The organism is Pseudomonas vanderleydeniana (assembly GCF_014268755.2).
Taxonomy (GTDB): domain Bacteria; phylum Pseudomonadota; class Gammaproteobacteria; order Pseudomonadales; family Pseudomonadaceae; genus Aquipseudomonas; species Aquipseudomonas vanderleydeniana.
The window spans coordinates 4,582,357-4,692,340 of record NZ_CP077093.1 but is presented as its reverse complement, the minus strand read 5'-3'; the positions used below and the strand labels follow the sequence as shown (position 1 = coordinate 4,692,340).

The following is a 109,984-nucleotide window of genomic DNA, read 5'->3' as shown; positions in this document are numbered from 1 at the left end:
CACCGCTGCAAGGTCGAGCTGACCCACATTCACCTGGAGGTGGATTTGCTGCTGAGTGAAGTTCCGAGTGCCATATCCGCAGGGGAGAACTTCAGTATTCGGCCGGTCAGTCTGCCGATGTTCATCGGTTCACCGTTTGGCTTTTTGGCGTTGTATCTGCTGATTACCTATGACGGCATTGTTCGGCGTCTACAGCATGCTCGACATGTCGCGCTGATTGGCCGCAAGGGCATGGAGAGTCGGATCGATGAAGCGAGTTATGTGCTGCGAAGTCTGTTTGGACTGGCGCAGCAGTACAAGTTTGCGAAAGTGACGCGTGCTGATTTTGCCGCCGATAACGAGCGGGCTCGTGAGGCGAGAGAGGCCTTTGGAGAGTTGCCGTTGGCGGTGTTGGAGGGCCGGCGAAGGGCTGAGTTTGCGCCCAGGATTATTCGTGGTCGCAGGGATGATGCGCGTGGCTTCTTGGAGGAGGAAGGAGGGCCTGTGTGGTACGGCGCGGGTCCTGGGCAAACCTCGTTGCAGGCCATACCTCAGGCTCTGGAGGGGTGATGCGATGGTCACTTCACAAGGGCAGGACAACGGTTTGGGTTCGACGGCTTGGGGGTGTGGCGCAGAACACACTGCCTTCCAGCCTTTGGAACAGAGTGCCTTCCAGGCGCTGGAACACATTGCCTTCCCTAAAGGGCTTTTAAAGCCTTTTAAGGGTAAGGGGGAGCTTGTTGAATTCGGAGAGCAGTGCAGTGCGTTGGCTCAGGGTTTGATTGCTCTGGCGATCGAAAAAGTGCTGGCGCAGGCCGAGCGGTACCCGTTCACGTTGCTGCCCATACGGTTGGTCAAACAGTCGACTGGGGCAGGGACCGTTTTTCTGCGTTGGTGCCGAGCAGACCGTTCTCGGATGGGGACCGATCTATGGCGGGAGTTGATTCTTGATGAGCAGACGCCGATCAACTTGATCTCTGACCTGTACGCTCTGGAGTTGCAGCGGATCGTCATCAACATGCAGATCAGTCTGGTCCACAGCATGGGGCGCCAGGCGTTCTTGTGTGCCAATAAGGTAGAGGCTGCTGACAAAGCCTACCTGGCGCGACTGGCTCATCATACCCAACTTCATGCCGGAGGGAACTGAGCATGGCCACCTACTTTTGGGGTGAGGGAAACATCGGTACCAAGCCTGAGTACCGAGAAATCGCCAACGGCAATAACGATCCGCGGCGGCTTTTGAGGCTCAATGTGTACTTCGATAATTCGATTCCCAACAGAGCTGGAGAATACGAGGACCGAGGTGGGTTTTGGGCCGGTGTAGACCTTTGGCACAAGGATGCCGAGCATTACTCAACGCTTTACACCAAAGGCATGCGAGTGTTGGTGGTTGGGCGGATGATTATGGAAAAGTGGGAAGACGACAAAGGCAACGAGTGCCGAACCATGAAGGTGAGGGCTGATCGGGTGGGTATTTTGCCTCACCGCGTTGATCGGGTCTTCATGGTCGTCCAAGAGCGCTCTGCACCTGAAGTTGATGAGCAGATGCACATTCCGCTCTCTGCCAATGATGGCGCGCATTAGTGCCCCAATCACCAGCCCCGGGAGAGGCAGATTTTTAATCTCTCATCAGCAGACGCCTAAGTTCGGTTGTGTGTTTCACCGCGTGCCGGCTTTGCGTGCAAATCTCAGTTTCGGGCTGATTTGGGAAGGCTGTGAGCGAGATGGCCTGGGCGAGGTGTATCGGTCAGGTGACATGGTTTTTTGTGTCTCTGCCGCTGACTGGTGAAAGGCAAACGATCAATGACTGAAGACGTGGCGCCGGTAGAAACGGGACTGCCGGCAGGCCAACTCCAGAGATGTTTGTGGTGGTCGGATTTACTTGATTTCAAGGTGCTTGCATGAGCTTGTAACGCCTGCATTAGCGCTGATCCGTGATGTGAGTCAGTAGAGGCTCCAACTGCTCGCCGCTACTCTCAGTGAAGCGTCCTTGTGCAAGATCCATCAGTCCCGTTGAGATGCTACAGCGCAACGTCTTGAGCTTGGTGCGGTCTTCCTCTTCGAGCTGTTTTATTGAGTTGGGTTCTTCGTGTACGGCATCACCGGTGTGCTGATCACGGGCAGAGAGAAAAAGGTCATTGGTGACCTGATCGGGGTTAGCGGTCAGGACCACTCTTTTTGCGGACATGGTGTGCTCCTACGGTGTTTTTGTGATCTCGACATTCGGGCGCATGTGATCCTCCAGTTTCCTCTTGGCAGAGCTTTTAGCTCACGGTCTGAGGCATATCGTGAAAGACCATTTTTATTAGGGGCGCACTCTCGTGTTGTGCCTGCGTTCTGTCTTGGAATCGCCTTGCCTTGCTCTAGCCATGAGCGATCTCTTGAACCTCATCCAGGGCGGCGGCAATGACCCGGTCAGGGGCAGACGTCAGCAGCTCCTGAGGTCGTTTTCCGCCAAGCATGCTGTTGTCAGAATGGAGCCAGGAGGCCATGCCCCAGCAGTCCTTGTGGCCCGCAAACACCTCGATGATCTTCGCCAGGGCTTGGGCTGGCAGGAAGTCTGCGTCAGGATCGAGCCCGTATCCTGGGAAGTAGTCCACGCCTCTGTGGCTGATCGCAAAGATCAGGCCCTGTTGCTTCCACTTGTTTGGCTGTGCACTGGGATAGCGAGTGTTCAGACCTACCAGCAGTGCCACCTCTGCAGCGGTCAGCCAGTCACCACTTTTCAGAACGGCCCTGCGAGCCTGCACCAGCATGGTCGCTTCCTTGAGCAAGCGTTTTGAGGGGGGCGTGCGGGGGACCAGTGTCTCGGCTAAATGATGAAGCGGTGTGCCGGCAAGCACTTGGTCTACCGACTCGTGTTTGAAGGATTCGGGAAAACGTCGACTAGCCCGGGGCATTAACTCTCCTGGTGGTGGGCGCTTACACCTTCAATCAGTGTCCATTCAGCAGTAGCCGGCGGATGGGAGGGGGACGTTGAACAGGCTGCTACCCTCTCGCCGTGACCCTCCCGATAGGTTGACGAAGCAAAGCGTGGCGAACACTTCCTAACGAGGGGGAAGATTCCCCCCTGGGATAAACCCCAAAAAGCCTACGGGAGGTAGTTCAGCACAGCGTGTATCAGGACTAAACATGCGGCGGTGATGATGCACACGTACAGGGTGAATCCGTCTATCACGCCTTTCAGCGGGTTTTCTCCGATTGTTTGAGGCTTCGTGATTTGTGTCTTGCGCTCGACGCGCATTACTGTTGGGTCAAAACGAACCTGAATGATATCTTCCTTCAGTTCAGAGCGTAGTCCTATGAGATCAGTCTTTAGCTCAGATTTCAGTACCACGCGATCAGTCTTCATTTCAGAACGAAGTACCCTCAACTCATTCTTAAGTTCAGTACGAAGAACTTGAAGATCAATTTTTCTGGCAAAGGCTGAAGTCATCGCCTCATCCAACGACGCAATGATAGACATAGCATTTTGCTTTGTGACGTTGGACTTGGCCTGCGTCTTGTATAGAGTCGTTTCCGGATTCATCAGACCTCCAGATTTCACTAGGGGAGCCTGCCGCGACGAGCAAGGCCCGTATGGGTTAGCCTCACGTTCTACTTCGCTTCCATTGACTGCACTGGCAGTCGAGCGGACGCATCACTTGGAGCTTCGCAACCTGAGAGTTGGTCTTGTGGCGTTGCGCACCCTCGTTCTCAGATCAACGCCTCTTGGTATGTTGCTGACAAAGCCCTGTCTTCAACTGCCTTTTTCGGGGCGGTCATGATCAATATGACGCTTGGAGAATCATCGCAATCTTTCTTCGCGAACCATGTAGGAGGTACTCGGAAGGGGTTGTAGGAACCTGCTTGGCTTTGCGTACGTACGTGTGAGAAGCCCTGCGTTCGGGGCAGCGGCCAGCTTTCAATGCCGTTGAATTCAAAGGTCAACAGGGCATATGGGAATGCCTTGGAAGTTGTGCGCCGTGACACCTCTTCTTCAGGCAATTAGGCGCTTGAGTACTGCGGTTGAAATCCCGTTACGGGTGGGGAGGGCTCAGGTGTTCAGCATGTACTTGATACCTGCGATCAGGCAGACCGTCCACGCGGCAATGATGATGAAGCAGTGCCATGTCAGCGTTTCGCACAGCCTCTCTAGCTTGGCTTCAAGACTGGCGACGGCTGCCAACAATTGTGCGATATCTTCATTGGGCGTGATTTGACCCCTAGTGATGTCGGTTTTACTGGCAAGATTTGCCATTTCTTTCTTCTCCTTGTCGCTGTAACCATCACTTCAGGGGATGCATAGCAGTGCCGCTTGGCCCTCAGTTCCGCTTTTCTTCGGCATTGTGTTGGCAGGGGCAGCGCTATGCTTCTGAACGATGAGTGTCAGTGCGGTGGGTTGTCAAAGTCTCCACTGCAGTAAACCTTTCCGAGTAGGTACTCCCATGAAATGCCGATAGCCGCAGTCATGCAGCTACCGGTTTACGTCACCCTTAGGCGGCCTGTGACGCCTGTTCAAGCAGGGCTTCTACGACGGTTCGTGAGAGAGCAACCGAATGGATCATCCCCATAAGCAGATCTCGCTCGAAGCCCTCCAGTCGTGGGCAGATTTCATCGGCGTTCAACTCGGCGTACCGGAGTAACTCCGATACCTGGTTAAGCGCGACCTTGGCGGTGATGCCTGGTTGAACAGAGAACAATGACGGTGCGAAGGACGTATCAGGCTCGACAGTCTTGAAGGCTGTCGTGGTGAGCATATCGAGCAGAATCGGCTCCTGGCTATCAGATGGCGCCGATTGAATCTGCGCCAGTGATTCATGCATGACCTTGCGCAGGTAGGCGGCTTTTTCCGCCAGGCTGGACGTTATGCAGGGCGGAGGGTCGGGGGTGATTTTCTTGGCCATGGAGGCACTCCTACTTAGAGAAAGGGGCTCATCCACTCCTGCTGCGACACAAGGGTGGCGAGCTGAACGCAGGTTCGCAGACCGGTAAGTAGGAACCGGCAGGCATAAGCCTCCTGCGCACAGCCCGCCATGACGCGGACACAAAAAAGCCGCTTTCGCGGCGCTGTGCGCCTACTTAACGACCGGGCTGCGAAACCCGCATCGCTGAATGTGCAGCGACCCTCGGACTCTAGTCACCACCGTAGACGCACACAATATTCTCCCATGCCCATATCACGTAGGAAACCGGCGTATTTTCGGAAGGCTATTTCGTGTCTTACCAAGTGTGTCAGGAGACCCATAGATGTTGTAGTGCAATACCGAAAAGCGCCTTGTAACGCCTTGGCAGTTCGAGCCTCACACTGGTAGCGCTACAGTCGATCAGCAGGGCCTGTTGCACTGCTGATCAAGGCAAGGAGTGCCTGCGAATACAGTATGGCTACCTTGAGATTCACTGCCGTATAGGTGGCCTAGAAAGGAAGGAGTACAAATGTACTCCTTCCTGTTGATTCACTACCGTAGGGGCAGTATCAGCTCCGCCCCCTGATTTTTGACGTTCCCCACTGCGGTACCGACGGGGTACCACTCGAAGTCGTCGACGGGCAGGCAGAGGTTCTTGGCGATGCCTTCGGCACGTGCGGGGGAGAGGTCGGGATCGATCCATTCACGGGCGTGTTCGGGGGCCAGGACCAGTGGGCGCCGATCGTGAATGTCCACCATGCCCTGGTCGCTGGCGGCGGTGATGATCACGAAGCCGTCTCCTTCATGCGGTTCAAGCCCGGCGTGCACCTGGGCCAGTGCGGCGAAGAACATCGGCGCCTGGCTCTTGAGCCGAATGAAGTACGGCTGTTTCTTCTTCGGGTTGTCCGGATCCTTCACCCACTCGTACCAACCGTCTGCCACCACCAGCGCTCGCCCGTTCGGCCAGAGCTGCTTGAAGAATTTGCCGGTGGTGACCGTCTCGACTCGGGCGTTGATGGGATCAGGACGTTTGCCCTTGGCCCAGAAGGGTGCCCAACCCCAGTGCACCGGATCAATGCGCAGGCCTTCCTCCACGCTGTGCAGAATCAGCACGCGGGTGGTGGGGGCGATGTTGTAGCGGGCGATCGGCTCGTTGTCGTAGCCGCTGATGACGTCCTGCTCGGCCACAAGCTCACGCAGGTAGTCGGCCATGCCCTGGTACTGCGCAAATCGTCCGCACATGCCGAACCCCTCCGCCTGTCGCAATCCCTTCATTTGAATTGACCGCAAGACGCCTACAACGTTAACTGTATATTCGTACAGTTATTTCGGAAGTCGTGCGTCATGAGCTTTACCATTTTAGGTCCTCTGGCAGAGGGTGGCGCTGCGCTGCCGCTCTGCGCCTTCAAGGTGCCGGCGGGATTCCCGTCACCGGCCGCTGATCACATCGAGCGGCAGATCTCATTGGACGAGCTTTTGAACATACGCGCACCCCATGTGTATCTGGTCTCGATTCAGGGTGACAGCATGCAGGGGGCTGGGATATTCGACGGTGACCTGGCCGTGGTGGATCGCTCCCTGGAGCCGCTGCACGGGCACATCGTCGTCGCCCTGCTGAACAATGAGCCGGTCTGCAAACGCCTGCGCAAACAAGGCCCCGAGGTGATCCTGATGTCGGAGAACCCGCGGTACCCGTCCCGCTACGTCATGGAAGGCGATGAGCTGTCGATCTGGGGGGTAGTGACCTTCAGTGTGCGCAGCCATGGCCATTAAGTCTCCAACGCCAGCCTTCGCGCTGATCGACTGCAACAGCTTCTACGCCAGTTGCGAGCGTGTGTTCCGGCCGGACCTATCCCATACCCCCATTGTGGTGCTGAGCAACAACGACGGCTGCGTGATTGCCCGCTCGGCGGACGCCAAGCCGCACATCAAGATGGGCGAGCCGTACTACCAGATCCGGGACAAGCTGCGTCAGCACGGCATCGTGCCGTTCTCCTCGAATTACGCGCTGTACGGCGACATGAGCCAGCGGGTCATGAGCGTAATCGAGTCTATGGTGCCGGCACTCGAGGTCTACAGCATCGATGAGGCCTTCGCAGAACTCACCGGCATGACTGAGCCGCTGGAACCATTGGGGCGCCGTATACGGGCCCAGGTGCTCAGGAGTACCGGCATTCCAGTCGGGGTGGGGATCGCCGGTACCAAGACCTTGGCCAAGCTCGCTAACCACGGCGCGAAGAAGTGGCAGGCTCAGTTGGGCGGCGTCCTGGATGTGCGGGCACCGCACCGCCGAGAGAAGCTGCTCAAGGCCTGTGATGTATCCGAGGTATGGGGCATTGGCCGCAAGATGACCGCGCACTTGGCGGGTATGGACATCAGGACCGCCTGGCAGCTGTCCCAGGCCGACCCCTGGATGCTGCGCAAACACTTCAGCGTGGTGATCGAGAAGACCGCCCGGGAGCTCGCCGGTACGCCGTGCCTGGAGCTGGATGAACCGGATGTGCCGAAGCAGGAGATCTGCTGCAGCCGGATGTTCGGCCAGCGCCTGCTGACCTTGCCGCCGATCAAGGAGGCAGTCGCCACCTACATGATGCGCGCCTCGGAAAAGCTCAGGGCCCAACAGTCCCTGTGCAAGAAGATTCAGGTCAGCATCCGCACGGGAATGTTCAACCCGGAGGAGGCCAAGTACGCCAATGGGGTGGTGATCGATCTGCCGTACCCCACGGACGATGTGCGCCTGCTGACCAAAATGGCCGTCGACGCTCTGGATCAGCTTTTCAGGCCTGGCTTTCGGTACAGCAAGGCCGAGGTCCTGCTGCTCAACCTCTGTCAGCGCGGTGAGTACACCGGCGACCTGTTCGCCGAATCACAGCCGGCCGAGGCCACCAAGGTCATGACCGTCCTGGACCAGATCAACCAGCGTTGGGGCAGGGGCACCCTGCGCGCCGCCAGCGTCCCGACGAACCCTGAATGGGGCATGCGTCGGGAGATGATGAGTCGCAGTTACACGACGCGGCTGGATCAACTGTGGACGGTAGGCCGGATATAGGAAATTATGTAAGAAAAGGCTCTTTGCCGGCGTGAGAGGGTACGCCTCAAGCTTGCAAAGAGCCTGTTCCATGCCGCAACCTATTTTGCCGTTGCGCCTGTACAATGATGAAAGGTCGCTAATGGTGCCGATACGTTCTAACGGTTACTTCGATCAAGAATTCACTCGGCCGCAGCCCGGATAGATTTAATCAGCACTGACGTAGCCTCATCTTTCGGTTCGACCGATGTCGCAATTTCAGCCGCGGATTGTTTCTGTTTTTCATCGGCAAGGGGGACCGTCTGACTAAGGACCACTAACAGGTTACGTTGGCCGTCTTCGCTTGATTCTGGAAACTGTTGAATGACCAAAGGAATAGCACGCGGATCCTTTAAGTTGACTAGGACATTGGTTGCGTAGGATCGTACGGTGCCGTCGTCACTTGCGGACGCTTTGGTTAGAGCCTTCAAATCGTCTTCTTCAACAACTGCTTTCAGTGCTCCGCTTTGACCAGCATTTGATTGAGCAATTTCATTGAGGGAGACAAGCGCCCCAAGCTTTGTTCGATAGGAACTGTCAGTGCTCTGTACTTTGGTTAACAGGGGTTTTGCAGCGGACATTCCCTTTTTTCCGAGCTCAGAGCGGGCGTCGCGCCTCACATAGGTACTGTCAGAATTCAAATTATTGATTAGTTCATTAACCGTTGGAGTTCCCTCGTCCGCATAAGCCGTTTGCATTAGCGACCAAGACGAACCATCAATAGCGGGCATTACTTCAACAACAACGCCTGTACTGGTTCCGCTGGGACATGGGCCAACCTTGGCAATTAATTTATTGGTCTCGTCGTTTAGGCTTGCATCCTGAGAATTATAACGCCATTGAAGGGTATCTCCTGATCCTAGATGTGGTCTTAATAAGGCGGCATCAATGCAGCTAAATATTTGTTCTCTATCACCAATGTTGACGATGAGAGCCAGTTTTTTGCGAACAATGTCCTTGTCAAAAACTACAAAGTCATAACTGGTTTTTAATCGGGATCCAAAAAAATCATTGTCGCCCTCGAAAACCATCGTAGCCTCTCTAGTGTCCCCCTCTATTTTTATACGTAGGTAACGTCCGTCCATTCGGTCCAGAATTATAAAGAATATGACGACTGCGAGAGCTGCACACCCGATGATCGTCATTGATTGGCCCGGTAGGGTGACGCTGGCCTTAGAGCCAAAGGCCCCAAGAATTATTCCTAGCCCCGTACAGAACATGAAAATTTTTAATGTGAAATTCCCAAAGTGCATTACTTCGAAAAAGGTGCCTATTCCAATCATAATCAACCCCATAACTAGGGCTGAGTAAAAAATTGGGCCTGTCTCAACTGACCGTTTGTCGGGCTCTGACTTGTCGTTCATGGCTGCTCCGGATTGCTGATTATAAGTGAGTCACCACTAGACTCAACAGCCCAATGAGTGCATGTGATTAAAGTGGTGGTTGGATCAACGCTAGTCGGCACCTAGGCACTTGTCCAGCAATGGCGGAAGTGAGGGGCTGCACAGAAGCTTTTCATTGGCATAATAGTTGCCTAACTAATTGGTCGTGCTAGAAAAGATGTGTTGTTAATGCTTTCTTCTTGAAAAAGGGGGCAGGTTTTCAATTGTAATTTTTGCTGCCGTCGAGAGGCTGTCCCTTACACAGATGGGGGCGCACTGTAGTGGTCAGCAATTCCCGGACACAGAGTTGAGTTTTTCTTCCGCTACAGCCTGCGGTACGAAACCGTTGTGCTGATGCAGTCTTGGCCAGTTGTACCGCTGCATGAGATATCGACCGATGTCCTGCTCGACCAACGCTGTCGTCATGTAACCCACCGTCGGCACCCACTTCGTTTCATGGCAACCAGACTGCGGCTACCGGCTGAGCTACGGCTTTGGCTGAACAGCTCGTTGACACGGCTGCGCAGACTCACCCGGCGCACTTGGGTCCAATCAGTAAATAGGCGCCCCAAGTGGGCCCTGTTGTCTGGAGCTGGCACGTACTCTGTTCTGCACCCTGTGTTGATGTGACAGGTGCTTAACACATCGCCCTGGCGCGGAAGTCGGGATCTGTTTGTCTATGGAGACTTATCTACCGTCCTTGATGTCGTAATCGTGAGGGGTGAAGAAGCGCCCCTTGGGCGTGGGAAGACGGTTCGTTGTGTAGTGCTCATACCAGTAGAGAGCTGTCGCCCAAATCGCTTCCGGGCTGGAGGCACGTGACTCCAGTCCAGGGGTAATATCAAGGCCGGCAGAAGCAAACAGGGTTTCCAGCATGCAGGCCGATGGAAGCCCGATCCCATCATGAATAGGGTTTGGTGTACGGGCGACTCCCCAGGCAAATGCCAGCCAGCGCAATACGTGCTCTAAGGCGTCGATGTAGCTGCGTCCTTTTTCAAACAACAGTAGCTGACTGAGCACCTCTACTTGCGGCACAGGGAAGGTAATCAGTGCAATGTTCTTCCACGTGCGCGCGTTACCAAACTCGGACAAGGGGGTTTCGACAACACCGTTGCGTTCGGTCGCGAAGATGCCATTTGCAGGCTGGAACAAAGGCACATGGATAACAGTGGATTCCTTCAGCGAGCTTTGATGAAGTTTTAAGAGCACTGCTGACGACCAGTACGATGGTAACAAATCGAAGCGCAGGTGTGATTGGCCTGTGCGCAGTCTCCAAGACAGGGTGTCGTTTGCCCCCAGCAGCAGAATGTAGGATTGATTGAGCGGTGTTTCTCCTCCCAGTGTGGTGATGGCTCGTGCCAGCCAGTCGATATTGTTTTCTCTGGCTGAACGTTGCTGCTCGACGAAGTCGGGGTTGGAATGGGATACCGTGGTGAACTTCATAGGCATGGGACACCTTCCTGGTGGGGGCTATTCAGGTATTGAGCAATGTGAAGGGGCGGGTCGTGATCGGGAGGGATGCTGGGAATGTGATGGGGTGATAAGTGACCTTCATCTGAACACCACTACCCCAGCGAGAAAACTCGACAATAGCGACCTGGTTTCCGCTCCAGCGATTTTGCTTATCGTCTTCGCTGTCTCTAGGTCTGAACTGCTTTTGTGTGCCAATGGACGCGGGTGGCGCCTCTGGTAAGGAATGGCGAAACCACGTTTTGTGGGTGCCGAAGATACCTCTTACCTCATCTTTGAAGCTGGCCCACTGGTCAAGTATTGGCGTTACGCACAAGCTGCTCGGAGAACAGATAACTTCGGTTAGTGTGGTTCTACCGGTTCGGGCATGCACAGCTTGGGCAACCCGGCTCCAATGCACATCGCCCGTCAGGAATACCACCTGAATACCGAGCCCAGCCAAGTTGTCGAGCACCTTGATCAGGACGGCGAATTGTTTCTGATAGTTCGGCAGTTCGGCGTCCATCAATTTGCCAAACTGTGCCGGCTCGCAGAACAAGGTTTGCCCTGTGGCGAGGACTCCCACGTGGGGTGTGCCGGCATTCTTGTGATCGATTAGTTGCTGCTCCCAGTCCCTGAGCGCTTGTTCAGTAGGCGCGGTCATCAGGCCTACTGGGCTGTCGAAGTCGAGCTGACGATGGCTTCGGGTATCGATAAACAGCATGCATAACGGCTCTATATCGAGCCTTGTCCAAGGTTGGTGACCGGTGGGAGAGCCGCCTTGTTGGTAATCCTGAAAAAGCTCTCGTGCAGCATCATCCCAGGGGTTAAGTCCAGTAGGAGTCGGAACATGCTGAGTGCCTTTCTTCCAGAACTGCTCCCAAGGATAGTTATTCCAATATTCATGGTCGTCCGGCAGACAGACAGCCGGGGCCTTGCTCAGTGCCTGCTGTAAACCACTTTGCCCACTCAGCTCAGACAGCCAGTTGCGTCTGTACTTGGCTGAAATGTTACTGCGCAGATCGGCTGCTGTAGATGGCATAGTGTCGAGTGGTGGTTGGTCAAGGTAGACCTGATCGCCGGCGAACAAGGACATGTCAGGCCGGTGCGGAAGTTGTTGAATGAAGCGACCAACATCCACCTGGTCAGTGCCGACGCAGTAGCATGACGTCAGCATGATCTTGAACGAGCCATGGGGTACTGAGGGGACCTTGTCTGGCAATGAGCGCACACGGAGGAAATAGGGGGCCGCTACGTTGCCAGCCTCTACTCGAATGCGGTGCTCGATGCCTGGGCCCAGTGCAGCGAAGCTGAAGATGCCCTGATGATTGGCTTGGGTGCCATCGCGGATAGGGTGCGGCCCTTCAAATCCTGTCGGTTGCCAAGGCTTTCCGTCTAGCTGGAAGCTGATCTGAGGTGGATTGTCGGTGTCGAACAAACCCACCCACAGTTTGATTTCATTAGGAGGGGCAAGCAGGGGGCGTGCCATTAGCATGGACATTCTTTCCTCCTACGGCCGAAAGGCCCGTATGTTATTAATGGGCGCGTGCTCGGACAGCCTTCGTAAATTCAGGTTGCCTTGTGACAGGGCATGTTGAATTCCGGCTGGGTTCGTATGGAGTTGGGGACATGCTTACCCTCCCTGGCAAGTTGGTGCAGTAACGGACGGAGCGAAAACCCTCGATCGATACTGGCCGATCTAGCGTTGAATCTAGTTCATGTCTTTTCGAGGAGGCCTAGCCGTCTGTCGGCATACCTCTCTGTGTAGTTCACACCGGCCACGGAGGCGAGATTCGCCTGGTGGCCGCGATCGGTTTTCAGCGTCTCATGCGCCAGCTTGTAGTCAGCATCGTCCAGCGTCTCGCCGGCAGGAATGTCCGGATCGGTTTTCCAGTTGCGCGGGCGATTGGGGGAGGGCGTGTCCTTGGTGACGCGATACGCCATCCACTTGGCAAACGTGGTCTGCGCATCGTTGTTCAGGGTGTAGGCGGTCCTGGCCAGCGCTACATTACTGCCGCTGGTGGGACACCGACGCGTTATCTACTGGACTTGCCCCTATCAAACCGGACACCAACTCCCCTTTAAATTGATGCCACCAAGCGCCTGAACTCCCTCGGTGAACGGTAGTTCAAGGCGCTGTGCGGATGCTGTTCGTTGTAATGCTCGAAGGCAATTGCCAGGTTACGCAACGCCGTTTCTCGATCCGGCTTGGGCATGTGCGTCACGTAATCTCGCTTGATCGTTTTCACGAAGCTCTCGGCCATGCCGTTGCTCTGCGGGCTGCGAACGGGTGTCGTCACCGGTTGAAAACCGATCTGCTGGGCAAACAGGCGCGTCTGTTCGGCGGTGTATGCCGAGCCGTTGTCGCTTAGCCATTGCACTGGTGTAGTCGGCAGTTGGTCGCCAAAGCGCTTCTCCACGCTTTCCAGCATCAAGTCACGGATATCATCGCCACTGTACCCGGTCGGGCTGGCGATCCAGCCGATGGCCTCGCGATCACAGCAGTCCAAGGCGAAGGTCACGCTCAGTTTGGCGCCGTCCTCGCAGCGGAACTCAAAGCCGTCCGAGCACCAACGCGTATCGCTGGTTTTCACGGCAATACGGCCTTCGTGCCGACGCGGCACACCGGGCTGTTTGGTTCGGCGCTTAAGCAGCAGGTTGTAATCACGCATGACCCGGTAAACGCGCTTCACATTGATCGAGGGCTGCAACTGGGTTTCACGGGCTCGGCGCAACAACCCCCAGACACGACGGTAACCATAGCTGGGCAGCTCGCTGACCTGTTGCTGGATTTCGGCCACCAACTCAGCATCGTCCACAGGCCTGCTTCGCCGTACCTTGGGCGATACCGATTGCTTGATTCGAACCGTTAATTGCGAGCGCGCCACACCGAGACTTTCGCTGACCAGCTTCACTGGTCGTCCCCCGGCAACAAGGGTGAGTGCGCAATCCATTTTCGCGAGCGGGCGATCTCCACGGCCTCTTTGAGGATTTCCGCTTCCATCGTCTTCTTGCCCAGCATCCGTTGCAGTTCACGGATCTGCTTGAGCGCATCGCTCAGCTCGGAGGCCGGCACCACGGCTTCGCCCGCGCTGACCGCCGACAGGCTGCCGTCCTGATACAACTTGCGCCACAGGAATAGCTGGTTGGCATTGATGCCGTTGCGCCGAGCGACGACCGACACACTTTGCCCTGGCTCAAGGCTCTCGCGAACCATGGCCAGTTTTTGCTCTGGGCTCCAGCGGCGCCGCCGCTCCTGGCCCAAAAGCTCCCCACTCTTATCGTTGCTGTTAGTCATAAACATAACCGTTTGCCTATCCCTTATCGTAAGGGGGAAACGGTGTCCTGTCTTTCATGGGGCTCGTTCATCTACTGGCTAAGCACATCGCAACGGTCGAGACGGTACAACAGGAAAGCCTGACGATTCTCGAAACCTAGACGCCTGTACAGGGCTAGGGCTGGCGCGTTGTCATCGAGAACATGCAGGAACGGAATGTCGCCGCGCAGCAAAATCTCCCGTCGAAGCACGTTCACCAGTCGCCCTGCCAGGCCTCTGCCGCGATAACCGTCATCGACACACACTGCACTGATTTCGACGAAACCTTCCAGTCGCATGCGCTCGCCCGCCATTGCGATCAGCTTGCCCTGATCGCGGATGCCAATGTACCGGCCCATCTCCTGTGTCCTTCTGGCAAAGGGGCCTGGACGCGTTTGTTGGGCCAGGCGAAGCATATCTTCCGTGTCCGAACGTCCAAGGTGGACCAGGCCATCTACGGGATCATCGGGGGGAGCCTCTAGAGCGATCATCTGTTGGACGGCCCCCAACTGAACGGCGAGCAGACCGGCCCCCACTGCAAGCGGCGACAGTGACTGTACGATCACGTGATCGTCTTGGCCCAGCAGCGCCTGCAGCGCCAGAAAAGCCTCGGGTTTCGGTGTGGCCGTCGCCGCGAAGGGAGCCACCTCGGCGAGATAGCGGCAGGCGCCATGGTTGGCCGATCCCAAGGTGCGTTGCGTCTTGCTCAGTGCATGCCAGACAGGATTGTCGAGGCGGGCGAAGTGATCTCTCATGATGTGCTGCCTGCTGTGTTAGAGGGACCAATCAACCCAGTTGACCGATCAGGGTGAACGCGAAGATCAGCATGCTTGCCACTCCCGCGAAGAAAGCGAGTGTTCGAAGCACCGGGATGCCGGCGGTGTAAACAAGGTAATGAGCAAGGCGCGCCACAATGTAGAGCTTCGCTGCGAAGACGGTCGCCGGGGTGCTGATTCCTGTCAGTGCTGCCGTCAGAACGAGCGCAGCGAAGACAGCAAGATTCTCGATGGCGTTGGCGTGAGCCAGACGAGCGCGTTGCGCCCAGGCAGGCTCCTGAGGGAGGCCCATGGTTGGGTTGCCCAGTGTGGCGAGCAACCCTCTGGTACGGATTCTGGCGCAGATGTAGGGAAGCCACATCAGGGCGGTGGCAAGAGAGATCAGCGTGAGTGAAAACAGTTCTGGAGTAGGTCTCATGACAAAGCTCAATCGGTAGGCCTGGCCAAGGCGTAAGAACGGCCGCAACGGCACAATTCTGTTCGGGGCATACCGACTGGGCTATAGTCGTAAATGACATTTTTAGAATCGTTTACGACATGAAAATTGACATCCTCGCACTCGATGGAGTCTTTGACACTGGGCTCGCCGCGCTGATGGACACGCTCTCCACGGCCAATGAGTTGGCGCAAGCTCACACGCCAGATGGGCGGGTTTTCGATGTCAGGCTGATAGGGGTACGCAAACGGGTTCGTACGGCCCAGGGGTTCACGGCAACGGTTGAGGCACCCGAGCCAGGGCGTACACCCGATTGGGTGGTCGTGCCCGCCGTGAATGCCAAGCCGCCTGAACGACTGGTTCAGGCCCTGGGGCGGCGCGATGTCAGGGACGCCAGGGAGCGTCTGCGCAACTGGCATGAGTCCGGCGTCGGTATCGCAGCCGCATGCCTGGGGACGTTCATTCTGGCGGAAGCGGGGTTGTTGGATGGCCGTGAGGCCACCACCACCTGGTCAATGGCGCCCCTGTTTCGACAGTGGTATCCGCGAGTCCGCCTTGACGACTCGCGGATGGTTGTCGCGTCCCGCGGTATTGTCACCGCAGGGGCTGCGATGGGGCATCTTGATTTGGCGCTGTGGCTCGTGCGCCAGGCCAGTCCCGAGTTGGCGTCGCAAGTGGCGCGCTTTCTACTCATCGATACACGCTCATCACAGGCGCAGTACATCATTCCCGATCATCTGGCTCATTCGGACCCCTTGATCGAGCGATTCGAACGTTGGGCCCGAACACACCTTGCCGCTGGGTTTTCTCTCCAAGGCGCGGCAGAGGCCTTGCACGTGCATCCGCGCACGCTCCAGCGTCGCACGGAAGCGATACTGGGCAAGTCGCCTCTGGCATTTTTTCAGGATTTGCGAGTGGAGCAGGCAAAGCACCTGGTCGCCACGGGGCACGACCTGGAGGTGATCGCTGAAAAGGTCGGCTATTCCGACGCCGCCACGCTGCGCAATCTGCTGCGCAGAAAGCTGGGACGTGGTGTGCGCGAGCTCCGCTCGGAGTTGGGGTAGTTCGGCGACCCAGACCGCTTTCGGGGCTCAGTCGTTTTCTACGCCAAGGGGCGTTCTTGTTGGAGAGCGTGGCAGTCCGGCTCAGTACAGTGGGACAAGGTGTTGGAAGGGCGTTGATCCGGTTTGTGAGGGTACCGACCGCCAGTGAAATGGATACCGTTCATTTCCACAGAGCATGGAAATGGTGAACCGGTCCGTAGCCACCTCCTACCTGCAATTGATCGGCTGCACCCAGCGCGGCCGTCAAATACTCCTTGGCGCCAGAGACTGCCAGCGTCATCGTCGACCCGGGTAGCAGGGCCGTGATCGCTGCCGAAAGCGTGCATCCCGTACCGTGCGAGTTGCGTGTGGCGATTCTTGGGGCATCCAGCTCCAGTGTGTGTCCCTTGCTCGCCAGCAGATCGACGCTACGTAGCCCTTCCAGGTGCCCACCTTTGAGCAGCACCCAATCCGCGCCCAACTGCCCCATTTCCGTTACTGCGACCCGCATGGCTTGCAATGATCGAGGTTCTTCGCCCTGCATGAGCACGCCGGCTTCAGGCAGGTTTGGAGTGATCAGAGTGGACAGCGGGATCAGGCGTTCCCGAATGGCCGCAACCGCCTCAGGATCCACCAGCCGATCACCGCTCTTGGCAACCATGACGGGGTCCAGCACGACGGGACAGTCGGCACGCGCTTGTAGACACCGCGCAATGACTTCAACAATGCCAGCGTTGGCAACCATACCAATCTTCACGGCATCGACCCGCACATCGTCGAAGACGGCCTCGATCTGCTCGGCAACGAAGGAGGGGGCCAGGGGCACGAAGCGACGCACACCGTGCGTATTCTGCGCGACGACCGCGGTGATGACGCTCATGCCATAGGCGCCCAGGGCGGAAAAGGTCTTCAAATCGGCCTGAATGCCTGCGCCACCGGTAGGGTCGGTGCCTGCGATCGTGAGTACATTGGCTATCACGTTGTAACAATCTCCTGGGCGTAAGCGACCCGCGTGCTGCGTCAGCGGCGCATGATCAAGACTCAGCGCGCGCCTGGATTCATTCAGATCGATCAGGGCGAGCCATCGGCCTGGGCGGTCCGCTGCGCGATGGCATGGATCACCGCCACCATGTCCAGTCCACCCTGTCCCAGCGCCTCGGTTTCGCCATACAGCGCGTGGCATACGTCCAGCAGCGGCGAGGCGATGCCGAGGTCACGTGCGGCTTGTGCCACCAGGCGACTGTTCTTGAGAACGTCGGTGATGGCGGCCTGAACCGAAAAGTCCTGCGCCACCAGCTTGCCAAGCTTGCCCCGCGAAACGTCGCTGGCCATGGGCCCCACGTTCAGGGCTTGGGCGAACTGCGCCAGGTCGACACCCTGGCGCTGGGCAAAGTGCGTGGCTTCGGCCAGCCCCGTGACCATGGTAATGAGGAACAGGTTGACCGCGAGCTTCATTGTCAGCGCGCCGGGGACGTCGCCACACACGAGGCTGTCGCGGCATAACGGCTGGATCAGGCTTCGTACCGCCTCGACCGGTTCGGGCATGCCAGCCAGCATGACGACGAGCTGACCGGCCTCGGCAGGTTTGCGCGAACCGGAAACCGGTGCCTCCACGTACTGACCGCGGCCTTTGCCGATCTCATCGGCCAGCAAGCGCGAGTAGCCGGAGGAGGTGGTACTCATGTTCACGATCAACCGTCCCGCCATCCGTTGCTCGAACAAGGGCGTGTGTCGACCCAGTACCTCATCGATCGCCGCTTCATGCGCCAGCATCAGAATGAGGGTCTCGCACTGGGAGAACAGGGCGTCCAGACTCTCAGCCACCTCGGCACCCGCCGCGCGCAGCGTGTCGTAGTGGTTGTTGGAGCGACTCCAGACAACGAGTGGCACGCCGCTGCGAGCCAGGTTGAGGGCCATCGGTGTCCCCATCACGCCCAGGCCGATAAATCCGGTCGGTTTGTTCATCGGATGAAGCCTCTGTAGTCGTTTGAAGGGTTCATTTCGACCTCGTGTTTGTGGCATCGGCCCGGACTACGGGTGTCGGCGTCAGCACTCCAGCGTCAGAACCGAAAAGCGCTCACGAATGGAGCGGATGATGCCTGCACCGTCCAGGCCACACTCGGCGAGCAGGGCGCTGCGCTCACCATGGTCAATGAAGTTGTCCGCAAGTCCGAGCTGCAGCACAGGACGAACCGTACCACCCGTCAGCATGGCTTCCACGCACGCCGAACCCGCCCCACCCATGACACAGCCTTCCTCGACGGTCACCAGGGCATCGTGCGTACTCGCCATTTCCTGGACCAGTTGCGTATCGATCGGTTTTACAAAGCGCATGTTGACCAGCGTCGCGTCCAGTTCTTCGGCGGCCTCCCTGGCGGGTGCGACCATCGACCCGAAGGCAAGGATAGCGATACGTGCACCTGCAGGCCGCGTGGTGGTGCGGCGGATCTCTCCCTTACCGATCGGGATGAGCTGCATCTGCGCAACGGTCGGTACACCCACACCTGCGCCGCGGGGGTAGCGCACAGCCGTCGGATTCGGTTGTTGCAGCGCCGTGTGCAGCATTTGCCGACATTCGTTCTCGTCCGACGCAGCCATCACCGTCATGTTGGGAATGCAGCGCAGGAAGGCCAGGTCGTAGGCGCCGAGGTGCGTGGCACCGTCAGCACCGACAATGCCCGCGCGGTCGATCGCAAAGACGACAGGCAGGTTTTGCAGCGCAACGTCGTGAATCAGCTGATCGTAGGCCCGCTGCAGAAAGGTCGAGTAAATGCCGACTACTGGCCTCAAACCTTCCGCAGCGAGGCCTGCCGCGAAGGTCACGGCATGCTGCTCTGCAATGCCGACGTCGTGGTAGCGATGAGCAAACCGCTTCGAGAACTCCACCATCCCCGAGCCTTCTCCCATCGCCGGCGTGATACCCACGACGCGTGGGTCCTGTTCTGCGGCGTCGCACAGCCATTGGCCGAACACCTGTGAGTAGGTCTTGGGCGGCGGCGAGGCGGCTGCTTTGACCCCGTGAGAGGGATCGAATCGTCCGGGGCTGTGATACCGCACGGGATCGGCCTCGGCAGGCGCGTAGCCCATGCCTTTGCGGGTCACGACGTGCAGGAGTTGAGGGCCGCGCAGGCTCTTCATGTTGCGCAGCGTGGACACCAGTACGTCGAGGTCATGACCGTCCACAGGACCGATATAGTTGAACCCCAACGTCTCGAAAAGCGTCGAGGGCAATAGCAGTCCCTTAAGCTGCGTTTCCAGACGATGAGCCATGTCGCGCAGCGGCGGCGCGGCGAGCAGGGCATGCCCGACCCCTGTGCGCACCGCTGTGTAGAAGGGCCCCGACATCAGTCGCGCGAGATGACCACTGAGTGCACCTACCGGCGCCGAAATGGACATCGCGTTGTCATTCAGGACCACAATGAACGGCAGGTCGCGCTCGACGCCGGCATTGTTCAGGGCTTCGAACGCCATGCCTGCGCTCATCGCCCCGTCACCGATCACCGCCACCGCATGACGTTCCTGGCCCTGCAGCCTGGAGGCGAGCGCCATTCCCAGGGCGGCCGAGACGGACGTGCTCGAATGGGCGGTGCCGAAAGTGTCGAACGGCGACTCGGCGCGTACCGGGAAGCCCGAGATGCCACCAGCCTGACGCACGGTGTGCATGCGGTCGCGACGGCCCGTCAGTATCTTGTGCGCATAGGTCTGATGGCCTACGTCCCAGACGATGCGGTCGTGGGGGGTGTTGAAGACAGAGTGCAGCGCAATCGTCAGTTCAACGACACCCAGGTTCGGCGACAGATGGCCACCTGTGCTCGCCACACTGTTGAGTAGGAAGGTGCGCAACTCGTTCGCGAGTTGCGGCAATTGGCTGGGATTGAGGCGACGCAGGTCGGACGGCCCATCAATGCTGTGAAGCAGGTCGATCATGGAGGGTCCTTGGCTGAAGAGGCGGTGGCTGGCATTCGCTGCAGAGCAATGTGATTGCAATTGCAACTATGTTAAGTCCAACGCGCTGGCGTAGGCAAGGATGACCGCGCCGCACGCCGCTTGAGACAGCCCGTCAGTTGAAAGCGTTGAGGGTTGCCAGCGTGATGGCGGCCGCAGACATCGTGGAGGCACGGCGGTTGTCAGATCGGCGATCGGGTGGGTAGCGCTTTCTTCAGGCCCGCGCTTGAAGCCGTGCTACAGATGTGTGCCTCCCCATGATCCCCAGCACAAGCAGATTCCGGTCAGCCTCAAGAGCGGAATGTGTAACGCGCAGGAAGCCCATCACCTGAACAGGGTGGTGATCGATCTGTCTTCCCAGGCATGCGATGAGCACTGGCTGACCCAAATAGCCCGCGACGTTCAGGTATAGCAATGCGGATAGCTCGTTTCGCGTAAGCGAAAATAGCCGAGTAGGTGGCTCATGGATTGGGGCAAAGGGGAGGCAAGTCCCAAGCAGTCAGCAACCGATGTCCCTCACCCACTAACCGGCTTTAGCACTGTCGTCGTCACTCCACGTTAGGCAATTTCAGTCCGATCGAGTTTGAGCGGCACTCTGCGATTGTAGTGGTTTAATTTCCCCGGACACCCCGATAGGTGGAAAATGCATCTATCGAGGAGTTTTTCATGACCGACAAACGCAGGACATTCGACGCCAGCTTCAAGCTGCAAGTCGTGAAAATGATCACCGACCAGGGCTTGGCCGTTTCACAGGTTTGCCGGGATCTGAATCTGGTCGAATCGGCGGTTCGACGCTGGGTGCAGCAGTACGAGTCTGAGCAATTGGGGCAGGCCGGCATCGGTAAGCCGCTGACACCTGAACAGCAGCGTATTCGACAATTGGAGCAAGAGAACCGGCAGCTCAAGATGGACAACGATGTCCTAAAAAAAGCTACAGCCTTCTTTGCCCGCGAGCTGAAGTAACCTACCGGCTGGTTCGACAACTGCAACAGAAGGCTTACTCGGTGGCCCATGCCTGTCGGCTGTTGGGCATCAGCCGCTCCGGCTTTTACGAGGCCAACAAACGGGCTCAAGCGCCGACAGCCATTTGCCAGGTCACGGTGCAGCTCAAGGCCTCGTTCAGCGAAAGCGGCGGTTGCTATGGCAGCCGGCCGCTGCGTAAAGCCCTGCACGCAAAGGGAATAGAAATAGGTCTTTATAAGGTCCGGCGCCTAATGCGAGCCAACGGCCTACACTCGGCCTGGAAGCGTAAATTTGTGCACACGACGGACAGCCATCACGATCTGCCGATCGCCGAGAATGTGCTCAATCGCCAGTTCGAGCCCGATGCGATGAACAAGGCGTGGGTGGCGGATATGACCTACATCCGCACTCGCAGTGGCTGGCTGTACCTGGCTGTGGTGCTGGACTTGTTCTCGCGCAAGATCGTGGGTTGGTCGATGGCACCGAACATGCCTGCCGAGCTGGTGTGCAACGCCATGCAACTGGCTATTGCTCAGCGCCAGCCAGCCTCGGGCCTGATCGCCCATTCGGATAGAGGTAGCCAATACGCAAGCGCGAGCTATAGAGCACTGCTGGAACGAAATGACATGCAACAGAGCATGAGCCGCAAAGGTAACTGCTGGGACAACTCAGTGATGGAACGCTTCTTCCTGAGCTTGAAAATGGAACGGGTGTGGCGGCGTGATTATGCCAACCATGGCGAGGCCATCCGTGACATCACCGAGTACATCGTTGGGTTTTACAACAACGAACGGCTGCACTCGAAACTGGGATATCTGCCACCGACTGCTTACGAGCGGGCGATGGTGCCGAAATTACCTATCGAGGTGTCCGGGAATTGTTGACCACTACAGATCAGTCGTGCCTAACGGTCCGTCCACGAGATCCGGGACAGACCGGGCGTTTCATTGTTGACTATAGGTACAGGGTAACGGCTCAGTCCGCGTTAGGTCTGCGATCGGGTTTGAGCAGCATTCTCGCCAATGCCGGGGTCAGGATGAGCGCTCCTAGCATGTTCCAGATGAACATGAAGGCGAGCAGCACTCCCATATCCGCCTGGAATTTGATGGGAGACAACACCCAGGTCGCCACCGCCACACCCAGCGTGACGCCGGTCAGCACCACCACCTTGCCGGTCGACAGCAAGGCACTGTAGTAGGCGTGGGAGAGGCTGGCGCCGTGGCGCAGGTTCGCCAGTGTGATGCTGAGGATGTACAGCGAGTAGTCCACCCCGATCCCGACGCCCAAGGCGATGACTGGCAAGGTCGCGACCTTGAGTCCGATGTCCAGTCCCACCATGAGCGCTTCGCACAACACAGACGTGAGCATCAGCGGCAGTACGGTGCACACCACCGCCCTCCATGAGCGGAACGTAATGAAGCACAGCACGATCACTGCGGCGTACACCATCAGCAACATCTGAAGGTTGGCACGCTTGACCACGATGTTGGTCGCTGCCTCGATGCCGGCATTGCCGGCTGCCGACATGAACTGTAGGTCGGGCGTGTTGTACTGCGCTGCGAACTGGTCGACGGCCTTTGCGACCTGTGTGAGGGTGTCGGCTTTGTGGTCACTGAGAAAGACGTTGACGGTGAGCAGATCACAGTTCTGATTGAACAGTTCGCGTGGTGCCCGGGTGATGATGGCGTTGAGCAGCCCCTGGTTCTTCGGGATCTCATACCAGCGTAGGCTGCCTTCATTCATACCGGCGGCGGCCTGTTTGCTCAAGGCTGCCAGGGACGTGGTGGACACCACGCCGGGCAGTTGCTGCAGCCGGGCCTCCAAGGCATCCACGCTGACCAGCGTGTTGTAGTTGGCGCAGTAGAACGGCGGCGTTTTCACCATGACCACATACTTGTCACTGCTGGCGGCATAGTTGCCGACCATGAAGGCGTTGTCACGGTTGTAGCGTGAGTCTGCGCGCAGTTCCGGGGCCCCTGGGTTGAGGTCGCCAACCTTGACGTGCAGGCTGACGGCGAAGCCTACGGCCCCCAGTGTGGCGGCTACGACGATGGCCCCCAGCGCCCACTTGAGTTCGGTGAAACGGTCCAGAAACGACCACAACGGGTGTCGGCGGTGTTGCATGTCACCCAGGGACAAACGCTCGGCTTCTGTCTCACGACGGGCGGCTGTCAGGCTCACACCCGTGTAGGAGAGCAGGATCGGCAGCAGCACCAGGTTGGTCAGGATCAATACCATGACGCCCAGCGTGGCAGTTACCGCCAGGTCCTGTATCACCGGTATGTTGATGATCATCAGTACGGCGAATCCGACAGCGTCGGCCATCAATGCCATCAGCCCGGTGAGGAACAGTCGACGGAAGGTGAAGCGGGCGGCGATCAACTTGTCGGCACCCCGGCCGATGTCCTGCATGATGCCATTCATCTTCTGGGCACCATGACTCAAACCGATGGCGAAAACCAGGAAGGGCACCAGAATCGAATACGGATCCAGTGCATAACCCAGCGTTGGCAGCAGTCCGAGCAGCCAGACCACCGCGATCAGTGAGCAGGCCAGCACCAGCAAGGTGCTGCGCAGACAGCGGGTGTACCAGAACAGCACGAGAGCACAGATCAGCAGGGTAGCGGCAAAGAACACCTGCATCTGCAGCAGACCGTCCATCAGATCACCGACCACCTTGGCAAATCCGGTGATTGCGATCTGGTACTTGTCACCTTCGTACTGCTGACGCAATTGTTCCAAGCGTTGAGACAGTGCATGGTAGTCCAGCGGCACCGTACCTGTGGCGCTGGTATCCTGAAGCGGTAGGAGGATCACACTGGAGCGCATGTTGGTCGCCACCAGGCGGCCGATTTCACCAGAGCGTTCGACGTTTTGTCTGACCTGATCGATGCTAGCGTCTGAGCCGTTGTAATCGTCGGGGATGACCGGACCCCCATCGAACCCCTCTTCGGTTACGCCGATCCAGCGTGTCGCCGGAGTCCAGAGTGACTTCATGTAGGGGCGGTCAACGCCGTCGAGCAGGAAGAGGTCGTCGTTGAGCTGTTTCAGTGTATTGAGGTAGTCGGCATCGTAGATCGTGCCGTTGCGGCTGCTCAGGGCGATGCGCAAGGTATTGCCGCCTTCGCCCAGTTGTGCGCGGTACTTGAAGTAGTTTTCGATGTACGGATGACCGACCGGAATCATTTTTTCAAAAGCCGCGCTCAACTTTAGCCCGGTAGCTTGCCAGCCCAGCAGGGCGCTGAGCAGCAGGCACAGGGCGACCACCAGGCCGCGATGGTTGAACAGCAGGCGTTCGACCAGGCTGCCGGAATGTTTGTCGAAGGTTTTCAGGTCAAGCAGGGCGCTGTTGTCAGGCGCGGTCACTTTACTGTTCACGGGCACTGCTCCGTTGTCCGTCTGGCAGGGAGAAAGCGGTCAGCCCGCGTAGGCCGCTGAGCATGAAGCGACCCTCTGCGGCTTCGCTCAGGCTGGTTAGGGCGCCGGCCTGGCTGGCGGTTGCCTTGAAGTGGCGACCCTGATCGCGGCTGATTAGGAGGCGGCCGGTTTCATCGACCAGCAGCAGTGTGCCGTCACTGGCACGCGCACCGGCAGTGAGGGTTATCGGTTGGTCGTTGATGACGGTCTGCCAACTGTCGCCAAGATTCTCCGAGCGCATGATCTTGCCGCGCAATCCGAAGGCCAGTAGGTTCTTCCCGGGCCCGGCCAGCAGACCGAACAAGGTGCCTGAGGCAGGTGTATCCAGTGCACTGAAATGTTCGCCCTGATCGGTCGAGCGCAGCAGTAGGCCTTGTTCGCCGCCGATGAACAAGGTGCCGTCGAGGTCCACGATGTCGTAGAGGTGCAGGGCAGACGGGTTGTCGAGCTGTTGGCTGATCGAACGCCAATGCTGACCACCGTCGGTCGTGGCAAAGGCCAGCCCATAGGCGCCGACCACCAGACCGCGCTGGGCATCGAGGAAGTGCACCGCTAGGAACGGTTTATCAGGACCGTCCTCCACCAGTTGATGGGCATCGTCGAGGTGTCGCTGGCTGTCGGCATCCGGTTGTCGGGTGTACGCGGCATCCGCTGCTTCCACGGCCAGTTGCGCCGCCTGCGTGCCCTCAAGTTGTCTGATCCAACTGCGACCGCCATCGTCGCTGTGCAATATGACCCCGGCGTGACCGACCGCCCAGCCCTGGGATGGCGTAGGAAAAGTGACTCGTGTGAGGGTCACGCTGACGGGGGAAGGTACTTGCTGCCAGCTATGGCCGTTGTCCTGTGAGCGCAGGATGAATCCACGCTCCCCGACGGCCAGCAGGTCGCTGCCTGCTCGGGTGACATCCAGCATCAGCGAACGTGCTGCCAATTCGCTATGCAGGGCCGGGCGCTCCTGGAGGGGCGCCTCGATTTGCGCCGCCATGGCAGGCAGTATGCCCAGCAGGTACAACGCCAGGGGCAGGCGCACGTGCGCGCAAAGCGCATAGAGCTTTGTTGTCATAGCCATTTCAACCTCGACGATCGACAGAGAGGGCGGGTGCGTAACCCGCCTCGGGGACTACGGGAGCTGGCTCAACGTGCCGAGCCCGAAGCCACCGCGTTGCCGGTGAAGAAGTTCTCCGGTTTACGCTCGACGACTTTGTAGGTCTCTCCGTTAAGGCCCTGGACCATGCTGTAGGTCTTGGCCTGCAGGTTGTAGATGACCACTGGCTTGACCACTACGGCAGGAATGGCCGGTACCACGAAGGGCAGAGCTTGTGTCACGCGCCAGAGCTTGCCCTGGGCGTCGTAGCCATCCACCAGCGAAACCGTCCAGCTGTCCTCGTCGATGTAGAAGCGCCGCTTGGGTACGGCGTGACGCTTGCCGGGCGCTACCGTGGCCTCGACCTCCCAGACTCGATGCAGCTCCCAGCGCATCTTGTCCGAGTTGAGGGTCTTTTCGGTGTACACCTCTTCCGGTTTGGCCGCATGGAAAGCGTTGAGGTTGTAGGGGATGTACATTTCCTTCTTGCCGATCAGCTTCCATTGGTAACGGTCAGGGTGGCCGATGAACCCGTGCACCTCGTCGAAGTAGTTGGCGCCGGAGGCCACGAAGTCAGGGGTGTCGTAACCTACCGTCGGTGCGCGCCGGACACGGCGCTGCCCGACCAGGTACTGCCAGGCTTGGCGTGGATTGGCCGCATCGATGCTGTCATGGGTGACCAGCGACTCCCCGGCCTTGAAGGGAGGTTCGTTGGTCAGGAAACGCAACAGCACGTATTCACCACTCCAGCCCTGGGCGTTACCGTCCTTGTAGTAATAGGGGTACTGCCAGTTCTCCACTCCACGGCTCGCCAGGGTCCGACTGCCATCGGCGTTGCCGATCACATTGCGATAGCCGTGTTGGATGGACTCGGCCTCGGTGCGCAGCAGGAAGTTCCATATCACCTCATTGCCATTGGCTGGAATCGGAAATGGCACGCCGCCATAACACCCCTTGACTGACAGCCCCTCCTGAATCAATTGGCAGTCGGTGGCGTTCTTCAGGGTGTTGGCGTAGGTCCATTCGGGGGCTGCAGCGGTGCGGTGGGTGGGGTACACATCGACGCGGAAGTTGTCAGGGTATTGCTGCAGCAGCGCCCGGGTGCCTTCGCTGAGCTTGTCGGCGTACTGTGCGGCGTTTTTGGCAGTAATCTGGAGCACTGGCCGCTCGCCGGGAAACGGATCAACCGGCGCGTCGCCGAACTTGGCGCCAGGCACGTCTTTGGTCAGGCCGCCAGTCCAGGCAGGGATACTGCCATTGGCATTGCCGGCTTTTTCCGCGCCCATGGGCGTCAGTGTGGTTTTCAGCGTATTGGCCTGGTCAGCGCTGACGGCTGCGACGGCATGGCCGCAGACGAGGCTGAGTACGGTCAGCAGGGACACAAGGTGGGTAGTCTGTTTCATGGTCATTCTCCGGGACAAGGCGGGCATCAGAACGTGCGCTGGATCGAGAAAGCGACGAAGTCACGGTCCTTGAGGGTCTGCTTGAAGGTGTAGGCACTGTTCTCGTCGATGATCGGGCCCCCATCGCCGAAGAAGTTGGTGTAGCTAAGCGAGGCGTACCACGTTTTCTGGTAGTCGGCCTTCAGGCCGAAGGTGATGTCCCCGCCATGCTCGGGCGCAAAGGCCTGGGGCGTCACCGACGAGCGCCCGTAGGGTGTGTAGCCCACGGTAATGGGCAGTTGCACGTCCACTCCCGGTATCACCTGGAAATACTGGGGTTCAAACGTGAAGCGCAGCGAATAGGCATCGCGAGTGGTGTTCGGGTCGAGCTGGTCGGCATTCTTCTTCACGCTCAAACGCCGATTGAAGGCCAGTTCGCCTGCCAGGGATGCGCCATCCCACAGGCTGTTGCCACCGTAGACGTTGATCATTGAAACCTGTGCATGCAGGGAGTTGCCGAGTGGGTAGGCGGGGTGCCGATCGTTGTCGGCGCCCAGGCCGGCGATCACCACACCGCCGGTTGGCGCCAGCGGCGTATCGACGCGCATGGACACTTCACCGGCCACGTTGGCTTCGCCCACCTGCTTGCTGAAGCTGGCACCGAACACCTTCACGTCTTCGGCGTAGACATTGACGTAGCTGTCGTCGTTACCCGGAATCAACGCGGCAGGACGGAAGTAGAAGATGGGGGTCTTCTCATGGTATTTGGCCGCATAGAGGCCGAACTCCCAGTCCTCGAGACTGAACTTGAACTGTGCACCAAACTGCCCTGAGTTCCGCGCATTGATACTGGCCCCCCGGATCAGGCGACCGGTGGGAAAGTACACGCTTTCGGCACCGTCACCGACGAAGTCACCGTTACTGAAGTAACTGCCAGAACCGGGCAGTCGGGTCTTGTTCCACTCAAACTGGTAGTAGGCACCGACACTGATGGTGTCCGTCAGTTGCCAGTTACCTGAAACCTGCTTGGTGGGCAGGAGGATTTCCTTGAACTGTGAACCAGGCACCGACTGAAGCTTAACGAGATCGACCGTGGACTGTGCGTTGGCGATGCCGTTGGCGCCGAAGAACAGACTTTCGCCATAGATCTGCGTGAACTGCCCCAGACGGCCCGATAGCCGTGTCGTACCGATCTCCCGTGAGCCATAGACGAAGGCATCGAGCAGCTCGCCGTTGCGCCCGTGCAGCTTGCGTGTGTCGTCGGTGAAGTGATCGTTGCGCACGCTCATTGCGTTGGCCGTGGCGGGCGAATCATTGTCGTTGCGCTCGTTGTACACCGAGTCGTACCAGGCCGCGCCGCTCAGTCGTGCTCCGACGTCCTGGTAGCGGATGTCCAGCTCCGAAAGTAGATCGAGACGGTTGGAGATCAGACCGCTACTGAAGTTGCGGTCACCATCGTCGACGTTGGGGTTGGGTACCGAGGTGCCCGGGCCTGCTGCAACGTTGGCGTCACGGCCCTTGACGCGAAAGGCGTTGCTGTACTTGAGGGTATTGTCCCAGCGGGTGCTGAGCTCGGGGATGCCGGTCTCGAATTGGAATGCCGCAGCATTGAACGAGGTGCACAAGGCGAGGGCGGCGCTGACGGAACCGGTGATGCGGCTGAAGCGCTCCGGGCGAGCGGGGCAGCAATGCGGCATTTTCATGGAAACCTCTTCTGCTTTTTTATTGTTGTTGAAGCGAATCGATTTATGGCGGTAGCAGAGCTGAGCGACGTTCTGGGTGGGTCATGACTCCTGTGGCTGGCAAGGAGGAGGGGATCAGCCCTCCTGAGAGACCGGCATGACGCTGCGCAGACCTGCGCTGGCGATCTGGGCATCGAATTCGGCTTTCACGCCGCTGGCTGCAATGGCGCCGACTACCTGGCCGGCAACCACCACGGGCAGTCCGCCAACCATGGCGACGATGCCTGGCAGAGTCCCGACCCCCAGTTGTCCGGCGTTGATCAGCTCGGCGAAAAAACGGGTCGGACGACGGGTCAGGGCAGAGCAGCGGGCCTTGTCGATGGCAATTTGTACTGAAGAGGCCGAGGCGCCTTGCAGGCGGCGGAAAGCCAGGAGATACCCGCCGTCATCGACCACAGCGATCGAGACAGCCCAATCGTTGTGTTGGGCCTCCAGTTCGGCGGCGTCGAGCATGGCTTCGGCCTGCTGGCGGTCGAGTACGGCTTTGAATGGCATGGCCGTTACTCTCCGACACTGACGAGACGATCATGAGCAGGTTGATATTTTTGTGCGTGATTCATTTTAATCTGCCTTAAAAATGAATTTGTGCACAAAAAATAAATCTGTCCATTTTCAATGTCAAGAAAAACAGCACGCCTCAGTCGGTGGGACCTTCGGGCTTTGTTTACGGATACTTGCTGACGACTGGTGGTGCTCATAAATTGCACAAAGGTGTTTTTGCGCATAAAATGGCAATCAGTGCAACATCCATCGGACGAGACACATGCTCAGCAATCAAAGCGGCTCACTGATCGAAATCGCGCTCCAGCAGATGAAGAAATCGATCATCTGCTGCGAGCTGGCCCCAGGCGAAAAACTCAAGGTGGCGGAGTTGTCCAAGGCCTACGGGCTGAGCAGTTCGCCGATTCGCGAGGCGCTCAACCGGCTGGCCCAAGAGGGCATTGTCGACGCCAACGAGAACAAGGGATTTCGTGTCGCGGGGCTGTCGGTCAAAGATTTTGAGGAGATCACCCATCTGCGCACCTTGCTGGAGCGTGAGGCGTTGGCCGATGCGATTACACACGGTGACGATGCCTGGGAAGCGGATGTATTGGGTGCCTACCACCGGCTATGCCTGGTCGAAAAGAAGCTGGGTAGTCTGCCCGTCGCGCTCAATGACGACTGGTCGCAGCGGCACAAGGCGTTCCACTTTGCCCTGTTCTCCGCTTGCCGCTCCACGTTGCTGTTGCGCACGATCGACTCGTTGTTTGATCGAGCAGAGCGTTACCGGCGTTTTTCGGCCTTGCGCCGCAAGGTCGAGCGGCATAAGAACGACGAGCACAAGCAACTGATGGAGACGGTTTTGGCCCGCGACAGTGCGAAGGCACTTGACCTGCTTGGGCGGCATATTGGCGAAACCCTCAGCCGGGTCACCGACGCTCTGTTGGGCCAGCACTCCACGTTGCAGTAATCGATCATCGCGTACCCAAGGGGCCCATGCAGGTCGTGGCTGCATGGGCCCCTTTCATTTCAGGTAGCCAGGGCGGCGAGTAGTCGTTGCACCAGGGCCAAGGCTTGCTCGCCGTCTTGCGCTGTGCCATAGACGTAATGGTCGGGACGCACCAGCACCACCTGACAATCGCGCTCGCGCATCCAGGCGCCTAATACATCGCCCTGTTCCTGATACTGTTCTGCAACGGCTTGTGCTGAAGGCTGCATCTCGACCAGTTGAATCACATGCAGCGGTAGGTGGGCACACAGCCGCTGCAGTAATGGCGCCAGTCCCGGATCAGCGATTTTGTCAGACAGCACCAGACGCAGCGACTGGCCTGTGAAACGATCCAGCAGGTCGGTTTCACCGCCGTGGTTGCGCACCAGCGGTTGCGGGAAGAGTTCACCGGCGCCTGCCGAGGTGTCGATAAAGCCGCTGGTCAGGCCGGGAATCAACGATTGCCGGGTCATGGTGCCGTCTGGACGGGCCTGAAGCTGCTCCACCAGGCGTTCGTCGCGCTCGGCGGCTCGTTGCGCATCTCGCTCGCAGATGGTCTGGCCGAACGTCTTGGCCACCTCCGTTGTGCAGCGGACATGTGGTGCCCGTTCGTTCTGGTAGCTGTCGAGTAGAGACGGTTGTGCCAGCCCACGTCTAACCAGGGCCAGTTTCCAGATGAGATTCATGGCGTCGCGAATGCCCTGGCACATGCCCTGAGCGAGGAAGGGAGGGGTCATGTGTGCCGCATCACCCAGGAAGAACGTTTGTTCGTGTCGCCATTGCTGCAGGATCAGCGCATGGAAGCGGTAGCTGGAGGCGCGCCAGATGTCGTAGGCGTCCGGTGGCAACCATCGCGAAATCAGTGTGCGGATCGACTCGGGGTTGGCGATATCGGAGGGCGACTCGCCGGGGTTGATCATGAACTCCCAGCGGCGATGACGTCCTGGCCCGACCACGAAGGTGCAGGGGCGCTCAACTTCGCAATACTGGACATTGGTTTGCGGCAAATCGGCGCCGGCGCCCTCTTTGAGTGTCACATCGACGACCAGCCAGGGCTCGTCGAAGGCCAGATCGTCCATGGGCAATTGCAGGCGCATGCGGATGGGGCTGGTGCCTCCATCACAGGCCAGTACGTAATGGCTGCTGTAAAGCGCCTCATGGCCGTCCCGGTTGCGAACATGAACCTGGCTGAGCGGCCCCTTCTGCTCGATGTCCAGCACCTCGCAGCCCAACTGCACCCTGACGCTTTGGAACTCGTTGATTCGCTCGCGCAACGCCCGCTCCACGGGGGGCTGCGAGAACACGTAGTTGGGCGACCAGCCCAACAGATAGGGCGGTTTCGCGGCATCAATGCGCTTGATCAAGCGTGCGCCGCCGCTCACGTAGTGCGAGGCCCGGTAGGGCATGACATGGCTGGCTATCCTTTCGGCCAGGCCGATATTGTCGAAGGCGCGCATGACTTCGTGATCCAGGCCCATCGCTCGTGGGTTCTCATAGATGCCTTCGGCCTTGTCCAGGGCCAGGGCGTTCAGGCCCCACAGGCCCGCCAGGTTGGCGGCTGTAGCGCCCACCGGGCCCATGCCGACGATGATCAAGTCGTAAATCATTGTGTTTCACCTTTTATTGTTGTGCGTTTCAGGCCTGGGTATAGGCCGTCTTGACCGTGGTGAAGAATTCGGCGGCGTAGCTACCTTGTTCGCGGGACCCATGACTGGAACCTTTGCAGCCGCCGAAGGGCACGTGGTAGTCAACGCCGGCCGTTGGGGTGTTGACCATGACCATGCCGCTCTGCATGTGCTGCTTGAAATGCGTGGCGTGTTTGAGCGAGGTGGTGCAGATGCCGGCCGACAGGCCGAAAGGGCTGTCATTGGCCAACGCCAGTGCGTGCTCGTAATGGTCGGCGGGGATGGCGCAGGCCACCGGTCCGAAGATTTCTTCACGGGCGATGCGCATCTCGGCGCTGGCGTCGACGAACAGGGCAGGGCTCATGAAGTGACCGGTCGTCTCGCGTTCGAGTCGCTCGCCGCCATGAGCCAGGCGCGCCCCTTCATGGCGACCGATCGCTATGTAGTCGAGGTTCTGCTCCAGTTGCGCTGCGTCGGCCACCGGTCCTATCTGGCTGTCTGCGTGCAAGGCATGGCCAACCCTGAGGTGTTTCAGGCGTTCGATCAGGGCTGCAGTGAACGTGGGGTAGATGGCCTTGTCGACGATCAGGCGTGAAGACGCCGTGCAGCGCTGGCCTGTGGAGTAGTAGGCGCCCTGTACCGCACACTCTACCGCCTGGTCGAGGTTGGCATCGGCCATGATGATCAGTGGGTTTTTGCCTCCCATCTCCAGTTGAAGCTTCGCAAAGCGTGCTCCAGCGGTTTGCATCAGCACCCGACCGGTCTCCACGGAGCCCGTAAAACTGATGGCATTGACCTGTGCAGCTTCCGCCATTGTCTGGCCGACCACGCTGCCGCGTCCCATTAACAGGTTGAAGGTGCCGTCGGGCAGGCCGGCCCGGTTGATGATATCGGCCAGCGCCCAAGCGCTGCCGGGGACCAGGTCGGCGGGTTTGAACACCACACTGTTGCCATAGGCCAGGGCCGGGGCAATCTTCCATGCAGGGATCGCGATCGGAAAGTTCCACGGCGTGATGATGCCGACCACCCCAACCGGATGACGGCGGATGTCCACTTCGATCCCAGGGCGCAGCGATGCCAAATGTTCGCCGCGAATGCGCAAGGCTTCTGCGGCGAAAAACTTGAAGATCTGCCCGGCGCGGGTCACCTCACCGATCCCTTCGGCCAGCACCTTGCCTTCTTCCCGGGCCAGCAGATGGCCCAGGCTCTCGCGCTGTAACAGCAACTGGTTGCCGATGAAGTCCAGGGCATCGGCGCGTTGCTGCGGGGTGCGAGCCGCCCACTGCGGCTGAGCCCGTTGAGCGGCGCAAATGGCCATGAGTGTATCGTCACGGCTCGCTTGCGCGTACAGGCCCACGGTGTCATGGATGTCCGAGGGGTTGATGTTCTCGCGTACCCCGCAGCCTGCGTACCACTGTCCTGCAATCAGATTCTTGTGCATGGCGTGACTCTTGACGCATGAGTAAGCGACCTGCCGCGGCAGGCCGCATCGGATAGCTACCAGCGTGCCCGCTGCTCGGCGATGCGCTGAGCAATCGAGGCCATCCACTGTTCGCGGGTGAGAAAACCAGGACGGCGCTGACACAGGGCCAGCGTCTGTGCCTTGATTTGCTCGGCACTCTGCTCCAGATCCAGAGGTTCGCGGCAGGGTTGGCTGGTGTACCAGGGGGAGTCGACATACATTTCGATCGGGTTGCCTTCCGGGTCCCTGAAGTACAGGGACCAGGCATTACCGTGGTCCACCTGGTCGATCGGCCCGATGCCGTTGGCTTTGGCGAATTGGTAGTAGCGCTGCAGGTCTTCGATGGAATCGAGTAGGAATGACAACTGGTTGATCGGGTTGAACGGCAAATCAACCGGCTTGCCGTCGAAGAGCACCAACTGATGATGCACTTCGGGGTTCTGGGTCATGAAGAACAGGCGGTGGCCCGTGGACGCGACCCCCTTGTCGCTGACAATGAAGCCCAGTTTGCTGCAGTAGAACTCGACCATGTTGTCCAGGTCTGCACAGAAGGTTCCGGTGTGGGTGAAGTTGATGCGCGGTAAGGTGTTCATGGCAATTGCCCTCTTCTTGTAATTGTTGGCGCGAAGGTGCTTCAGGCTTCGTCTTGCACCGGATTGGACAGGGTGCCGATTTGCGAGATAACCACTTCGAACACATCACCTGGTCGTAAGAACACCGGCGGCGTGCGTTTGAAGCCGATGCCACTGGGGGTGCCGGTGGCGAGGATATCGCCAGGATTCCAGGTCAGTGCCTTGGAGACGTAGGCGATCAGGGTGGGGATGTCGAACGCCAACTCGGCCAGCGTGCCTTCCTGCATCTGCTCACCGTTGAGAATGCCGCGAACCTGAAGTTGGCGATAGTCCGCGATCTCATCGGCAGTCACCAGCCAGGGTCCCAGCGCTCCGGTGCTGCGGAAGGTCTTGCCCATTCCGTATTGATGGGTGTGGAACTGCCAGTCCCGCACGCTGGCGTCGTTGAAGCAGGTGTAGCCGGCGACATGCTCCATGGCATCGGCCGGATCAATGTGCGCGCCGCCCTTGCCGATGACCACGGCCAGTTCCGCCTCGAAGTCGAACTCCTCGGAAACGCGTGGGCGCAGCAGCGGTTCACCATGGGCGAGCAGGGTTTCGGCAAACCGCTGAAAGATCACCGGATGCTGTCCGACCTTGCGTCCAGCTTCTTCGGCATGGGCCACATAGTTGATCCCGACGCAGATGATCTTGCCCGGTGCGGGAATCACCGGTTCGAGCTGGACACTGCTCAAGGGATAGTCTGCCGTGGCGCTGATAACGTGGGCGCGGGCCTGTTCGAGCAGGTGGTCATCGGCCAGGAGCGTTGCCAGGTCATGGATTCCTCGGAACCGGGCAGTGAGCTCTACGACGTGCTCGCCCACCACGGCACCAAAGTGCGCCTGCTGGTTGTGTCGATAAGAAATCAGTTTCATTGGTGACACCTCTTTTTGTGCATAAAACATAATTTCTTGCACCATACATCAAAAAATGCATACTGTGGAAGCCCGCTCAAAAACTTCTTTCGAGCCGGCTTCAGACGGAGATCGAGCATGTCGTTGGTGAAGATCCGCAAAATCAAACTGGATGTGGAAGAGGTGCATCACGAGGGTGGGGCGTCGGTTGCGCAGCCTTTGCTGGTCGCGGTGGCCCTGGCGGTGGTGGAGAACCCTTATGCAGGTCGCTATGTCGATGATCTGCTGCCGTTCATGGCGCAATTGCGTGCCCTGGGCTCTGAGTTGTCGCAGCGCCTGATCGAGGTTTTGGGTGGCGCCGAGCGTGTTCAGGCTTACGGCAAGGGAGCGATCGTGGGAGAAGAGGGTGAGCTCGAGCATGGCGCGTTGTGGCATGAAGCCGGTGGCTGGGCCATGCGTGAAGCGTTGGGCCAACCCAAAGCGATCGTCCCCTCAGCCAAGAGTATCGCCGGGCTTGGTTCGCGGTTGATGATTCCCTTGGGACATACTCAGGCCGCTTACGTGCGCAGCCATTTCGGTGTAGCCGAAATGACGGTCTGGGATGGACCTCGGCGCAATGAGATCGCCTTTGGTCTGGCCATGGCCACAGGTGGACGCATTCATGCACGGATTGGCGGCTTGAGCGCCGCGCAGGTCAAGGGCGAAGACGGCCTGCGATAAGGCTGTAGGTTCCACCGTTCAATACCACTACAAAAACAATATGTGTTGGAGAACATCATGACTGCAAAAACGATGCGTGCCGCCCGCCTGTATGAAGGGGGTAAACCCATGGTCATTGAACAATTACCGGTCCCCCGGATTCGTCCCACCGAGGTCCTGGTCAAGGTCAAGGCTTGTGGCATCGTGCCCAACCTGCACAACATCCTGACCAACTGGGTCAACTGGTTTCCGCAGAACCCACTGCCCAAGCTGCCGGCCGTGTTTGGTCTTGACCCGGCGGGAGTGGTCGAGGCGGTAGGGGAGCAGGTTTATGACTTCAAGGTGGGAGATCGGGTCTATGTGAACCCTGGACGACATTGTGGCTCGTGCCGTGCCTGCCGTGCTGGCAACACCATTGCCTGCAGCGCCTACACGTTTAATGGATATTTCGGCTTCACCCCGAAAAGCCCACGCATGTTTGAGGATTACCCTTACGGGGGGCTGTGCGAGTACATACCGGCACCTCAATACAGCCTGGTGAAATTGCCTGATAACCTTGAGTTCGATACTGCCGCGCGCCTGGGGTACCTGGGCACGGCCTACAAGGCGTTGCTTCGGGCGAATGTCGGCCCGGGTTCCACCGTGCTGATCAATGGGATCAGCGGTACGTTGGGGCTGGGCGCTGTCGCGCTGGCGCTGGCGATGGGGGCGCGCAAGATTCTTGGCACGGCCCGCAATCAGGAACTGTTCCAGAAGGTCAAGGATCTGGCCGCGCCGGGGCGCATTGAAATCCATACCCTGGGCAGTGTGCCTACCCAGCAGTGGGTGCATGCCATTAACGGGGGAGAGGGGGTCGACGTGGCCATCGATGCCCTCGGCCCGGGGGCTCCCCATGAGAGCCTGGTGCAGGCGTTGAAGTCGGTGCGTCGTGGCGGCCACCTGGTCAACATCGGTGCTATTGCCGGTGAGGTGCCGATCGACCTGCACTGGATCATGGACAACGATATCCAGATCAGCGGATCGGCCTGGTTCACCACTGCCCAGGGCCAGTCCATGGCAGATATGGTGGAGTCCGGTGTATTGGATCTTTCGTTCTTCGAACACAGTGTGTTCGCGCTGGAACAGGTGAACGAAGCAATCAGCGGCATTGAGAACCGCAAAGGTGGTTTCGGTAATTTTGTCATTCGCCCCTGACTGGCCAGCGGGGGCATTGGCCCCCGGATGGTCGCCGTATGCCAAGAGGAAAGACGATGCACGTACGCAGAATCGTTACAGGCCACGATGCACTGGGTCGCTCGGTTTTCGTGAGCGACGAGCCAGCACCCAGGGCCACGGATTTTATCGATATGCCCGGTTATGGGCTCACTCAGGTCTGGCGCAACGATACCCCCGCGTCTCTGGGGGGCACCGGTGATTGCACCCTGGATAACGGCTCGCTGATTCCCTTTCCGGGTGGCTCGTCGATGCTCATGATCAGTTTGCCCCCGGACACTGTCATGGGAGCACCGTTGGATCCGGATCGTGCGTTTGCACAGATGTCCGCGGCCATGCCCGGCCTGCTCGAGTGCTTCGAACAGCAGGACCCGGCGATGCACCGCACACTAACGGTGGACTACGTGGTGATGCTTGAAGGGGAGCTGTGGCTGGAGTTGGATGAGGGGCAGCAACGCCGGGTCAGCGCTGGGGATGTGGTCATACAGAACGGTACTCGCCATGCCTGGCGCAACAAGTCCGGCAGTGTGGCCAAGGCGGCTGTGTTCATGCAGGGCCTCGCCCCGCGGGCCGACACGACGCAGGGGCCTGCATGATGAACCGGCCGATGACCCTGTTGGGGCTCTCCGGTAGTCTGCGCTCGAAGTCGTCACACACGGCGGTGTTGCGTACGGTCGCTGAGCATTTGCCAGGAGGGGTTCAACTGGAACTGTATGAACTCGCTTCGATCCCACTTTACAACGAGGATTGCGAGGGTGATCACACACCGTTGGCCGTATTGGCGCTGCGCGAGGCCGTGGCGCGTGCCGAGGGTGTGTTGATCGGTTCTCCAGAGTACAACCATGGTATGTCGGGTGTGTTGAAAAACGCCTTGGATTGGTTGTCGCGGCCGCATGGACAGTCGGTGCTCAGGGGGCGCGCAGTTCTCACGTTTACGGCATCTCCTGCCTTTACCGGCGGTGTGCGGGCGCATCAGCAGCTCAATGAAACGCTCTGTGCCATGCAGGCACGGCAAGTGGTGTATCCGCAGATCGTCATTGGTGACGTAGGTAGCAAGGTTCGTGATGGGCGGCTGATCGACGAGGTGTCGCGCCGTTTTCTATTGGAGGGGGTGAACCGTCTGATCGAATGTGCGGCGTCTGGTTGAGTATGTGAAGTCGGCTCGTGCCCCTAGACGTGGTGTAACTGAGCACCTAGCAGCCAATCTCCGTCCCTAACTGTCCACGAACTGGCTTGAGCGCGGCCTGTTCGGCCGCCGACAACGTCGTCCAGACCTTCAATCCGGACCGCTGCTCGATCTACGCAACGGTGACCTGGTGATGCAGAAGCTGGCGCACTAGGCGTGTCTCGATCCAGAATGAAGGCAGCAAAGGTCCCCTCGGTCGGCGTGCTGTGGGTGAAGAGGATCTTCCAGCAGCCGCTGGGGAGGGGTAGCTGCTGGGTGGTGCTGGGAAGGGTACCGATGTACCGCTCGTACAGCGTACCCGTCAGCACGTACACCGAACCAATCCCTGGCTGCTTCACCAGCGTCCGTTCCTTGTCTTCCAGTCGTGCCCAGGCACCCTGGTTCAGGTCACTTTTCTGCGCGGTGATGTTGGACAGGTTGTTCAACTCGTTCAACATCTGCCAGTCACTGACACCGGCCATGGAGGCGAGGTTCGCTTGATGCCCGCGGTCGGTCTTCAGCGTTTCATTGGCCAGCTTGTAGTCGGCATCGTCCAGCGTCTCAGCAGCAGGTATGAGTGGACGGCCCGGTCCAGATGTCGATTGCGAGACGAGCCTGAGGATGGTGGCTTGTTGCTACGACTTATTTCTTTCCGTCAGCCAAGATCGCGTCTTGCCGTCGTTCAATGATCAAGCAAGGGAGTTGCCATGCGCCTATTTGGTTGGATTCTGACCGTCATGGGGGGGTGTGGACATACTCAGGACTCATGCGAATCATCCTGGGTACCATGGGTATAGTCTCCGGGGGATTCGTCCAGAATGTTCTCCTTGGATGGGTGCCCCTCGCCTTGGCGGCGCTGGCTTTTTGGGGCGGAAGTCAATTGAGAGCGAGAGCGTCTCTAGCGAGTGAGCGCAAAACTCAAGCTTGACCTGTTTCGGGGTAGGGCTCTGAGCCGTCAGCAGATGGATGCCTTTCGGGCTGGGCGCATCCAACGCTCAACTGGTGGGATGGGAGAGGATGACTTCGAAGTCCTCAAGCGCCTGCTGAAATGCCGAGAGGGCAAATGACACCGGCTGGCAGTTCTCCATCCACCGAGTTTGCGCGCCCACTTCGAGCCCACCTGAAACACTGAGCCCGAACCGTACCCAGGTGACGGTGTCATTGGCGACGACCTGTTCAACCATGAGCACCGTGCAGTCGAAATCCATGTCATCGGCGCAGACGAGAAGGGGCACCAGTGTTGAGGTGCCGTCCTCACCTGGAGCGAAGCGGCGTTTGGCCAGCTCTTGCTCCTCTTCCTCCAGTAACCAAATCAGCGACAGCCCAAGCATTGCCGCCAGCTCGTAATCCAGGTGCTGGGCGACCCACTGCTCGATGCCCATGCCATCGACCATCAACCAGGCGCAGGCACTGCGAGAAAATTTTGCCTGATGACGAGCGGCACGGATGGAGTGAAGCATGGGTACAGATTCCTTTTGAAATAAACGTCTGTCGATCATTGAGCTTCAGGTGGCTGATCGCCGCTGGGGATGGTGTGTTGCTTTGTGTGGAAGGGGACCGCTCGCGAAGGTCCCCTGATGCACTGCAATAAAGGTTGGGTGCACGGAGGGTTTGGCTGGCAAACCCTCCTTGGTTATGTTAACCGACCTCTTTAAGGAACTCAGACACCTTGGCGAGTCCTTCCTTCAGCACCTCGGCGCTGTTGGCATAGCCGATGCGCACATATCCCTCGATATCCAGGGCACTGCCAGGCGTGAACATTACGCCCTTGGCTTCAAGCAGGCGCACGCAGAAATCACGAGACGACATGTCTACGGCGATCTTCAGCAGCGCCGTGGTGCCCGCCTTGGGTTTCACATAGCTGACCTTCGGTTCGCTGGCGACCCAGGCATCCAGAATTTCCAGGTTGCCGCGAGTCAGTGCATGGTTGCGGGCCAGGATCTTGTCACGATTTTCCAGGGCAATGCAGGCGAAGTGGTCATCCAACATGCCGACACTGATGGTGTTGTAGTCACGGTGAATCGACACCGCGTGAATCAGTTCCTCGGGCGCGACAATCCAGCCCAGACGCAGGCCGGCCAGGGAGTAGGTCTTGGACATGCTCGCCGTGCTGATGCCTTTCTCGTACAGATCGGCGATCGAGGTGGTGTAGCCGTTGCCGTGCTGATCGGTCCCGCGATAGACCTCATCGCAGAGCAGCCAGGCATCGACCGAACGAGCGACTTCAACAATCTGCTGCAGCAGGGCCCGATCCATCAGTGAGCCGGTAGGGTTGTTCGGGTTGTTGAGGGCGATCAGGCGGGTGTTGCTGCGCACCATGCCTTTGAGTTCTTGCAGGTCCGGCAGGAAGGCGTTTTCCTCGCGCAGCCGCAGGATCGAAACCTCGGCACCGTAGCTTTCCGGAATCGAATAGTGTTGCTGATAGGTCGGGCCGACGGAAATCACATGATCCCCCGGTTCAACCAGGGTCTCATGGACCAGGGCGTTTGCGCCGATTGCACCGTGGGTGATGATGACGTTCGAGGGTTTCTGGTTGTCGTACAGCGAAGCGACGAGACGGCGCAGGCGGTCTGAGCCTTCAATGGCGCCGTAGGTCATCTTCATCGGCAGCAGTTCAGCCAGGATGCTGTCTTTCTTACCGGCCATCTCGAGCAGTTGCTCGATCGTAATGGATTCGACGCAGGTTTCTGCCAGGTTGTACTCGCACTTGGTTTCGTAGGCGTTCATCCAGATTTCAACGCCGAATTCTTTGATCTTCATAGAGCACTCTTGTTGTTGATGGTTTGCAGGGAGGGTTGATGAAAGTCAGGACAGCTCGCGTAAGGCAGAATGGGCGTTGCGTCGCCCTGTCCAGCCGCGTAGTAGCTGTGGGGCGTAGTAGCAGCCGTAGCAGAGCGCGATGAAGGGTAGGCTGACGTATAGCGCTATGCGTTGCTCGGGGTCGAATGCGATGCCGATGCAGGCGCCCAGGCAGGACGCCAGCGCAATCAGCGGAGCCCATGGATACCAGCGAGCCCTGTACACCAGGTCGTCAAGACGACCGCCTTGGCGCAGGTATTCACGGCGAAACAGCATCTGGCAGACGGCGATGCTGATCCACACGGCGACGATGGCAAAACCGGCAATCGATACCAGCAGCATATAGACGGTCTCGGCAGCCCAGAGGCTGCTCATCAAGGCGGCCACGCCCCCCAGCATGCTGAACAGAATGGCATTGACCGGTGTGCCGCGTCGGGTCAGCCGGGCGAACAGTTTGGGCAATTGCCCCTGGTCGCCCAGGGTCCACAGCATGCGAGCGGCAGCGTAAAGGCCGGAGTTGGCCGCCGAGACCAGCGCGGTGATGATGACGAAGTTCATGACGTCCGCGGCATAGGGAATGCCTGTCCGGCTGAATACCACCACGAAGGGGCTTTCAGACAGGCCGGCCTGCTCGCGTGGCAGCAGCAGGCAGATGACCACAATGGTGCCAATGAAGAACAGGACCAGACGGGCCACTGTCGCTCGCAGTGCTCGTGGAATGTTGCGTTGCGGATCTTGCGTTTCGCCTGCCGCGATGCCGATGACCTCGGTGCCGGCAAACGCAAAGGCGACCGCCAACAAGGCCAGGCCGATCGAGCCGAAACCGGTAGGGAACCAGCCTTCGCGGGTGAAATTGGCGAATCCGGTGGTGGCAGGATCGGCGTCTCCCGCGAGTCCGGCCACCGCCAGGGCGCCGACCACGATGAACACCACGACCGTAATCACTTTGACCAGGGACAGCCAGAACTCGGTTTCCGCAAAGGCGCGAACCGACACCAGGTTATTGATGGTAATGACCCCCCCCAGCAGGGCCGCCCAGGCCCAGACGGGGACGCCCGGAAACCAGCGTTCGAGCAGTACACCAGCGCCCAGCAACTCGGAGCCGATGGCGACCGCCCAGCTCAGCCAATACAGCCACGCCACGGTGTAGCCGGTTGCAGGCCCAATGAAGCGGGTCGCGTAGTAGCTGAAGGAGCCGGTTTGCGGCATGTGTACAGCCAGCTCACCCAGGCAGGTCATGACGCTGTAGATCATCAGTGCGCCCAGGAAGTAGGCAATGACCGCACCCAAGGGGCCGGCTTGGCTGACGGTAAAACCGGAGGCCAGGAACAGGCCGGTGCCGATGGTACCGCCGATGGCCAACATGATCAGGTGTCGGGACTGCATGTCCTTGCGGAACTCGTTCCGATGTGTGGTGCGTTCTACGGGGATTGTCATTGTTGTTTTCTCACGCTTTCGCAGGTGCGGGGACGTCGTGCTGGAGGAACTGCGCGGATCCAGTGGCAGACGAAATCATTTCCTTGCTGGTGTGATTTATAGCCTAAAAGTCTCAGGTAGACAAATGGTCTATTTCTGAGCACTATCTTTTCCACGTCCCCGCTATGCGTTCTCTTGGCGAGGGGGTCTGGATTCAGCTTCAATCACCATCAGGAGTTTCATGACATGAACGTAGAGCGGCTGCAGACGGATACACGGATGAGTGCCATCGTCAAACACAACGGCACGGTGTATCTCTCTGGGGAGGTGGCCAATGACCTGGAGGGCTCTGCCGAGCAGCAGACGCGCGAAACGCTGGACAATATCGAGCGATTGCTCGATCAGGCGGGCACCGATAAAACGCATATCCTGTCCGCCACGATCTACCTGAAGGATATCGCCACGGATTTCGAGGCCATGAACCGCGTCTGGGACCAATGGGTGCCGCAGGGCGCGGCACCGGCGCGTGCCACGGTAGAGGCCAAGCTGTTTGACCCGGGTTTTCGGGTTGAGATATCAATCATTGCGGCGCTGCCTGCCTGAGGCGGGAGCCAGGCCGGGAGCGCTCGCACCCGGCCTGGCCATGCAGACATACCAGCAGGCCAGTCAATTGCCGCGCAGCACCTTCAGATACTTGTAGACGGTGGCCCTTCCCATGTTCAGGACATTGGCCACATAGTCGGCCCCACTGCGTCCGTCGAAGGCCCCTTCGCTGTGCAACGCTTCAATCATGGCGCGCTTTTGCTTCATGTTCAGTGTCGAGAGCGACAGTTGGTGCTCGGCCAGCCAGGCATGCAGGAAGGTGTTGATCCGTTCTTGCCAGTCGTCACGAAACAACGCGTCCGGCTGCGGCATCAGGCGACTGACCTGGAAAAAGGCATCCAGCGCATCGCGTGCTTGCTCGAGAACCGAGAAGTTGGTGTTGATGCACAGGAGATACTCGGGCTTGCCCTTGGTATCGCGCAGGACGCTGGTGATGGAGCGGATTTTCTGGCCATTCCAGTTCAGCTTCTCATAGGGGCCAAGGCTGTCGACCCCATCGAGCTCCCCTGGCAGTTCTTCCAGCGCCGAGTCGTCTCCGAGCTTGCGCTTGGAGAAGTTGTTGGCGATATGCACGACCGTCTGGGTTTTGACCTCGTGGAGGATGACTTCGGCGTGCGGGAAGAGCAGGGTGGCGATGCAGTCTGCGATGACCTTGTAGTTGGCGAGGCTGTTCATGTCTGAAGCAAAGTCCTTTGGGATCGGGCGGCGTGCCTGGATGGCGCCGCCCGACACGATGCGCCCGATTTTCGAGGGCGCCCGGCGATGGGGTCAAGTGCTTTCGGGAGGGGATGAAAGAGCTGCCCGGTACAGCGCCAGGGCGATGGCCACATCTTCGAGCCCCAGGCCCATGGAGCGGAAGAAGGCCGGGCGATGGTAATCAGGCAGCGGTGCGGTGCCCGCTTCCAGCTCTGGCAAATCCCCAACAATGGCGCTCGTCGACCAGGCGTACTGTTGCGCGGCCAGAACCATTTCGCCCGCGATGGCAGGGGTGGTTTGCCGGTAGTCGCAGTACACATCCATCTCTGAGAGCACCAGTGGGGCTATCTCGTGGGCACGGTAGGCATTGGTGCTGATGGAGGTAATCAGAGCGGGACGGTCCAGCTGTTCCAGTTTCAGTACCGGGTTGGCTGAAGAGGTGCACAGCATGACCACATCGGCCTCCTTCAAGGCGGCTGATTTGTCCTCGTGCAGTTCCACGGTGGCGCTCAGGTTACAAATGGCTTGGCGGTGTTCTGGCGGCATGGAGCCGAGGTTGGGAGAGTGGATCGAAATGCGCTCCCAGGCTCGCAGGTCCAGGGTGGCTCGCAGGTGCTCCACGGCCAGCCTTCCGCTGCCAATGATGACCAGATGCTTGGCCGAGGCGGGAGCCAGGTGTTCAACCGCGACGGCCGTGGTGGCAGCGGTACGCAGGGCCGTCAGGTAGGTCGCGTCCGTCAGCAACAAGGGCTGTCCGGTTCGAAGCGACATCAACAGCGTCCAGGCGGTGACGATAGGACGATCCGCCGTGGGGATGTAGGGGGATGTTTTCACCCCGTAGACGTATTCGTCATTGAGGGCACCCAGGTAATTGATGAAGTCCGCATTGTTGGCCAGCCCTACCTGTTGCTGCTCGGGTTGAATCGCACGGCCGGTCGCCAGGGCGCGAAACAGGTTATGCATCGCCTGACGTACGTCCAGGTGCTGGCTGAGGGTACGAACACGTTCATCGTCGAGAATGAGCGGAGATATCGAGGTATTGCGCATGGCTGACATCCGGGTAATGGGCTGCAGGGGACAACGGCTGCATCCGGTGATGCAGCCGTTGAGGGTCATTCGCCGTAGACGTTGAAATCGAAGTACTTGCTGTTGATTTGCTGGTAGGTGCCGTTGGCCCGGATTTCAGCGATCGCCCGGTTGAACCGCTCGGCCAGTGGCTGGTCACCCTTGCGCACGGCGATCGCGACACCGTCGCCGAAATAGGCCGGGTCGTTGAAGGCCGGACCACTGAAGGCGAAGCCCTTGCCAATGGGCTTCTTGAGGAAGGTCTGATCGAGAATGACGTCGTCGGCCAGCGTGCCATCGAGTCTCTGTGCCTGAAGGTCCAGGTACACCTCGTTTTGTGAGGTGTAGCGCACCACCACGGCCCCTTTGGGTTCCAGCACCTGGGTGGCGTAACGGTCGTGAATGCTGGCGCGTTGTACGCCGATGCGTTTGCCGGCGAGGCCGCTGAGGTCGCTGCCTAACTGGAGGTCTTGTTTCATGACCAGCCGTGCGGCACTACGGTAGTAGCGGTCGGTGAAATCGACAGACTTTTTGCGGTCTTCGGTGATGGTGAGGGAGGCCAGGATTGCATCGACCTTGCGCACTTTGAGCGACGGTATGAGGCCGTCATATTCCTGCTCCACCCAGATGCATTTGACTTCCATCTGCTTGCACAGCGCGTTGCCGATGTCGTAGTCAAAGCCTGCCAGCTCACCGTTCGCCTGCTTGTAGGCGAACGGTGGGTAGGCGGCCTCGATACCAATGCGCAAGCCGTTGTCGGCCGCTTGTGCGCCGGCGGCGCCGATCATCAGCGCCAATGCCAAAAGATGTTTCTTACTCATGAACGCTACCTCGTTGTTGTGATTGTTGTGAGTGAGGGGACGGCGGAAGCACTCGATGGGCCGGTTTACAGACCCATGAGCTTGCCGCTCTGGCGGTCGGGTAGAGGGTCCTGGCCGGCGAGCATGCCGATCTTCTGCCCAGTCCGAGTGAGCTTGGTGTGATGCCGTGCCACCAGCAGGCCAGTGACCTGGCTGATGACCGGCGTACGAGGGGCGCCTGGCTGGAGATCGAGGGGGACGATTTCGGCGATGGTCTCACCTCGTGTCACGCTTTCCCCGAGCGCTTTCTTCCAGGCCACGATGCCGGCGGCTGGGGACTTGAGGTGACAGACGCCTTCGAGCGGGTAAACCATGACCGACGCTGCATCCAGCACCGGTTCCTCGCCTTCAATGAGTCCCTCGTGTTGGAGAAATCGCAGAATGCCCCGGGCATCTTCGGCGGCCAGTTCATCGTCCACATCGGACTGGCCTCGAAGCTCCAGAGTGGCGGAGAAGCCCAACTGCTGTGGGGTGATCAGTTGTTGGTCGAGGAAGGGCTTCCACGCTTTGGCATAGGCTTCGTCCATGGGCAATCCACCGGCCTCGTCTTCCAGGAATACCGCCCGCGTGCCGGTAGCGGCGGCAAAGTTCAGCGCGCGCTCGCGTTGATTGAGGTTGGCGTAGATGTGCAGGATGCTCGAGGTATCGCAGTGCAGATCCAACAGGATGTCGTGTTCCAGAGCCTGGGTCAGCAGCCAGTGCTTGCCGGCGCCCAGCGGGTCGACGGGGTGGATAGCGGCCAGTGCTCGAGCAAAACGATCCTTGATGGCGCGGGTGTCATTGAACGGCACAGGCGCGTTTTCCAGGCCCTGTATCAGGACTTTGGTGAGGTCCGGGAAATTGCGGTTGAAGTTCTCTCCGGTGGCCAGGTCGTAGCGACCGGCCAATTGCCCAAAGACTTGCTGGCCGAAGCCGATGGGGTTGGCATAGGGCACCACGTCGATACGACCGAGTAGCTTGCCCTGGGACTCCAGCACAAGCAGTGCGTCCATCAGGTGCTGGAGCACCAGCAGGCCTGGGTGCTCGTCGGCGTGCGTCGCCGCCTGCAGGTAGGCACTGCGCGAAGCATTCGTGAGGCCGAAGCTGTGCTTGATCAGCGTATGGGTGCTTCCGGGGGTGAGGGTCGGCAGCACGAAGCGGGTTGTTGTCGGCATGGGGTGGCTCGAAGTTTGTGTACTGAAAGTCTATAGTGGATTTTAAGTACACATCAATCAATTTCGAGTGACCAGGTCGTTGTGGCTACCTTGATCTGGTTGTTGACACTTTCGACCAAATTAGTACCCAAGGGCCAACGAGTGTGTGCCAGGATGCCCGGAAGGTAAGGCTTCAGTCGTAGGGCGAATTGGCTGAGCGGCGTGATCCCGCTGCTCATCGCCCGCTCGTACCAGTCTTGCCAGAAGCGCTAGGCGTAACCCGGATGACGGTAGTCCTACAGTGCCTTGGGGGGTGTCCTTGAGCACATAGACCGTCATCAGAGCTTGATTGGCCTCCAAGACCTTTTCGAGCCGGATTTTGTAGACCTCTCGCGTCACGTTCTCCCGATTGCGCAATAACAACCAACGCGAGGATTTGACTACTTTGCGAGCCGACCGGTCGCCGCGCAGTCGATTGGCGTCATTCACCCGCACGCGGTCAATGACTTGCCGTCCAGACTTGGCTACCCCGTGGAATAGGTCGTAAACCATTTCTGCTTGCGGGCCGTGGGTATGGACCTCCAGATCGAAGGCGGTATTCATGTCCACGCTCGCAGTCAGCCGCCTTGTGACCCGAGCGTAAGGGGCGAGCCAGTCCCGCTCTTCGAGCTCAGGGCCCACCGACGACATGCGAGTCGCACTCGAGATGCGATCAGCTCGACCGGAGGTTGAAAGACTGGTAGGTCGCGAATCCTCCGCTCGGTTCTATCATGTATAGCGCTAGCATGGCGCCCACAGGCACTGCAGTACCTGCGATGGCGAACGTTCGGTTCCAGCCGGATTATGCGAAAGCGTTGGCCGTTCGCATTTCCTCCCAACTTTCCCGATACCGATAGCCATCCCAACCTCCAACATCAATTAACAGGCTCTGTTGCTTCAACATTGATCTCTCAGTCCCTTACCACGATCACCGAGCGGCCGCGAGGTGGGTATTTACGACCGTGGTGGTGTCGGCAAGGTACGACTCAATAGCGATGGCGAGTGCGAGCGGCGTTTCGTTCATCGGATAATGGCCGGCGTTCTTCAGGATCTCAACAGTCGCATAGGGATATCGGCGAAGGTAGGTTTTGGCCATCAACCCCGCATTGAATGTTGGATCGTGTTCCCCCACCAGCACCTTCACCGGAGGCCATCCGACAATCTCGTCGCTGAAATCGGTATCTGCCCATGCATGGAAATACGCAGCGAACGCTTCCTGAGAGGAATGCGTTACTGAATACTCCGTTTTCCATTCGACCCAGGACGAGGGCAACCGTCCGCCGGTGCTGCGATCGATGATGGTTCTGCGATTGCCTACGTGCTCGGCGGCATCTTCGAGAAAGCGCCGCGTCTCGACATCGTACGAAATGCCGCCGCAAGGAACAGGTGCAACCGCCACCAGTCCCCGCACCCGATCGGGGGCACGTGTCGCAATCCGCTCAATCGCCATGCCCCCCATCGAATGACCAATCAGGCTGAAATCGTGAAATCCGAGCGTATCAGCAAGCGCTAGCGCGTCGGATGCGATCTCATCGATCGTGTACGTTCCGCGCGTCTTCTGCATGCCCCCGTAGCCGCGATAGTCCATGAATACGTAACTGAACGCGCGGCCATTCAACCAGGGCTCAATCTGTTCGAACGAATGCGCGTCACCGAACCAGCCGTGAAGAACGAGGACGGGGTGAGGGCCGTTCCCCACGCGGTGAAATGTATTAGTCATATTGACTCCGATGTGAATGGGATGTGGTCTTCATTCCGCGCGACGCGAACTTTCCGCGGACAGCATTGCTCGGTCACGCGACAGATGCTGTGGATCGTAAGCTGACCGGTATAGGCCCGCTTTCAGTAACGGGCCATTAGCTGTAGAATTTGGGCCATGCGAAATACCTTGCTCGATCCCTTCGAAGACATCCCGCGCAGCGTGGTCGTGACAGCGAACGATTACGACGCTGGTTCATCGTTTCCAGTACACGCGCATCGACGCGGTCAGTTCGCGTTTGCCTCTCGCGGTACGATCAGCGTGGCGACTCCCGAAGGGCGCTGGCTCGTTCCGCCACAGCGAGCTTGCTGGGTACCTGCCGGTATTTCTCACGAAATGACGATGAGCGGGCCAGTAACTATGCTCAACGCTTTCGTGTCACTGGAAGAAGCGAAGGCCGAGCAACTGCCGGTCCATTGTTGCGTCTACGGTGTTTCGGCACTTCTCAAGCATTTGCTCGAGCAGGCCATCGATTTGCCGGCCATGTATGACGTTGATGGACGTGCCGGCAAGTTAATGAATCTGCTTGTCGCGGAGATAGCGTCAATGCCGCGTCTGTCACTTCATGCACCGTTGCCGAGCGACACCCGTCTCGCACGCGCATGCCGGCGGCTGTTTCATGCGCCGTCGATTACCGTTGGGCTCGACATGATGGCCGCCGAAGTCGGAATGAGCAGGCGAACCTTTACCCGGCTTTTCCGCGCGCAGACCGGCGTGAGTTTTGCCGAGTGGCGCCAGCAGGTCTGCCTGCTCACGGCCATCGAGCGTTTGAGTGGAGGCCAACCCGTGACCCGGGTCGCACTGGACTTGGGCTACGCTAGTCCTAGCGCGTTCTCATCCGCGTTTCGTCGCGTGCTCGGTGAAACGCCGACTCAGTATTTGGAGGCACGCCGCGTGGCATGAGGAAGGAGCCGCTCGGCTCCGGTTCTAAAAGTTCACGTCGCCGAATGGAAGCGCGATGGAACACGCTCACGTCCCCCCGCAGATCGGCGAAGAACCAAACTTTGCCCGGTGACGAGCGGCACGGATGGAGTGAAGCATGGGGGTAGATTCCTTTTGAAAACCCTCAATCACTGCGCTTCAAATCTGATCCGGGAGCAGATCGGGATAATCGCTGCCAAGCGCCTCGATAAGGCGGTGTTCAACCTCGCGGGGCGCTTGTGGTTTGACATAGCACTGTCGGGCGACTGACATCGCTACCGTGCCTATGTTTTGGGCTTGAAGATGGCGTCGAGCAGTTGATCACCCTTGCGCTTTGGGAGGTCGCTACCCAATCCTCGTAATCAAGTCCAGCAACGCGACTGAATTCGCGCACGTTGTTCGTCACCAGCGTGCAGCCAGAAGCGATGGCATGCCCAGCGATGGCCGTCTCATTGGGCCCAATAGGCGAACCTGACTCGGTGAGCTTGCATTTCACCGCTATCGTCGCATCCACTGCGTCCTGATCCCACGCTAAGATCGCATCAAGGCGTTTCACAAACTCGTCGACCAACTGCTTATGCTTAGCCGATGCTTTTTGGCCGATCTGCCCATAACGCATCTCTGCATAGGTGATGGCGGAAATGACAATCCGATTGCCTCGCTCAACTTCGGTCGTTAGACGCTGTATCACCGACGCCGGCTGTTCACGCATGATGAATGAGCAGATACAGGTATCGAGCATGTAGGTGGTCACAAATTGAACCGGCCTTCATCCCCGATGACCGCTGGGCGCTCTTGTAGAAAGTCAGCATCAGCTTTTGCGACTTCAGAGAAAGACGACCAGGATGGTCGCGCAGGGCGCAGCGTGATGACATCACCCGCGCGAGAAATTTCAAGCTCACCCACGCCATCGTAAGCCATGTCAGCGGGTAGGCGAACGGCCTGGTTCTTGCCATTTTTGAAAATAGAGACGGTACGCATGTCTGACGACTCCTGCCTAGGTTCAACCTATACATAATTTAGTGGCTTCCTGTGGCATATGCTCGGGTTGGCTAGTCCTCTTGCACGCTCAGCGAGTCGTTGCCTGATCGAGCCTCAAAGACAGGTTCTTGTTGCCGAGACAAAGCAGGGCCAAGGTGAGGATGCCCACGCCCCATGCCTTTATTAGCAGCCGATGTCCTTCCCTAACTGTCCATGAACCGGCTTGAGCGCCGCCTGTTCAGCCGCCGGCAAGGTCGTCCATACCTTCAATCCGGACCGCTGCTCGATCTCCTCAACGGTGACCTGATAGTTGCAGAAGTTGGCTGCGCGCGGGGTGTCCTGGTCCATGATGAAGGCGGCAAAGGTCCCCTCGGTCGGCGTGCTGTTGGTGAAGATGATCTTCCAGTAGCCACTGGGAATGGTGTGCTGTTTGGTGGTGCTGGGAAGGGTACCGATGTACCGCTCGTACAGCGTACCCGTCAGCACGTACACCGAATCAATCCCTGGCTGCTTCACCAGCGTCCGTTCCTTGTCTTCCAATCTCGCCCAGGCGCCCTGGTTCAGGTCGCTCTTTTGCGGGGTGATGTTGGACAGGTAGTTCAGCGTCTGCCAGTCACTGACGCCGGCCATGGAGGCGAGGTTGGCCTGATGCCCGCGGTCAGTCTTCAGCGTGTCATGCGCCAGATCGTAGTCAGCATCGTCCAGCGTCTCGCCAGCAGGAATGTCCGGATCAGTTTTCCAGTTGCGCGGGCGATTGGGGTAGGGCGTGTCCTTGGTCACACGATATGCCACCCACTTGGCAAACTTGGTCTGCGCATCGTTGTTCAGGGTGTAGGCGGTCCTGACCAACGTGACGTTGCTGCCGCCGGTGGGGCAGCCCACCGAGCAGTTGTCGTTCTGCGGCGCAGACCCAGTGACCTGAGGCAACGGGGCCGGTGCCGGTGCGGGTACCGGAGCTGGCGCTGTCTCGGCAGTACGGCGCGTCTCAACGGTCGAACAGGCGCTGACCAGGGCCAGCAGCAGGTAGAGGCCGGTTTTCTGTAGATTCCGATTCACGATGAAGCTCCATTGAGTTGAGGTGCAGGAAAACCATTCGGCAATGCCCAGGACAGGGCAGCACGATAGTAAACCAGCCTCGTCGGAAGGTTGCCTATCGCTTTGTGAGCGGTGATGTACCTGAAAGCAGGGATAGCCCTCGCACATTGAGGGTAAACTCACGGCTCACACCACAGGCCTTGAAGTAAATGAGGCGGCCCCTCACTCGTTTCAGCAACGCAAATGACAACCGACCCTGATAGGGTTGATCAGCCCCTCAACCATCAAAAAACTCTTCATCTTCGAGACACCTGCAATGAGCCAAGAACTGAGCGAGGAAGAAATGCGCCTGGCGCTTTTCGGTCCTTCCACTCCAGTCGCCAAACCGATCCCCGCACCAGCCCCTGAAATCGAGTTCACCCCAACCCCACCACCCGTGCCAGCCTCGGCGCCGACAGCTGCCCCCAAACGCCGGCCTATGTCCAAACCGCTCTCTCCGAAACTGCGGGTAACTTTGCACGCCACCAAGGAGTTCGAAGGCCAGGTCGAGGTCCTCACCTACGACGCCAACACCCTGAGCACCTTCACGGCCGAGCAGGAAGCCAAGGCCGAGGCGAAAAAGAAGAAGTTCCGGTATTTTGAAGTGGTGTCAATTGAGTCAACTTAGTGATTGGCGCTCAGAGTCGATGGTGCTCTATTTCTTCACAACCCATTGCGAGGTCCCATGGATAAGCGGCTGACTAGTTTAATAATCGATTACCAAAAAGCTGTTCGGACAGCATTGACATTGATGAAAGCATCAGGGGTGGCTCTTCCCGGCACCGCCGCTGACTGGGTTTTTACTGATCTTTCAAATATTTCCTGCTTGAATGACGGTGTCAATTACTACAAGCATGGTTTTGGATGCAGGGTAGACCTGCCGGAGGGTAGCGTGGATTTTGACTTTGGGAGGTTTGGTGAGATATCAGGTTTTGATTCGTGGCGGCTTTTACGTTTCGCAAAAGATAGACACGAGACATATGGTTTTGCTGACGACGATGAATTTTTTGATTGTTTTTCAAAATCTGAAAGAAGTAATGAGATAATTCCTTTGAGTGGTGTTCTTTGTAGGCTCGCTAAAGAGTCTATGGAATACGTATATTCTATAGGCGTCGCAGATGTTTGTGACGCTCTGCCGCATAGGGACATGGACGAGGTTTTGACACTCAATATTCATTATTTTTATTCTGCTGAGTTGATGTTGAAGAATTTAGATTTGCTCGTCGCTAAACGGAAGAAGCACAAAAAGCTGAGCTTCAGTGAAAAAGTTAACTATAGAATTTACATGAGTTCGTGGTTGGGGTATCTTGCGGTCACCTGTGAGGGTTATCGAAGTTTGAGTATGTATTTATTGCTTAATGATAGGCGGCCAGTGGAATATAGAGATCTGATTCCTGAATGTAATGCTTTAAATAGTTCAATAGCAGAGCATTATCATGCTTTGAGAAAATACAGAAATAATGTGTTTCATTTGCGTGAAAGTGTGGAAGATACGTTGGGTTTTATTTCGTCTGATGAGCGAATTTCTTGGGCGCGAAAAATTCATGGCGAGCTAAAGAGTTTTTTCTCTAATTACCGAGTTCTCTGTGAGTTTTACTATATTCTCAATGAACGTTCAAGTGAAGCTAGTTTGGGTCGTTCTAAATGAGTCGGCGAACTCAATATATATTGCTGTTTGAGATTCCAATCAACTTACTGGTGCTCCGTAATTCTCCTTGAGAGACTGATCGATCCGTCTTGGATATGTATGTCTTTCCTCTGGCCTGCCTTAGTAGAATCATTTTGTGCTGCCATGTGAGCTTAAGTGCTTGCACGCTTAAAATATGGCTTGGCAGCAAGCTGTGCTGTGTAAAATAAATTGGATCATTGATTAGTAATAATTAGTCGTGGGCTAATTTTTATTTTTGGTGTCGGTTAATAACTTTGGGCGGTGATTTTACAAAAAAGGGAAGATGGAGCCTGCTTCGGCTGATTAATTTATTTTTTCTAAAGGCGAGTAAATGCAAGCGGTTTTAAGTTGGCTGGAGTCAGCGTTCGGCTTGAGTGTTCACTTTTTTTAATTGTCGCTGGACAAGCCTAGCCTACTATCCAGGCGAAATTGGTCTTGGAAAAGCCCTAAGTCATGACCGGAATTTTCTAGTCTAGTATGAGTGAAAGTTGAGAGCGGTGTGGTGCAAGTTTAGAGGGTCTTGAGGAATAGTGTATGGCCCTGTGAGCATAAGTTATGGTGTGGTTTTGGCCTGAAATAATTTCCAGGTTTTCTTGCTGGGGTAAAGCTTGTATAGGGTGGCGAGTGTCTTTGAAACTTGGGATGTTTGGATGTTAATTAATTGTGATACTTGGTCTGAGTCATACTCGTGAAATGCTTCTGCATTCAGTGTGAAGGACTTTCGAAGTGTAAAGAAAAAATCATCTGGGATATCGATTTTGTAAATGTTTTTCAAAATTGCAGCGCGAGCTCGTAGGGAGGCAATGTCAACGGATACCGATGAAACCCAAGCCCGATGATTTTCTCTTTTATCCGCCTCATCCAAGAGAAAATTTGCGGCTCTGCGATTTAGATCAACCGTTGTGCCCACCACGAGGTTGAGTAGTTCAGTCGCCTCGGCTCTGTGGGCGGAAGAACGTGAGTCCTTGATGATAATTGCCCAGCCAATAATGGCGGCAATAATCGTGAGCCCTGGCGAAATGACGATGGTGACGAGGTCTGCATAATCTCTTAATGCCATCAAACTTTGCTCAAATAGTCGTTGATTTCTAAAACGTAATCGTAATGCTCTGTAATTATGTTGAGTTTTCGTTTGACTGTGTTAGCGTCAATGTTACATTTGCGCACCAAGCCAACAAAAGCTTCTTCGAGGAAAGAGGAACCATATTCATATCCCTCTTCAACCGTGTCGAGATATACGTTGACTCTATCTATTTCAGGGTTTTTAAAGGCATTAGCAAGCACGGTATCTCTAAATGCCGATGCATTGGATTTGCCATCCTTCTCATACCTGCCGTAGGGCGTTTTTGAAAAATCTCCTACAATAATATCTTTTTCTCTTGCATTGCTCATGCCATTTCTCCGTCAAAACACCACTCTATCAGTGTACCACCAAATTTATAGTTTGGGTGGAAATCAGACTTTATGATTTTCTGATCCTTGTATGTCACGCTACCTTTTCCGCTGGCGATGAATAAATGTTTCGCTTTTTTGTTGATGTCAACAGGTTGCTTAATGTTGCTGAATCCATTTCCTCTTCCAAAATTGTCTGGATACCTTGTGTTGCCTTTTTCCATGGCATATTCAATGACTGAGTTGTCAGTGCACCAGCCGATGTCTCTCAAAACTTTTTGCTCAAGGCTTTGGGGTATGCCTATGCCCGAGTCATATAGTACAACGCTGAAGGTTCCGTTAGGTCTAAGAGAGGTGGTGTATTGCCACCATCTTCCAAAAAGCTCATCAATTAAATTCGCTTCATATGCGTGGTGGTTGATATTTAAGTAGCCTTCGCTGAGAGCTGACATTAACTTGCCTGGAACTTTTCCCAGTCGACTCTTAAGGTGTCGTATAAGCGCTCGAATGTCTGGCTCAACTGAATTTGAAGTTTTAAAGGGGTTGTCCACATCTTCCCACAAACGTGCGAGTTTAGCTTGGCCACCAGGGCGAATGGCATCGTGAAACCCTGTTTTTCGGAAAAAAGCTCTAATATTTTTATCTTTAGGCGGTCTTATTTTTAGAGCTTGATGGCCCAGCTCCATTTTGGTTGCATCAGCGATTAGCTGATATCTTGTTATTTTGGCAAATGTCATTACTGCCGCAGCGGCATTGATTGATATGCAATTAGAGAAATCAACTGTGATATGTTCGCGAACCCTTATTGCTTGTTCAATCTGTTCGAAGAACTCCATAGTCCCAGTGAGGTATTCATCTCGATACACGCAGATGTGTTCGGGTGCAGCAGCATACCTCATACGTTTTCCCTGTTCTAAAAACTTACGGTCTTGAGCTTACCATCCACTTAAGATGGAGACCAGTATGCTCTGCTCTGTTGTTTGATGTATCGGCTGGGATGCGATTTAGGAACGTCTACGACGGTAAGAAAGTTCTGATTTCAACAGACGAAGCGGAAAGCTGTGCCTCCCGCCCGCCCGGTTGGTGTGTTTTGATCAGTCGTTGGCTACTTCGGGCTGGCTACTCAGGATCCTGTCCATCCTCAACTGCGCCAGTTCGATCAGGTGCACCACACCCATCGCTACCTTGCGATTGGGCCCGGTCTGGTTGTCGGCGTTCTCGTAGGCTGTGGCCGCGGCCGACTGCAGGATCGAGTGGATGTCGAGCAGGGTTTCTTCCTGGGCGACCATTACAGGCGCGTGGCAGGGTGGTGATGCAGTGGACGGAGGAGTGGGCTCTGCACTCGCATCCGGTCCGAGGTTGTGGTGGGCCAATGCCCGGTCGGCAATGCGGGAATCGATGCTTGCCAGCTTGGGCTTTGCTGGCGGATTGGGAGTTGGTTTGAACATGATTTGATAATTCCAAGTGCTTGATGGAGGCTGTCACCATCGCTGCTAAACGAGAGGTGGCAGCCGTACGCGGGTTAGCAGACCGGTGCACTTGGAAACCGGCGCGCCCGAAGACGCCCCACGCACGACCACCATAAAGCTGAGGCTCGAAAGGAACCTCTTGAGGTGGCGTTTTGCGCAATCTAAGTGCAGAGCAGGCTGCTAAACCCGATCACTGATGAACAGTGACGGGCCGAAGACTAGCGGCGAGATTGGGCGCAAAACAAGCACTTGGAATTGTCTCGGAAATTTCACTCAAGTGAAAGAGATGCATCTTTCAATTTTCTAAAAGAGCCACGCATTCCTCGTTGTTACCGCCGAATCTGTTGTTATTTGGGAATATTCCTACAAGCCCCCATTCAGACCCTCTGCCAAGCTCAATTGAGCGTCGTACCGACAAGTTGTACGGCGAGAGAAATCTCAAGCACGAGGTCAGAGGCATGGCTACTGAAGCAAAGAAAAAAAGACTTACCTACCGCATTGGCTTCGTCTTTGGCTGGCTCTCAGCCCGCTACCGCAGGTTTGAGGCATCGATGCTGCGGTGGACGATGGAGAAGGGCATGCCCGCCACGTTGGCGAGCTTGCTGAGTGGGTTGGTGCGGCTGTCCTTGGTTGGCGCGTTTTTATGTGTAGCGTTTGGGGTCGTCGTTACGGTTATTGGGTTTATTCTGTGTAAAGAGATATTGCTTAGTAGTTCCGAAACAGAAAAGGAGTCAGGGGAGGTTATTTGGATGGATGGGGAACAGTTATTTCCGGATCCCTATTCCCCTGAGAATATTAATGATCCAGCGTTCCATAAATTTGATTAGAATTATGTTCTATTGCTCTTGCTGAGTGTTTTTTGGATGGCATTTTGCAGAATGTTTTTCCCTTGCCCTCCGAGCTGATGAGGACTGCTAGTTCCATCTGTTAAGCCCCTTATAGTTTGACCTGAACGCATTCCCACCCATGTTAATGCTGACATCCAAAACGATGGAAGAACGATGAACATCGCTCCCATCACAATCCCCAGCAGAAGGTCAGCCTGCTCATTGTTCAACCCCATCAACGGGTTCAGGTTCGCATGCGGCGAACCGGACCCGTACAGGGCATCGAAGATGGTGCTGTCGAGCCAGCGCGCCAGCTGAAACCAGAAATCCACGAAGATCAGTGCGAACTGCACCACCGAGATAGTGACCAGCGCCTTCAGGTCGTAGCTGCCCAGGACCAGTACCAGCGGAATGCAGATCACCAGCGCCATCTTCAGGAACGCCATCACCATCGGCAGCGCCTGGCGCACCACGTCCATGGCCGGCATGTTGGTCAGCGTCCCCATGGTCGTCCCGACCGCCCCCGTCACCCGCGCCGCAAAATCAGGAACCGAAGGGCCGACCCGTCCCCCATAGTCGGTATAGACCTGCCCCTGGGTGACTTGCTGATTCCTCGGTGACACCAGTTGGCGAATCAGCGCGTCGTTCACTTTTTCCCGGTTGGAAAAAGTAGCCCACTTCACGAAGCGCTCCACCAAGGATTTATCCATCTCGGCAAGCACTCGCACCCTCAACCCCTGTTTTTCTTCAGTCCACCACTGATTGCACGTCGGGTAGCCACCGCCGTCTTTCACCTGGGCCAGGCCCGCGTCCCGCTTCGGGTCGTAGGGCCACTCTGCTCGCGGGGTCTTGGAGTGATAGGTGTCGTAGAAACCTTTCTGCTGCAAGAAATACTTGGAGCCAATCCAGTTGGTGTCGTGGGTCTGCTCCTCTGTCAGTTTGGGCTGCATCATGAACAGCTTGGCCCGAGAGTAGCCATAGCAGTCATTGGTGAAGTCCGCGACCTCCTGGGCCAGCAGCGGGCTCTTCAGCCGGGAATTGTTCACCTCCATCCGCATCTGCCGCAGATCGGTTCCACACGGGATGGCAGCCACGGCTGCACCACTGACTGCCTTGGACACCGAGTGCACGAAGAACCACCAGATGGGCACCTTGGCGCTCTGGTCGTTCAGGGTCGTGAAGGTCTTGCCCCATCCTGTGTTCTGGGGCAAGGGCTGTAGGTACTGGCACTGCTGCGAGCGGCTCTTGTCGAACTGCAGAGTATTCAGGCTAATGGTGATGAAGGGCACGCCGGCGAACATGATCACCGCCGCCGCCAACCACAAGCGATGTTCGATGCGGGCGCAGGCTGCCAGTACCGCATCCGCGCCACCTCCGTCCTCCCGTGCCCCGAACCACTCCTGCAGCATGATGACCAGAAAGGGCAGGGCGAAGAACCCTGAGTCCATCAGCGCATTCCAGATCCCATTGCTGACCAGCCATCCCACCAGGGTCAGGTAGAACTCCAGGTAGTCGTTGGTATAGAGCGTCATACCAACTCCTCCCACAGGGCCAGAACTCGCATCAACTCAATCAGCAGGATGCCGGCGAGTGAGGTCAGTTCAGCTCTTTTCAGACGTTGGAGAGTGGCCGGCTGAACCTGAAGCGTCCGGCGGCGGAACCACACCCATGCCCAGGCCGCGAGGCCAAACAAGATGAGCCGGGCAGCCAGGAAGGACCAGTAGTTGTGGACCTGCCACTCCTGCCAGGCCGCGAAGCGCATGAAGGAAACTCCGCCGATCGCCACAAGGCTTGCGATGAGCAGGCTCAGCAGAGCCCCCACCAACGGCACGACGACAACCAGCCCCAGGACCCTGAGGTATTTGCGTGTGGTCAGGTTCATGGCTTCACCGCCCGTGCACGCACGCACCGTGCAGAAACGTTGCAATACTCAGTAGCCAGTGGTTGTCCGCGGTGACGAGACGAGGGGCCGAGTGCTTCCAACGCAGCACGCAGGAGGAGGGCGTAGAACGATCTGACATTGGCTGTTGGCGACGGGCTCTGCTTCGTTAGAACGTTAGCGAAAGCCATAAGTAGTATGCGGTGATAGTAAGGCTGAAGCATGTCGAGACTCCTGAAAGAGAAGCCTTAAATCCTCCTCGGCACTTCACGCTGGTGCAGCCGAAAAACTGGTTTGCGGGATGAGATTTTGCCAAGAGCCGTGCAATAGGTATCGAATACGAACGGCTGCGATGCGAGGTGGGCGTATCAGCAATGGGCTGCAGTGCAGTTGAAGAGGGCGAAGGATCATGTGCTCATTAAGAGTACATGTGTACTACTTGCCGTTCAGTGGTCGATCAAGCCTCTCAATGGCCAATCGTTCACTGCCGAGCAGGTCGCTCAGAAACCTGTTCTGCTCAGACCGGGAGATCACGGTTCAGTGTCACAGTGGCAGGTCACGAGCGGTTGCACATTACCCTCGCGTGCAAGTTTGGAGTCTTTCGGCGTGCTCGCCTCGATGCATTACAATGGGCACATGTGCCTACGAGGCTTTTCATGCACCCTAAAGACAAGCTCCTGTGGCTGATTGAGCAATCGGGTATCACTCAGGCCCGGGCGGCCGAACTCATTGCTCAAGAGACCAAGCGTCCCTGTAGCGTAGGGCTTCACACAGCGCCTATTGGGGCGGTGCCCGAATGACTGGAGACACCGCCCATGCTTAAAAAACTGACATTTGAAGGCGTTGGTCCCGCCCAGACGCTCGCCATTGACTTCAAACCGCGCCTCAACTTCCTCACCGGTGATAATGGCCTGGGCAAGAGCTTTGTGCTCGACATCGCTTGGTGGTCGCTGACACGTACTTGGCACAGAGACAGCATGGCCACTGCGCGAAAGGATGCCAGCCAGTCGACGATCGCTTATTGCTACGAGGGCAGCACTGGCGACTTTGCCTACAGAAGCGACTTCGATCATGAGGCCCAGCAATGGTCGGTCAAGCAGAGCCGTCCGGCGATTCCGGGAGTTGTAATCTACGCAGGGGTCGACGGTAGTTTCTCGGTCTGGGACCCCGCTCGTAACTACTGGAAAGGTGATCAGGGAGAGGCCGCGGCACCGAACCGTCCCCGTAGCTTTGACTTTTCACCTGATGAGGTCTGGAACGGTTTGCGCTCCAGCGACGGCAAGACCCAGTTGTGTAACGGGTTGATCAGTGACTGGGTGCTATGGCAAGAGGGCGGCAAGCCAGCGTTCGATGATCTGGTCAAAGTGCTCGATGCGTTATCACCCTCCGGCGTGGAAAAGATGCAGCCAGGCGAGCCGATGCGCGTGGGAGACAGCGTTCGGGACATTCCTTCTCTGCGCATGCCTTATGGACAAGATGTCCCACTGACTCAAGCGTCGGCCGGCATGCGTCGTATCTCCGCGTTGGCCTACCTGCTGGTATGGACATGGCGAGAGCATCAACTGGCTTGCGAGCGCTATCGTGTTCAGCCAGCCAGAGAGATCATCTTTCTGATCGATGAAATTGAGTGCCACCTGCACCCTCAATGGCAGCGCCGCATTGTCCCTGCCTTGCTCAATGTCATGAACGCGCTGACCGGCAACCGGGATGTGCCTGTGCAACTGCTGGCGGCCACTCACTCGCCGTTTGTGTTGGCTTCGGTAGAGCCTGAGTTTGACCGCGAGCGCGACTGCATTTGGTACTTTGATCTGGTTGGCACCGAAGTGCAGGCATCCCTCTATCCCTATTCGCGTAAAGGCGATGTGAACGCCTGGTTGTCGTCCGAGGTGTTCAACCTGAAGGAGCCCAGCTCGGTCGCCGCTGAGGAGGCGTTGCTGCGGGCACGTGAGTTCTTGCGCGAGGTCAGCCTGCAGAAACAACCTCTCACGGCTGAGCAAAAGCGCACATTGAGTGATATCGACTCGGCTTTGCGCAGCAGTCTGAGTGATGTTGACTCCTTCTGGATTCGTTGGAGCCATTTCCGCGAGCAGAAGGTGGGCGGCGCATGATTCGAGTTCAACCTGCAGACGAGCCTGAGAGCTTTGAGGAAAAGGTCCGGCAGCCAGGACTGCGCGCTATCGCGGAATTGATAGGCGAGCAGGGGCTGGAGAAACGCAAGGGCCGGCCCAGAAAGGTAGTCGCGCAAACACGCGAAGAGATTCCGGCCGATAAATTTCCACCTATTTGGACCGAGGCTTTGCCGGATCTGATGGAGGCGTACGGTCGTCTTTGCGCCTACATCTGCATTTACATTGAACGTGTCACCGGCGGTGGCTCAGTGGACCACATGCTGCCCAAATCTCAGACGTGGAACGATGTCTATGAGTGGCAGAACTATCGTCTGGCCTGCACGCTGATGAACGCCCGCAAGAATCACTATCAGGATGTCCTGGATCCATTCGAGGTCGAGGAGGGATGGTTTCGTCTCGAACTGGTCAGCTACCAGGTCATCCCGGGTGAGGGTCTTGATCCCGGCATCAAGGCGCGCATTCTCGCCACCATCAAACGACTGAACTTGAACGACCATGATTGCCTGAAGGTTCGGGAAGAGTACGCCAAGGCCTATTTTGATGGCGATATTTCGCTGGACTATCTGCGCCGGCGTGCCCCGTTCCTGGCCAGAGAGCTTGAGGCCCAAGGTTTGATTGTTTCTAGGCAAGAAGAGTAGGGGGCTGCATCTTTCTCTGCTTGTATCCGCAGCACCTCACCGCTGGACACGTCTGCAGGTCGATGAAACGCGCGATGAGCCAGGGGTAGGCCATGCGGTCGATCTTCAGCCGTTCACGGGTAATCCACCCCATGGGACACCTCCCGCCTAGCGCTGTAGGCTGGTTGAGCTGGCGGGCCCGATGCTCGACAAAGGCTGTTAAGTCGATTTGCGTGTTCTAGCGCAGCAGATGCAGCGCCAAACCGACGAGTGCACAGGCCATCAGCACCTCAATGACGCCACGTTTGAAGCGGAACAAGGCAATCGCTGCTGCAATGGCGATTAGCGCGGAGGGCCAGTCGAGAGCACCGCCAAAGCCCTTCGGCCACAGCACGTGATAGCCGAAGAAACACGCCAGGTTGAGAATCACCCCGACCACCGCCGCGGTAATCCCGGTGAGCGGCGCGGTGAACTTGAGTTCGTTGTGGGTTGCCTCGACCAGCGGGCCGCCAGCGAGGATGAACAGGAACGAGGGCAAGAAGGTAAACCAGGTCACCAGGGACGCTGCCACCGCCCCTGCCAGAAACACATGATCGGCTCCGAACACTTGCAAGACATAGGCCCCGACAAAACCGACGAAGGCCACTACCATGATCAACGGCCCGGGAGTGGTTTCCCCCAGGGCCAGGCCGTCGATCATCTGGGTCGGTGTCAGCCAGCTGTAATGACCGACCGCGCCCTGGTAGACGTACGGCAGCACCGCATAGGCTCCACCGAAAGTCAGCAAAGCGGCCTTGGTAAAGAACCAGCCCATCTGGGTTAAGGTGCCTTCCCAGCCAAAGAGTGCGGTCAGAATCCCCATTGGCAATGCCCATAGTGCGGCGCCAATCAGTGCCAGCGCTGCCAGTTTCAACCAGCTGAATCGGGCATGCTCGGGGGGCGGAGTGTTGTCATCGATCAGGGCTGGGCCGAAGGACTTCTTGGCGGCGCCATGCCCCCCGGCTCTGAACTTCTCGGGGGCAAAGCGCCCGCCGGCATAACCGAGCAATGCGGCAACCAGTACGATCAACGGGAAAGGCACATTGAACGCGAAGATCGCGGCGAATGACGCTGCGGCTATCGCCCATAGCCAATTGTTCTTCAACGCCCGGGAGCCGATCCGATGCGCCGCCTGCACCACGATGGCGGTCACCGCGGGCTTGATGCCGTAGAACAGTCCAGCCACCACCGGCACGTCGCCAAAGGCGATGTACAGCCAGGACAAGGCGATCAGGATGAACAGCGACGGCAAGACGAATAGCGCGCCGGCGATCACCCCGCCCCAGGTTCGATGCATCAGCCAGCCGATGTAGGTCGCCAGTTGCTGAGCCTCCGGCCCGGGCAGCAACATGCAGTAGTTGAGGGCATGCAGGAACCTGCGTTCGGAGATCCAGCGCCGCCGCTCGACCAGTTCCTGATGCATGATCGAGATTTGTCCCGCAGGCCCGCCAAAGCTGATGAAGCCGAGCTTCAACCAGAACCAGAACGCCTCACGAAAACTGATCGCGACCGGCCTCGACAGTTCCTCTTCAACCGCTGGTGGCAAAGCCTTATTCATTGGGGTGTTCCTCTTTTACAAAGCCGGCGAGCAGGCCGTCGAAGATGGCACTCGCAGCAGCCAGGAGGTGGTCGTCGTGGATAATGGTTTCGCGCAGCCCGGCCAGCACCCGCTCGATCCCGGCAGCCTCCACGGGCTGAACACCGCCGATATCCAGGTAGTGCACCAAGGCCGCGATACGGTTCAGGCCCGGCTCTTGAAGTTCAAAGCTGGCTTGCAGGGTTTCGAAACTCACGCGGTTGCCGACATGGCTGAAGGTCGCTTCATCGAAGTCGAAGCCCAGGGCATCGGTTGGGCAGTCCTGGGGATGCTCCAGCCAGAGGATCTGCGCCTGCGGGTCGATAAACCGGCGGATCAGCCAGGCACAAGCCAGGCGGTCAACCCAAGGACGCTTGCGGGTGGCCCAGACACGTCCCTGGTAGTCGCTACGGTTGAGTACGGTTATGGCTTGGTTGCGGCTGTGTGGCTCATGGGTAGACAGGGCTCGGCTGACCGCTGTCTCCAACTCCTGTAAAGCCATGTTGATTTGTCGCTTCGGTTCGCCTGGAAAGTAATCGATGCTGCTCAGCTGTTCGTAGCCTTTGCGCAGCTTGCGTATCTGCTTGGTGGTGGACAACGCATTCTCGGTCGTGAGCTGTTCGCGGCAATCCTCGATCTCAATGCGCAGTTTGCTGTAGTCCTCACTGCGGTCGAACAACTCGATAAAGCGTTCACCGCTTGGATCCACGACTGGCAAGACATAGGCCGTTCCATTGATGGCCAGAATGTCACGCTCAACCGCAGCCAGCGCCTCACGGCAGGCATCGATATTCGGCAGCAGATAGGCACCATCACGCAAAACCGCAGCTCCCGAAGCTTTCAGGGCGCGCCAAGCACGCATGCGCTCTGTTGCGTTCGCGGTCGGTAATCCCAGAATCAGAGCTAACCAATCAGTCATGTAGCGATAGCTCGATAAAATGTAGATAGAGCTACATTATTCCTATGCAGGGAAATTGGAAAGCTGTTTTGAGCGGCAAACATGTGCGCCTTCGCAGAGGTGTTCTTCCAGAGGGAAATGCATTGAAAATGCTAGGTGATCCAGTATTGAGGTGGACGAAATACGGTTTAGGATCGTCCCTCATCGTGGTTTTCCTGGGAGTGGTACGCATGCAGCTCGTAGAAGCGCGAGACGCACAGCGAAATGGCCTCCTCGAGCACGCCGCCGAACATCAAGCCGCACGACAACGATCAACAGCCGTTGCAGCCGAGCATCAGAGGAGGTATCCGCCACACCAAAACAGGGACAGGGCAGTGAGTAGCGGGTGGGCGTGCCAACCTGCAGCACGCCCATGAAGTGAAAGCCGATAAACAACGAACCCCAACAGCAGGCCGACGTTCAGATCAGCAAGTCAGCCCAGGGCCGACGCAGTCAAAGAGGAGCGATCAACGCTCGAAGGTACAGCAGCAGGGCTTCGCGATGCTCCGTGTGAAACAGAATGCGGGAGACTGTCAGAAATTTTGTGTTCGGGCATACCATGAGTAAGAGGTGCATGTATGCCAACCAAAAAGAAACCGCTTCGAGCGTTACCGACAGTTCCGAAAGAGCTTCTTGAACGGTTTTCCGCCACCCCGTTGATGACCGCAGAGGCCATCGAAGAGGCCTCTGCGGCTTTCAAGAAGGCACTGATCGAGCGAGCCTTGAACGCCGAGCTGGGGCATCACCTGGGCTATCCTCCGGGCGCGCAGCGCCCTGAGGATGAGACCAACCAGCGCAATGGCAAGAGTGGCAAGACCGTGCTGACAGGCGATGGCCCGCTACGCCTGGATATCCCACGAGACCGTGACGGCAGTTTCTCGCCCATTCTGATCCCCAAGCATGAGCGCCGTTATACCGGTTTCGACGACAAGATCATTGCCATGTACGCCCGCGGAATGACGGTTAGAGAGATCCGGGCTTTTCTTTCCGAGCAATACGGGACGGACGTTTCGCATGACTTCATCAGCTCTGTGACCGATGAGGTCATGGAGGAAATTGGTGCCTGGCAACAACGCCCTTTGGAACCGATGTATCCGGTCATTTTCTTTGATGCGCTGCGCGTCAAAATCCGTGAAGAAGGCTTGGTTCGTAACAAGGCGATCTACTTGGCGCTGGGCGTTTTGCCTGATGGTACGCGCGATATCCTGGGCATCTGGATCGAAAACACCGAAGGCGCGAAGTTCTGGATGAAGGTGTTCAACGACCTCAAGACCCGTGGCGTCGAGGATGTGCTGATTGCCGTGACCGACGGTCTTAAAGGCATACCAGAAGCGCTCAGCGCGGTGTTCCCGGAAACGACATTGCAGACATGCATCGTGCATTTGATCCGCAACAGCCTTGATTACGCGGCCTGGGACAAACGTCGAGCACTGGCCAAGGCCCTAAAGCCGATCTATCAGGCCATCAACGACCAAGCGGCCGAGCAGGCACTGGATGAGTTTGAACGCGGACCTTGGGGCAAGCAATATCCAACGGTGGTGGCTGCCTGGCGAAGGGCATGGGATCGTGTGATCCCATTCTTTGTTTTCCCGCCTGCTATCCGGAAGGTGATCTATACCACCAATGCCATCGAGAGCATCAACGCCCAGCTACGCAAGATCATCAAGACTCGTGGTCACTTCCCGCACGACGATGCGGCGACCAAATTAATCTGGCTGGGGCTGCGCAACATCACAGCAAATTGGGGCTCAGCGGCGCATGATTGGAAAAATGCGATGAATCAATTTGCGATTTTGTACGGAGATCGGTTCATCAGGCCGACCTGGTGAAATCAGGGCCTGCCTGACGGCAGGCCGTTACCGGCCCGAACACAAAAAATCTGACACTCCCGAATGCGGAGAACACTTCGCCCGGCGGGGAGTGTTCCCCGCGTGGGTGGTGACAGCAGAGGCTGCTAGAGGTATTTCAACGCAGCGAACAACAAGCTCAAACCGCCAACTAACATCGTCCCAAACCGTAAGGTCAGTTTGTTCTCCTGCTTGGCAAGCTCTTTACTGTGCCTTTCTCCGTTGACCTCCATCGTGTGGCGAATTTCTGACATATCGGCCCGGATTTCGGTGCGGAATGTCGTCATGTTCGCTTCAAGCTTCGTCATGTCCAATCTGAGTTCATGCAAGTCATGACGCACGCCTGCGATCTCAGCTTTCAACTCGTCACGCACACCAGCGATGTCAGCTTTGAGCTCAGTACGCACGCCTGCGATCTCAGCTTTCAGCTCGTCACGCACACCAGCGATCTCAGCTTTCAGCTCAGTACGCACACCTGTGATTTCAGCCTTCAGCTCGTTACGAGCCTCCGACAGGTCAGTTTTGCTAGCAAGAGCTGTAGTCATCACGTTCTCCAGCGCATCGGTGATGGATGTCGCGTTTTGTTCCGAGACGTTGGATGCGACCAGCGTCTTGTATAGATTCCTTCCCAGTTTCATTAGACCTCCAGATTTCATTCGGAGAGCCTGCCCATACGGGCGAGGCCCGTATGGGGAAACATCAAGAACAGCGTGCTTCCACCGACCGCAATGGCAGTCGATTGGTCGCAGCAGTGGGAAGCTTGGCGACCTGTGGGGTGGATCATGCGCAATGGCGCATCGTAGCCCTTCAGATCCCAAGCTACTGTGCATGTTGCTGACAAGGTCAGCAGTATGCCCCCGCACAATGGATAACCCGGCTGTAGGCTGTCAAAGCAGGCTCTGCAACAGGTTATTTCCGGCGTGACATGCCTGTAGGCGGCATGGACGGCGGCTATGAATCCTTGTGCCTAGATGGTGTAGGAATTGCTCTGTCGGGTCTGTCGGACGCTGCTGTGTTTGCCGGCAGAAGTGAGGCCGTAATCAAAACGGGGAGCCAGGCTTTCCGCTCCTCAGTCACTGGCACTGCCCATGAGGATCCATCGCTGCCCGTCGGCATGAATGTCGAAAGCGAAATCCCACCACACCGAGTAAGCCGGGTGGCCTTCGGCAAGCCAGAACGCGTTGATGGCGTTGGCCTGGTCCAGGCGCACAAGACTGAGCAGCTCTTCGGCCAAACGGATGATCTCCGAGCGCTTAGCGGGTAGGTCTATCGGCCCATAGCCGCCATCTCCTGGGTGGAGCAGTTGCTCCAGCACCTCGCTGCGTACATCACTGCCAGACACGGGCGTCTCTCTGCCCACAACACTGCGGTTGCTGACTGAGTGGCGTAGCTGTTCCTCGAGTGAGCGGCCAGAGTCGAAGGGCCCATAAGCACCGATCCAGACGGAGTAGTTCATCCCTTCCAGCAGGTGCTCAAGCCTTTGAATTTCAGGCGCCCGGTTGTCTGCGGTCACTCGCATCGGTCAATTCCATCCTGCTGCTGGTGAGCGGGTAGTGTGCGGCAAGGCAGACGGCAGCGGTAGGGCGTTGCCGCGATGTTGTCCTCAAGCGGTTTTTCATGTCGTTGGCGGCTCTCGGCCTGACCAATCAGCATTTCAAAGATGCGCGCATCCGCTGGCATTCGATGCAGGCGTACACACTGCCAACCTGGATCTGTTCCTTCGCTGGGGTAGACGGCAGTGCGAACGCTGCGTGGGTCAGATGGCGGGGCATAGCCTTGCTTTGCGACGGCGAATTGCCGACGAACAAACGTCTACGCCATCACTTTTTTGCATTAGAATTTCGCGTATGGATGCGCAGGTTTTGTCGGGTAAGAGGCCCGTTTTCATTGGCCAAATCTGCGGTTAGGACCTATAGTGACCTTGAGGTCAATAGCTTGCTTTAGGAGCTGGTACATGAAACTCGAAGACCGCATGAGTCGTTCAATCAAGCAGCGTGCAGGCCTGGTTGTGTTGCGTTCGGAGTTCTCAGGCATGGGGAGCGATTCGCAAGTCGGTCGTGTTCTGGCCCGGTTTGTTGCGAACGGTATGCTTGTGCGTGTCAGCAAGGGCGCGTTCGCGAAAACTCGCATCAACCAGTACACAGGCAAGCCAACGCCTGCTGGCACGTTGGAAATGATTGTTGCGGAGTTATTCCGCAAGCTGAATATTTCAATTGCACCCAGTACTCTTGTTGCCGAGTACAACAGCGGCAAGTCGACTCAGGTCCCTATGGGGACGGTCGTCAATACTGGCCGCCGACGTATTTCCCGTAAAGTGATGGTGGGGAACAACACGGTAGTCTATGAAAACTCTTTCAGAGCAGCTGCGGGTTAGTATTGAAGATGCGTCGACGGCTGGCATTCTGAAAAGCATGCCAGCCGCTGTCGCAGAGAAAGATCAGCACATCACTGATGCCCTTCATGCCCTTTCGCAAATCCAAGTCACGCATGTCGCCAGGCAACTGAATCGAAAAAAGGGCGACACCAAGCCAGCAGAGGTCAATGTCGCTACGCGAATGGTTTTCGCGGGCGGTACCTGTCTTTCGAAGGCTTATGGCCTGATCGAAAGGATGTCTGAGGACATTGACATCAAAATCGAATTGCTCTCCCCACCTGAAGGCTACGCTTTTGCCAAGGATTTGGGGGATCGTGGCCGGCTGAAGACGCTACACGCAGAGGTCGAGAGAGCCTTGTCCGGGCTAGGTTTCCATTGGGTTGCAGAAGATGGCAATCCAACTTGTAGGGACAGCAGCCGTTACTATTGTCTGTGGGTATCGTACGACGCACATTTTCATGATGTGGCAGGTGCGCTGCGCCCGCAACTGAAGATTGAGCTCGTACATCGGCCGCCCATGATTCCTTCGCAAACGCAGAATCTGGGTTACATGCTGGAGAAACTGAGCGGGAGCAACGAGCCTTTTCTGTTCCCCATGGAATGCATCACCATAGCAGAGACCCTTGCGGAAAAAGTGCTGTCGCTGCTGCGTCGCTGCGCAAGCAGCTGGAGTGGGCGCCAGCCTGGTGCTTTCGACACAGCACTGGTTCGCCATGTATACGATGTGTGGCGTATCGCGACCAGCCACCCCGAAGCGCTAGAGCCTGCCACACGAGTCTTTGCTTCGTCGGTGGCTAAGGATGTCCGTGAGTTCGGAAGGCAGCACCCTGAATTTGAAGCAGATCCATTCGGGGTCTTGCAACAGACCCTTGAGGTCGCTGCGACCCACGATGGCTTAAAAGCAAATTTTGAACAGCGGCTCATGCCGTTGCTTTACGCTCATGAGAGACCTGACTACGACACCTGCTTCGCAACATTTGCGAATGTCGCACGGCATTTGCTGGATCACGGTGCAGCGAGTAGTGGGGCTTAGGGCTAAATGCGTGAGCCACTGAATGTCATTGGCTTGAGCCATGGTCGCGTGGTTGCGCTGTCGCTGACTGGCTCATCGCTCGATCGTCAGCAAATCGGTGCTGGCACCCTGTCGATAACGAGGCCCCTATGCATTTTGACCATGGTCAGCTAAGCAGGTGAATGGCCACATTTGCCACGTTGCGGGCATCATCAATGCCGCGGTGGTAGGTGCCTTCCCATTCGAGCCCTAGCATCTCCACGGCAGGCTGTAGGCCCATCGCGCGGCACTCGAAAACCTTCCAGTGCCATTTCTTCAAATTGGTGTGAAGCATCCCCTCTAGCATCGGTTTGCAGTGCAAACGTGAGGCATCTTTCTGAAGCTGTTTGTGGTCGTAATCACCCCACGAACACCACATTGAATTGGGGTAGGCCTCTAGGAAAGCATCCAGCATCTGAGCAACCCGGGCATAGCCAGGAGCAGCATCAACATCGCTTTGCTTGATCGTGGTCAGCTTTCGGCAGAAGTCGGTAAGTACCGGGTGCAGAGTGGGCCGGACAAAGCTCTGAAAGTGGTCGACCACCTTGAGCGATGAGAGGTCGATCACAGCCAAGCCAATCTCAATCGTTTCCATATCCTCACGATGCACGAGCAGTGGGCGTGGAGGCTCTCCCGGCTTGGCTTCCTCATCGCACGTAGCCTCAAGGTCGACACAGAGTAGGTAATCATAGGGGTGTAAAACCTCCCTTAGCGCACCTAAATGCTGGGGCTTACGAACAGGTACCATGGTCAGCTCTAATTTTTGGATTGATGAAAAATACCCAACGCCTTGTTGGCCATCAGGAAAATTATCCGATGCCAATGCGCATTGTCCACCGGACGGCTAATCCTAAGAGAGCTACGCTGGCAAGCGGGGCCGCCGCAGATTTTTCGTACGGGCGATGCCGGTGAAACTGATGCACCGTATCAGCCAATCGCTATCGCCCAGGCGTGAGTGGCAAAGGAAAATAACGCCCCGTGCTACTCTGCGCAGGCTAATGGAGCTTGGATCCAGCTGATGCCTGGAGAAAGTGTGGCGACCGCCGATATATTCACGTCCAAATCCTCCGAGCCGCCGCCCCATGAACCTCTCCGACGCCGTCCTGATTCTGCTGCTGGCCGCCCGTATCCACGGAACGGACGAAGCGGTGCGCGCCTCGGCCAAGAGCTGCGTGAAGAAGTTGCCACGGTCCAAGCGCGAGCTGATCTACAACGTGATCAACAGCCGCAGCCCCATGGAGCTGATCGCGCTCATGGCCGAGAACCTCGAGGATTGAACCCGCTTGCACGCACATCGATTGCCGGGCGAATGCCGGGTCGGTCATGCCGGTAGAGCGTGAGCTGCTCACTTCCCGCGGACAACCGGCCTCTCATTTTGACTTTGGCTCCGATTTGGCAGGACGCCCGCGTGCAACTGGCTTCACCGGCAAGCTCCTGCCGTATTCATTCCACCAGGCGGTCAGCGCCTCCATCGTAGGCCCCAGTCCGCGTGCCTTTGCCGTGATCTCGTATTCAACACGCGGCGGCACTTCGGCGAACACTGTGCGCGTCACCAAACCATCGGCTTCCAACTCACGCAGCTGCGCCGTCAGCATGTGCTGAGTAATCCCGGGGATGGCCTTTCTCAGCTCTCCAAAGCGATAAATCCGCTGGTTGAGCAGCCACATGATCTCCAACTTCCACTTGCCCGACAGCAATGCGAAGGCACGACGCATTTCCTCGTGCATGTTGATGTCATCAGGTTCATTGGTCTGGTTTTCCATACTAGGTGCCACTTTTTCATCCTACTTGTTGGATTTCATCTTAGACAACATCCTTGACGAAAGTCGACCTGACCCACTCAAGGAGCCTTCTCATGGTTGCCAGTTACGCCTACTGGCTCAGCACGGTCTTGCTGAGCCTGCTCTACCTGATGTCTGCGACGCTGTACGTCATCAAAAAGGACTGGGTGCATCAGACCCTGGCCGAGCTGAACTATCCGGCCCCCTATCTCGTGCCCTTCATGGTCGTTGTGAAGGTGCTTGGCCCCCTGGCGATTCTGTCGCGCATCAATGTGCCGCTGAGCGATCTGGCCTATGCCGGCATGTTCTTTCACTTGCTGCTCTCCGGGTCGGCCCACCTTGGTCTGCGCAGGCCCAAGGGCGCACTGCCGGCGTGCATTGGGCTTGTTCTTCTGGTCATTTCGTTCACCACCCAGAACGCCGCACGCGACGTTCCTTCGCCTTATCGCGTGGTCGCAGCAACACCTCAACTCACCCTCAACTGACAGGAGCCAGTCATGGCCAGACTCAACGGAAAAGTTGCCATCGTCACCGGTGCCGGGCGCGGTATTGGTCGAGCCACCGCCAAGTTGTTCGCGGCAGAAGGGGCGAGGGTGGCAGTGCTCTCGCTGACACCCGCAAACGTGGAGGCCGTCGTCGCGGATATCACCGCCGCCGGCGGCACGGCGCTGGGCGTGCCTTGCGACATCGGCAGCGCCGACCAGATCAAGGCAGCAGTGGACCAGATCGTGGCCGTTTACGGTGGCATCGACATCCTGGTGAACAATGCCTTCGATCCTTCGGCGCCGTTCTCCTCCATCCTGGATCTCTCGGTGGAGCAACTGCAGCGCAATTTCGAGATGGGTCCCATTGCCTACTTGAGGACGATGCAGGCGGCCTACCCCTATCTGAAGGCCAGTGGGGAAGGGCGTGTCATCAACTTTGGCTCGCTGGCAGGCGTCACAGGCCTGGCGGGGTATGGTCCCTACAACATGGCAAAGGAGGCGGTACGAGCGCTGACCCGAACCGCCGCGCGTGAATGGGGCGCTGACGGTATCACCGTCAACAACGTCCTGCCGGTTGCTGAGACCTGGGGCCCGGACACTGGCGTACCTGCTCCGACCAATCCGCTGGGGCGCTATGGGTCACCCGAGGAGGACATCGCGCCGGTCGTGCTGTTTCTGGCCTGCAAGGACAGCCAGTTTATCACCGGCTCGAGCCTGACACCCGACGGCGGCTCGATCATAGACAGCGCCCGCTGATACAACCGTCTGCTCGATAAAAGGGAAGAAGTCCGCCAGTGTTGGGCTGCAGAGTGCTCGTTGCAGCGCCTGCACCCATCCTGAGCTCACGCAGGCATTCCTGGAGCGCTCCTCGACGCCGGGAGCGCAAGCCACGCGTTAATGCTGCCTTTGGCACCCGCTCTCGCACGCAGCCGAGGCTGTTGAACGTAAGGTCGCACTCCCCAGTGTTTTCACGGTCCATGTAAAACGCATCGTTGATCTGGAGGTGAACCTTGGCAAGAAAGAAAAGGCCTGTTGTCGATGGTATGCCGTTGACGACGCTTTCTTCCAGCCGTCATGACCGGTTCTTCGCCGCTATGCAAGCCAGTCGCAGTGCGATGATCGTGACTGACCCTGCTCAGCCCGACAATCCGATCATCTTCGCCAATCAGGCATTTCTGGCGCTGACAGGGTATGAACTCAACGAAGTCATTGGGCGAAATTGTAGATTCCTGCAGGGCGCCGAGACCTGCAAGGAGGCCCGACAGCAGTTGCAGCTTGCGGTTGGGCGGCGCCATGAAGTGTGTCTGGAGGTCATCAATTACCGCAAGGATGGCTCGTCTTTTTGGAACGAACTCTTCATTTTTCCGCTATTCAATGAGCAGGGGCAATTGGTGTACTTTTTTGCCTCCCAGTTGGATGTCAGCCAGCGTCATGATGTTGAACTGCGCATGCGGCGCGCGCAGGATCTGGAGGCGCTGGGGCAACTCACGGGTGGTATTGCCCACGACTTCAATAACCTGTTGCAGGTGATCGTGGGCTATCTGGAGCTGATCCAGTTGAGTGCAAAGCGTGCGGGAAGCGATCCGCAGCGTATTGCCAATAGCGCCAATCGTGCCAGGACGGCTGCTGAAAGGGCTCAAACCCTGACGCAACAGTTACTGGCGTTTTCGCGCAGGCAACTGCTCGACAATCGAGTGTTCAATCTCAATAGCTTGCTGGGCCGCCCCGATGTCATGGCGCGTGTCCTGCATGACATCGATCTTCATACCGATCTTGCCCCTGATCTGTGGAACTGCTGTATTGACCCTGCCCAGGCTGAGGTGGCGATCCTGCAGCTCTTGGCGAACGCTCAAGATGCGCTGGAGGGGCGTGCCGATCCGACCATCACCGTCAAAACCGTTAATGTCCGGGCTGCGAATGACGCCAATGCCCAACGCGACGGGCTGACCAAGGGACGCTATGTCTGCCTGTCGGTGAGTGACAATGGCAAGGGCATCTCGCCAGACCTTCAGGAAAAAGTCATGCAGCCTTTCTTCACCACGAAGGAAGAAGGCAAGGGGTCTGGGCTAGGGCTGTCGATGGTGTATGGCTATGTCAGGCAATCGGGCGGTGTGGCCCGTATCCAATCCTACCCGGGTATCGGCACAACGATACGTCTGTACTTCCCGGCCGATGACAGCCAGCCCTGCGAAGAGGCGGCACCTGAAATCTCGACCTCGACTCGAGGTCGGGAGAGCATCCTGATCGTGGAAGACCGGCCGGAAGTGGCCGAGCTGGCCCAGGTGATTTTGTCGGATTATGGCTATCAGGCTGACACTGCGCACGATGCCGTCAAGGCGCTGGACATGCTCAAGAACAAGGCATACGACCTGGTGTTCAGCGACTTGATCATGCCGGGCGACATGGACGGCGCAGCACTGGCTCGCGAGATTTCCCGGCTGTATCCACACGTGCGGATCCTGCTCACGACGGGCTATGCCAAAGATGCGTTAGAACGCGCCGATATTGAGGTGCATGAGTTTGAGCTGATTCCCAAGCCCTATCGGCCTGAGGATCTGCCCCGCAAGATACGTACCTTGCTCGATGCTTAAGTTATCGGTGCATGGGGGCTCGTGGTTGAGGAGGTAGGCCTCGTCGAGCTTACGTGCCTTCGTCCATATCCTCGACAATACCGGAGTAGGCTTGAGTGGCCTTGCTGATCAGCGCTGCGCGCTCCCCAGCATCGATGAAACCTTCGTCAAAGTACTCCTCCGCCAGCCGAACGAGCTCTTCATGTTGTTCCTTAACATTCATGCGGATTTCCGGTTTCTCCAACAATTTCTCCCACGCCTGTAACGCATGGAATTTTCGATCTTCATACATGGCACACCTCCGGTGTTGATTGATAGCGGGCCGGTTTTTCACGCAGGTGGTCATTTATCACTCCTGCACGGTGAACACCGTCTGTGGCGCCGCGTCACGTAACGGTTGAGGTCTCAAGGGGTTTTTGGTTTAGATTTTTTTCAGGGTTGACGCCTCACCGGTCAAGGTTCGGAGAGGGGTAGGTCAACGGCCACAAAAAGGATCGTTCGTTCAACCAGACGGCACCCGGGGCAAGCCAAACGGCTCACCTCTCCATTGGTCGCTGCTGAACGACAGGGTGTGCCGAGTCGGCTAAGGTTGTGTATTTGTCTTTCAGCCGAGCGCTTCCACGTTCCTGTTCAGGAGGTCCGTACGATGCTTTCTCTGCTTGCCTTGCGTCATGTCATCGAAACCGCCTTCTTGCCCACCCGGTGCATCTGTACCGTCGATCACAGCAACAACCTCATGATCCAGCTGATCAATGCTCAGACTCAGCAGGAAGAACTGACGGTCACCGGGATTGACCCCAAAGACCTGACGTCCAGTCGAGCCATTGCCGAGCTGGTGGCGCAAGTCAGGGAGGAGCTGCGGTTACGTTCGCAAAGGCAGGACAAGCCCTGGCGTCATGTCAAGCGTTGAGGCTGGCGCAGTTGCCAGCCAGTACGATCATGGCGTCGATTGGCGCATGGATTTGGCCCGTTTTTCCAGTATCAGGTAGCTGATCACGGCGAGTAACAGGGGCGTCAGGTAATACAGTGTTCGGTAGCCCAACAGTGCTGCCACCAGAGGGCCTTGCTCAATGTGGTCATGAAGTAGGGCGAGGAAAACCGCCTCCAGTACACCCAGCCCTGCTGGAATATGGGCGATGACACCGGCCAGGCAACTGATCAGCAGAACGCCCAGGACAGTGGGGTAGCTCAATGACGCGGGGAGTAAAAGAAACATCAGGCTTGCCATCACCACCCAGTTGCTGGTGCCGAGGCCCATTTGAAACAGCGCCAAGCGCAGTGAGGGCAGCGTGATTTCGTATCGACGCCAGGCCCATGTTCTTCGCTTGGCCAATCCGCACGCCAACAGGTAACCCACGGCGATCGCGACAAGCGCCAGTCCAATGAGCTGAAGCCCGAGCATGCCCAGGCTCCAGCTGTCCGGTAACTTCACCAGGCGCATGGAGAAGACCAGGCCGGCCAGTGCCGCATAGCCTATCCAGTTGGTGACAATCCCCAAGGTGATGATTTGCGTGACCGTTCCCGTGGTAAGCCCCAGGCGCTTGTAGAGGCGCAGACGCAACGCGATCCCCCCGACCCAGGTGGTGAAGTTCAGGTTGAAGGCGTAACAGACAAACGCGACAGGCAGAACATGCCGGATGGGCAGGGAGTGTCCGGTGTAGCGGCGGGCGATCAGGTCATAACCACTGACCAGCGCGTAGCTCAGCAGCGCCAGGGCCAATCCGAGCAGCAGCGTTTGTGATCCGTAGCCCTCAATTGAGCGTTGAACCTGGCTCCAGTCCAGATGACGGGCCATCAGCAAAAGCAGCGTGCAGACAAGCAGGATGAAGCCCAGGGTCAGCCATTGCCTGCCCCGAATCTGCCAGACTCTGCCAGCCATCAGTGGTTTCCCTCGCGGCAATCCACGTGCGACGCTCGTGGAGCCACGGGATGCAGGTATTGCTTGTGCGCCGGCAACCAGCCGGCAATTTTCGGAAAATGCCTGATGCAGTGGAAACACAGGAAGATCAGAGGCGCCCGCCACCAGTAGCCGCGGATCATGCGTTCGAGTGTGATGCGCTTGCAGTGGTGGTCGATCAGTTCATGAAGGTGGTCGCGCAACTGCTTGTTGAATGCGCCATCGCAGATAAACAGATTGGCTTCCAGATTCAGCGCCAGGCTCAACGGATCGAGATTGCTCGAACCTACGGTGCTCCATTCATCGTCCACCAGCGCGACCTTTCCATGCAAGGGTCGACGGCAATACTCGAATATCCTGACGCCATCGCGCAGCAGGTAGTTGTAGAGCAGTCTGGAGAATGTCCGCACCCAACGCATGTCGGGTTGCCCCTGAAGAATCAGTGTCACCTGCACGCCACGCCTGGCGGCGTTGCACAGTTCACGTAGCAATCGATAACCCGGAAAGAAATAGGCGTTGGCGATCATCACTCGAAAACGTGCGGTACGCAGGGCGGCCAGGTACTGGTCTTCGATTGCATCGGTGTGATGATGGTTGTCACGATCCAGCAATCGAGCCCAGGCTCGGCCAGGTGAGTGGCCGTCAAGCGCTGACGTCTGGTTGGATGCTTGCTCGTTGAGCAGGCGTAGGCAACAGCTTTGCACTTGGGCCACAACGGGGCCGGTGACCTCTACGGCATAGTCCTGCTTGGCCTTGGGACCGGACTCATCCAGGTGATCAGCGCAATAGTTGAGCCCACCGACAAACGCCCGGCGGCCGTCTATCACCACGAGTTTGCGGTGCAGGCGCCGAAAGAGGTTGGTGCGCATCCCCATCCATCGTGGCTGGGGGTCGAATACATGCAGATGTACGCCCGCTGATGTCATCGGCTCGATGAAGTGAAGAGGGAGATCGGCGGTACCGTAGCCGTCGACCGTGACATCAATCCGCACGCCCCGTTGAGAGGCGTCCATGAGCACCTGCCGCAGGGCTCTACCGACCACGTCGTCACAGATGATGAAGGTTTCAATCAGCACGCGTTGTCGAGCGCGTCGGATGCTGTCGAAGACACGACTGTAATAGTCATTGCCATTGATGAGCAATCGAATGTCATTGTCCTTCAGCCATGGAGCAGTCACAACGCTAGCTCCACGACAAGACAAGCATGATCCGACAAGTGTGACCAGGGATGGGTCGACAGTACTTTGGCACCTATGGCCGAGGCATTGCGCAGGTAGACCCGGTCCAGGCGTAGCCAAGGCAATCGGGTTGGAAAGCTGCGTGCGGGTGCGCCCTGTAGATGAGTAAAGGCTTCGACCCATGCCTGCTCGGAGAGGCGGCGGTCAGCGCGTCGACGCCAATCGTTGAAGTCGCCGGCGATGATCACGGGTGCATCGGGGGGCAATGTCTGAAGGTAGTCCAGCAACAGATCGATCTGGCTTTGACGGTGGACCTCGCGCAGTCCCAGATGGACGCAAATGGCGAACACCGGGTCGTGGCCGGGAACCTCCAGTGTGCAATGGAGCAGGCCCCGTTGCTCGTTGCCCTGGATTGAAACATCCCGGTTGCCGTACGCCAGGATAGGAAATTTGGAGAGCAGGGCATTGCCATGATCCCCCTGCGGATACACCGCGTTTCGTCCATAGGCGAACTGTGGCCACATGCTGTCGGCCAGATACTCGTATTGAGGCAGAGACGGCCAGTCGGGATAGCGTTGCTGGTGTTGATGATGGTTGCCGTGCACCTCCTGCAGAAAAACCAGATCAGCGCCCGTACTGCGCACGGCATCGCGTAACTGTGGCAACACGAAGCGTCGATTGAACAGATTGAAGCCCTTGTGGACATTGAGGGTGAGCACGGTCAATCGATGTATGGCCGGTACAGCCGCTCTGTGGGCGGCCGGGTCCGGTATCGGGAAAGCCTTGTTCACTGTGTTTCCTCCCTTTTGGGGCGGGCAGCCGCGTGATCTGTTTGCGGTGGACGGAGCATGCTTGCGTGATCGAATGAGGTTTGAGCATTCCCATCCTGTACGTGCGACCCGGCGTTCCTGCGTGCAGTTCAAGAAGAATCGGTGCGTTCCAGACGGTGGGTGCCTTGAAGGTCGGCAGGCACTCGCGATGGTCATGACCCGTTGATCGATTGGGCCGAACTATTGATCGGCGAGGGCAGTCGGCTTCCCTACAGGGTCAAAACAAGGGAGCCATTCCCCATGAGCGTTACAGCGAAGCAACGGTGTGTTGTGGCCTATGGCAATGTCCAGGCCGCAGAACATGAACAACAAACCAACCTGGCGTTGGCACGATGGCTGGCCCAGATTCTTGGCTGGTCATTTGCCGATTTCAGGTCTGAGGGGTGGGAGCCGACGGATGCGCTGTATTTCGTCCCCACGCATACCTTGGTCGGCGAGGAACGGGCCGATCTGGGCATTAGCGGTGTAGAGGACCTGCTGGGCGGCTATGTACAACATGCGTTCATGGCAACCAAGGCGATTTCCCATCCCCTGATTTCCCGAGCCCGTGGGCAGCCGGATGGTTGGAATCCTCAATTCGCCGAGCGGGTCCGGGAGGTGGTGTTGGCGGGCCTGACGGTGTTCGATCTGGAAGACGCTCGACAGGCCGCTACGGAGGGGCTGCGCTCGGGGGCCTTGCGGGTCAAGCAGGTGCAGGCCTGCGGTGGGGCCGGCCAGTCGGTGTTACGCGACACGACCGATCTGGCACAGTGGTTGAGTAGCCTCGATGCTTCAAGCTGTGCCCAGGGCATCGTACTGGAAGAAAACCTTGAACAGGCGGTGACTCACAGTGTGGGACAGACACTGATCGACGGTTTGCTGATGACCTACCACGGGCGTCAGCACCAGGCCCAAAATCGTCATGCAGAGGCCGTGTACGCCGGTTCTGACCTGTTGTTAGTGCGGGGTGATTTCGTCGATTTGCTGGCGCGGGACTTGGAGCCTCAAGTGCGCCAAGCGATTGAGTATGCCCGCGTTTACGACACGGCAGCCGCGCTGAGCTTTCCCGGCTTCTTTGCTTCCCGGCGCAACTACGATGTGCTGCAAGGGTTGGACGCAAAGGGTGAATCCACTTTCGGCGTGCTCGAGCAGTCTTGGCGGGTTGGCGGTGCGACAGGCGCTGAACTGGCAGCCCTTGAAGTACTTCGTGAGCGCAAGGCAGTGAAGGCGGTTCGCGCCTCCACACACGAGTCACATGCCGAGTGCACGCTGCCTCAGCAGGCACAGGTGCTGTATCGCGGCCTCGATAGCCGGGGTGATTTCATCCTCAAGTATGCACAGGTCGATGACTATGATTGCTAACAGCGAGCCGGTCTGGATCCATGTTGAACAGGACGCCATCGCCGGTAATTTTCTGAGCCCCAAATCCAAGGTCCCCGGGGTGTTGTTCGTGCATGGCTGGGGCGGGAGCCAGGAGCGTGACCTCAAGCGTGCTCGCGGTATCGCGGGCCTGGGCTGTATCTGCCTGACCTTCGACCTGCGGGGGCACGGTGCGGAGGATCGCCGACAGGCGCAGGTGACCCGTGAAGACAATCTGCGCGATCTGCTGGCCGCTTATGATCGACTGCTTTCTCACCCGGCTTTGGACACGTCTTCGATTGCTGTCGTGGGTACCAGCTATGGCGGTTACCTGGCGACCATTCTCAGCCAACTGCGAAAGGTCCGCTGGTTGGCCTTGCGAGTACCGGCCATCTATCGGGATGAAAACTGGCATATGGCTAAACGTCAACTCGATCGCGAGGATCTGATGCGCTACCGCGCCAGTCACATCGATGCGACCGACAATCGGGCTCTGAGGGCCTGCGCTGCCTTTAGGGGGGATGTGCTGATTGTCGAGTCCGAGCACGATGAGCATGTTCCCCATGCCACGATCATGAGCTACCGAGCGGCCTTCCAACAGACTCATTCGCTCACCCACCGGATCATCGATGATGCGGACCACAGTTTGAGCTCCGAGGTCGCGCAAGGTGCCTATACCTCCATTCTGATCGATTGGATCACCGAGATGGTGGTAGGAGAGCGCTTGAGTATTGCCAGCCTATAAGATGGGTTTGCCACCCGTCACGCCATAGCGTGAGCCCGAGACGTAGCTGGACTCATCAGAGGCCAGCAGGACGTAGAGGGGGGCGACCTCCACGGGCTGTCCCGGACGTCCCAAGGGCGTTTGCTGGCCGAAGTGCTTGACCTCCTCAGGCGGCATGGTGGACACGATCAGAGGCGTCCAGATCGGCCCCGGCGCCACGCTGTTGACCCGAATGCCCTTGGGGCCGAGCAGTTGGGCCAGGCCGGCGGTGAAGTTGGCGATAGCGCCCTTGGTGGTCGCATAGGGCAGCAGGGTGGGCTTGGGGGCGTCCGAGTTGATCGAGCTGGTGTTGATGATCGAGCTGCCACTGGGCATGTGCGGCACGGCTGCCTGGCAGATACGAAAGATCGCCGTGATGTTGATGTCGAACGTGCGGACCCATTCCTCATCCGAAATATCTTCCAGCGATTCATGGGTCATCTGGTAGGCGGCGTTGTTGACCAGCACATCGATGTGCCCGAAGTGCTCGACGGTCCTGGTGACCAACTCGCGGCATTGCCGCTTCTGTGACAGATCGCCGGGCAACAGGAGGCACTGGCGGCCGGCGAGTTCCACCCAGCGAGCGGTTTCCTGGGCGTCTTCATGTTCATCCAGGTAGGCCACGGCGACATCGGCGCCTTCACGCGCAAAGGCGATCGCCACGGCTCGGCCGATGCCGCTGTCGCCACCGGTGACCAGCGCGATCTTGCCTTGCAGGCGACCCGAGCCCTTGTACGTCTGCTCACCACAGTCGGGGTAGGGGTCCATGGCTTGCTGCGAGCCGGGCGTGGATTGGGGCTGCGAGGGGAAGGGCGGGTAAGGGTAGGATTTCATGGAGCGTCTCCTTCAAGCCACTGAACACCGCGGTTCAGAGCGCTGTTGAAAAGAGGCAGGGGCTCAAGCCCCTGCACAATGGACAACATCAGCCACGGCCACCGCCGCTGTGTTGGCCACCTTTCCTGCCTGCCTCGGATGCTTTTTGCCGGTCATTGGCAAAGTTGTTGCCGCCCGAGGCCTGGCCGCCTTTCTTGCCTGCCTCGGAAGCCTTTTGTCGATCATTGGCGAAATTGTTTGAACTGGATTTTCCTGTATTGGCCATGATGGTAATACCTCATGATGAGTTGGGTTTGACTTGCCATGTCAGCAAGCATTAATTGGGAGTGAGAAAGGTGCTCAAAGATTTGAATTAATTTCAATGAGCACGACGAGTGGTTGTTTATGGCTGAATGGATATTGATGCGCTGATTGGCAGTGGCATTAATTCGTGTGGGTTATCAGCCATATAGGTCGCTCATCCAGCCGATCCGTATTCGCTTTAGAGACTTGCAGGCGATCAATGACCCAAGTATTTATCAGGCGGCCACCAGCGCCTGCGTGATGGCCTGGTTGAACGCTGGCAAATCGTCGGGATTGCGCGAGGTGATCAGCCGCCAACCGTTGGCCTGACATTCCTTGACCTGGGCATCGACCCAGGTGGCATTGGCGTTGATCAGGTCGGTGCGCACGCTGGGGTAGGAGGTCAGCGTCTTGCCGGCGATCACCCCAGCGTCAATCAGCGCCCAGGGCCCATGGCAGATGGCCGCAACGGTCTTGCCCGCACGGGCGAAGTCGCTGATCAGGCGCAGTGCCTCTGTGTCCTGGCGCAGCGTATCGGCGTTGACCGTACCGCCCGGAATCACCAGTGCGTCGAAATCGCAAGCGTCGAGCCCCGCCAGCTTTGTGTCGGAGTCGACCACCTGGTCCTTGTCGGTGTCGTGCAAAAAGGTCTGTGTGGTTCCTCCGTCGCTGGAGGCATGGGTGACCGTGGCACCCAGGCTGCGCAATGCTTGCAGAGGTTTTAACAATTCATCACGCTCGATACCGGTATTGGACGTGATAATCAGCACTTTCTTGCCGTGAAGTTGTGCGCTCATAAATGAAACTTCTCCATTGAGTTAGCGAATTGCCCTCGTATTTGAAAGGCGAGAGGCGGTGAGTTTGGTTGAATCCCTGCTGTCAGGATGTAGGGGAAGTAATAAAGGCGTGGTCTGGCCGCTATTATTCGCCGCTGACTTTCCAGTGTTTGACGTCCTCGGCAAAAACCACCTGCCTGACTTCATGGGCAATGCCGTAAGCAAGTGATTCATTGGCTGCAATGACCTTCTCTTCGGCCGAGAGACACTTGAATATGTCCAGTTTCGTCGCTGCCTCGGCGGTCTCGATCTCATAGATCTTCACGTAGCGCGTCAGGTCGTTGTCCAGACTGGAGAGGTACTCGCGAAGACGTTGATGGTCTACCGAGTTCTGGCTGAAGTACCAGTTCATCGGGTGGATCAGAAAGCGCGAGTGGGGCGCGGTGATGCGCCGGTGGGCAGCGAGGAACATGATGATGCCCATGGACTCGATGTTGCCGGCATTGACCGCGCATAGCGGCACGGGCAGGGACTTGAGGAAGGTGTACAGGGTGAAACCGAAATTGGTACTGCCGCCCGTGGTGGACAGATTCAATAGCAGCGACTGTGCGCCTTCCTCGATGGCTTGCAGGCAGCAGTTGCGGAAACGCTCAGTGGTACCCTGATCGATCTGGCAATGAAAATGCACGATGTGTTCGCTCATGAGGTCAGCCTCTTGCGTCGTTCGACACGCTACCTGTCACCGGCTCAAGCGATATCCCGGTCCACCAGTTGCAAGTGTTCGATAGCTTCCCGGGCTTGGTTGTGTGCCTTGGTTTTCAGGGCCTGGTAATGGCTGAACGTTTCCGCATCGAGATCGGATCGCTCCAACATCTCATAAGCGGCGTGTTGAAGGGCAAAGGCTTTGTCGAACAGGCGCTGGTTCTGTTCGAGCGCGAATCGTTTGCTGGCCCCAGGTGGGTAGTGTCGAGGTTGGGAGTACATGAACGCGTCCTTTTTAAGAAATGATGTACGACTGAGGGCAGTCCGGCTGCCTTAAAAAATCCGACTCCGGCTCCCCTCAGGGATTGCAAAAAAACGCATTGGAAAAGTTGTAAGGTTCTGCCGGTTAGAGATCGAGAGAGTCGAACGGTCCATCCGCCAGCCCGTCGAGGGACGGGACCGGCCCCGTCTCTCTCTGTGATCAGGGGGTTGGATCATTTCCTGCGTTTGGGCAGCACCGCACTCACCACTTGCTTGGCGGTCTGGACGAGGATGCCCGCTTCATTGGGATCACCCTTGGCCAGGGTCGAGGCGAATTTCTTCGCCTGCTCAAGCTTGATGTGCGGCGGTAGCGGCGGTACGTCAGGGTCGGTCTTGAACTCCAGCAACACCGGGCAATCGGCGGCCAAGGCCTGCTCCCAGGCAGCGGCGACATCCTCGTCTCGCTCGACGAAAATGCCCTTGAGACCGATCGAGAGGGCGAACAGGTGGTAGGGCACGTCCGGGATGTCCTGCGAGGCGGCGAACTTGGGATCGCCTTCCATGACCCGTTGCTCCCAGCTCACCTGGTTGAGGTCTTCGTTGTTGAAGACCGCGCAGATCCATTTGGGGCTTTCCCACTGGCGCCAGTACTTGGCGACGGTGATCAGCTCGGCCATGTTGTTCATCTGCATGGCGCCGTCACCGACCAAGGCCACCACCGTGTGCTGCGGGTGGGCAAATTTGGCGGCAATGGCATAGGGGACCGCGGCCCCCATCGAGGCCAGTCCGCCTGACAGCGAGCATTGCATGCCGCGACGGATCTGCAGGTCACGGGCGTACCAGTTGGCACAGGAGCCCGAGTCGCTGGTGATGATGGCATCGTCGGGAAGCTGGGGTGACAACTCGAACACGACCCGCTGCGGATTGATCGGATCGGCCTTGACCCGCGCGCGCTTCTCCAGGGTCTTGTCCCAGCTGGCGCGCCAGCCCTCGACTTTCTTGCGCCATGGGCGTCGGGTCTTGTGCTCGATCAGGGGCAGCAGTGCCTGGAGCGTCAAGGCAGCATCACCCTGCAGGTTGACGTCCATGGGGTAACGCAGGCTGAGCATGCCTGCCTTCAGGTCGATCTGCACTGCGCGAGCCTGGCCTTCCTTGGGCAGGAACTCGGCGTAGGGAAAGCCTGAACCGATCATCAGCAAGGTGTCGCACTCGTTCATCAACTTGTAGCTGGCCTCGGTGCCCAAGAGGCCGATCGAACCGGTCACCCAAGGGAGGTCGTCGGGCAGGGCGGCCTTGCCCAGCAGCGCCTTGGCTGCACCCGCGCCGAGTTTTTCGGCCACGGCGATCACCTCGTCGGTGGCCTGCAGAGCTCCGGCTCCCACCAGGATCGCGACCTTGCTGCCGGCGTTCAGGACATCGGCCGCCCGCTGCAGGTCCTCTTCATGAGGGATCACCCGAGGGCTGCTGTAGCCGATGCCGGAGTGCGCGGTGCCATGGGCGCGAAGGGGCTCCTGGTAGTCGAGGTACTGAAGGTCGTTGGGAAGAATCAGCGTGGTGACGCGCCGATCGCCGATGGCGATGCGCAACGCGCGGTCGACCAGGTGACGCACCTGGGAGGGGGCCGAGGCCTGCTGGACGAAGGCGCTCGCCACATCCTTGAACATCGACACCAGGTCCAGTTCCTGCTGGTAGTGGCTGCCCAGCGCTGTGCGGGCCTGCTGCCCAACGATCGCCAGTACCGGCATGTGGTCCATCTGGGCGTCGTAGAGGCCGGTCAGCAGGTGAGAGGCCCCGGGGCCCGAGGTGGCGATGCACACCCCGGGCTCGCCGGTGAATTTGGCATGGGCGGTGGCCATGAAGGCAGCCATTTCCTCGTGGCGGGCCTGAATGAACTCAATCTTGCCCTCACTGCGGCGCAACGCGCCAAAGACGCCATTGATGCCGTCGCCCGGGTAGCCATAGATGCGCCGTACCCCCCATTGGTACAACCGTTCAACCAGAAAATCGCCTACGGTCATGCTCATTGAACACCTCACTGCTCACGAAAACGGCGTCGCGATGGACGAGTAGGGGTGACTGAACTCATCCCGGCTCCCTGTGCGCGCCATGGACTGTTGATAAAGACTGATCAGAGTGATGGCCTGTAACGACGGCCAATGGGTGAGCCGTTTCAAGGACTGCCCAAGGGCGCAGGGGCATCTCCCGTTTCATTGTCTTTTTGCTGAAACGCCTTCTGAGCCTGTTCCCAGGCCATTCGGGCCTGGGCGTACTTGGCGGCGGCTTCGTCCTTGGCGATTCGAAATTTTTCCAGGGTGTCCGAAGTGACGATGCCGTCGCTGAGCAGGTCGTAGGCTGCGTCCTCCAGCTTGTCCGCTTGCTTGAAGAGGCGGTTGCTCTGTTCGGTTGCCGCTAGCCATCGAGCTTTGGTGGTTTTCCTGTTTTCAGCTCTGCGTTTCATAACCTGCCTCCTGTTCCGGGTTTGTCATTTCAAATGAGGGGAGCCTTGTTGGGTGATGGCATGGATGACGGATCAATCGGGGGGTGGTGGGACATACGGTTTTGGAACAAAAGGCGCCTCCCCGGAACGCCACCACTTCACGTGCTCGACCCCATAGCGTTCGGCCAGGGGCTTGCTGATGCGTTTGACACGCTCGCGGGCGAATCGGGGTATACGGCCTATACCCGCGTCACAACAGGCCCAGTGCCAAGCCTCGGCGTTATCCATTGTTTGTGCCCGGATAATGAAAGTTTTGGGTTCGCCGTGGAGAAAGTATTCGATGATGAAAAGTTGGTTATTCATTTTTCCTCCTTGTGGTGTGTGTTGGGCGCATGGCTGTGTAAGGAGGTTCAAAATTTTTAAACTTGAGTGGTTGAGTGGTATCAATAAGCCAGTCTCTTTGAGTGAGGCGGTAGTGTGAATTTGCTATTATCCAAAGTTGAACGATAAACTTGTACAGAAAATAATTTTTTGTACAGATTTTGTATAGTTATTGATATTGCTCGCGTCATACTATTGGGCAGCGCTGATGCTCTCTTTAGTAAAACCGGGGGGTAAGCATTACGTTGAGGCTTCATGTGGCGAGGTCAGCGTTATTTGGGGCGAAGAAGGAATTTTCTGGGGGCTTGCCTGGGGCGCTAAATATCAAAATGATCGCTTATGAGGGAAGCACTTAATCTCTCATTCATACAGCAGGATGGCGTCAACGCTTGAGCCCGGTTTGAATACACTAACCCCAGATGGCCTGAGTCACTTTCTCCAGGATCAAGAGACTTCCACTGACGAAAATAAGGTAGCCGCTCCATCGCATGGGGCTGCAGTTGTTGCCGTGTATAAGGCGAAGAGATTTGGGTGAGAACGGGCCAGCCATGTGACACCTCCTGTGAGCGAGTGCGGCAGTCGTCGCACTCGTTTGGCGTCTATCAGGTGTGCTCACCTTGAATGAGCCCTGCTCCCAGGTCCGCCCCCGTGACGGGATTGGCCGCCGGGTCGGATCGGGTACGCGTTTTCATGGCTTCCAGTACAGCCTCGTCCGATGCAGGCAGTTCCACGCTGGCGCTGCCGTCGCCGCCATCGAGCGCCGGTTGAGGGCTGTCGATGTACTCGAAGTCATCATCACTGTTCCAGGGCCCCCGCAGATCGGGCTCACCCTTGGACATATTGAAGTAGGTGCTGGCGAACTGAGGCATGCCCGGCAGTTTACCTTGCGGGAAGTTGGGCTGAATGGCATGCAAGGCTTTTTCGAACGACTTCTGATGAGCGATTTCCCGGGTCATCAGGAAACCGAGTGCCTCCTTGATGCCGGGGTCATCGACCACGTTCATCAAGCGTTCGTACACGATTTTGGCCCGCGCTTCTGCCGCGATGTTCGAGCGAAGGTCGGCAGTCGGTTCGGTCATGGAGTCGACATACGCCGCTGTCCAGGGGACGCCGGCGGAATTCACCAGCGGGGCCCCGGCACCGTAAAGCAGACTCGTGATGTGTGAATCGTTACCCGCTCCATTGATCGCCCGGTAGAGCTCGCCTTCTTGCTGAACCCCCTCTGCCAGCTGTCCCTTGGCGCCCCGGTTGAGCATGACGATGATCGAACCGACCATCTCCAGATGGCTCAGCTCTTCGGTGGCGATGTCCATCAACAGGTCTCTTCGACCGGGATCCTCTTCGGCCAGTGCCTGGGTGAAGTATCGAGCGGCGGCGGCCAGCTCTCCATTGGCACCGCCAAACTGCTCGAGCAGCAGGTTGGCAAGGCCTGGGTTGGGTTGTGCGACGCGCACGGTGTATTGAAGACGCTTGTTGTGAAAAAACATGCTGAATCTCCTCTGGCGCATCTGCCTGAGTGGGCCGCACAAGCGCGGCCGCTCGGGTAATGGGCCCTGTCGCATCAGAATGAAAACGTGCTCAGTGACGTGGGAACCAGGCTTCAATGCCGCGTGAAGCCTGGTCGAGTGAGGTGCAGTTAGGATTTATGGCCACCTCCATGGCTATGTTGGCCGCCTTTTTTTCCGGCCTCGGATGCCTTTTCGTGGTCTTGGGCAAAGTTGCCGCCGCGGCCGCCGTTGGCTTCGTTGTCTTGGGCGTCGTTGGCATGCCTGCCACCACCATGACTGTGCTCGCCGCCTTTTCTGCCTGCTTCGGCGGCGCGCTCGGGGTCATTGGCAAAATTGCCGCCAGAGACTTGGCCGCCCTTACGACCCGCCTCAGAGGCTTTCTCACGGTCATTGGCAAAGTTTCCAGGATTGGTGTTTTCGGTATTAGCCATTTTTTGTTACCTCATGGTTTAGGGATACGAGCCATTGGCTCGTTTAATGTTGAGGTGAGAGGTGATGCAAGGTTTTATATTTGTTTAATGAGGGCGACGGGTGGAAGTGGGTTGAAGGTTCAACTTGTTTTGTGTTTCTGCGATGGTCAGTCGATAAGCCGCTTCGTTAAATAAAGAGCTTGATTTGTGAATCACCTATTGATAAGCGAAGCGGCAATCGAGCCAGCTTCTTGAGAAAACAGTGGTGCGTTACGGTGGTGTGAACGTTGCGGGGCGGCAGGGCTAATCCAGTGACGACAGAACTAGCGAAGCGGTATTTGGCACCCGCGGCTATCAGCCAATAACTGGTGCCGATAATCAGCATTGAGAAGTAAAAAACACCTAATCCGGCTTGACTGCCCAGAAAGGATCCAAAAAGCAGGAAGAATAGGATGTGGCTGGTAATACGGGCGGGTGTTTTTTCCAATGGCAAAACGGGAAGGCCGGCGGCGCAATAGTCTGTCTTGTGGACTGTCCAGATCGCGTAGGAGTGTGCCATCTGCCACTGACAGTACGTGGCTATCAGCAAGATGAGCGTCGGATCAACTTTGCCACCGCCGGCGCAATAGCCGATGGCGGGAGGCATGATCGATACAGTTGCTGAAGACGCAACCCGACGCGATGACCAGCGCTTGCTTCAGTGTGCCAACATGTTGATATGGATGCTTTCCATGATCCATAGCGACAGCCCCACCAGCAGCAGGATGATGATCAGTGAAAACACGAAGGCAATCAGGTTCCAGCGCTGCTCGGTGGCGGTGTCCAGGTGCAGGAAATACTTCAGGTGAACAAACACCTGTACGACCGCACTCAGAATCACCGCCCACGCGGTGATCTGGCGCGGTAACGTGGGGAACATGACCAGCCCAAAAGGAATGATCGTCAGGACCAGGGAAAGGACAAACCCGATCAGGTAGTACTGCTTGCTGCCATGGGTCGATCCAGCTGAGCTGTTGATGGAACTCTGGGTATACATATCAGGCCACTCCGAGCAGGTAGACGACGGTGAACACGCAGATCCAGACAACGTCGAGAAAGTGCCAGAACAGGCTCAGGCAACTCAGGCGCGTTGTGGTGGCGCTGGTAATCCCCCGAGTGCTGACCTGACACATGAGAACAGCCATCCAGATCAGGCCGACTGCGACGTGGATGCCGTGAGTCGCAACGAGGGTGAAGAAGGCGCTGAGAAAGCCGCTGCGGTCCGGACCGTACCCTTGTTCAATCAGGTGGTGGAATTCGTTGATCTCCATACCCACGAATGCCAGCCCCAGCATGAACGTCAGCACCAGCCAACGAATCACTTGCCTGGGCACTCCTCGGTTCATCGCGAGCATCGCGTAGCCATAGGTGATGCTGCTCAGCAACAGCAACAAGGTCTCTGCCAGGACATAGGGCAACTCGAAGATGTCCACTGTCGAAGGGCCGCCCGCGACGCTGTTGCGCAATACCGCGTAGCTGGCGAACAGCGTTGCGAACAGGATGCAGTCGGTCATCAGGTAGACCCAGAAGCCGAACATCCTCATCGAGCCTGCGTCTTCATGGCCCTGTTCGTGGTTGTGGGCAATGGCTTGATTTAAAACCGTGTTAGCCATGATCAGGCCTCCGCCATGTTCTGCAGCCGCGCTTTTTCGATCACTGCGACGTCCTGGGCAGGGATGAAGTGATCGGTGTTTTCGTCATAGCTGCGGGCAATCAAGGCCACGCAAGCTGCAAGCAGCCCGGCAATCGCCAGCCACCAGATGTGCCAGACCAGGGCAAAGCTGCAGAGGAAGGCAAAGAGGCTGATCACCAGGCCGGCTGAGGTGTTGCTTGGCATGTGGATATGTCGGTAGTCGGTGTGGCTGATGGTGCTGATACCACGTTCTTTCATGCCCCAATAGGCATCCAGATCATCGACTGCCGGCTGCTGGGCAAAGTTGTAGACCGGAGGTGGAGAGCTTGTAGCCCATTCCAGGGTGCGCCCATCCCAAGGGTCTCCCGTCTTGTCCCGGTGTCTATCGCGCTGGCGAATGCTCACCAGCAGTTGCAGGGCCTGGCAGGCGACGCCGCACAGAATGATTGCCACCCCGATCAACTCCAGCATCAGCCATGGACGCCACTCGGGGTTGTTGAAGTGATTCAGGCGTCGCGTCATGCCCATGAAACCCAACACATAGGACGGCATGAAGGCGAAGTAGAAACCGATCAACCAGCACCAGAACGCGGTTCGCCCCAATTTGTCGTTCAGCCTGAATCCGAAGGCCTTGGGGAACCAATAGGTCAGGCCTGCCATGTAGCCGAACACCGCACCGCCGATGATGACGTTATGAAAGTGGGCGATCAGAAACAGGCTGTTGTGCAATAGAAAATCCGCCCCGGGCACCGCGAGCAGAACACCGGTCATGCCACCGATACTGAAGGTCACGATAAAACCCAGCGTCCAGAGCATGGGCGTTTCGAAGCGGACCCGACCTTTGTACATGGTGAACAGCCAGGTGAAGATCTTCACCCCGGTCGGCACGGCGATGATCATCGTCATGATGCCGAAGAACGCATTGACATTACCGCCAGCGCCCATGGTGAAAAAATGATGAAGCCAGACGATGAACGACAGGATCGTGATGGCGATGGTTGCCCATACCAGCGACGCATAGCCAAACAGGCGCTTGCGGCTGAAGGTGGCGGCAATCTCTGAAAATATGCCAAACGCCGGCAGGATCAGGATGTAGACCTCCGGGTGCCCCCAGGCCCAGATGAGGTTGACGTACATCATCGGGTTGCCACCGGCTTCATTGGTGAAAAAATGCATGTCCAGGTACCGATCCATGGTCAGCATGAACAGCGTGGCGGTCAGGATGGGGAAGGCGGCCAATATCAGAATGGACGTGCACATGACGGTCCAGGTGAAGATCGGCATCTTGAACAGTGTCATGCCCTGGGTACGCATCTTGAGGATGGTGACGAAGAAGTTGACCCCAGTGAGCAGGGTACCGATGCCGGAGATCTGCAATGACCAGATGTAGTAGTCGACCCCTACGCCGGGGCTGTAGGCCAGCCCTGATAGCGGGGGATAGGCCACCCAGCCGGTGCGTGCGAACTCCCCAATGCCCAGCGACACGTTGACCAGAACGGCGCCGACCACGAACAGCCAGAAACTCAAGGCGTTCAGGAAGGGAAAGGCGACATCGCGAGCGCCGATCTGCAACGGCACGACCACGTTCATCAGCCCCACCACGAACGGCATGGCCATGAAGAAAATCATGATCACCCCATGGGCGGTGAAAATCTGGTCGTAGTGTTCCGGGGGAAGATAGCCGGCACCGCCGCTGGCAGCCATCGCTTGTTGCGTGCGCATCATGATGGCGTCGGAAAACCCGCGCAGGAGCATGACCAACGCCGCGATAATGTACATGCAGCCAATCTTTTTATGGTCCACGGAGGTGAACCATTCGCGCCACAGGTAGCCCCAGTAACGCTTGTAGGTCACCCAGGCGATCAGGCTGATACCGATGAGCGCGACGACTGCCAGGGTGTACATGATGATCGGTTCTTCGGTGGGGACGGCATCCCAGGTCAGTTTTCCGAACATGTCATTGCTCCTTCGACATCATGTCTTGGTGCGAGCGGTCATTGATTCTGATCGCACGCATCTCGGCGGCTTCGCCCTGGCGTCCGCGTGCAGGATTCATCCCCTCGTATTTATCAACGATGCTTTGAAACAGCTTGGCATCGACGCTCGAGTAGTAGGTCACCGGGTGAGCGATGCTGGGTCTGGCCAGGAGGCTGTACTGCGTGTGATCCAGGGGGCGGTCGGCACTTTTGACTTTGGCGATCCACGCCTGGAACTCGGAAGGGAGGGTGGAGTAGGTGGTGAAGTGCATGTCGGAGAAACCGGGACCGTTGTAGTTGGCGGCGATGCCCAGGAATTGCCCTGTCTCGTTGGCGATCAGGTGAAGCCTGGTCTGCATGCCGGCCATGGCGTAGATCTGGCCACCTAGTGCAGGAATGAAAAATGAAGTCATCGCCGCGTCCGACGTGATGGTGAAACTGACCGGCGTGTTTACCGGCAGGGCGAGCTCATTGACGGTGGCGATCCCCAGGTCGGGGTAGATGAACAGCCATTTCCAGTCGGTGGCGACCACCTGGACGTTCAGGGGCGCGGTCTGCGATTCGATGGGTTTGTAGGGATCCAGCGAGTGGGTGGTGCGCCAGGTGACCGCACCCAGAATGAGGATGATGAGCAGCGGTACCCCCCAAACCACGGCCTCGATCCGGTGAGAACTTGCCCAGCGTGGCGCATAGGGCGCGGTCTTGTTGCTGGCACGAAAACGGTAGGCGAACCAGAACATCATCACGATCACAGGCAGGACGACGATCAGCATCAGCCCTGTTGCGAGAAAAATGAGATTGCGCTCGTCGATTGCAATTTGGCCCTTGGGATGCAGAAGAACGGCATTGCACCCATAGAGCGTTGTTGCCGTGGTCATCAAAAATAGATGGCGCTTTTTAATGGGCATGTGTGCTCCCTCACGCTCGGCTGCATTCAAGAAGAATGGTCTTCAGTACAAGCTGCTTACATCGATTTGAATGCAGGGGTTTATCTTTGAATGACTTAAGGCAGCAACTGAATAGGTCTGGGGGTTATAACGTCTAGGGTTGATTAATAGGTGACTCGGTATTGTTTGCGTTATCTATTGATAAAACATCATTTGAAGAGTCATGACGCGCAACGGCTTGTTCGCAATTGCAATGGGGAGCAGAGCAGGCTTGTCCGTCGGCATGGTGCCTGGCACAGGCCGGGCTGCAGTACAGCTTGCCGTCTATCTCCACGGCCTGATGCGGCTCAACGGGACAGATGCAAGGCGGGCAGGCACATTGGCTGGTACTGGCGAGCGTAGGCATTTCTTTCTCCTCAAGACGGGGGCGGGGCACGCAAGGCGACACGCTGAAACAGGTCACAGGGGTATGGAACAGGTGTCCGATGGGTTGGTTTGACTTGATATCTTTTTTACGGACGAACGGTAAAACAAGCGAAGCGGTCAAGGGTTGATTAATACGCCTTGTCGGGCCTTCTTAAGAAGAATGGAATTATTATCGCTTCAGCGAAGTCCTTGAGTTTCTACCGTCGTTCTGGAGAAGAGCCATGCTATGCCGAGGACCTGTTTATAATGCATGGATACAGCAATCCATTACCGAACTGTGTCATAACGAAGCGGCCGACAATGGCTGTCACTTGGATGTTCGCGTTCGAGAGCGTTCCAATGGAGTACTTGAGCTGCTGGTCTGCGTTTACACCCATGATCTGCAACCGGTATGGGAGAGAGTCGAGGCGTTACCCGCAACGCAGTGGACGCTGGACGATGCGCTCCAGCGTGGGCGTGATCAAGCCGAACGCATAGCCGGTGGCGAGGCAGGGCGCTTGTCCTGTGCTGACTCAGGGCAGTCCGCCATCGAATGAAAAAAATTGACCACGAGAAACGGCTGCCATGACCCGGATCCTGACGTCTCAGACCAACGAGGATGAGCTGAGCGAGCAGAACGCCAAGATGTTCGGCTCTCCCAAGGAACGCCTGGATTTCTATCGCCGTGAGATCCAGTACGAAACCACCATTCTGTCCAACCGCACGGACGCCTACCTGAGCGCCCAGTCGTTTCTGGTCATCGCGTTTTCCTCGTGCATGGCTAACCTCAATCCCGAATGGGGCAAGCTCTTCACGTTGTCCCTGCCGCCGATATTGGCCTTACTCGGCATCCTCAGTTCGCTGAATGCTTGGCCTGGCATCAAGGCGGCCTACGAGATCATCGATCATTGGCATTTCAAGCAAAGCCAGTTGCTGCAAAGCGAGCCGGTGATGGGACTGGCCTACGATGAGTCACCGTTGTTCTGTGCCACTGAGTCAACGCACAAGGGGTATCGCAAATCGTTGCTCTTTTCTCTGCGGTCCCCGCTGCTTTTCGCGCTCTTCTGGTTGTTGCTCGGTGGCTGGTCGTTCGTTGTCCAGACCGTCAATTTCGGAGCCTGAGTGCCATGGAGTCTGCAGTGGAGGCCATTTGAGGAAGGAAGGTCGTAGGTTGAAGACGGGCGTCAGCCTGACTCTCTCTGCGCCGCTTACCGATTGTTGAACCGGTGGGCTTGGCACTCGAAGAAGTCGAAAAGGTTGGCTATTTCATGTTCTGGTAGGCACGGCAGGGAACACCCATGCGATTGTCGAATTTCATTATGCAGAACCTCGAACCCATCCTTCAGGAATGGGAGCGCTTTGCCCGTTCCATTGAAACGCCTTTCCAGTCGCTGGACGCCAGCGCGTTGAGGAATCAGGCCGAACAGATGCTCACCTGCATTGCCCTTGACCTTCGTACTCCCCAGACTGCGCAGCAGGAATATGAAAAATCTCAGGGGCGCGCTCCGAGCGACGAGTCGGATGCGGCGGCTCATTCTCACGCCCAGGCTCGCTGGTTTGCCGGCTTTTCGTTGAACCAGGTGGTGGCCGAGTATCGGGCATTGAGGGCCAGTGTATTGCGGCTCTGGCTGGCCGATGCTTCCCCGGAGCTGGCGTATCGCACTGACGATATGCTGCGCTTCAACGAGGCGATTGATCAGTTGCTCACCGAGTCTGTGTCTGCCTATGAAGAGGTGCTGGAGCAAACACGCAAGAGGGTACTGGGCATCGTCGGGCATGACCTTCGTAGCCCCTTGGGAGCCATCTTGATGAGCGCTGATTTATTGAACCGCACCACCGACCTGGATGAACGAGCCAAGGATCTGTCGTTGCAGATTGCCACGAGCGTTCGACGAGCCAACCACATCGTCAACGATATGCTGGACCTGACTCGTTGTAATCTCGGCGAAGGTATCGCCATGAATAAGCAGACGGTTGACCTTGCACTGATCTGTACTCAGGTCATCCGGGAACTCCAGGCCGTTCACCGTGAGGTGGCCATTCATGTGGAATGCCAAGAAACACCGGTGGTGGGTCAGTTCGATACTTCACGTATAGGGCAGGTATTTTCCAACTTGATAAGTAATGCCATACAGCATGGCGATCAATGCAAGCCCATTGATGTCCTACTGAAACAGAATGCCATCGAAACGGTGTTTTCGGTGCATAATCAGGGCGAACCCATACCCGCTTCGGTCATGCCGTTTTTATTTAATCCAGATGAGCGTTACTCACGGTATTCGGACCCTGAACGTAAGTCAAAGGCTGGACTGGGGCTGGGGCTATTTATTGCCAATGAAATCGTGGCGGGGCATGGAGGTCATATTAAAGTGAAATCAACTCGCAGTGGTGGAACCCTGTTCCAAGTGCTAATACCCAATCCTGAGTAAGGGTTGTCAGCTTACTGATCGTGCGCTCGGGAACACGGCAGCCCTCATCTCTGGCTGCGCGTGGTTGGAATGCCTGAAAGAGGCGCAAGGGCCGAAGCCCCTGCGCAAAGGCTCATGCATCAGCTACGGCCTTGGCCGCCGTGGCTGTGCTGGCCACCTTTTTTACCCGCTTCAGAAGCCTTTTGCTTGTCGTTGGCAAAATTGCCGCTGGAAGCATGGCCACCTTTTTTCCCAGCCTCGGATGCCTTGTCACGATCGTTGGCGAAGTTGCCCGGGTTCGAATTGCCTTTACTGGTCATGATGATTCCTCTGAATGGATGGATTACTCACTCGCCACATGGCGAGCATTAACTGGGAGTGAGGCCTGTATGAGAAGTTGGAATTAAAAAATATTCTGGCGATGAACGGTGCTGTTGCGGGTTTTTGCTATGAAATGCTTATAAGCAAGCGGCGTGTTTCTGCATTCTTTGCATGGGGGCTTTATTTTATATTTTGGCATCTAGGGCCGCTTCGCTTTAGCCATTCGCTCAATGGAAAGTAGAGCCTGCTGTTATTCTTGTTGTGGGCGACCAGCTATTTGCCGCGTCATGGCCGATCAAGCGTAACGGCAAATTCGACGACTTGGGCCCAGTCATCAGCCATGAGGGGAAGCAGATGGAATCTTTTCCTGGGCGCGAGGCTCTTCCACTCATGAACCATTGATTTCCAGGAGCATGGGATGACACCTCTCAAAGCGATGAACACCCGCTCGGTAGCTGAATCGTCTGCACCCCTGAGCCACCTTTACCAACGATTACTGACGCTTGGTGATGAGCCTCCGATTGAGCTGTCCCGCGTGTTCCTGCACCAGCAGTTGCAAGAGGTGGAGCCGGCGGCGCAACGCTTGCCGACCGAGTTCAATCAACTGATGGCCTGGGTAGAAGATCATTGTGCGCAGGTGGCTCGGCAGTACGCTGACTATTTACAGGCCCGCCAGCAGGGCGGCGGACGGCGTTATCTATCTGGCAGGGCGCACGCGCTGTACTTCCTTCAGGCCGTGGCACCGACCAAGCGGGTCGACGGCGCCTGGCTGTATGGCACGTTGAAGCACTGGCAAGACTATCGATATGACGGTCTGATCACGACCTACCTGGAGGAGCTGGGAGAGGGGGAAGTCGGGCTTAATCACGTGGCCCTGTACCGCCGGCTGCTGGCTGAAGAGGACTGCGAAGGCGATCTGCAACTCAGTGATGAGCACTATCGGCAGGGCGTAATCCAGCTGGCGCTGGGGCATGCGGCCGAGTCTTTCATGCCAGAGGTGCTGGGCTATAACCTGGGCTACGAGCAACTGCCTTTGCATTTGCTGATCTGCGCCTACGAGCTGAGGGAGTTGGGCATCGACCCGTATTACTTCACTCTGCACGTGACCATCGACAATGTCAGCAGCGGGCATGCCCGCAAGGCCGTTCAAGCGGTTACGGAACTGGCGCCGATCGGCCTTGACGCCGACTCGTACTGGCAACGGGTGGCCTGTGGTTACCAGCTCAACAACCTGGGGCTGGGCACCCTTGAGGTCATCCAGTCTTTCGATCTGGAGCGCGAAGTGGTTGCCATGCTTGAGCGAAAGCAACGGGCGGGCCGGTACCTGCACTCCGATCGATGCCGCTTCGAAGGCAAGACCGTCAATCAGTGGCTGGAACAGACCGGCTGTATCTCGTCTTTCCTGCAAGCCTTGCAAGACACGGGCTGGATCCGCCGTCATGAGAATCCTCAAGAGAGCCGTTTCTGGCGCTTGATCGAGGGCCGTGGTGCGGCGATGTTTGGCGTGTTCAGTGGCTATGAAAAACAACTGCTCAAGGATTGGATTTCAGGGCGCTGGCAGGCGCCTGCAAGCCCTGTGCGAGGCGGTTCGGTTTGCCGTGGTGCGACGATGGAGCAGCAGGAGGACCCCGAGACCTGCGCCCTGCGCCAGATCCTGAAGCGGTACCCGCCTGAGCAGCAGATCGATGTGCTGTTGCCCTGGCTATCCGCTCCTCGCCACAGCAGGCCCGCAGGCTTGTTTGCCGCCCGACATTTCATGGACCTGCGTGCCCGCATGCGCTGATGAATGAGGAGCCAAACCATGGACAGTTGCCATTCAGGTTTCACTCACGCGATGACCTATCAAGCTGACCAGACCCTGGTGCAATTGGGACGGCGTCTGCAGGCGGACGGCTACCGTTTTGTCACACCTACGCCGTTGACACATCAGCGGGTGCTCGCCCGGTCACCCGTTCCCTGCGCTGTGGATCTTCGCGATGTATTTGGTTGGTCCATGCCTTTCGATTCCAGCCTCATGGGGGCTGTCGAGCTGTCTCAATTGCAGGAGGCCGGGATCTTGAGGCAGGAGGGTGGCCTGCTGCGCAGCACGATTCGATGGTCCAGCCTGGGGGACTTGCTGCTGGCCCACTCGGCATATCCCACGCAAGAGGCTGATGCGGTGTTCTTCGGCCCCGACAGTTATCGTTTTGCCCGGGCGATCACCGATTATCTGAATCAGCGCTTTGAACCGATTGAGCGCGCCGTGGACATCGGCTGCGGAACAGGCGTGGGGGCGCTGCTGATGGCGCGTGCCCGGCCTGATGCAAGGGTACTGGCTGTCGACATCAATCCCCGCGCCTTACGCTTGAGTGCGGTGAATGCCGAGTTGGCTGAGACGCGCAACCTCAGTATTTACCATAGCGATTTACTGGACAGCATCGAGGGGCGTTTCGATCTGATAGTGGCCAACCCTCCCTACATGAACGATAGCCGGCAACGTGCCTATCGACACGGTGGCGGAGGGCTGGGCGAGCATCTGTCATTACGGATCCTCCAGGCAGCGTTGCCGCGGCTGAACGTCAATGGGGCCCTGGTCTTGTACACCGGCGCGGCGATCGTCAAGGGGCGTGATCCGTTTCTTGAGGCCGCACGGCCGTTGTTGCTGGATGCGTCCTATGGTTGGACCTATCGGGAGCTGGACCCGGATGTCTTCGGCGAAGAGTTGGACCAGCCCGGCTATGAGCAGGTTGAGCGGATTGCGGTGGTGGTGCTGACGGTGACCCGTTTGCGTTGATAAGCAGGGGGAGGGTTAGGATGTCTTTCGATCATGGCCTTCCCCAGCACGTGGGGGTAGAGGAGGAGTACTTTATCACCGATCTGCAAAGCCGGCAGATGGTTGCCGAGCCTTCGATACAGGTGCTGCAGGATTGTCGTGAGGCGCTGGGGGAGGGTTTTTGCTTTGAGATGTTTCAAGGGCAGATCGAGTGGGCATCTCCTGTGTTCGAGCACCTTGCACAGGCCAGCGAATGTTTGCGTCAGCGGCGCCAAGCGCTCGACCGGGCATTGGACCCTCACGGGTTGGGCTTTCTCTGCGCAGGAACGCACCCACTGGCCCTGTGGCGCCAACAGAAGGCCACACCCCAGGCCCATTTCCAGCAGCTGTTTTCGGAGTATGCCCAGGTCGCTCAGCGCAGTGTACTCAGTGGGCTGCACGTGCACGCGCAGGTGCCCTTAGGCATTGATCGTATTGGCGTCATGAACGAGGTATTGCCCTGGTTGCCGTTGCTACTGGCACTCAGCGCCTCGTCACCTTTCTGGCAGGGCCACCACAGTGGTTATTGCAGCTACCGCCAGGTGGCGTGCGATGAGTGGCCACGCATGGGCGCCCCGGAGTACCTGCGTGACGAGCGTGCCTACCGCCATTATCGATTGCAGATGCGTCGCATGGGGGCGCTACGTGGCGATACCCCGGTCTGGTGGGGCATTCGCCCGTCCTTACGCTATCCCACACTGGAGTTGCGCCTGACCGATGCCTGTCCTTGCGTTGAGGACGTACTGACACTGGCGGGGTTGTATAGTGTCATGGTGCGCCATGCCTGTTTGCTCGCCGAGCCGGGTCAGCGCTACACCCTGACCCATCACTGGCTGTTCAAGGAGAACCGCTGTCAGGCACGCCGCTGGAGCACACGTGGGCGTTACATGATGGATCCCGAACAGCCGGTCATGGATCTGCAGCAGTGGTTGGCCTTGGCGCAACAGACCTTCGGGCCGACGGCGCAGGCGTTGGGTCAGGAGCAGGTCTTCACCCAGGCAGGGGACCTATTGCGAGAGGGCACCAGTGCCGAGCGTCAATTGCAGTGTTTCCAGGCTCAACCTGCTCATTGGGAGGAGCCCTTGCGGTGCCGGGCAGTGGTTGACCTGCTCATGGCGCAGAGTCGTGGCAAACCACCCCCCGGTGTCGAATCGTTGTAGGTCACTTGGTCGGTGAGTCAGCGGGCTTGAGCGAGCCAGTGGTGCTGCGGTTCCGTGCATTTTTCCCGAAACCGCGAACATTCATCGCGCACAGGCAAACCTGTAACACGATCAAGGCATACGCCTGGGCCTGCCATCCCCATATAGCCCACAGCACATTGCTGAGGGTGAAGCAGATGAAGCCGATCATTCGGCGTTTGGGTTCAAGCGAGCCAATCAGCCAAGCGGCCAATACGGTGACCAACATGGCCGGCCATTGCAGCATGTCCAGGTAAACCATGAGCTCCTCGTCGGTCTTCGGTTCCAGTGGGCTGTGGTGGAGGTGGTGCGTCTGTACCCCTGTTTAATCGACCGCAGCAGGCCGTGTATTTCTTCATCGTTTTTTTCCTGCCGAAGAAGGCTGCCTGGAACAGCCACGACGCGGTTATGCCAGCAGCGGCGCGGAGGCGACACTGGTCTGATGGGCACGAAATTGACTGAACTGTCGGAGTCACCCCCCGACCTAATCTTTCATCAGTCAGGAGAATCATCATGCCAACCAACTTCCTTTGGATCGGCGCGCTCGCCATCCTCTTGTTATTGGATCTGTGGGCTCTCAACAGCGTCTGGAGGAGCTCCAGATCCTCGGCAAACAAGGCCTTGTGGACGGCCATGATTGTCCTGCTGCCCCTGGTTGGATTAGTCATCTGGGGCGCAGCCGGCCCTCGTGGTGTGACCAAAGGGCCTTCCTCCCCTGAACACAGCAAGGGCTGAGCGAACAGCCGCCTGTCACGGATTGGAGGCTCCTGCTTGACCGTCCATCAGCGCCCGTGCAGACACAACTGAACCCGATAAAGGCGTGCCGGACCTTACCTTCATAGGCCCAGGGAGTTGTCCCTTCATCCATGCCTGGGCACGAGGAGTCCACATGCGTGCAATGACCTATCAAGGCGCTCACAAGGTATCGGTGCAAAACGTGCCGGATCCGATCATTGAACAGCCCGACGACATCATCCTGCGTGTCACGGCCACGGCAATCTGTGGTTCGGACCTGCACCTGTACCGGGGCAAGATTCCGACCGTTGAACCAGGTGATATCTTCGGCCACGAGTTCATGGGTGTCGTCGAGGAAACCGGTCCGCAGGTGACGGGATTGCAACGCGGTGATCGAGTGGTCATTCCGTTCGTGATTGCCTGTGGCGATTGCTTTTTCTGTCAGCAGGAACTGTATGCGGCCTGTGAGACCACCAATGATGGTCGAGGGGCCATTCTCAATAAAAAATCCATTCCGCCCGGTGCTGCCTTGTTCGGCTATAGCCGTTTGTACGGTGGCGTGCCGGGCGGTCAGGCTGAATGGGTGCGGGTCCCGAAAGCGAACATCGGTCCTTTCAAGGTGCCGGGCTCCTTGGCTGACGAGCAGGTGCTTTTCCTCTCGGATATCCTGCCCACCGCCTGGCAGGCGGTTCTCAACGCACAGGTCACCCAAGGCTCGAGCCTGGCCATCTATGGTGCCGGGCCGGTCGGCCTGTTGTGCGCCGCGTGCGCCAGAATGCTGGGAGCCGAGCAGATCTTCATGGTTGACCAGCACGCCTATCGCCTGGCTTACGCCCAGCGCGCTTACGGGGTAATTGCCATCAATTTTGACCAGGATGAGGACCCTGCTGACAGCATCATTCGGCAGACGGCGGGTATGCGAGGTGTGGACGGCGTCATCGATGCGGTTGGTTTCGAGGCCAAGGGTAGCCTCACCGAGACCGTACTTTCGACGCTAAAAATTGAAGGCAGCAGTGGCAAGGCCCTGCGCCAGTGCATGGCGGCGGTTCGTCGTGGCGGGGTGGTCAGTGTCGCTGGGGTTTACTCGGGGTTCATCCATGGGTTCCTGTTTGGGGATGCCTTCGACAAGGGACTGACGTTCAAGATGGGGCAGACGCATGTTCAGCGCTACCTGCCCGAGCTGCTTGAGCACATCGAGCTGGGGCACCTGCGCCCTGAAGCCATCATCACCCACCGACTGTCTCTGGAGCAGGCGGCACAGGGATATGAGGTCTTCGACAAATGCCAGGAGGACTGTCGCAAGGTGATCCTGATCCCAGGGCTCGATGAGCAACCTGGGGTGCCTGTACCGGTGGCGTCCACCGAGACGCTGGTCGTCTGAGGGCCAAGGGATGCCCGCCATGTTGCGAGCCACCTCGGACACCCCGGAGGCGGTGGTTGTTTCCATGGAAAGGGGGCGCCCGCGACGGCAGATTGTTTTCTTCATGCTCTCAGGCTACGTGTCCAGTGCACCTCAGGTTTGTAAGGCAATGGTCAGTAACAAGCGCCCATCGGGCTCGTGGCGAGCGCCTTGGAGGGTCCCGCTGTATCGGGTGCCCTCCCAGTCGAAGGCGACGGTGTGGGCGTCTTCAAGCGGTACTGGCCAGGGCGGTGCAATCAGCAGCTGCACAGCAGACGAGGGCGGATCGGAGGACGGCAGGCGTTGTGCCGTGCAGTCGAGGCTGAAGGTGTTGACACCCAACAGGGTATCTTGCTGAAAGTCTATTCGGATGGCGTGAGCGCTAATGTCGGTATTCAAGGACATGATTCATTCCACTCCCACTCACTGAATGAGTCGTTGGTGTGCTGAGGGATGCAGAGACTGTTTCCCTGATCCATGAACGTCAGACCCTGGCGTTCGACAGCTGATTCCATGTTTCTGGGCTTGATGGAGCTCGTCAGTCCTGCGGGTTAGACGATTGATCCTTCTTGGGGCTCGTGTCCGGCTGCGCTATCTGCTCAAGGGGCGGGCTGAGGGAGTCGGCCTGGTCAACGGCACCGATTTTGTTGTATTCCTTGCGCAGTTCGCGCAATTCCCGGCTTTCCAGCTTGTCCAGGCAGAGCATGGCGTTGTGGGCTTCCTGGGTGGCGCGCAGCAATTCGTCGATCTTGATGTGCAGCATGTCATTGTCGCGGTTCTGGGTGTTCTGGATCAGGAACACCATCAGGAAGGTAATGATCGTGGTCGAGGTATTGATGATCAGTTGCCACGTGTCGTTGTAATGGAAATAGGGGCCGGTCGCCGCCCAGAGGATGATCAGCACCAGCGCGATGAGGAAGGTTTTCGAACTGCCGGCCGATTTGGACAGCGTTTGGCAGAAGTAGGCGAACTTCATGACGGAACTCCTTGGGGTAGGTCTGTATTTTGGACATCCGGTCGTTGCTGAAATTCTTCGTTACATTTGTCGCCGCTTCTGTTGCGAGCGCTCGTAGCGGGCAAGCATGGGCTGGGTGCTGAGGCCATGGATCAGAATGCTCAGTGCGACCACCGAGAGTGTCAGGTCCATGCAGGTGCGGGCCATCTGCGGCGTCAGGCCATGATTCATGGCGTAGAACAGGTAATAGAGACTGCCGATCCCGCGAATGCCGAACCAGCCGAGCAACCCGCGTTGAGTGACGTCCAGCAGCGATCCCCAGGGGATGACCAGCACACTCAGGGGGCGGATCAGCAGAAACAGCAGGGCGCCGATCATCAGCGCGCGCCAATCCCAATGGGGCACGATGAGCAGCCCGAGTATCGTGACCAGGAACACCTCCAGGGCGCGCTCTACCAGGTTGCCGAAGGCCAGCATGTCACCCATCATCACCCCGGCGGCCACCTGGGGACCTTCAAGGTCCGCAACATTCCCATGCAGCGCCTGGTGGGGCTCGACATGCTGGTGCCCGACGACAGGCTGCACCAGGTGTTCGGCAGGGGCCTGCGGGCTGCCGGTCGATTTGACCTCCGACTGACGCAAACCCAAGGCCGCGGCGAATACCGACAGAAATCCGTATCCGCCCAGTCGTTCGGCCACTACATAGGCCAGGGCGATCAGGGCGAGCGTCAGGTAATCGTTGGGCGACAGGGTGCTGTCCTGATTTTTCGTCTGCATGAGCAGGGTCAGGTGCCCCAGCCCGCGGCCCATGCCATAGCCGATCAGCAGACCGGCCGGCACGGCCCACAGCAGGTCCTTGAGTAGCCAGTCGACCCACCAGCCCTCTGGGCTGCTTTGTTCGCGCACCAGCATCAGCCCGAGCAGGACGAAGGGAAAGGCCACGCCGTCGTTGAGCCCTGCTTCGCCCGACAGGCCGTAGCGGACCCGATCGTTATCCCTTGAATCGTTGACCTGAACCATCGAGGCCAGCACCGGGTCCGTTGGGGCGAGGAGGGCGCCGATCAGCGCCGAGAGGCCCCAGGGCAGCCCGAGCAGAAAGTGCAGCCCCAGGCACGTGGCGGCGATGGTGAGCAGCATCACCGGCCCGGCCAGCCCGAAGGCGATGCGCCAACTGCGGCTGCGGATAGGGCGTCGCAGTTTCAGGCCACACACGAACAGGGAAAACAGCACGGCGACTTCGCTCAGGTGCTCCATCCAGGCAGCGCTCTGATGCAGATCGAGCTGCAGCCAGCCCAAGCCTGCCGGGCCGATGGCGATCCCCATCAGCAGGCAGGCGGCCGACGTGGTGATCGGCATCCAGCGCAGGTAGGACGACGTCAGTGCCAGGACCAGCAGGATGCCGCCCAGTACGCTCATCCACAACAGGAAGCTCATGGGAAGGCTCAGGTGCCCAGGGCCGTGAGAAAGTCGCCAAACCCGCCGTGCACCCGGCAGTCACTGCGACTGCTGGTGGACACGCTGTTGCGCGCGGTCCACACGATACGGGCACCGCTCTGCTGCAGGTCGTTGACCAGTTGGACATCTTCATCCAGCGGCAGTGGACGAAAACCACCGGCTCGCTCGTAGGCCCTGGCACAGATGCCCAGGTTGGCGCCGTGTATGTGGCGATGCCCCTCGACCGGTTGGTAGTGCGCCTCATAACGCTGACGCAGCATCGCGTCCTGATGGGCCTGCCAGCGTTCGACATGCACGGTGCCGCACACGGCATCGGCCCGAAACGCCAGTTGGCAGAGCAGCCAGTCGGGCGGCACACAGCTGTCGGCGTCGGTACAGGCCAGCCAGCGCGCCCCCTGTTCCAGCATCATGGCCGCACCGCTGCGACGAGCCAGGCCGACATTGCGTGCGTTGATGCTCAGGGTCGACACGCCGTGCGCCACGGCGATGCTGTGGCTGGCATCGGTGCAATGGTCCAGGACCACCAGGATGCGGACTTCCTCGCCCAGGGACTCGAGGTTGCGAGCAGCCCGCTTGAGGGCCGTGAGGCAATGGCCCAGGTGTTGGGCCTCGTTGTGCGCAGGTACGATCACGGCGATCATCGGCAGGTCTCTTGCAGGTCGAAGGTGAGGGATTCCCGGCTCCAGAGCTCGAGCACGAACTGCGCTTCCTCATGGCGCAGCACGCATGGCAAGGGCAGGTGCTGCTCTAGCAAGGCGTGGACCTGTCGGCCGTCCAGCGCACAGCCGTCGATCGGCGCGAGCCAGTGACAGGCCAGCACCGCGCCGGCGGGTGTCAGGCAGTCGCGTGCACGGGCGATCACCTGGCACCAGTCGGCTGCGCTGAGGTAGTAGCCGATTTCGCCGAGCACGATCAGGTCGAAGGTGCCGTCGGGCCAATCGGCGGGCAACCAGCCCTGTTCGACTTGCACCTGCGGCGCGTCGACCAGCCGCTCGCGGGCCAGTCGGACGGCGGTCGGGTCTCCATCCTGGCACAGCAGTTTCTCGCAGCGCGGCGCCAGGGCCGCGCTGAGTTCGCCATTGGCACAGGCCGGCTCGAAGACGGTCTCGTAGTGTTGTCGAGGCAGGCAAGCCATGATCAGGTCACGCTTTCGCCGTTCGTACCAACGGGTGCGAAATTGCCAGGGATCGTCACTGCTGGCGAACAGCTGTTCGAAGTACCCCGCGTTCACACTCATACGAACACCAGCTCAAAGGGTTGCAACAGCCGTTCAAGGGCATGGGGCGATAGCACGGCCGCCTTGTCGCCGTCGGGGGTTATCTGACTGCGATGGGCGCTGATGGCTTGGTGTTTGCGCCTTAGCGATGACTCATCAAGGATCAGTTTGCGGGCCTTGTGCCAGGGTATCCGCGCGTCTTCCGGTGACGCCCAGTGCCACGCCCAGACAGGCGCTTCGAGCAAGCTGGCGCCCAGCTGGCGTGCCGCCTTGGCACAGGCACGTCCCACGGCTTCATGATCGCAGTGACCGTCCTCTCGCCAGGTGGTGATGAGCCGGTCTCCCGGTTCGAGCCGCTGGGCCAGGCAGTGCCAGAGCTCGGTTTCATGATGGGGTACGCCGCTGTCCGGCAATCCGACCCGCAGCCAGTTCAACGACGCGCTGTTCAACCCCAGGGCCCGCAGCGCCGCCTGGCTTTCATGCACCCGGGCCTGGCGCAGGTTGTGCGCGCTCCAGTGTGCCGAATCGCGATGGCTGGCTTCACCATCGGTCACCGAAATCAGCAGCAGATCCTGTTGAGGGCGTGCAACCAGGTCAGCCAGCAGGCCGCCACACATCAGGACTTCATCGTCGGGGTGGGGGGCGACCACCACCAGTCGACACGCCGGGGGAACCAGTGCGTCGAGGCTGATGGCGGGCACTGCCGACAGCGAGACGGAATGTTGCCACTGCTGCAGTGAGGTGCCTTCGCCCTGAATCGCCTTGGAGCCGGGTTTCACGCTCATAGCTGCCAGCTCCCGGCTGGCGCCTGGGCGACGTGCTGGCCCAGCTCTGCCAGGTCGCGTTCGGCATGGCTTTGTCGAAGGTAGACCGGCAGGTCGGCGCTGAGCTGGGCAAAGCGCCGGTCTTGGCAATACGGTGTGGCGCCCAAGGCCCGGCCAACATGATCAAGCACCTGGTTGGCGGCCTGTTCCACGACGGCCCGGACGCTGCGCACCGGCGTACTGGCATCGGCCTGTGGCTGTCGGTCAATCCAGGTCGCGCATTGACGCAAGGCGCTGGCGGCACCGGACAACGCGGCTTCCACGGCGCCCAGGTGGGCGTAGGCATGCGCGTCGGTGCGGCGGGTGCGACAGGACGCGCGCAGGTACTCCGCCAGGGCTGCACTGGCGCCATACCAGCAGGCGGCGATCCCCGCACCGCCATGCCAGAAGCCGGGGCGCGCCAGGTAGTCGCCCGGTTGGCCGATCAGGTACGCAGGCGTTTCGAAAAACTCGATTTCGACGCTGTGGGTCGCGGCCATGCCCACGGCTTGCCAAGCGCTGGTGTCGAGCTGTTGGGTCGGATCGGGCAGGCTGATGGCGACCAACTGCTGCTGATCGTTCTCGTCCCAGGCGGTGAGTAATCCACGGCTGATCTGCGAGGCGCCGGAACACCAGGCCTTGCGTCCGCTGAGCGAGACGCGGGCGCCCTGGCGCTTGACGATCCGTGTCTTGGCGTAGGGGGGCTCGGCCGCCCAGACGCCCCAGATGCCCTGGTCCTGCAGGTGGTGCACATCGCACTCGGTCAGGATCGCCAAGGCATCGGTATGCCCCTCGTAGAGCTTGGCCAGGGACAGGTCGTGACCCGCCACCTGAGCCAATGCCTGCCAGCGCTGCAGGGTCTTGCCATGCCCGGGTAATGGCAACCGATCCAGGCCCTGCGCCTGCAGCGCACGCATGATGTGAAGCAGGTGGCTGTCCGTCACCGGGGGGTGAGGCATGGGCGGTAGGTCATGCAACAGCGTCTGCAAAGGGCTGCTTGTGGGGCGATCAGCGAGGTTCATACCCGTCATCCTTCAGGGGCTTGGCAGGAGCGTGCTTGTCTAGGGTATGAAGGAGGGCGTCGGAAGGGAGTTCAATTTAATTGAGGGCAGGAGACGCGATGGGCCCAAACGGCTGCAGGCCTGGATCGGTACCAGGGGGCCAAGCAATCTCATGAGACAGAGGGGCGGCTGCCCAGCCATTGAAAAAAAGCCCGACAGAGTCGGGCGCAGTTGAGGTATTGCTAGAGCTTGAGCCGGATCATGCTTCGACCGGCTCTCCCTGAAGTGACAGGAGCAGATACGGCACGCCTTGCGGTGGCTCCATGCGCCTGAGCGTCAACGCCAAGGCCCCTTCCTTTTGCTCTCGGGAGCACAGGTCAAAATGCACCTGTCTCGCCTGAGGGCTCTGGTTGTGAGCTTTGGCCACTGCCTGGAACAGTCCTCTCAACCGGCTCTCGTAGGTCGAGCGCCGACGATCAGCCGGGTCCAGCAGCACCGTGTCCCACACCAGTGCAGTGATCGCGATGGCGTATTCCATTACCTCGCCAACACGTGGTTTCTTTCTTTGGGGCATCTGATTTCTCCTGAAGGGTGAGAAACCACTTGCCCCGACCGGGAAGTGGTTTCCCGGTTACGGCGATTGGGTGACAGCGTCAAGCGGTGCAGCAGGTCACGCCTGCGTTATGGAGTGCCTGCCAGGCAAACACTCGCCACCTCGGTGAAATCAGAAAGCCCCTGAGTTCCTTGGCTTCCCGACGGGCCCTCCTGGCCGATTCAAAGTCCTCCTGGTTCATGTCCTGGTGCGCCTGCTCGTAGAGCGCCGCCATCCGCTGTTCCACGGCTTCAACCTCAGCCACCGTCCAGCAGGGACGTCGCCACACGATCTGCGAGGCCTGAACCACACCCGACAACACCCGCAGGGCATCATCGCTGGCACTGGCGATCGGCTTTGGCCGATAGACTCTGGCCCCGGTGTAGTAGACCTCCACCGTGCGCGGATCAAATGACCCCACGGCACTGAGCTTCGGGTACGCATGCAGCTCGTAGAAGCGCGAGACGCACAGCGCAATGGCCTCCTCGAGCACGCCGCAATACCCCACGACGTACTCACCCGACACCTGGTAGAAACCCACGTGTGGTTCGTCCTCCGGCAAGCTCAGCACACCCGTACAGACAATCGTGAACTGCCGCTGGAACCGATCCAGACGCAAACTCGTACCCGGCAGGTACGGGTTGCGAATGAACGGAAACGGCAGTCGCAACACATTCACAGGTTTTTCCATGTAGCACTCCTTGGGGCGGGACAAACCTCGCCCCATAGGGCAAGGAAATCCCTATGGATGGATGTCAGGTACAGGCCGCGGCCAAGCACCGACGAAGGCGCCAAAGGCACCAAAATCAAACCGCACGACAACGATCAGCAGCCGTCGCAGCCGAGTCGAACGCGAGCAGGAAAGTGTGGTATCCGCCACACCGCACACCCGAAAAACGGGGCAGGGCAGTGAGTAGCGGGTGGGCGCCGCCAATCCGTGGCACGCCCATGAAGTGGAAGCCGACGAACAACGAACCTCACAAGAGGCCGACGTTCAGGTCAGCAAGTCAGCCCAGGGCCGACGCAGTCAAAGAGGAGCGATCAACGCTCGAAAGTACAACAGCAGGGCTTCGCGATGCTCCGTGTGAAACAAAGTGCGGAGAACACTTCGCCCGGCGGGGAGTGTTCCCCGCGTGGGTGGTGACAGCAGAGGCTGCTAGAGGTATTTCAACGCAGCGAACAACAAGCTCAAACCGCCAACTAACATCGTCCCAAACCGTAAGGTCAGTTTGTTCTCCTGCTTGGCAAGCTCTTTACTGTGCCTTTCTCCGTTGACCTCCATCGTGTGGCGAATTTCTGACATATCGGCCCTGATTTCGGTGCGGAATGTCGTCATATCCGCCCTGATTTCCGTACGGAATGTCGTCATGTTCGCTTCAAGCTTCGTCATGTCCAATTTGAGTTCATGTAAGTCATGACGCACGCCTGCGATCTCAGCTTTCAGCTCGTCACGCACACCCGTGATTTCAGCCTTCAGCTCGTTACGAGCCTCCGACAGGTCAGTTTTGCTAGCAAGAGCTGTAGTCATCACGTTCTCCAGCGCATCCGTGATGGATGTCGCGTTTTGTTCCGAGACGTTGGATGCGACCAGCGTCTTGTATAGATTCCTTCCCAGTTTCATTAGACCTCCAGATTTCATTCGGAGAGCCTGCCCATACGGGCGAGGCCCGTATGGGGAAACATCAAGAACAGCGTGCTTCCACCGACCGCAATGGCAGTCGATTGGTCGCAGCAGTGGGAAGCTTGGCGACCTGTGGAGTGGATCATGCGCAATGGCGCATCGTAGCCCTTCAGATCCCAAGCTACTGTGCATGTGCCGACAAGGTCAGCAGTTCGCCCCGGCACAATGAATACTTCAGCAATGGGCTGTCAAAGCAGCCTCTGCAACAGGCTGTTTCCGGTGTGGAGCGCTTGTACGAAGTCTGGAAGCCTGCTGCTAATCCTAACCAGTAAGCGGTGTAGGACGGGTGCTGTTGTAGCCGTCAGGCGCTGCTGTAATTTGCATGAGTAGACGTACCGCTAAGCTGTGGTCTGCGCGATCACCCTGGATACCGGTGAGCTGTCCGACATGAGGGCCGGTGATGGGGTGTCACTGTCAGCGGGACACACAGGAGTCTGCGAGCTGCTTGAGGCGATTGATGAGGTCTTGCTCTGAGCACAGAGCTGAAACGCGAGTGCGCCTTTTTGAAGATCGCTGCTGTCATGGCAGAGCGATCAGGGTTGCCTGCGCCAGCGTTGATCGCATCGCCACCTCAGCAGGGCATAGGCAATAGTTCAAGCGGACCTCGCAGCGCAGGCGATCCCTAACGTGATCAGTCGTGCGCTGGGAAAACTATTGGGCAGCCATGCCATTTAGCGTAGTAACAGCGTCATCCGGTAAAACCAGATCCGCTGCTGCAAGATTCTCGTGCAGATGCTTCACTGACGAAGTTCCAGGAATCAACAGGATATTCGGCGATCGTTGCAACAACCAGGCGAGAGCAACCTGCATCGGAGTCGCCCCGAGCGCTGCGGCTACGTTAGTGAGCGCAGACGACTGCAGCGGAGAGAATCCACCGAGAGGGAAAAAGGGCACATAGGCAATACCATCACGAGCCAGTTCGTCGAGCAGTTCATCATCGGTTCTATGCGCCAGGTTGTAC

At 58.0% G+C, this 109,984-nt stretch carries 120 protein-coding genes and 2 pseudogenes (2 of these 122 running past the window's edge); 36 read left to right on the top strand and 86 right to left on the bottom strand.

From position 1 onward, the window contains the following. The 3 genes in view from HU752_RS21025 to HU752_RS21015 are tightly spaced (at most 4 nt apart) and all read left to right on the top strand, a layout consistent with a single transcriptional unit that may run on beyond the window. Positions 1-549, top strand: the 3' portion of a protein-coding gene (locus HU752_RS21025) for a PFL_4669 family integrating conjugative element protein (protein ID WP_186675771.1). 228 nt of this gene lie to the left of the window's left edge; only the last 549 of its 777 coding nucleotides appear in the window; the start codon falls outside the window, past its left edge; the stop codon is at positions 547-549. A 4-nt stretch (positions 550-553) separates the two neighbouring features. Then, positions 554-1,126 (top strand): DUF3158 family protein, encoded by a 573-nt coding sequence (locus HU752_RS21020; RefSeq protein WP_186675778.1) that lies wholly within the window; start codon positions 554-556, stop codon positions 1,124-1,126. 2 nt (positions 1,127-1,128) lie between these two features. Next, entirely contained in the window at positions 1,129-1,563 is a 435-nt protein-coding gene (locus HU752_RS21015; RefSeq protein ID WP_186675793.1) for a single-stranded DNA-binding protein, read from the top strand. A gap of 337 nt (positions 1,564-1,900) precedes the next feature. Here HU752_RS21015 and HU752_RS21010 read toward each other — a convergent pair whose 3' ends face one another. The 6 genes from HU752_RS21010 to HU752_RS20985 all read right to left on the bottom strand — a co-directional run bounded on the left by HU752_RS21010 (position 1,901) and on the right by HU752_RS20985 (position 6,107). Beyond that, entirely contained in the window at positions 1,901-2,167 is a 267-nt protein-coding gene (locus tag HU752_RS21010; protein ID WP_186675795.1) for a type II toxin-antitoxin system ParD family antitoxin, read from the bottom strand. Positions 2,168-2,342: 175 nt separating this feature from the next. After that, on the bottom strand, positions 2,343-2,735 hold the full coding sequence (locus HU752_RS21005) for an antitoxin Xre/MbcA/ParS toxin-binding domain-containing protein (RefSeq protein WP_225920046.1): 393 nt from the start codon (positions 2,733-2,735) through the stop codon (positions 2,343-2,345). 335 nt (positions 2,736-3,070) lie between these two features. After that, positions 3,071-3,508: a hypothetical protein gene (locus HU752_RS21000; protein ID WP_186675799.1), complete on the bottom strand. Its 438-nt coding sequence runs from the start codon at positions 3,506-3,508 to the stop codon at positions 3,071-3,073. Positions 3,509-4,015: 507 nt separating this feature from the next. After that, positions 4,016-4,219 carry a hypothetical protein gene (locus tag HU752_RS20995; RefSeq protein ID WP_186675800.1) on the bottom strand — a complete coding sequence of 68 codons (204 nt, stop codon included), beginning with the start codon at positions 4,217-4,219 and terminating at the stop codon, positions 4,016-4,018. 235 nt (positions 4,220-4,454) lie between these two features. Further along, positions 4,455-4,865, bottom strand: a complete 411-nt coding sequence (locus HU752_RS20990; RefSeq protein WP_186675801.1) for a hypothetical protein — start codon at positions 4,863-4,865, stop codon at positions 4,455-4,457. Positions 4,866-5,417: 552 nt separating this feature from the next. Beyond that, on the bottom strand, positions 5,418-6,107 hold the full coding sequence (locus HU752_RS20985; RefSeq protein ID WP_186675802.1) for an SOS response-associated peptidase family protein: 690 nt from the start codon (positions 6,105-6,107) through the stop codon (positions 5,418-5,420). Positions 6,108-6,209: 102 nt separating this feature from the next. Here HU752_RS20985 and HU752_RS20980 point away from each other — a divergent pair, with 102 nt between their 5' ends. Both HU752_RS20980 and umuC read left to right on the top strand, forming a co-directional pair. Then, positions 6,210-6,638, top strand: a complete 429-nt coding sequence (locus HU752_RS20980) for a LexA family protein (protein WP_186675804.1) — start codon at positions 6,210-6,212, stop codon at positions 6,636-6,638. After that, positions 6,628-7,914, top strand: coding sequence for a translesion error-prone DNA polymerase V subunit UmuC (gene umuC, locus HU752_RS20975; RefSeq protein WP_186675813.1), 1,287 nt, complete (start codon positions 6,628-6,630; stop codon positions 7,912-7,914). Before HU752_RS20980 ends, umuC begins: the two co-directional genes overlap by 11 nt. 161 nt (positions 7,915-8,075) lie before the next feature. Here the strand turns inward: umuC and HU752_RS20970 are convergent, their stop codons facing one another. The 7 genes and pseudogenes from HU752_RS20970 to HU752_RS20940 all read right to left on the bottom strand — a co-directional run bounded on the left by HU752_RS20970 (position 8,076) and on the right by HU752_RS20940 (position 15,273). Further along, on the bottom strand, positions 8,076-9,296 hold the full coding sequence (locus HU752_RS20970; protein WP_186675816.1) for a HEAT repeat domain-containing protein: 1,221 nt from the start codon (positions 9,294-9,296) through the stop codon (positions 8,076-8,078). Between the two features lie 705 nt (positions 9,297-10,001). Then, on the bottom strand, positions 10,002-10,763 hold the full coding sequence (locus HU752_RS20965; protein WP_186675820.1) for a hypothetical protein: 762 nt from the start codon (positions 10,761-10,763) through the stop codon (positions 10,002-10,004). Between the two features lie 25 nt (positions 10,764-10,788). Beyond that, positions 10,789-12,264, bottom strand: coding sequence for an alkaline phosphatase D family protein (locus HU752_RS20960; RefSeq protein WP_186675823.1), 1,476 nt, complete (start codon positions 12,262-12,264; stop codon positions 10,789-10,791). A 269-nt stretch (positions 12,265-12,533) separates the two neighbouring features. Next, a pseudogene (locus HU752_RS20955) lies at positions 12,534-12,803 on the bottom strand (DNA/RNA non-specific endonuclease); the annotation flags it as partial. 41 nt (positions 12,804-12,844) lie between these two features. Continuing rightward, positions 12,845-14,061 (bottom strand): IS3 family transposase gene (locus tag HU752_RS20950; protein WP_437182268.1). Its coding sequence is split into 2 segments (ribosomal slippage): positions 12,845-13,716 and positions 13,716-14,061, totalling 1,218 coding nucleotides; the frame shifts between segments, so codons are not numbered across the junction. 71 nt (positions 14,062-14,132) lie between these two features. Beyond that, positions 14,133-14,834 carry a GNAT family N-acetyltransferase gene (locus HU752_RS20945; protein ID WP_186675828.1) on the bottom strand — a complete coding sequence of 234 codons (702 nt, stop codon included), beginning with the start codon at positions 14,832-14,834 and terminating at the stop codon, positions 14,133-14,135. A gap of 31 nt (positions 14,835-14,865) precedes the next feature. Continuing rightward, entirely contained in the window at positions 14,866-15,273 is a 408-nt protein-coding gene (locus HU752_RS20940; RefSeq protein ID WP_186675830.1) for an MAPEG family protein, read from the bottom strand. A gap of 119 nt (positions 15,274-15,392) precedes the next feature. Here HU752_RS20940 and HU752_RS20935 point away from each other — a divergent pair, with 119 nt between their 5' ends. Next, positions 15,393-16,355: a GlxA family transcriptional regulator gene (locus HU752_RS20935; RefSeq protein ID WP_186675832.1), complete on the top strand. Its 963-nt coding sequence runs from the start codon at positions 15,393-15,395 to the stop codon at positions 16,353-16,355. A gap of 160 nt (positions 16,356-16,515) precedes the next feature. On the opposite strand, the gene thiD is transcribed toward HU752_RS20935, so the two are convergent. From thiD to dxs, 3 genes are all read right to left on the bottom strand, one after another. Beyond that, positions 16,516-17,313, bottom strand: coding sequence for a bifunctional hydroxymethylpyrimidine kinase/phosphomethylpyrimidine kinase (gene thiD / locus HU752_RS20930; protein ID WP_186675834.1), 798 nt, complete (start codon positions 17,311-17,313; stop codon positions 16,516-16,518). 92 nt (positions 17,314-17,405) lie between these two features. Continuing rightward, positions 17,406-18,356, bottom strand: a complete 951-nt coding sequence (locus HU752_RS20925) for an NAD(P)-dependent oxidoreductase (RefSeq protein ID WP_496198575.1) — start codon at positions 18,354-18,356, stop codon at positions 17,406-17,408. Between the two features lie 24 nt (positions 18,357-18,380). Then, a complete protein-coding gene (gene dxs, locus HU752_RS20920) occupies positions 18,381-20,261 on the bottom strand; it encodes a 1-deoxy-D-xylulose-5-phosphate synthase (protein WP_186675838.1) in 1,881 nt (626 codons plus the stop codon). 684 nt (positions 20,262-20,945) lie between these two features. On the opposite strand from dxs, the gene HU752_RS20915 reads away from it, so the two are divergent. Beyond that, positions 20,946-22,126 (top strand): IS3 family transposase gene (locus HU752_RS20915; protein WP_186675840.1). Its coding sequence is split into 2 segments (ribosomal slippage): positions 20,946-21,201 and positions 21,201-22,126, totalling 1,182 coding nucleotides; the frame shifts between segments, so codons are not numbered across the junction. A 91-nt stretch (positions 22,127-22,217) separates the two neighbouring features. Here the strand turns inward: HU752_RS20915 and HU752_RS20910 are convergent. From HU752_RS20910 to HU752_RS20890, 5 genes are all read right to left on the bottom strand, one after another. Then, positions 22,218-24,620 (bottom strand): efflux RND transporter permease subunit, encoded by a 2,403-nt coding sequence (locus tag HU752_RS20910; RefSeq protein ID WP_186675842.1) that lies wholly within the window; start codon positions 24,618-24,620, stop codon positions 22,218-22,220. Continuing rightward, a complete protein-coding gene (locus HU752_RS20905) occupies positions 24,610-25,728 on the bottom strand; it encodes a WD40/YVTN/BNR-like repeat-containing protein (protein WP_225920045.1) in 1,119 nt (372 codons plus the stop codon). Before HU752_RS20905 ends, HU752_RS20910 begins: the two co-directional genes overlap by 11 nt. A gap of 65 nt (positions 25,729-25,793) precedes the next feature. Next, positions 25,794-27,146: a DUF1329 domain-containing protein gene (locus HU752_RS20900; protein WP_186675852.1), complete on the bottom strand. Its 1,353-nt coding sequence runs from the start codon at positions 27,144-27,146 to the stop codon at positions 25,794-25,796. A 26-nt stretch (positions 27,147-27,172) separates the two neighbouring features. Continuing rightward, entirely contained in the window at positions 27,173-28,822 is a 1,650-nt protein-coding gene (locus tag HU752_RS20895; RefSeq protein ID WP_186676124.1) for a DUF1302 domain-containing protein, read from the bottom strand. Between the two features lie 120 nt (positions 28,823-28,942). Then, positions 28,943-29,362 carry a GlcG/HbpS family heme-binding protein gene (locus HU752_RS20890; protein WP_186675855.1) on the bottom strand — a complete coding sequence of 140 codons (420 nt, stop codon included), beginning with the start codon at positions 29,360-29,362 and terminating at the stop codon, positions 28,943-28,945. Positions 29,363-29,630: 268 nt separating this feature from the next. Between HU752_RS20890 and HU752_RS20885 the strand changes: the two genes are divergently transcribed. Beyond that, complete coding sequence (locus HU752_RS20885; RefSeq protein WP_186675857.1) at positions 29,631-30,317, top strand: GntR family transcriptional regulator; 687 nt, start codon at positions 29,631-29,633, stop codon at positions 30,315-30,317. A 59-nt stretch (positions 30,318-30,376) separates the two neighbouring features. Here HU752_RS20885 and HU752_RS20880 read toward each other — a convergent pair whose 3' ends face one another. The 4 genes from HU752_RS20880 to HU752_RS20865 are packed head-to-tail and all read right to left on the bottom strand — an operon-like array spanning position 30,377 to position 34,908. Beyond that, entirely contained in the window at positions 30,377-31,942 is a 1,566-nt protein-coding gene (locus HU752_RS20880; protein ID WP_186675860.1) for a bifunctional 3-(3-hydroxy-phenyl)propionate/3-hydroxycinnamic acid hydroxylase, read from the bottom strand. Between the two features lie 28 nt (positions 31,943-31,970). Further along, entirely contained in the window at positions 31,971-33,401 is a 1,431-nt protein-coding gene (locus HU752_RS20875; protein ID WP_186675863.1) for an aldehyde dehydrogenase family protein, read from the bottom strand. Positions 33,402-33,457: 56 nt separating this feature from the next. Continuing rightward, entirely contained in the window at positions 33,458-34,015 is a 558-nt protein-coding gene (locus tag HU752_RS20870) for a VOC family protein (RefSeq protein WP_186675865.1), read from the bottom strand. Positions 34,016-34,056: 41 nt separating this feature from the next. Continuing rightward, entirely contained in the window at positions 34,057-34,908 is an 852-nt protein-coding gene (locus HU752_RS20865; RefSeq protein ID WP_186675867.1) for a fumarylacetoacetate hydrolase family protein, read from the bottom strand. Positions 34,909-35,025: 117 nt separating this feature from the next. On the opposite strand from HU752_RS20865, the gene HU752_RS20860 reads away from it, so the two are divergent. Genes HU752_RS20860 through HU752_RS20845 form a run of 4 tightly spaced genes read left to right on the top strand, consistent with a single transcriptional unit; the run spans position 35,026 to position 37,945 of the window. After that, positions 35,026-35,607 carry an amino acid synthesis family protein gene (locus HU752_RS20860; RefSeq protein ID WP_186675869.1) on the top strand — a complete coding sequence of 194 codons (582 nt, stop codon included), beginning with the start codon at positions 35,026-35,028 and terminating at the stop codon, positions 35,605-35,607. Between the two features lie 57 nt (positions 35,608-35,664). After that, positions 35,665-36,780, top strand: coding sequence for an alcohol dehydrogenase catalytic domain-containing protein (locus HU752_RS20855; protein ID WP_186676133.1), 1,116 nt, complete (start codon positions 35,665-35,667; stop codon positions 36,778-36,780). 56 nt (positions 36,781-36,836) lie between these two features. Further along, complete coding sequence (locus HU752_RS20850; RefSeq protein WP_186675872.1) at positions 36,837-37,394, top strand: cupin domain-containing protein; 558 nt, start codon at positions 36,837-36,839, stop codon at positions 37,392-37,394. Continuing rightward, positions 37,391-37,945 (top strand): NADPH-dependent FMN reductase, encoded by a 555-nt coding sequence (locus tag HU752_RS20845; RefSeq protein ID WP_225920044.1) that lies wholly within the window; start codon positions 37,391-37,393, stop codon positions 37,943-37,945. Before HU752_RS20850 ends, HU752_RS20845 begins: the two co-directional genes overlap by 4 nt. Before the next feature lie 23 nt (positions 37,946-37,968). On the opposite strand, the gene HU752_RS20840 is transcribed toward HU752_RS20845, so the two are convergent. The 4 genes from HU752_RS20840 to HU752_RS20825 form a co-directional block, all read right to left on the bottom strand. Next, complete coding sequence (locus HU752_RS20840) at positions 37,969-38,484, bottom strand: DNA/RNA non-specific endonuclease (RefSeq protein WP_264084005.1); 516 nt, start codon at positions 38,482-38,484, stop codon at positions 37,969-37,971. Positions 38,485-38,958: 474 nt separating this feature from the next. Next, entirely contained in the window at positions 38,959-39,423 is a 465-nt protein-coding gene (locus HU752_RS20835; RefSeq protein WP_186675875.1) for a hypothetical protein, read from the bottom strand. A 178-nt stretch (positions 39,424-39,601) separates the two neighbouring features. Beyond that, on the bottom strand, positions 39,602-40,723 hold the full coding sequence (locus HU752_RS20830; RefSeq protein ID WP_186675878.1) for an aminotransferase: 1,122 nt from the start codon (positions 40,721-40,723) through the stop codon (positions 39,602-39,604). A 45-nt stretch (positions 40,724-40,768) separates the two neighbouring features. After that, positions 40,769-42,199 (bottom strand): amino acid permease, encoded by a 1,431-nt coding sequence (locus HU752_RS20825; protein WP_225920043.1) that lies wholly within the window; start codon positions 42,197-42,199, stop codon positions 40,769-40,771. 225 nt (positions 42,200-42,424) lie between these two features. On the opposite strand from HU752_RS20825, the gene HU752_RS20820 reads away from it, so the two are divergent. Beyond that, positions 42,425-42,781, top strand: coding sequence for a RidA family protein (locus HU752_RS20820; protein ID WP_186675880.1), 357 nt, complete (start codon positions 42,425-42,427; stop codon positions 42,779-42,781). 63 nt (positions 42,782-42,844) lie between these two features. Here the strand turns inward: HU752_RS20820 and HU752_RS20815 are convergent, their stop codons facing one another. The 8 genes and pseudogenes from HU752_RS20815 to HU752_RS20785 form a co-directional block, all read right to left on the bottom strand. Continuing rightward, positions 42,845-43,456 (bottom strand): helix-turn-helix transcriptional regulator, encoded by a 612-nt coding sequence (locus HU752_RS20815; RefSeq protein ID WP_186676138.1) that lies wholly within the window; start codon positions 43,454-43,456, stop codon positions 42,845-42,847. A gap of 93 nt (positions 43,457-43,549) precedes the next feature. Next, the gene (locus HU752_RS20810) at positions 43,550-44,524 is read right to left on the bottom strand and encodes an ornithine cyclodeaminase family protein (RefSeq protein ID WP_186675882.1); all 975 of its coding nucleotides are present in this window, start codon (positions 44,522-44,524) and stop codon (positions 43,550-43,552) included. Between the two features lie 65 nt (positions 44,525-44,589). Then, complete coding sequence (locus HU752_RS20805; RefSeq protein ID WP_186675884.1) at positions 44,590-45,363, bottom strand: ABC transporter substrate-binding protein; 774 nt, start codon at positions 45,361-45,363, stop codon at positions 44,590-44,592. Positions 45,364-45,428: 65 nt separating this feature from the next. Then, on the bottom strand, positions 45,429-46,556 hold the full coding sequence (locus HU752_RS20800) for a succinylglutamate desuccinylase/aspartoacylase family protein (protein ID WP_186675886.1): 1,128 nt from the start codon (positions 46,554-46,556) through the stop codon (positions 45,429-45,431). A 53-nt stretch (positions 46,557-46,609) separates the two neighbouring features. Then, positions 46,610-46,774, bottom strand: a complete 165-nt coding sequence (locus HU752_RS32000; RefSeq protein ID WP_367616309.1) for a hypothetical protein — start codon at positions 46,772-46,774, stop codon at positions 46,610-46,612. A gap of 85 nt (positions 46,775-46,859) precedes the next feature. Next, a pseudogene (locus tag HU752_RS31995) lies at positions 46,860-47,138 on the bottom strand (transposase); the annotation flags it as partial. 14 nt (positions 47,139-47,152) lie between these two features. Then, entirely contained in the window at positions 47,153-47,413 is a 261-nt protein-coding gene (locus HU752_RS31990) for a transposase family protein (RefSeq protein ID WP_225920191.1), read from the bottom strand. A gap of 89 nt (positions 47,414-47,502) precedes the next feature. Further along, the gene (locus HU752_RS20785) at positions 47,503-48,294 is read right to left on the bottom strand and encodes an alpha/beta fold hydrolase (protein WP_186675894.1); all 792 of its coding nucleotides are present in this window, start codon (positions 48,292-48,294) and stop codon (positions 47,503-47,505) included. 156 nt (positions 48,295-48,450) lie between these two features. Between HU752_RS20785 and HU752_RS20780 the strand changes: the two genes are divergently transcribed. Then, a complete protein-coding gene (locus HU752_RS20780; protein ID WP_186675896.1) occupies positions 48,451-49,236 on the top strand; it encodes an AraC family transcriptional regulator in 786 nt (261 codons plus the stop codon). A 238-nt stretch (positions 49,237-49,474) separates the two neighbouring features. On the opposite strand, the gene HU752_RS20775 is transcribed toward HU752_RS20780, so the two are convergent. The 3 genes from HU752_RS20775 to HU752_RS20765 all read right to left on the bottom strand — a co-directional run bounded on the left by HU752_RS20775 (position 49,475) and on the right by HU752_RS20765 (position 51,291). Beyond that, a complete protein-coding gene (locus HU752_RS20775) occupies positions 49,475-50,008 on the bottom strand; it encodes a type II toxin-antitoxin system VapC family toxin (protein ID WP_217838495.1) in 534 nt (177 codons plus the stop codon). Further along, positions 50,005-50,235 (bottom strand): type II toxin-antitoxin system VapB family antitoxin, encoded by a 231-nt coding sequence (gene vapB / locus HU752_RS20770; protein WP_186675902.1) that lies wholly within the window; start codon positions 50,233-50,235, stop codon positions 50,005-50,007. Before vapB ends, HU752_RS20775 begins: the two co-directional genes overlap by 4 nt. A gap of 183 nt (positions 50,236-50,418) precedes the next feature. Then, complete coding sequence (locus HU752_RS20765) at positions 50,419-51,291, bottom strand: DNA/RNA non-specific endonuclease (protein ID WP_225920042.1); 873 nt, start codon at positions 51,289-51,291, stop codon at positions 50,419-50,421. Positions 51,292-51,586: 295 nt separating this feature from the next. On the opposite strand from HU752_RS20765, the gene HU752_RS20760 reads away from it, so the two are divergent. Continuing rightward, positions 51,587-51,937: a hypothetical protein gene (locus HU752_RS20760; protein ID WP_186675905.1), complete on the top strand. Its 351-nt coding sequence runs from the start codon at positions 51,587-51,589 to the stop codon at positions 51,935-51,937. A gap of 57 nt (positions 51,938-51,994) precedes the next feature. Continuing rightward, complete coding sequence (locus HU752_RS20755) at positions 51,995-52,957, top strand: DUF6896 domain-containing protein (protein ID WP_186675908.1); 963 nt, start codon at positions 51,995-51,997, stop codon at positions 52,955-52,957. 574 nt (positions 52,958-53,531) lie between these two features. Here the strand turns inward: HU752_RS20755 and HU752_RS20750 are convergent. From HU752_RS20750 to HU752_RS20735, 4 genes are all read right to left on the bottom strand, one after another. Beyond that, positions 53,532-54,038 carry a hypothetical protein gene (locus HU752_RS20750; RefSeq protein ID WP_186675910.1) on the bottom strand — a complete coding sequence of 169 codons (507 nt, stop codon included), beginning with the start codon at positions 54,036-54,038 and terminating at the stop codon, positions 53,532-53,534. Beyond that, a complete protein-coding gene (locus HU752_RS20745) occupies positions 54,038-54,370 on the bottom strand; it encodes an STAS-like domain-containing protein (protein ID WP_186675912.1) in 333 nt (110 codons plus the stop codon). Before HU752_RS20745 ends, HU752_RS20750 begins: the two co-directional genes overlap by 1 nt. Continuing rightward, positions 54,367-55,269, bottom strand: coding sequence for a hypothetical protein (locus HU752_RS20740; protein ID WP_186675915.1), 903 nt, complete (start codon positions 55,267-55,269; stop codon positions 54,367-54,369). Before HU752_RS20740 ends, HU752_RS20745 begins: the two co-directional genes overlap by 4 nt. Before the next feature lie 195 nt (positions 55,270-55,464). Further along, positions 55,465-55,818, bottom strand: coding sequence for a DUF6124 family protein (locus HU752_RS20735; RefSeq protein WP_186675918.1), 354 nt, complete (start codon positions 55,816-55,818; stop codon positions 55,465-55,467). A 479-nt stretch (positions 55,819-56,297) separates the two neighbouring features. Between HU752_RS20735 and HU752_RS20730 the strand changes: the two genes are divergently transcribed. After that, positions 56,298-56,666 carry a DUF3742 family protein gene (locus tag HU752_RS20730; RefSeq protein WP_186675921.1) on the top strand — a complete coding sequence of 123 codons (369 nt, stop codon included), beginning with the start codon at positions 56,298-56,300 and terminating at the stop codon, positions 56,664-56,666. A 2-nt stretch (positions 56,667-56,668) separates the two neighbouring features. Here the strand turns inward: HU752_RS20730 and HU752_RS20725 are convergent, their stop codons facing one another. Both HU752_RS20725 and HU752_RS20720 read right to left on the bottom strand, forming a co-directional pair. Next, positions 56,669-58,198, bottom strand: coding sequence for a conjugal transfer protein TraG N-terminal domain-containing protein (locus tag HU752_RS20725; RefSeq protein ID WP_186675923.1), 1,530 nt, complete (start codon positions 58,196-58,198; stop codon positions 56,669-56,671). Next, the gene (locus HU752_RS20720; RefSeq protein ID WP_186675927.1) at positions 58,195-58,548 is read right to left on the bottom strand and encodes a hypothetical protein; all 354 of its coding nucleotides are present in this window, start codon (positions 58,546-58,548) and stop codon (positions 58,195-58,197) included. The genes HU752_RS20725 and HU752_RS20720 overlap by 4 nt, the downstream gene beginning before the upstream one ends. 812 nt (positions 58,549-59,360) lie before the next feature. Between HU752_RS20720 and HU752_RS20715 the strand changes: the two genes are divergently transcribed. Together HU752_RS20715 and HU752_RS20710 are read left to right on the top strand one after the other, a co-directional pair. Beyond that, complete coding sequence (locus HU752_RS20715; RefSeq protein ID WP_186675930.1) at positions 59,361-60,653, top strand: AAA family ATPase; 1,293 nt, start codon at positions 59,361-59,363, stop codon at positions 60,651-60,653. Beyond that, positions 60,650-61,312, top strand: a complete 663-nt coding sequence (locus HU752_RS20710; protein WP_186675933.1) for an HNH endonuclease family protein — start codon at positions 60,650-60,652, stop codon at positions 61,310-61,312. Before HU752_RS20715 ends, HU752_RS20710 begins: the two co-directional genes overlap by 4 nt. Here the strand turns inward: HU752_RS20710 and HU752_RS20705 are convergent. From HU752_RS20705 to HU752_RS20695, 3 genes are all read right to left on the bottom strand, one after another. Then, positions 61,296-61,406: a hypothetical protein gene (locus HU752_RS20705; protein WP_232434423.1), complete on the bottom strand. Its 111-nt coding sequence runs from the start codon at positions 61,404-61,406 to the stop codon at positions 61,296-61,298. The two genes, HU752_RS20710 and HU752_RS20705, sit on opposite strands and share 17 nt — an antisense overlap. Positions 61,407-61,529: 123 nt before the next feature. Further along, positions 61,530-62,888, bottom strand: coding sequence for a chromate efflux transporter (chrA, locus tag HU752_RS20700; RefSeq protein ID WP_186675936.1), 1,359 nt, complete (start codon positions 62,886-62,888; stop codon positions 61,530-61,532). Beyond that, complete coding sequence (locus HU752_RS20695; protein WP_186675938.1) at positions 62,881-63,825, bottom strand: chromate resistance protein ChrB domain-containing protein; 945 nt, start codon at positions 63,823-63,825, stop codon at positions 62,881-62,883. The genes chrA and HU752_RS20695 overlap by 8 nt, the downstream gene beginning before the upstream one ends. A gap of 596 nt (positions 63,826-64,421) precedes the next feature. Between HU752_RS20695 and HU752_RS20690 the strand changes: the two genes are divergently transcribed. After that, the gene (locus HU752_RS20690; RefSeq protein WP_186675940.1) at positions 64,422-65,672 is read left to right on the top strand and encodes an IS256 family transposase; all 1,251 of its coding nucleotides are present in this window, start codon (positions 64,422-64,424) and stop codon (positions 65,670-65,672) included. 125 nt (positions 65,673-65,797) lie between these two features. Here the strand turns inward: HU752_RS20690 and HU752_RS20685 are convergent, their stop codons facing one another. Beyond that, complete coding sequence (locus HU752_RS20685; RefSeq protein ID WP_186675942.1) at positions 65,798-66,328, bottom strand: hypothetical protein; 531 nt, start codon at positions 66,326-66,328, stop codon at positions 65,798-65,800. A 431-nt stretch (positions 66,329-66,759) separates the two neighbouring features. After that, positions 66,760-67,209 carry a hypothetical protein gene (locus HU752_RS20680; protein WP_186675944.1) on the bottom strand — a complete coding sequence of 150 codons (450 nt, stop codon included), beginning with the start codon at positions 67,207-67,209 and terminating at the stop codon, positions 66,760-66,762. A gap of 435 nt (positions 67,210-67,644) precedes the next feature. Here HU752_RS20680 and HU752_RS20675 point away from each other — a divergent pair, with 435 nt between their 5' ends. Beyond that, the gene (locus tag HU752_RS20675; protein WP_017903848.1) at positions 67,645-68,064 is read left to right on the top strand and encodes a DUF6088 family protein; all 420 of its coding nucleotides are present in this window, start codon (positions 67,645-67,647) and stop codon (positions 68,062-68,064) included. Next, on the top strand, positions 68,033-69,097 hold the full coding sequence (locus HU752_RS20670; protein ID WP_186675946.1) for a nucleotidyl transferase AbiEii/AbiGii toxin family protein: 1,065 nt from the start codon (positions 68,033-68,035) through the stop codon (positions 69,095-69,097). Before HU752_RS20675 ends, HU752_RS20670 begins: the two co-directional genes overlap by 32 nt. A gap of 145 nt (positions 69,098-69,242) precedes the next feature. Here HU752_RS20670 and HU752_RS20665 read toward each other — a convergent pair whose 3' ends face one another. Next, the gene (locus tag HU752_RS20665; protein ID WP_186676143.1) at positions 69,243-69,863 is read right to left on the bottom strand and encodes a 3'-5' exonuclease; all 621 of its coding nucleotides are present in this window, start codon (positions 69,861-69,863) and stop codon (positions 69,243-69,245) included. A gap of 334 nt (positions 69,864-70,197) precedes the next feature. Between HU752_RS20665 and HU752_RS20660 the strand changes: the two genes are divergently transcribed. Continuing rightward, positions 70,198-70,392 (top strand): DUF7740 domain-containing protein, encoded by a 195-nt coding sequence (locus HU752_RS20660; protein ID WP_186675948.1) that lies wholly within the window; start codon positions 70,198-70,200, stop codon positions 70,390-70,392. 93 nt (positions 70,393-70,485) lie between these two features. Here the strand turns inward: HU752_RS20660 and HU752_RS20655 are convergent, their stop codons facing one another. After that, positions 70,486-70,878 (bottom strand): winged helix-turn-helix transcriptional regulator, encoded by a 393-nt coding sequence (locus tag HU752_RS20655; RefSeq protein WP_186675951.1) that lies wholly within the window; start codon positions 70,876-70,878, stop codon positions 70,486-70,488. A gap of 92 nt (positions 70,879-70,970) precedes the next feature. Between HU752_RS20655 and HU752_RS20650 the strand changes: the two genes are divergently transcribed. The 3 genes from HU752_RS20650 to HU752_RS20640 all read left to right on the top strand — a co-directional run bounded on the left by HU752_RS20650 (position 70,971) and on the right by HU752_RS20640 (position 73,972). Beyond that, on the top strand, positions 70,971-71,381 hold the full coding sequence (locus tag HU752_RS20650) for a DoxX family protein (protein WP_186675954.1): 411 nt from the start codon (positions 70,971-70,973) through the stop codon (positions 71,379-71,381). Positions 71,382-71,393: 12 nt separating this feature from the next. Beyond that, positions 71,394-72,137: an SDR family NAD(P)-dependent oxidoreductase gene (locus tag HU752_RS20645; RefSeq protein ID WP_186675957.1), complete on the top strand. Its 744-nt coding sequence runs from the start codon at positions 71,394-71,396 to the stop codon at positions 72,135-72,137. A 254-nt stretch (positions 72,138-72,391) separates the two neighbouring features. Next, positions 72,392-73,972, top strand: coding sequence for a histidine kinase famiy protein (locus tag HU752_RS20640; protein WP_186675958.1), 1,581 nt, complete (start codon positions 72,392-72,394; stop codon positions 73,970-73,972). Positions 73,973-74,021: 49 nt separating this feature from the next. Here the strand turns inward: HU752_RS20640 and HU752_RS20635 are convergent, their stop codons facing one another. Beyond that, positions 74,022-74,297: a hypothetical protein gene (locus tag HU752_RS20635; RefSeq protein WP_225920040.1), complete on the bottom strand. Its 276-nt coding sequence runs from the start codon at positions 74,295-74,297 to the stop codon at positions 74,022-74,024. Between the two features lie 300 nt (positions 74,298-74,597). On the opposite strand from HU752_RS20635, the gene HU752_RS20630 reads away from it, so the two are divergent. Then, a complete protein-coding gene (locus tag HU752_RS20630) occupies positions 74,598-74,861 on the top strand; it encodes a DUF1652 domain-containing protein (RefSeq protein ID WP_186675960.1) in 264 nt (87 codons plus the stop codon). 27 nt (positions 74,862-74,888) lie between these two features. On the opposite strand, the gene HU752_RS20625 is transcribed toward HU752_RS20630, so the two are convergent. From HU752_RS20625 to HU752_RS20615, 3 genes are read right to left on the bottom strand one after another with little or no spacing between them, the layout of a single operon-like run. Then, a complete protein-coding gene (locus tag HU752_RS20625) occupies positions 74,889-75,830 on the bottom strand; it encodes a lysylphosphatidylglycerol synthase domain-containing protein (RefSeq protein ID WP_186675962.1) in 942 nt (313 codons plus the stop codon). Next, the gene (gene clsB / locus HU752_RS20620) at positions 75,830-77,026 is read right to left on the bottom strand and encodes a cardiolipin synthase ClsB (protein ID WP_186675964.1); all 1,197 of its coding nucleotides are present in this window, start codon (positions 77,024-77,026) and stop codon (positions 75,830-75,832) included. The genes HU752_RS20625 and clsB overlap by 1 nt, the downstream gene beginning before the upstream one ends. Further along, the gene (locus tag HU752_RS20615) at positions 77,023-77,817 is read right to left on the bottom strand and encodes an endonuclease/exonuclease/phosphatase family protein (RefSeq protein ID WP_225920039.1); all 795 of its coding nucleotides are present in this window, start codon (positions 77,815-77,817) and stop codon (positions 77,023-77,025) included. The genes clsB and HU752_RS20615 overlap by 4 nt, the downstream gene beginning before the upstream one ends. A 279-nt stretch (positions 77,818-78,096) precedes the next feature. On the opposite strand from HU752_RS20615, the gene HU752_RS20610 reads away from it, so the two are divergent. After that, a complete protein-coding gene (locus HU752_RS20610; RefSeq protein ID WP_186675966.1) occupies positions 78,097-79,197 on the top strand; it encodes a DUF3182 family protein in 1,101 nt (366 codons plus the stop codon). After that, on the top strand, positions 79,187-79,939 hold the full coding sequence (locus HU752_RS20605) for an alpha/beta hydrolase family protein (RefSeq protein ID WP_186676149.1): 753 nt from the start codon (positions 79,187-79,189) through the stop codon (positions 79,937-79,939). Before HU752_RS20610 ends, HU752_RS20605 begins: the two co-directional genes overlap by 11 nt. On the opposite strand, the gene HU752_RS20600 is transcribed toward HU752_RS20605, so the two are convergent. The 16 genes from HU752_RS20600 to HU752_RS20525 all read right to left on the bottom strand — a co-directional run bounded on the left by HU752_RS20600 (position 79,934) and on the right by HU752_RS20525 (position 92,489). Further along, complete coding sequence (locus HU752_RS20600; RefSeq protein WP_186675969.1) at positions 79,934-80,791, bottom strand: SDR family oxidoreductase; 858 nt, start codon at positions 80,789-80,791, stop codon at positions 79,934-79,936. The two genes, HU752_RS20605 and HU752_RS20600, sit on opposite strands and share 6 nt — an antisense overlap. A gap of 88 nt (positions 80,792-80,879) precedes the next feature. After that, positions 80,880-81,056 (bottom strand): con-10 family general stress protein, encoded by a 177-nt coding sequence (locus HU752_RS20595; protein WP_186675972.1) that lies wholly within the window; start codon positions 81,054-81,056, stop codon positions 80,880-80,882. A gap of 253 nt (positions 81,057-81,309) precedes the next feature. Beyond that, on the bottom strand, positions 81,310-81,870 hold the full coding sequence (locus tag HU752_RS20590; RefSeq protein WP_186675984.1) for a type 1 glutamine amidotransferase domain-containing protein: 561 nt from the start codon (positions 81,868-81,870) through the stop codon (positions 81,310-81,312). Positions 81,871-81,994: 124 nt separating this feature from the next. After that, positions 81,995-82,552 (bottom strand): ATP-dependent Clp protease proteolytic subunit, encoded by a 558-nt coding sequence (locus HU752_RS20585; RefSeq protein ID WP_186675985.1) that lies wholly within the window; start codon positions 82,550-82,552, stop codon positions 81,995-81,997. Between the two features lie 44 nt (positions 82,553-82,596). After that, positions 82,597-82,833 carry a hypothetical protein gene (locus tag HU752_RS20580; RefSeq protein ID WP_186675986.1) on the bottom strand — a complete coding sequence of 79 codons (237 nt, stop codon included), beginning with the start codon at positions 82,831-82,833 and terminating at the stop codon, positions 82,597-82,599. 212 nt (positions 82,834-83,045) lie between these two features. Then, complete coding sequence (locus HU752_RS20575) at positions 83,046-84,836, bottom strand: thiamine pyrophosphate-requiring protein (RefSeq protein WP_186675987.1); 1,791 nt, start codon at positions 84,834-84,836, stop codon at positions 83,046-83,048. Between the two features lie 146 nt (positions 84,837-84,982). After that, positions 84,983-85,270 (bottom strand): hypothetical protein, encoded by a 288-nt coding sequence (locus HU752_RS20570; protein WP_186675988.1) that lies wholly within the window; start codon positions 85,268-85,270, stop codon positions 84,983-84,985. 72 nt (positions 85,271-85,342) lie between these two features. Beyond that, a complete protein-coding gene (locus HU752_RS20565) occupies positions 85,343-85,612 on the bottom strand; it encodes a DUF6555 family protein (protein WP_186675990.1) in 270 nt (89 codons plus the stop codon). Positions 85,613-86,232: 620 nt separating this feature from the next. Further along, entirely contained in the window at positions 86,233-87,117 is an 885-nt protein-coding gene (locus HU752_RS20560; protein WP_186675992.1) for a manganese catalase family protein, read from the bottom strand. Positions 87,118-87,266: 149 nt separating this feature from the next. Then, on the bottom strand, positions 87,267-87,569 hold the full coding sequence (locus HU752_RS20555; protein ID WP_186675995.1) for a con-10 family general stress protein: 303 nt from the start codon (positions 87,567-87,569) through the stop codon (positions 87,267-87,269). A gap of 166 nt (positions 87,570-87,735) precedes the next feature. Further along, positions 87,736-88,194 carry a UbiA prenyltransferase family protein gene (locus tag HU752_RS20550; RefSeq protein WP_186675997.1) on the bottom strand — a complete coding sequence of 153 codons (459 nt, stop codon included), beginning with the start codon at positions 88,192-88,194 and terminating at the stop codon, positions 87,736-87,738. A gap of 51 nt (positions 88,195-88,245) precedes the next feature. Next, positions 88,246-88,584, bottom strand: coding sequence for a cytochrome o ubiquinol oxidase subunit IV (cyoD, locus tag HU752_RS20545; RefSeq protein ID WP_186675998.1), 339 nt, complete (start codon positions 88,582-88,584; stop codon positions 88,246-88,248). Between the two features lies 1 nt (position 88,585). Then, positions 88,586-89,200, bottom strand: a complete 615-nt coding sequence (gene cyoC / locus HU752_RS20540) for a cytochrome o ubiquinol oxidase subunit III (protein WP_186676000.1) — start codon at positions 89,198-89,200, stop codon at positions 88,586-88,588. A 2-nt stretch (positions 89,201-89,202) separates the two neighbouring features. Next, complete coding sequence (cyoB, locus tag HU752_RS20535; RefSeq protein ID WP_186676002.1) at positions 89,203-91,176, bottom strand: cytochrome o ubiquinol oxidase subunit I; 1,974 nt, start codon at positions 91,174-91,176, stop codon at positions 89,203-89,205. Between the two features lies 1 nt (position 91,177). Further along, on the bottom strand, positions 91,178-92,104 hold the full coding sequence (gene cyoA / locus HU752_RS20530) for a ubiquinol oxidase subunit II (RefSeq protein ID WP_186676005.1): 927 nt from the start codon (positions 92,102-92,104) through the stop codon (positions 91,178-91,180). A gap of 133 nt (positions 92,105-92,237) precedes the next feature. After that, entirely contained in the window at positions 92,238-92,489 is a 252-nt protein-coding gene (locus HU752_RS20525; RefSeq protein ID WP_186676007.1) for a metallothionein, read from the bottom strand. Between the two features lie 584 nt (positions 92,490-93,073). Here HU752_RS20525 and HU752_RS20520 point away from each other — a divergent pair. Together HU752_RS20520 and HU752_RS20515 are read left to right on the top strand one after the other, a co-directional pair. Further along, positions 93,074-93,610: a hypothetical protein gene (locus HU752_RS20520; protein WP_186676009.1), complete on the top strand. Its 537-nt coding sequence runs from the start codon at positions 93,074-93,076 to the stop codon at positions 93,608-93,610. Between the two features lie 176 nt (positions 93,611-93,786). After that, complete coding sequence (locus HU752_RS20515; protein WP_186676011.1) at positions 93,787-94,917, top strand: sensor histidine kinase; 1,131 nt, start codon at positions 93,787-93,789, stop codon at positions 94,915-94,917. A gap of 119 nt (positions 94,918-95,036) precedes the next feature. Here the strand turns inward: HU752_RS20515 and HU752_RS20510 are convergent, their stop codons facing one another. Continuing rightward, entirely contained in the window at positions 95,037-95,216 is a 180-nt protein-coding gene (locus HU752_RS20510) for a con-10 family general stress protein (protein WP_186676013.1), read from the bottom strand. Positions 95,217-95,635: 419 nt separating this feature from the next. Here HU752_RS20510 and HU752_RS20505 point away from each other — a divergent pair, with 419 nt between their 5' ends. The 3 genes from HU752_RS20505 to HU752_RS20495 are packed head-to-tail and all read left to right on the top strand — an operon-like array spanning position 95,636 to position 99,168. After that, complete coding sequence (locus HU752_RS20505; protein ID WP_186676015.1) at positions 95,636-97,000, top strand: iron-containing redox enzyme family protein; 1,365 nt, start codon at positions 95,636-95,638, stop codon at positions 96,998-97,000. Between the two features lie 18 nt (positions 97,001-97,018). After that, complete coding sequence (locus HU752_RS20500; RefSeq protein WP_437182267.1) at positions 97,019-97,990, top strand: methyltransferase; 972 nt, start codon at positions 97,019-97,021, stop codon at positions 97,988-97,990. A 20-nt stretch (positions 97,991-98,010) separates the two neighbouring features. Then, on the top strand, positions 98,011-99,168 hold the full coding sequence (locus HU752_RS20495; protein ID WP_186676017.1) for a carboxylate-amine ligase: 1,158 nt from the start codon (positions 98,011-98,013) through the stop codon (positions 99,166-99,168). Position 99,169: 1 nt separating this feature from the next. On the opposite strand, the gene HU752_RS20490 is transcribed toward HU752_RS20495, so the two are convergent. Next, positions 99,170-99,448: a hypothetical protein gene (locus HU752_RS20490; protein ID WP_186676019.1), complete on the bottom strand. Its 279-nt coding sequence runs from the start codon at positions 99,446-99,448 to the stop codon at positions 99,170-99,172. A 251-nt stretch (positions 99,449-99,699) separates the two neighbouring features. Here HU752_RS20490 and HU752_RS20485 point away from each other — a divergent pair, with 251 nt between their 5' ends. Beyond that, positions 99,700-99,921, top strand: coding sequence for a PLD nuclease N-terminal domain-containing protein (locus tag HU752_RS20485; RefSeq protein WP_186676021.1), 222 nt, complete (start codon positions 99,700-99,702; stop codon positions 99,919-99,921). A 154-nt stretch (positions 99,922-100,075) separates the two neighbouring features. Next, complete coding sequence (locus HU752_RS20480; protein ID WP_186676024.1) at positions 100,076-101,302, top strand: zinc-dependent alcohol dehydrogenase; 1,227 nt, start codon at positions 100,076-100,078, stop codon at positions 101,300-101,302. A 132-nt stretch (positions 101,303-101,434) separates the two neighbouring features. On the opposite strand, the gene HU752_RS20475 is transcribed toward HU752_RS20480, so the two are convergent. The 11 genes from HU752_RS20475 to HU752_RS20425 all read right to left on the bottom strand — a co-directional run. Further along, on the bottom strand, positions 101,435-101,725 hold the full coding sequence (locus HU752_RS20475) for a hypothetical protein (protein WP_186676026.1): 291 nt from the start codon (positions 101,723-101,725) through the stop codon (positions 101,435-101,437). A 133-nt stretch (positions 101,726-101,858) separates the two neighbouring features. Continuing rightward, the gene (locus HU752_RS20470) at positions 101,859-102,296 is read right to left on the bottom strand and encodes a low affinity iron permease family protein (RefSeq protein WP_186676028.1); all 438 of its coding nucleotides are present in this window, start codon (positions 102,294-102,296) and stop codon (positions 101,859-101,861) included. A gap of 60 nt (positions 102,297-102,356) precedes the next feature. Beyond that, positions 102,357-103,709 carry a cation:proton antiporter gene (locus HU752_RS20465; RefSeq protein ID WP_186676030.1) on the bottom strand — a complete coding sequence of 451 codons (1,353 nt, stop codon included), beginning with the start codon at positions 103,707-103,709 and terminating at the stop codon, positions 102,357-102,359. Between the two features lie 8 nt (positions 103,710-103,717). Beyond that, the gene (locus HU752_RS20460) at positions 103,718-104,371 is read right to left on the bottom strand and encodes a glycosyltransferase family 2 protein (RefSeq protein WP_186676032.1); all 654 of its coding nucleotides are present in this window, start codon (positions 104,369-104,371) and stop codon (positions 103,718-103,720) included. Beyond that, the gene (locus tag HU752_RS20455; protein WP_186676033.1) at positions 104,368-104,967 is read right to left on the bottom strand and encodes a class I SAM-dependent methyltransferase; all 600 of its coding nucleotides are present in this window, start codon (positions 104,965-104,967) and stop codon (positions 104,368-104,370) included. The genes HU752_RS20460 and HU752_RS20455 overlap by 4 nt, the downstream gene beginning before the upstream one ends. After that, entirely contained in the window at positions 104,964-105,731 is a 768-nt protein-coding gene (locus HU752_RS20450; RefSeq protein WP_186676034.1) for a PIG-L deacetylase family protein, read from the bottom strand. The genes HU752_RS20455 and HU752_RS20450 overlap by 4 nt, the downstream gene beginning before the upstream one ends. After that, positions 105,728-106,771: an acyl-CoA dehydrogenase family protein gene (locus HU752_RS20445; RefSeq protein WP_186676035.1), complete on the bottom strand. Its 1,044-nt coding sequence runs from the start codon at positions 106,769-106,771 to the stop codon at positions 105,728-105,730. Before HU752_RS20445 ends, HU752_RS20450 begins: the two co-directional genes overlap by 4 nt. Before the next feature lie 238 nt (positions 106,772-107,009). Then, a complete protein-coding gene (locus HU752_RS20440) occupies positions 107,010-107,324 on the bottom strand; it encodes a hypothetical protein (protein WP_186676036.1) in 315 nt (104 codons plus the stop codon). 79 nt (positions 107,325-107,403) lie between these two features. Beyond that, the gene (locus tag HU752_RS20435; RefSeq protein WP_186676038.1) at positions 107,404-108,033 is read right to left on the bottom strand and encodes a hypothetical protein; all 630 of its coding nucleotides are present in this window, start codon (positions 108,031-108,033) and stop codon (positions 107,404-107,406) included. 465 nt (positions 108,034-108,498) lie between these two features. Next, the gene (locus HU752_RS20430) at positions 108,499-108,963 is read right to left on the bottom strand and encodes a CCDC90 family protein (protein WP_202894668.1); all 465 of its coding nucleotides are present in this window, start codon (positions 108,961-108,963) and stop codon (positions 108,499-108,501) included. Positions 108,964-109,674: 711 nt separating this feature from the next. Next, positions 109,675-109,984 carry the final stretch of an aldo/keto reductase family oxidoreductase gene (locus HU752_RS20425; RefSeq protein ID WP_186676043.1) on the bottom strand. It continues 560 nt past the right edge of the window, so only the last 310 of its 870 coding nucleotides appear in the window; its start codon lies beyond the right edge, outside the window; its stop codon occupies positions 109,675-109,677.

Coding starts and splice junctions, on each gene's coding strand:
- HU752_RS20820 (WP_186675880.1), top strand. CDS start 42,425: ATGAACGTAGAGCGGCTGCAGACGGATACACGGATGAGTGCCATCGTC.
- HU752_RS20510 (WP_186676013.1), bottom strand. CDS start 95,216: ATGACCAGTAAAGGCAATTCGAACCCGGGCAACTTCGCCAACGATCGT.
- HU752_RS20965 (WP_186675820.1), bottom strand. CDS start 10,763: ATGCCTATGAAGTTCACCACGGTATCCCATTCCAACCCCGACTTCGTC.
- HU752_RS20715 (WP_186675930.1), top strand. CDS start 59,361: ATGCTTAAAAAACTGACATTTGAAGGCGTTGGTCCCGCCCAGACGCTC.
- cyoD (WP_186675998.1), bottom strand. CDS start 88,584: ATGTATACCCAGAGTTCCATCAACAGCTCAGCTGGATCGACCCATGGC.
- HU752_RS20740 (WP_186675915.1), bottom strand. CDS start 55,269: ATGAGGTATGCTGCTGCACCCGAACACATCTGCGTGTATCGAGATGAA.
- HU752_RS20855 (WP_186676133.1), top strand. CDS start 35,665: ATGACTGCAAAAACGATGCGTGCCGCCCGCCTGTATGAAGGGGGTAAA.
- HU752_RS20585 (WP_186675985.1), bottom strand. CDS start 82,552: ATGAGCGAACACATCGTGCATTTTCATTGCCAGATCGATCAGGGTACC.
- HU752_RS20605 (WP_186676149.1), top strand. CDS start 79,187: ATGATTGCTAACAGCGAGCCGGTCTGGATCCATGTTGAACAGGACGCC.
- HU752_RS20470 (WP_186676028.1), bottom strand. CDS start 102,296: ATGAAGTTCGCCTACTTCTGCCAAACGCTGTCCAAATCGGCCGGCAGT.
- HU752_RS20755 (WP_186675908.1), top strand. CDS start 51,995: ATGGATAAGCGGCTGACTAGTTTAATAATCGATTACCAAAAAGCTGTT.
- HU752_RS20710 (WP_186675933.1), top strand. CDS start 60,650: ATGATTCGAGTTCAACCTGCAGACGAGCCTGAGAGCTTTGAGGAAAAG.
- HU752_RS20635 (WP_225920040.1), bottom strand. CDS start 74,297: ATGACCACCTGCGTGAAAAACCGGCCCGCTATCAATCAACACCGGAGG.
- cyoC (WP_186676000.1), bottom strand. CDS start 89,200: ATGGCTAACACGGTTTTAAATCAAGCCATTGCCCACAACCACGAACAG.
- HU752_RS20870 (WP_186675865.1), bottom strand. CDS start 34,015: ATGAACACCTTACCGCGCATCAACTTCACCCACACCGGAACCTTCTGT.
- HU752_RS20900 (WP_186675852.1), bottom strand. CDS start 27,146: ATGAAACAGACTACCCACCTTGTGTCCCTGCTGACCGTACTCAGCCTC.
- HU752_RS20735 (WP_186675918.1), bottom strand. CDS start 55,818: ATGTTCAAACCAACTCCCAATCCGCCAGCAAAGCCCAAGCTGGCAAGC.
- HU752_RS20990 (WP_186675801.1), bottom strand. CDS start 4,865: ATGGCCAAGAAAATCACCCCCGACCCTCCGCCCTGCATAACGTCCAGC.
- HU752_RS21020 (WP_186675778.1), top strand. CDS start 554: ATGGTCACTTCACAAGGGCAGGACAACGGTTTGGGTTCGACGGCTTGG.
- HU752_RS20830 (WP_186675878.1), bottom strand. CDS start 40,723: ATGAAGATCAAAGAATTCGGCGTTGAAATCTGGATGAACGCCTACGAA.
- HU752_RS20515 (WP_186676011.1), top strand. CDS start 93,787: ATGCGATTGTCGAATTTCATTATGCAGAACCTCGAACCCATCCTTCAG.
- HU752_RS20825 (WP_225920043.1), bottom strand. CDS start 42,199: ATGACAATCCCCGTAGAACGCACCACACATCGGAACGAGTTCCGCAAG.
- dxs (WP_186675838.1), bottom strand. CDS start 20,261: ATGATCGACCTGCTTCACAGCATTGATGGGCCGTCCGACCTGCGTCGC.
- HU752_RS20890 (WP_186675855.1), bottom strand. CDS start 29,362: ATGCCATTCAAAGCCGTACTCGACCGCCAGCAGGCCGAAGCCATGCTC.
- HU752_RS21010 (WP_186675795.1), bottom strand. CDS start 2,167: ATGTCCGCAAAAAGAGTGGTCCTGACCGCTAACCCCGATCAGGTCACC.
- HU752_RS20505 (WP_186676015.1), top strand. CDS start 95,636: ATGACACCTCTCAAAGCGATGAACACCCGCTCGGTAGCTGAATCGTCT.
- HU752_RS20785 (WP_186675894.1), bottom strand. CDS start 48,294: ATGACTAATACATTTCACCGCGTGGGGAACGGCCCTCACCCCGTCCTC.
- HU752_RS20845 (WP_225920044.1), top strand. CDS start 37,391: ATGATGAACCGGCCGATGACCCTGTTGGGGCTCTCCGGTAGTCTGCGC.
- HU752_RS20880 (WP_186675860.1), bottom strand. CDS start 31,942: ATGATTTACGACTTGATCATCGTCGGCATGGGCCCGGTGGGCGCTACA.
- HU752_RS20575 (WP_186675987.1), bottom strand. CDS start 84,836: ATGAGCATGACCGTAGGCGATTTTCTGGTTGAACGGTTGTACCAATGG.
- HU752_RS20945 (WP_186675828.1), bottom strand. CDS start 14,834: ATGAGAGATCACTTCGCCCGCCTCGACAATCCTGTCTGGCATGCACTG.
- HU752_RS20485 (WP_186676021.1), top strand. CDS start 99,700: ATGCCAACCAACTTCCTTTGGATCGGCGCGCTCGCCATCCTCTTGTTA.
- HU752_RS20935 (WP_186675832.1), top strand. CDS start 15,393: ATGAAAATTGACATCCTCGCACTCGATGGAGTCTTTGACACTGGGCTC.
- HU752_RS20440 (WP_186676036.1), bottom strand. CDS start 107,324: ATGCCCCAAAGAAAGAAACCACGTGTTGGCGAGGTAATGGAATACGCC.
- HU752_RS20685 (WP_186675942.1), bottom strand. CDS start 66,328: ATGAAACTGGGAAGGAATCTATACAAGACGCTGGTCGCATCCAACGTC.
- HU752_RS20690 (WP_186675940.1), top strand. CDS start 64,422: ATGCCAACCAAAAAGAAACCGCTTCGAGCGTTACCGACAGTTCCGAAA.
- HU752_RS20490 (WP_186676019.1), bottom strand. CDS start 99,448: ATGGTTTACCTGGACATGCTGCAATGGCCGGCCATGTTGGTCACCGTA.
- HU752_RS20475 (WP_186676026.1), bottom strand. CDS start 101,725: ATGTCCTTGAATACCGACATTAGCGCTCACGCCATCCGAATAGACTTT.
- HU752_RS20725 (WP_186675923.1), bottom strand. CDS start 58,198: ATGACGCTCTATACCAACGACTACCTGGAGTTCTACCTGACCCTGGTG.
- HU752_RS20570 (WP_186675988.1), bottom strand. CDS start 85,270: ATGAAACGCAGAGCTGAAAACAGGAAAACCACCAAAGCTCGATGGCTA.
- HU752_RS20645 (WP_186675957.1), top strand. CDS start 71,394: ATGGCCAGACTCAACGGAAAAGTTGCCATCGTCACCGGTGCCGGGCGC.
- HU752_RS20960 (WP_186675823.1), bottom strand. CDS start 12,264: ATGTCCATGCTAATGGCACGCCCCCTGCTTGCCCCTCCTAATGAAATC.
- HU752_RS21005 (WP_225920046.1), bottom strand. CDS start 2,735: ATGCTGGTGCAGGCTCGCAGGGCCGTTCTGAAAAGTGGTGACTGGCTG.
- HU752_RS20565 (WP_186675990.1), bottom strand. CDS start 85,612: ATGAATAACCAACTTTTCATCATCGAATACTTTCTCCACGGCGAACCC.
- HU752_RS20450 (WP_186676034.1), bottom strand. CDS start 105,731: ATGAGCGTGAAACCCGGCTCCAAGGCGATTCAGGGCGAAGGCACCTCA.
- HU752_RS20905 (WP_225920045.1), bottom strand. CDS start 25,728: ATGGCTATGACAACAAAGCTCTATGCGCTTTGCGCGCACGTGCGCCTG.
- vapB (WP_186675902.1), bottom strand. CDS start 50,235: ATGCGTACCGTCTCTATTTTCAAAAATGGCAAGAACCAGGCCGTTCGC.
- HU752_RS20980 (WP_186675804.1), top strand. CDS start 6,210: ATGAGCTTTACCATTTTAGGTCCTCTGGCAGAGGGTGGCGCTGCGCTG.
- HU752_RS20560 (WP_186675992.1), bottom strand. CDS start 87,117: ATGTTTTTTCACAACAAGCGTCTTCAATACACCGTGCGCGTCGCACAA.
- HU752_RS20445 (WP_186676035.1), bottom strand. CDS start 106,771: ATGAACCTCGCTGATCGCCCCACAAGCAGCCCTTTGCAGACGCTGTTG.
- HU752_RS20455 (WP_186676033.1), bottom strand. CDS start 104,967: ATGAGTGTGAACGCGGGGTACTTCGAACAGCTGTTCGCCAGCAGTGAC.
- HU752_RS20995 (WP_186675800.1), bottom strand. CDS start 4,219: ATGGCAAATCTTGCCAGTAAAACCGACATCACTAGGGGTCAAATCACG.
- HU752_RS20525 (WP_186676007.1), bottom strand. CDS start 92,489: ATGCCTACGCTCGCCAGTACCAGCCAATGTGCCTGCCCGCCTTGCATC.
- umuC (WP_186675813.1), top strand. CDS start 6,628: ATGGCCATTAAGTCTCCAACGCCAGCCTTCGCGCTGATCGACTGCAAC.
- HU752_RS20520 (WP_186676009.1), top strand. CDS start 93,074: ATGACCCGGATCCTGACGTCTCAGACCAACGAGGATGAGCTGAGCGAG.
- HU752_RS20865 (WP_186675867.1), bottom strand. CDS start 34,908: ATGAAACTGATTTCTTATCGACACAACCAGCAGGCGCACTTTGGTGCC.
- HU752_RS20430 (WP_202894668.1), bottom strand. CDS start 108,963: ATGAAACTGGGAAGGAATCTATACAAGACGCTGGTCGCATCCAACGTC.
- chrA (WP_186675936.1), bottom strand. CDS start 62,888: ATGAATAAGGCTTTGCCACCAGCGGTTGAAGAGGAACTGTCGAGGCCG.
- cyoB (WP_186676002.1), bottom strand. CDS start 91,176: ATGTTCGGAAAACTGACCTGGGATGCCGTCCCCACCGAAGAACCGATC.
- HU752_RS20460 (WP_186676032.1), bottom strand. CDS start 104,371: ATGATCGCCGTGATCGTACCTGCGCACAACGAGGCCCAACACCTGGGC.
- HU752_RS20580 (WP_186675986.1), bottom strand. CDS start 82,833: ATGTACTCCCAACCTCGACACTACCCACCTGGGGCCAGCAAACGATTC.
- HU752_RS20760 (WP_186675905.1), top strand. CDS start 51,587: ATGAGCCAAGAACTGAGCGAGGAAGAAATGCGCCTGGCGCTTTTCGGT.
- HU752_RS20780 (WP_186675896.1), top strand. CDS start 48,451: ATGCGAAATACCTTGCTCGATCCCTTCGAAGACATCCCGCGCAGCGTG.
- HU752_RS20590 (WP_186675984.1), bottom strand. CDS start 81,870: ATGAGCGCACAACTTCACGGCAAGAAAGTGCTGATTATCACGTCCAAT.
- HU752_RS20500 (WP_437182267.1), top strand. CDS start 97,019: ATGGACAGTTGCCATTCAGGTTTCACTCACGCGATGACCTATCAAGCT.
- HU752_RS20750 (WP_186675910.1), bottom strand. CDS start 54,038: ATGGCATTAAGAGATTATGCAGACCTCGTCACCATCGTCATTTCGCCA.
- HU752_RS20860 (WP_186675869.1), top strand. CDS start 35,026: ATGTCGTTGGTGAAGATCCGCAAAATCAAACTGGATGTGGAAGAGGTG.
- HU752_RS20985 (WP_186675802.1), bottom strand. CDS start 6,107: ATGTGCGGACGATTTGCGCAGTACCAGGGCATGGCCGACTACCTGCGT.
- HU752_RS20550 (WP_186675997.1), bottom strand. CDS start 88,194: ATGCCTCCCGCCATCGGCTATTGCGCCGGCGGTGGCAAAGTTGATCCG.
- HU752_RS20850 (WP_186675872.1), top strand. CDS start 36,837: ATGCACGTACGCAGAATCGTTACAGGCCACGATGCACTGGGTCGCTCG.
- HU752_RS20595 (WP_186675972.1), bottom strand. CDS start 81,056: ATGGCCAATACAGGAAAATCCAGTTCAAACAATTTCGCCAATGATCGA.
- HU752_RS20600 (WP_186675969.1), bottom strand. CDS start 80,791: ATGAAATCCTACCCTTACCCGCCCTTCCCCTCGCAGCCCCAATCCACG.
- HU752_RS20480 (WP_186676024.1), top strand. CDS start 100,076: ATGCGTGCAATGACCTATCAAGGCGCTCACAAGGTATCGGTGCAAAAC.
- HU752_RS20940 (WP_186675830.1), bottom strand. CDS start 15,273: ATGAGACCTACTCCAGAACTGTTTTCACTCACGCTGATCTCTCTTGCC.
- HU752_RS20655 (WP_186675951.1), bottom strand. CDS start 70,878: ATGGAAAACCAGACCAATGAACCTGATGACATCAACATGCACGAGGAA.
- cyoA (WP_186676005.1), bottom strand. CDS start 92,104: ATGCCCATTAAAAAGCGCCATCTATTTTTGATGACCACGGCAACAACG.
- HU752_RS20675 (WP_017903848.1), top strand. CDS start 67,645: ATGAAACTCGAAGACCGCATGAGTCGTTCAATCAAGCAGCGTGCAGGC.
- HU752_RS20495 (WP_186676017.1), top strand. CDS start 98,011: ATGTCTTTCGATCATGGCCTTCCCCAGCACGTGGGGGTAGAGGAGGAG.
- HU752_RS20925 (WP_496198575.1), bottom strand. CDS start 18,356: ATGCCACAAACACGAGGTCGAAATGAACCCTTCAAACGACTACAGAGG.
- HU752_RS20665 (WP_186676143.1), bottom strand. CDS start 69,863: ATGGTACCTGTTCGTAAGCCCCAGCATTTAGGTGCGCTAAGGGAGGTT.
- HU752_RS20805 (WP_186675884.1), bottom strand. CDS start 45,363: ATGAGTAAGAAACATCTTTTGGCATTGGCGCTGATGATCGGCGCCGCC.
- HU752_RS21015 (WP_186675793.1), top strand. CDS start 1,129: ATGGCCACCTACTTTTGGGGTGAGGGAAACATCGGTACCAAGCCTGAG.
- HU752_RS20695 (WP_186675938.1), bottom strand. CDS start 63,825: ATGACTGATTGGTTAGCTCTGATTCTGGGATTACCGACCGCGAACGCA.
- HU752_RS20670 (WP_186675946.1), top strand. CDS start 68,033: ATGAAAACTCTTTCAGAGCAGCTGCGGGTTAGTATTGAAGATGCGTCG.
- HU752_RS32000 (WP_367616309.1), bottom strand. CDS start 46,774: ATGAGCAGCGGGATCACGCCGCTCAGCCAATTCGCCCTACGACTGAAG.
- HU752_RS20435 (WP_186676038.1), bottom strand. CDS start 108,033: ATGGAAAAACCTGTGAATGTGTTGCGACTGCCGTTTCCGTTCATTCGC.
- HU752_RS20885 (WP_186675857.1), top strand. CDS start 29,631: ATGCTCAGCAATCAAAGCGGCTCACTGATCGAAATCGCGCTCCAGCAG.
- HU752_RS20895 (WP_186676124.1), bottom strand. CDS start 28,822: ATGCCGCATTGCTGCCCCGCTCGCCCGGAGCGCTTCAGCCGCATCACC.
- HU752_RS20810 (WP_186675882.1), bottom strand. CDS start 44,524: ATGCGCAATACCTCGATATCTCCGCTCATTCTCGACGATGAACGTGTT.
- HU752_RS20815 (WP_186676138.1), bottom strand. CDS start 43,456: ATGAACAGCCTCGCCAACTACAAGGTCATCGCAGACTGCATCGCCACC.
- HU752_RS20630 (WP_186675960.1), top strand. CDS start 74,598: ATGCTTTCTCTGCTTGCCTTGCGTCATGTCATCGAAACCGCCTTCTTG.
- HU752_RS20800 (WP_186675886.1), bottom strand. CDS start 46,556: ATGCCGACAACAACCCGCTTCGTGCTGCCGACCCTCACCCCCGGAAGC.
- HU752_RS20730 (WP_186675921.1), top strand. CDS start 56,298: ATGGCTACTGAAGCAAAGAAAAAAAGACTTACCTACCGCATTGGCTTC.
- HU752_RS20610 (WP_186675966.1), top strand. CDS start 78,097: ATGAGCGTTACAGCGAAGCAACGGTGTGTTGTGGCCTATGGCAATGTC.
- HU752_RS20650 (WP_186675954.1), top strand. CDS start 70,971: ATGGTTGCCAGTTACGCCTACTGGCTCAGCACGGTCTTGCTGAGCCTG.
- HU752_RS20465 (WP_186676030.1), bottom strand. CDS start 103,709: ATGAGCTTCCTGTTGTGGATGAGCGTACTGGGCGGCATCCTGCTGGTC.
- HU752_RS20660 (WP_186675948.1), top strand. CDS start 70,198: ATGAACCTCTCCGACGCCGTCCTGATTCTGCTGCTGGCCGCCCGTATC.
- HU752_RS20555 (WP_186675995.1), bottom strand. CDS start 87,569: ATGGCTAATACCGAAAACACCAATCCTGGAAACTTTGCCAATGACCGT.
- HU752_RS20970 (WP_186675816.1), bottom strand. CDS start 9,296: ATGAACGACAAGTCAGAGCCCGACAAACGGTCAGTTGAGACAGGCCCA.
- HU752_RS20875 (WP_186675863.1), bottom strand. CDS start 33,401: ATGCACAAGAATCTGATTGCAGGACAGTGGTACGCAGGCTGCGGGGTA.
- HU752_RS20720 (WP_186675927.1), bottom strand. CDS start 58,548: ATGAACCTGACCACACGCAAATACCTCAGGGTCCTGGGGCTGGTTGTC.
- HU752_RS20625 (WP_186675962.1), bottom strand. CDS start 75,830: ATGGCTGGCAGAGTCTGGCAGATTCGGGGCAGGCAATGGCTGACCCTG.
- HU752_RS20835 (WP_186675875.1), bottom strand. CDS start 39,423: ATGCTTCACTCCATCCGTGCCGCTCGTCATCAGGCAAAATTTTCTCGC.
- HU752_RS20680 (WP_186675944.1), bottom strand. CDS start 67,209: ATGCGAGTGACCGCAGACAACCGGGCGCCTGAAATTCAAAGGCTTGAG.
- HU752_RS20705 (WP_232434423.1), bottom strand. CDS start 61,406: ATGGCCTACCCCTGGCTCATCGCGCGTTTCATCGACCTGCAGACGTGT.
- HU752_RS20745 (WP_186675912.1), bottom strand. CDS start 54,370: ATGAGCAATGCAAGAGAAAAAGATATTATTGTAGGAGATTTTTCAAAA.
- HU752_RS21000 (WP_186675799.1), bottom strand. CDS start 3,508: ATGAATCCGGAAACGACTCTATACAAGACGCAGGCCAAGTCCAACGTC.